This window comes from Bacteroidota bacterium, from assembly GCA_016699695.1.
Lineage (GTDB): Bacteria > Bacteroidota > Bacteroidia > Bacteroidales > UBA10428 > UBA10428.
The window spans coordinates 1,672,471-1,787,813 of sequence record CP065006.1 but is presented as its reverse complement, the minus strand read 5'-3'; the positions used below and the strand labels follow the sequence as shown (position 1 = coordinate 1,787,813).

Genomic DNA, 115,343 nt, shown 5'->3' with positions numbered 1-115,343 from the left:
CGGGCTTTTCTTTTTCCATCACCTTTTCAACAAAATAAGGTGTAACTGGCAGAAAATATATTTTATCGGCAATGCCCTCGGAGGTTTGTACTGTGGCAATATTCGGATTGATCAACACCGTGTAAATACCTTCTTCTTTTAGTGCCTTCAGGGCTTGAGACCCGGAATAGTCAAACTCGCCTGCTTCGCCAATCTTTAAGGCACCCGAACCGAGAACAATAACTTTTTTGATCGATTTGTCCATATTCAATGTAAATAGCGCGGTTAAATTTATAATCGCGGCAAAAGTACAAATATTTTAATATGAAAAGATTGTTTCGCAGGAAATAATGAATATATTTGCACCATAATTGGATAAATATTCAAATGGGAAACAGAACAGAACGCCTTTTAGCCATTAAAGAAATTATCACTAAACTCAAAGTATCGAGTCAGGAAGAACTCTTGAGCATTCTTGAGAAAAAAGGTCTTAGTTATACACAGGCTACTTTGTCGCGCGATTTAAAGTTTTTAAAGGTAAATAAAATATCCGATGCAGAAAAAGGATACATCTACGAATTACCTGAGCAACATGTAATGCATGGCAATGACCTGGCCGAAAGCTATGCTGCACAAGGGTTTATCAGCATACAATTTGCCAATCACCTGGGTGTAATAAAAACGCATCCGGGATATGCGGCCAGCATAGCCTCATTAATTGACAGGTATGCACCCTTCGAAATCGTTGGTACCATTGCCGGCGACGATACCATTCTTGTCATTCCGCGAGACAATGTTTCGGCCCAGGATGTGATCAATGCCCTGATCCTGATTGTTCCCGAACTTAAATCGAAGATTAACTAATAATTGATTAACAAGGAATTCAATCATCGAAAGACATCCTTTACCTCTTTCGAATGACAACTAATATTTTGTAATAATATGAGCATGGAAAATAAAAAAGTAGTATTAGCGTATAGTGGAGGATTAGATACCTCTGTAATATTAAAATGGCTAATTGATAAAGGCTTCGATGTGATTGCTTTTGTGGCAGACGTAGGCCAGGATGAAGATTTTATCGAAGTTAAGCGCAAGGCACTTGCTATTGGCGCAAGCAAAGTATATATCGAAGACCTGAAAGAAGAGCTGGTAACAGATTATATTTTCCAGGCGATAAAGGCCAATGCCATGTACGAAGGGCGCTACCTGCTCGGAACTTCTATTGCAAGACCGATAATAGCCAAAAGGCATATCGAAATTGCCCACCTCGAGAAGGCAGCCTATGTGTCACATGGAGCTACCGGAAAAGGAAACGACCAGGTACGTTTCGAGCTGGGTTATTACGCCCTCGATCCCTCCATTAAGGTGCTGGCTCCCTGGAAAATGCAGGAGTTTCTCGATCAGTTTAAAGGCCGCACCGACATGCTCAATTATGCCGAAGAGAAAAAGATTCCGGTAAAAGCTTCGTTGAAAAAACCTTACAGCGAAGACGATAACCTTATGCACATCAGCCATGAGGCCGGCATTCTCGAAGACCCAAAATACAAGTTCGAAAAAGAAATTCTTACCAAAATGGTTATGCCCCAGGATGCTCCCGACAAGGAAACGCATCTTGCCATTCACTGGCGCGATGGTATTCCGGTGAAAGTGGCAAATACCGACGATGGCACCGTGAAAGAAAAACCTCTTGAACTCTTTAACTACCTTAATAAAATAGGAGGCGAAAATGGTATAGGCCTACTCGACATGGTCGAAAACCGTTTTGTAGGCATCAAATCACGCGGTGTTTACGAAACACCTGGTGGCGAGATTCTTATGAAAGCACACATGGACATCGAAGGCATTGCCATGGACCGCGAAGTCATGCGTCTGCGCAACATGCTCTCCCCATTGTTTGCCGAGATTATTTACAATGGATTTTGGTTCAGTCCCGAGCGCGAATTTTTGTCCGCTGCAATCGACAAAAGCCAGGAACTCATCGATGGTGTGGTATACCTGACCCTTTATAAAGGAAACGTAATTATCGATGGACGTGAGTCACCCAGTTCATTGTACAACATGGAGCTTTCGAGCATGGACATAGCAGGTGGTTTCGACCAGAAAGACAGCCAGGGCTTTATAAAAATTAATGCCATCCGGCTAATGGCCCACCATACCATTGTCAAACAAAAGGAGAAAAAATAAATACACCGAAGTAAAATTGCCGATGGTTGGCTTTTGTCTTTATCGCTGAGGTCAACCTTCAATTTTTAAATACCTCAAATGAAACTCTGGGAAAAAGGAATCAATACAGATAAACTCATCGAAGATTTTACGGTGGGTCGCGACCGGCAGCTCGATCTGTTGTTGGCCCCCTATGATGTGCTTGGTTCTATTGCCCATGCCCTCATGCTCGAGTCGGTAAATTTGCTTACGCCCAACGAAACCACACAGCTGCATCAAGCACTGGTAGATATATACCACAGCATTGAAAACGGTGGTTTCGAAATCGAATCAGGTGTGGAAGATGTACATTCGCAGGTAGAACTTTTGCTTACCCGCAAACTGGGCGATACAGGAAAAAAAATTCACAGCGCCCGCTCGCGCAACGATCAGGTTTTGCTCGACCTGAAACTGTTTTCAAGGGCCAAAATCCACCAGCTATCCGGCGAGGTAAGTCACTTGTTTCAACAATTGCAGGTTCTTAGCCAACAGCATAAGAATATTCTTTTGCCAGGATATACCCACCTTCAGGTGGCCATGCCTTCGTCTTTTGGTTTATGGTTTGGAGCTTATGCCGAAAGTCTTACAGACGACATGCAAATGCTTTTAGCAAGTTATAAATTAGTCAACCAAAACCCACTAGGTTCGGCAGCAGGTTATGGGTCCTCGTTTCCGATTAACCGGCAAATGACTACCCGGCTATTAGGTTTCGAACAACTGAATTACAACGTAGTATATGCCCAAATGGGGCGGGGTAAGGTTGAAAGAAATGTAGCCTGGGCTCTCGGAAACCTGGCTTCTACCATTTCCCGAATGGCTTATGACCTGTGCCTTTTTATGAGTCAGAATTTCGGTTTCGTTACCTTGCCCGATGAATTTACCACCGGCTCCAGCATCATGCCCCACAAAAAGAACCCCGATGTGTTTGAGCTGTTAAGAGCCAAATGCAACAAAGTGCAGGCTCTGGCTTACGAATTGAGCCTGGTATCGAACAACCTGCCCAGCGGTTATTTTCGCGATATGCAAATTATCAAGGAATCGTACCTCGAGGCATTCGAATATTTAATCGAATGTGTGCAGGTAGCCAGCTTTATTCTGCCAAAACTGAAGGTGAATGAAAACATTCTCGATAAAGAAATTTATCGCTATTTGTTTTCGGTAGAAGAAGTCAACCGAGAAGTACTCAGAGGCACACCTTTTCGCGATGCCTATAAAAAAATCGGAGAGTCAATTAACAATGGAACATTTAAGTCCGATGCACAGGTGCAACATACCCACGAGGGGAGCATTGGAAATCTCTGCAACACAGAAATAAGAGCTAAATTTGAACACATTTTTGCACAGTTCGATTTTGATATCGCCATTCGGGCAGAACAAAAATTACTACAGCTTTAAGAGTATGAAGAAGGGAAGGATAGTGGTGCGGGTAGAGATATCGACCTTGACGGATGGCAATGAAAAACTGAACCATTCGAAGATGGATAGGTTGGTAATGACCATCTCGAACCTGCAAAACAGCGGAAAACAATTGTTACTTGTAAGCTCCGGGGCCATTGTGCTGGGTTCAGCTAAGCTCCAAAGCAAGCTTGATCTGTCCGATGTTACAGGCATGATGGCTACGGCTGCAGTGGGTCAGGCTGAACTTATTAAGCTTTACCAGAATTATTTCGATCAGTACAACCAGAAAGTGGCACAGGTTCTTCTTACCAGCGATATTATTTCCAGCGAGAAAAGGAAGAAAAACGCTCAGAATACCTTCGAAACCCTGCTGGAAATGAACATCATTCCGATTATTAACGAAAACGATGCTGTATCGACATCCGACATCGAAATAGGCGACAATTATCCACTCGCTTTGCACGTAGCCACCATTTCAAACGCCGATATTATTCTTATTAAGTCAGCTACCAATGGTACATACATTATTCAACCCTGTTGCGGTCTGCAGGCAATGCTTGCAAACAACGAAGAAGAACTCCTGCATCACCTCGATACGGTATGTGTAAAACTGGCTTCGATGGAAAATAAAAATTCTATTTTCCCGGCCTCAATAGAAGAAATTGTCTATCAATGAACCGCAACGAATTTTCCAACATAAAAAGCCTGGTAGTGAAGGTTGGCACTTCAACACTTTCTTATAAAAACGGAAGGCTTAATTTTTTGCGCATGGAGAAATTGGCCCAGGTTTTAAGTGCAATCAGCAGCCGTGGTATCAAAGTTACCCTGGTTACTTCCGGAGCTATTGGTGTAGGCGCAGGCCGTTTGTTTTTAACCGAAAAACCCAAAGAGCTGGCAAAGAAACAAGCTTTGGCCGCCATAGGTCAGGCTCAACTGATAAAAATTTATCAGAAGTTCTTCGATCATTACAATCAGCTTGTAGCCCAGGTATTGCTAACTAAAGATGTAATGACAATTGTCAACCGGCATCACAATGCCCAGAATACCTTGTTAAAGCTTCTCGATATGGGAATCATACCCATTATTAATGAAAACGATACCATTGCCACCGACGAAATAGAGTTTGGCGACAACGATACGCTTTCGGCTATGGTGGCCACTTTAATTCAAGCCGACCTGCTAATTTTGTTGAGCGACATCGATGGTCTTTATTCGGCAGACCCGAAAAAAGATAGTACTGCGCGCATTATTCGCTCAGTACCCGAAATAACTTCTTCCATTGAAATTTTAGCCGAAGGGTCCGGCAGCTCGTTTGGTACCGGAGGCATGGTTACAAAAATTGCAGCTGCGAAAATAACCTCGAAGGCCGGTATCGATATGGTGCTGGCCCAGGGCGATGAACCTTCTTTGATGTTCGATATACTCGAAGGCAAAGAAGTTGGAACTCATTTTATGGCCAATAAATCAGTGGGCGCATCGCAAGTAAGGATTTAACTGTTTATCATCTAATTCAGAACAACATGGACGCTTCACTCCTGATAAAAGCACAGAATGCAAAAAATGCTTCGAAGCAATTGGTAAAATTTACTTCGGAACAAAAAAACCATACCCTGCTTTGCATTGCTGAAATTCTCGATTCTTCTCGCGTGCTGATAAAAGAACAGAACCGGCTCGACCTCGAAAATGCACATAAAAAAGGAATGACCGATGCCCTCATCGACCGCTTAACACTGAACGACAAGCGAATCGATGGTATGATCCAGGTTCTTCATGATGTCATCAGCCTCAAAGACCCTGTTGGCCAGGTAATCGGTATGAATACCATGCCCAACGGGCTTAAAATTGGTCAGATGCGGATGCCGCTTGGAGTGGCAGGTATCATATTCGAGTCGCGCCCAAATGTGTGCATCGAAGTGGCCGCACTTACCATAAAATCAGCCAATGGGGTTATTCTAAAAGGAGGCTCCGATGCTATCCACAGCAACCATTGTATCACAGGGCTAATTAAACAGGGGTTGAAAAAGGCCGGTCTGCCAGAAGGCGCAGTGGAAATAATAGAAAGTACCGACCGAGAAAGTGTAAAGGAGTTGCTCAAACTGAAGCAATACATCGATGTAATAATTCCCCGTGGTGGACTTAACCTGATTCGGTTTGTAGAAGAAAATTCCGTCATTCCGGTTATTCGGCACGACGAAGGTATTTGCCATACTTATATCGATGAGTTTGCACAAAGCGAAATGGCTGTTTCCATTGCTTACAATGCCAAGGTGCAACGTCCGGGCGTATGCAATGCCATGGAGACTCTGCTTGTGCACGAAAAAATTGCACCAATTGTGCTGCCACTCCTGAAAACACAATACGACAAGGCTGGTGTTAAATTGAAGGGCTGCGACAAAACCCGTACACTTTTGCCTGATATTGAAAAAGCTACCGAGCAGGACTGGACAACCGAATACCTCGACCTGATTCTTTCCATACGCATAGTGAAGAACCTCGATGAAGCAATCAACCACATCAATACTTACGGTTCGCACCATTCCGATGCCATTGTAACCGAAAACTACAGCCATGGAATGCAATTTCTTCACGAAGTCGATTCAGCCGCCTGTTACATCAATGCCTCAACGCGGTTTACCGATGGCAATGAGTTTGGTCTGGGTGCAGAAATGGGCATCAGCAACCAGAAGCTTCATGTACGCGGACCTATGGGCCTTACCGAATTGACATCGCCTAAATACATTGTTTTTGGAAACGGACAGATTCGACAATAAGAGAATTAAATTGAAAAAAGCTTGATAGAAATGAAAACAGACTATTATCGGGAGGCTATTTATATCAATTCTAAAAAGCATTAAGATGTTTGAAAAACAGTATTTTGGATTATTTTTGGGGCTCGATTATGACAATTGTCATATTTGCTACAAGCTTCTATTCTTCATCGCAAAAACCTTTTAATTATGGACTTCTTAAAAACAATTGATCAGTACTCAACCGAGTCTTCGCAAATCGATAAGGAATTATTTACCCGATTCGATGTGAAACGTGGACTAAGGAATTCTGATGGATCGGGAGTTCTCGTTGGCTTAACCAATATTGGAGATGTGGTGGGCTATGAAAAAAAGGATAACGTTGTAACACCAGTCCATGGCCAGCTATTTTACCGCGGTATCAATGTGGTTGATCTGGTAAAAGGTTTTCAGAGCGATAAACGCCATGGTTTCGACGAAACGGTTTTTCTTTTGTTGGCAGGCAAGTTGCCTAACAAGGAAGAACTGGCTGCCACGACGGCCTATCTTGCCTCGCAGCGCGATTTGCCTTCTTATTTCACCAAAAACATGATACTTTCTCTGCGTGGTCGGAACATCATGAACATGCTGGCACGTTCGGCCCTGGTGCTTTATACCCTCGACGACAATGCCGAAAACAACGACCACCCCAATGTAGTGAGACAATCGCTCGAGCTGATTGCCAAATTTCCGGTAATCACAGTATACTCCTATTTTGGAATGCGCCATTCTTATCAAAGGAAATCACTTGTTATCAGACACCCCGAGCCCCAACTGAGTACAGCAGAAAATTTCCTATATATGCTTAAAGGAGAAAAATACAGTCGTCTCGAAGCCGATATTCTCGACCTCAATCTTGTATTGCATGCTGAGCACGGTGGAGGAAACAATTCCACTTTTGCTGCCCGTGTGGTAAGCTCTTCAGGCACCGATACCTACTCAGCCATGGCGGCAGCCATTGGTTCGCTGAAGGGCCCGCTTCATGGGGGAGCCAACCTCGAAGTGATGGAAATGATGAAAGACATCATGAACAATGTGAAAGATTGGAACAACAAATCGGAAATAGCTGATTACCTGCTTAAAATGTTAAAAGGTGAAGCTGGCGATGGTTCAGGAAAAATTTACGGCATAGGTCACGCCATTTATACCTTGTCCGATCCGAGAGCAATTCTGTTAAAAGAAAAGGCGCGCGAATTGGCAGAGGAGAAAGGTAAGATGGACGAATTTAGGCTTTATGAGAACATCGAAGAGCTGGCACCCGAGGTTTTTGCCAAATTCCGGGGAGGGGGAGATGTAAAAGTCATAAGTCCGAATGTCGATTTTTATTCGGGTTTTGTATACAAATGCATCGACATACCCAAAGAAATATATACCCCCATCTTTGCCGTATCACGTATGGCAGGCTGGTGTGCACATCGTCTGGAAGAGATTACTTTCAATTCGAAACGGATAATCAGGCCTGCATATAAAAATGTATATGGGAAAGTCAATTACGACAGTTTAGACGTAAGAGAATAGTCAATTTTACTTAAAAAATGATACTTTGAATGTCAAAAAAATAATAGATTTATGTTAAAATAGGCATAAATACTTTTAACCCTTAATAAAATTGCTATCTTTGTACACCAAATCTTATACAATGCATAGGAATACACTAAATAATAAGTCGGTTAATAAAGTCAAAACAAGCTGAACGAGAATGGTTCCGGCCAGATAATATACAAGCCATTCTCCTTCAAAGAATGGCTTTTTTTATGAATAACAACGCAAAGAAATAAGTAAAACTTGGAGATATGGTAAAAGGATTTCCTCAACCTCAAGGGATGTATGACCCGGCCAATGAACACGACAACTGTGGAATCGGGTTTGTAACGCAGATTAAAGGGGTAAAGTCGCACGACATTGTAAGAAAAGGACTGGAAGTACTGGTGAATATGACACACCGTGGTGCCGAAAGTGCCGATAACGTATCAGGCGATGGCGCTGGTATACTCATTCAATTGCCTCACCAATTCTTTTTAAAGAAAGGAATAGCACTTCCGGAAGAAGGTAAATACGGCGCTGGTATTGTGTTTCTCCCTCAGGACGAAAAGTCAAGAAAAGCCTGCGAGGGCATTCTAACCGATGCTTTAAAGGCAGAAGGCCTATCGGTAATTGATATGGTAGATGTAAAAGTCGACAGCCGTGTGTTGGGCGATATTGCACGTTCTACCGAACCTTTTGTACGACAAATCTTTGTTCAGGGCAAGTTTGTAGAGCAGGATGTGTTGGAGCGCAAATTGTTTATTGCCCGGAAACAGGCCGAAAAACTGATGCGTGAATCCAGCATACCCGATAAAGAGGCTTTTTACCTCCCCAGCCTATCATCTAAAATAATGATTTACAAAGGGATGCTCACACCCGATCAGGTAGGGCGTTATTTTGTCGACCTTCGCGATCCGAATATGGAAAGTGCCATTGCCTTGGTGCATTCTCGTTTTTCTACCAATACCTTCCCCACCTGGGATTTGGCTCAACCATTTCGTTTTCTCGCGCACAATGGCGAGATAAATACTGTAAAGGGTAACCGCATGTGGATGACAGCGCGTGAGTCTATCATCAAATCGGATCTTTTTGGCGCAGACCTTGCAAAAATATTCCCAATTATTGAGCCTGATAAATCCGATTCGGCTTCGCTCGACAATGCTCTTGAGTTTTTGGTGATGACAGGCAAGTCGCTGCCACAGGCATTAAGCATGCTAATACCAGAATCTTTCAACGATAAAAATCCCATTCCGCCTAGTTTAAAGGCTTATTACGAATACCAGTCGACCCTTATGGAACCCTGGGATGGCCCTGCTTCGGTAGTCTTCAGCGATGGTCGGTACATTGGAGGTACCCTCGACCGTAATGGCCTTCGCCCTTCGCGTTTTGTGATTACCAAAGACGATGTAATTGTAATGGGATCTGAAGTAGGCGTGCAGGTTTTTCCTCCGGAAATGATACGGGAGAAAGGACGCTTGCGTCCAGGAAAAATCTTGCTGGTAGATACCAAAATGGGCATTATTGTTCCCGACGAAGAGGTAAAACATCAACTCTCGAGCCAGAATCCTTATCAACAATGGTTAAAAGATAACCGAATCGACTTGGATGACATCAAAATAAAATCACGTGTACGTTCGCAACTCGACGAATTGTATGATACCTACATTACAACCTTTGGCTATTCCAAAGAAGATGTACAGATGATTCTCAAACCCATGGCGGTAGAGGGACAGGAGTTGACTCATTCCATGGGTAACGACGCCCCTTTGGCTGTTTTTTCCGACCAGCCACAGCGCTTGTTCAATTATTTCAAACAGCTTTTTGCCCAGGTTACCAACCCACCTATTGACCCAATTCGCGAAGGGCTGGTGATGTCGACAACCAACTACATTGGATCGGTTTCGAAAAACCTGCTTTTTGAGTCAGCCGAACAATGCCGCTTAATAAAATTCAGTTCTCCTATTGTATCGAACACGAACCTGAACAAATTGCGGAGTCTGCGCGAAGAGAACTTCAGCCACATCGACCTTCCCATGCTGTTTGATGCCAAGGCAAAGAACCCAGGAAAAGCCATGGAAGAAGCACTGGAGGTACTTTGTCAGCAAGCCGAAAAGGCGGTGGACGAAGGCATTAACTTCATTATTATCTCAGACCGCTCCATTTCAGCTGACAAGGCTCCCATACCTTCTCTGCTGGCTACCTCGGCTGTGCATCATCACCTTATTCGCACCAAAAAGCGTATGCAGGTTGGACTGATAATCGAAACTGCCGAAGCCCGCGAAGTGAACCACATTGCCTTGCTTATCGGGTATGGTGCAAGCGTAGTAAATCCTTACGGGGCTTTTGCTGTAATTGAAAGAATGTGTAGCACAGGCCAAATTAAAATCGATTATGTCGAAGCCCGCGAGAATTATTATAAGTCCATTAACAAAGGGCTATTGAAGATTATGTCGAAAATGGGTATTTCAACCCTTCGGAGTTACCATGGGGCGCAGATATTCGAAGCCCTAGGACTTGATTCTGGCTTTGTGAAACGGTATTTCACAGGCACCGACTCGCGCATTGGAGGCATTAACATTGACCAGGTGGCAGAAGAAGCCCTTATTACCCACCGTAATGCTTTCGAAGAAAATCCTCTCACAAACAATTCGCTCAAATCGGCCGGAACCTATCACTATCGGAAGGATGGTGAAAAACACGGTTGGAATCCCGAAACCATTGGCCTATTGCAATGGGCAACCCGAACCGGCGATTATAACAAATACAAAGAATTTAGTGCACAGGTCGACAAAGACAACCGGGCACCTCACTTTTTGCGTGGTTGTGTGAATTTCAAAAAAGGGAAATCCATTTCCATTGATAAAGTAGAACCGGCAGAAGAAATTATGAAACGCTTTGTGACAGGAGCGATGTCTTTTGGCTCGATAAGCAAAGAGGCCCACGAAGCTTTGGCAGTTGCCATGAATACCATTGGTGGAAGAAGCAATACCGGGGAGGGTGGAGAAGATCCTGTTCGGTTTAAGCCCCGCGAAGACGGCACCTCAGCAAGAAGTGCCATCAAGCAAGTTGCTTCCGGACGTTTTGGTGTGACTACCAATTACCTTATTAATGCCGATGAAATTCAGATAAAAATGGCCCAGGGTGCCAAGCCCGGTGAAGGAGGACAGCTGCCTGGCCATAAGGTGGACAAAATCATTGGCCGTATTCGTAATTCCACACCCGGCATCACCCTTATTTCGCCTCCGCCACACCACGATATTTATTCCATTGAAGATTTGGCACAGCTTATATTCGATTTAAAATGCACCAATCCACGGGCAAGAATCAACGTGAAGCTGGTAGCAGAAAAAGGAGTAGGTACAGTAGCAGCAGGAGTGGCTAAGGCTTATGCCGATAGCATCACCATTTCCGGTGCCGAAGGAGGTACAGGAGCCTCGCCTGCCAGTTCTATCAAGCATGCTGGTTTACCAATGGAAATGGGTATTTCCGAAGTACAGCAAACACTTGTGATGAACAACCTACGCGATCGCGTGAGGCTGCAAACCGATGGCCAGATTAAAACTGGTCGCGATGTGATCTATGCCGGTATGCTGGGCGCTGAAGAGTTTGGTTTTGCCACCATCGGACTTGTGGTACTCGGATGCGTGATGATGCGCAAATGCCACTTAAATACCTGTCCGGTAGGTGTGGCTACTCAGAACCCAGAATTGCGTAAGCGTTTCATTGGTAAATCGGAATATGTGGTAAACTATTTCCGCTTTGTGGCCGAAGAAATCCGCGAGCTTATGGCAGAGCTGGGAATCAGTAAATTCGAAGACCTTGTTGGTCGCACCGATATGTTGGAGATGCGTAAAGACATTGATCACTGGAAAGCTAAAACAGTCGATATGTCTAAAATACTCTTCCGGCCGAAAGAAGTAGAAATACATGCAACCCATTGCTGTGTTGCACAAAAGCATAAAATTGAGGAAGTAATGGACCATGAGCTGATTAAACGCAGCAACAGGGCTATTAAGAATAAACAGAAAGTCTGGATTTCGCGCGAAATACAGAATACCGACCGTACCGTTGGAGCTATGCTTTCGGGTGAGATAACCCGTTTCCATGGCGAAGAGGGATTGCCCGATTCTACCATCAATGCACGCTTTATTGGTTCTGCCGGTCAGAGTTTTGGAGCCTTTTTGGTTAAAGGGGTAAGCTTTGTACTCGAAGGAGACAGTAACGACTACCTGGGTAAAGGTTTATCCGGCGGACGAATAATAGTAGTGCCTCCCAAAACAGCAACCTTTGTACCCGAAAAGAACATTATCGTGGGGAACACACTTTTGTATGGTGCCACCAGTGGTGAGGCGTACATTCAAGGTGTAGCCGGTGAGCGATTCTGCGTCCGCAATTCAGGAGCTCGTGCAGTAATTGAGGGAGTTGGAGACCATTGCTGTGAGTACATGACCGGAGGCCGAACCGTAGTATTGGGTAAAACCGGACGTAACTTTGCTGCAGGAATGAGCGGAGGTATTGCTTATGTGCTCGATATGAACGGTGAGTTCGATTACTATTGCAACAAAGGTCTGGTTGAATTGGGACCTGTCCTCGACCGCGAAGACGAAATGGAACTGCAGGCGTTGATATCGAATCATTACACTTATACGGGCAGTGCACTCGCTGAACAAATCCTGGTTAAATGGGAGGAGTTTCTGCCACGCTTTGTGAAAGTTATACCCCTGGAGTATAAAAAAATTCTCGAAGAGCAAAAATTGGAGCAAATCCAGAGTAAGATTAAGCAAACCGAAGACGAACCGCATTTTCAATATTAATAGTAACAATTATAGGCATAGGAGCAAAGGATTAAAAAGCTCCATTTTTTCAACGATAAATTTGTGATATCATGGGAAACCCAAAAGGATTCTTGGAAATAGATAGAAAACCAGCCGGCTACCGGCCAATTTCAGAACGAGTAAAAGATTACAGTGAAGTCGAACAGGTATTGGACGAGAAAGATCGGCGCGATCAGGCTTCGCGCTGTATGGATTGCGGCATTCCATTCTGTTCATGGGGCTGTCCGATTGGCAACAATATGCCTGAATTTCAGGATGCAATTTATAGAGGTGACTGGAAAGAAGCCATTGAAGTATTATCGCAAACCAACGCCTTTCCTGAAATTACAGGTCGGGTATGTCCGGCACCCTGCGAACATGCCTGTACACTTAATATTCATGAAGAACCTGTTACCATTCGCGAAAACGAGTGCGCTACGGTAGAAAAGGCTTTTGCAATGGGCTACATTATCCCTCAACCGCCTAAAGTGCGTACCGGGAAAAAAGTAGCTGTGATTGGTTCTGGACCTGCAGGTTTATCTTGTGCCGATTTGTTGAATAAATGGGGGCACGAAGTAACCGTATTTGAAAAAGATGAGGCCCCCGGCGGCCTTATGCGGTTTGGAATTCCGGATTTTAAGCTCGATAAGGAAATTGTGGAGCGGCGCATTGATGTATTTAAAGCCGAGGGACTTAATATTAAAACCAATTGCCTGGTAGGCGTCGACGTAAAAGGTGCCGATCTGCTCAAGGAATTCGATGTGGTAGTTTTAGCCATTGGTGCCATGAAACCCCGAGATCTGGAAGTAGAAGGAAGAGATTTGAAAGGTGTTCATTTTGCCATGGATTTTCTTACCCAGCAAAACAGAGTGGTAGCCGGAACGAAAATAAATGATGCCGAACGAATACTGGCAAAAGGTAAAAGAGTACTTGTAATAGGTGGGGGTGATACCGGATCAGACTGTGTGGGCACTTCAGTGCGTCAGGGCGCCAAATCGGTGCAACAAATCGAAATTTTACCCAAACCCCCTGAAAAACGAGTGGAAGAAAACCCATGGCCATATTGGGGCAATACGCTTCGCACATCATCCTCTCACATGGAGGGATGCGAGCGACAATGGCTGGTAAACACCAAGCGCTTCATCGGAAACGAGAAAGGACAGCTTACCGGTGCTGAGGTAGTGGATGTGGAATGGAAGAAGGAAAACGGAAAATTCCAGATGGTAGAAGTGCCAGGATCAACACGCATTATTGAGACAGAACTTGCACTCCTATCCATGGGTTTTGTGCATTGCATACACGAAGGACTTGCCAAAGAGCTGGACCTTAAATTCGATTTGCGTGGAAACATTGTGATTGACGAAAAGCAAGCTACCAGCAAGGCTAAAGTTTTTGCCTGTGGCGATGCAGCTTCCGGTGCCAGCCTTGTAGTGCGTGCTATCGCATCGGGCCGTAAAACTGCCCTCAGCATTCATCACGAACTAATTAAGAAGTAATAAGTTTAGAATAGTTAGTATTCTTGGTTCAATAAGGCTTACCTGAAAGGGTGGGCCTTTTTTTAGGTGTATGGGCAAACGTTTTAATTCACTAAAAGCTTTTAAGAATCGGCAGATTTAGTACTATATAATAGAGCAAAAAAGAAAAACCCTCCGGAATTTTCCGAAGGGTTTTTTTGCTGACCCACCAGGATTCGAACCTAGACTGACAGAACCAAAATCTGAAGTGCTACCATTACACCATGGGTCAATGCTACATTTGGGAGTGCAAATGTATAAAAATTTTTAATTATGCAAAAAGGCACCCTAAAAAATATTGTAGCTTACTTGTCATTTGCAGTGGTAATAGACCCTCCAGCTTGAATTTGGTATGGTTGGTTACTTCGAATTGTATCTGATAGCATGGCAGCCACAGCAGGCTCAAAAACCACGGTATGCCCTTCGGGCACCAATAATTCCAGGCTGAGGGACGGAAAGCGCCATGCATCTTCTTCGGTGCAACCGAAATACTTTTCCAGAGAGAGCTCATTCTTCTCCTTTTTCCAGCCATAATCGATCATTTCGAAACTGCTGTCGGGTATTTTACCTATCCGGAAATCGGCATACGATCGGGTAACCTGAAGGTGTATGAGTGAGTCGGCCGACGATTTTATTTCCAGCCGGGGTTTCATCCATATCCTGTCATGCGTGTCGTCGATGCTAAAGCGGTAACTAAACACTTGATAATGATCTAATTTTGTGCTGTCTGAGGCATTGCCTAAATGTTTCAGGTAAAGGATCTTTTCTATGCCTGGTTCAAAGGTATAAGCCGATTGGCTTTTTTGTCTGAAACTTCCTCTTTCACTTTCTGCTACCAGAAGAAAGACCAAACCGATAAATGCCAATGTCCAAATGGCTGCTGTAATGCCAGCTAAAATGCGATTAACGGGTTGAAGCCCTAGTAGCCAACGGAACACTCCACTTGCAAGTGCTATGATGGGCAGAAGAATGACAAGCAGCAAAAGAATGGCAATCAGTACGGGATCAGATGCTTCGGGAAATTGTAACCATGGAAGTTCAGGAATCAGGTAAAGGGGAAATACGCTAATTCCACCTAATGCAAGTGCCAAAATTCCCAATACAAGGCTGAGCAATACCAATATGACAATGGTGGCCACAATTATTTTGAGTGCAGTCAAAACAATGGTACCGAGTACTTGAAAAATCTCGCTGAATGTAGATTTTACCGAGCGATAGGAAGAGGAGTGAGGAATATTTTTTACACTGCTTTTTACCTTATCATATTCCTGTTTCACCGATTCCTCGATATCGCTTAGGGTAACTCGTTTTCCTTGCATTTCCAGACGCTGGGCCATGTTCAGTGCTGGGGGCATTACAACCCATAGAATGATGTAGATAATCATGCCTGCAAGGTTGGCAAAAAACAGAAAAACAAAGAGTAAACGGATCCAGATTACATCGACATTGAAATAGGCAGCTAGCCCGGCACATACGCCACCAAAAACCCTGTTTTGAGGATCGCGGTAGAAACGTTTATTTTTTACCGTAGTCCTGTTATTTTCTGTATTGGTTTCGCCGGAATTTTCTTCACTTTGGTCAATGTCTTCGGCTGTGCCCATTACCTGAATGATTTCTTCTATATCCTGAAGGCTGATTACTTGTTTGCTGGGAGTAATCTTTTCGCGGAGTATTTCGGATATGCGGGCTTCGATATCTTCCAATATTTCTTTGGCTTCATCGGCCGAAGCCGAAAACCTTGTTTCGATGGCAGAAAGGTAAGCTTTCAACCTGTTGTAGGCATCGTTGTCAAGATCAAAAAGCTGTCCGTTCAGATTTATTTTTATTGTTTCCTTCATGGCTTAAAAATTAGGTTTTATCATTTCCACAGCTTGTACGAGTTCACTCCATGATAAGCTAAGGTCATTCAGTACCTCTTTCCCGCTTTCAGTAATCATGTAGTATTTCCTTGGTGGCCCCTGGGTCGATTCTTCCCAACGGTAATTCAGAAAACCAGCGTTCTTCTGGCGGGTTAACAAGGGATACAGAGTACCTTCTACTACAATGAGCCTCGATTTTTTCAATTCATTAATAATGTCTGAAGCATAGGCATCGCCTTTCGAAAGTATGGACAGAATGCAATATTCCAATACTCCCTTTCGCATCTGTGCTTTTATATTTTCTGTTTTCATCCGGTGTGTTTATTGCAAGGTTAACCAAGAGCTTTTGTGCTTGTTATTTGGATGGTGTTGGGTAATTCCCTATCCACTCTGATCATGCTCTATTTTTGTTTAAAACTCCTTTTTACGTTTTCAAATTCGTCGGCGAAGAAATTTTTGATGTTTTCAATGGTAACCGGCTCGCCCCGCATTTCGAGTTTTTGGGCGGTAGTAAGGGCTTCGGGGAGTACGACGAGAAGTACAATGTACAAGATGAGGCCGGTTCCACCCAGGGCGGTTAATAATACAAAAGCAACTCTAACCAGTGTTGGATCGAGGTGCCAGTAAGCAGCAAGTCCGGCACAAACTCCTCCAAGCATCCTGTTCTCAGGATCGCGGTACATTCGGCGGTATTTGCGTTCGCTATAACTTTTTTTATTGTTTTGATTTGTCTGGTCTTCCCCGAAAATCGAATCGGGATGTCCGATGGTCTGAATCAGGTATTCCACATCGCTACCCGAAATTACCTGTTTGGCCTGGTTCATGCGACCACTGAGCAACTCAGCCATTCGTGCTTCTATGTCGCGAATGATTTCTGAGCTGTTAGCTTCGCCTTTTAACCTGAAGTTAAGAGCTTCGAGAAAAGACTGAAGTTGTTCAAAGGCATCTTCATCAATATGAAATACCATACCTGCCAGATTGATGGTGAGTGTCTTTTTCATTCTTATTCTGCTTTAAGTTTAATTAATGGATTGAATTTTATAATTGTTATTGCAAATGGTGGCTTGCACAAAATGATTTGTTGTTTGACCAGTCTGTCTAACGGGCTTGTCTGCATTTTTTGGTCTGCAAATGGTTATTTTTTCTTGATTTTCTATTACACGAACTGGTTTTTTATCCCAGATAGCAAGGCAAAGTAGCATTCCAATAAGTGTGGCAGTGACAACCAATTTTAGTGTCATGGTTTGTTGTTGTGTTTTGATTTTACAAAGATATATAAATCCATTACTACTATGCAATACATAGTATTAAAAATATTTTTCGCATAATTCCAAGATATTATCTAAAAGACACGATATCAATGGAATAGATAAAATGAAAAGATTCGTATTTTCGGTAATGAGGCTAATTATTTCAGTAAATGAATTGGCTGCTGGCTGCCTTTTTCGAAATAAATAAAAAATTTCAGCCCTATGATCAGGGTATCTTTTTATTGGTGTGTGTAAGAAATGTAGTGCACAAAAAATAAAAGCATGGAACGAGAAATAACTACCGCCGAGATCATTGAAAAGCTGAAATGGTTCCATGGAGGCGATTTTTGGAAGTACCCGCTTTCGGAAAACCTTCAGGAAAGTTCTGATCAGGGAATGCTAAGCCTTGCTCATGCAAAATAAAAATCCCCCGGAAAATAAGTCTCCGGGGGGATTTTAATAATAATGTAGCAGGATTCTTAAAATCGCACCTGGTTGTTTTCGATGAAGCTGTTAGCGCGATCGGCCAATTCTGGTTGTTTAAAGGCCCTGGCCAATTGTCCGATCTGGTTGATAATCTGAAAATGCATCGATATTTCCTGTTGAATCAGATTCTTGTTCTTTCGGTTCATCGACAGGTAATAGTCGAGATGTGACTCGCCAATATCGAGCATTTTCGAAAGAATGGCATTTCCTTTTTCGGCCTGGTTAATCCGATAGTAAGCCTCGGCAATGCCCAGCACAAAATAGTCGTAAGGAATATTCTCATGAGGGGTCAGTTCCACAATGCGGTCGAGCACTTTTCCGGCGCGGTCAAAATCGCCTTCTTCAATGAGACTGTTGGCCAGGCGGGTAAAGCGAATACGCATGCGTATTACGTTAAGTGTACGAAGGTGGAAATGATCCATGTACACATCTGGTTCGTTCATGCGTCCCCATTTGAACTTATTCATGAAATTATCATACAGTATATCAGTATCGATACGGCCTTCGTCGTAGCGCTGAGTAGTTTTAATTGGTACCAGGCGGTAGGCAAAACCTTCGAGCTGCAGGTAATCGTCGAGACCAAGGGTGCCGCTGTGGCCTGTAGCGACAAAATAAATCGGACGTTCCCAATTGTTGTGGGCAATCATATCGAGGGCAATCATGTCGCTTTTGGTAAGCCGCGAAGGCAATGTGCCAAGAAGTTCCTTTTCTATCAGGTGTGCATCTTTAGGCTTCACTACACCATTCTTAATCACTTTGGCCGAATCTACAGCAAGTGTAAAGGTTTTAGTAGGCACAAAATCGTACATTTTTCCAGTCTGGGTAGCCACTTTGGTAGCCGGGTTGTCACTGGCAATAAACTTAACAATTTCGGTGGCCGGAAATGGCTGCTTGTATTTTTCCTGAACGAAAACAATGTCACGGGTACCATCGGCATACGATTCAGGTTCGAAGGTAATGGGCAGGGGATCCGATTCGTAAGCCTTACGGGTCATTTGGTCGGCATACCAGTCCATATTGAGCAGCATGAGGTTTACTACGCGCACGTCGGTCCGGATGCCTTCTACATCCTGGGCATACCAGAGAGGAAAGGTATCGTTGTCGCCATTGGTAAAAATAATGGCATTGGGTGCACACGACATAAGGTAATTATAAGCAATGTCTCGGGCAGTGTATCTGCCGGAACGATTATGGTCGTCCCAGTTTTCGCTGGCCATGATACCTGGCACCAACAAGAGGCACACCAGGGTTATTGCCAGGCTCGAGGGAGCATTTTTAAGCGCTTTTCCGCCCAGTTCGATGATACCCATTACGCCAAGGCCAATCCAGATAGCAAAGGCATAAAACGAAGCGGCATAGGCATAATCGCGTTCGCGGGGCTGCAGAGGATATTGGTTCAGGTAAATAATGATAGCAAAGCCTGTTAACAGAAAAAGCATCATTACTACCCAGAAATCTTTTTTATGGGCCAGGTAATGATAGAATAATCCGAAAAGGCCCAGCAGGAAGGGCAACATATAATAACGGTTGTAGGCCTTATGGTCTTTTATTTCGTCGGGCATATTTTCGCCATCGCCAATGATGTGCTTGTCTATGGCAGGAATGCCCGAAATCCAGTTGCCGTTAAGAATTTCTCCATTCCCCTGAATATCGTTCTGACGTCCGGCAAAATTCCACATGAAATAGCGCATGTACATATGCCCTATCTGGTAGCGTATCATAAAACGGATATTTTGCGCAAAGCTGGGTTTACTTTTGGGGCTGTTACGATCGTACACAGGGTTACCATTTCGGTCAGTCACAATATTCCCTTCGCTGTCGCGGCGGGCATTGAACACATCTTTTTCTTTGATATTGGCCCAGCTGAGGTATTCGCTGATATGCGAATCGTCGGCACTGTACATACGTGGGAAAATGGTAGAAAAGCCCTTGTCATATTTGTAGATGGTTTTTTCGTTGGTTACCTCGTATCGGCCGTTGCGTTTGGAGTAATACTTTTTGCCAATTTTAAAATCGACAACCTGGGCATTGAAATACTGCCCCGAAACGAGTGGACGATCGCCATATTGTTCGCGGTTGAGATACGACTGGAGTTTAAAAATGGTATCGGGATTGTTTTCGTCCATAGGGGGATTTGCCATGGAGCGAATCACAATCATGGAGTAAGACGAATAACCGATAACAATAACCATAAACATGAGCATGGCGGTATTGAGAATTACCTGTTTTCGCTTGTGGGTTATGTAAATACCATAACCGAGTGCACCTACCAGCAAAAAGGCATAAACGATTACTCCCGATTTATAGGGCATGCCAAAACCATTCACAAAAATGAGCTCGAATTTTGAAGCCATCCAAACCAAACCAGGTATCAATACATACATAACACCCCCTAAAATAGCGGCTCCGATAAAAAGTGCACCGATAACCCCATTGCGGGTAGGCGTGTATTTACGGAAGTAATACACCATGACAATGGCCGGTATGGCAAGCAGGTTCAGAAGGTGAACACCAATGGATAAGCCCATGAGGTAGGCAATAAATATGAGCCAACGGTTTGAATAGGGTTCGTCGGCATCGTTTTCCCATTTCAGAATAGCCCAGAACACAATGGCGGTAAAGAGCGACGAGAGGGCATAAACCTCTCCTTCTACAGCCGAAAACCAGAAAGTATCGGAAAAAGTATAGGCCAATGCACCCACTAAACCACTTCCGAGCACAGCTACAAGCTTGTATGGGCTCAGATTTTCGCGACCAGTAATTTTAAGGGCCAGGTGATTGATAGTCCAAAACAGGAACATGATAGTAAAGGCACTTGCCAGGGCCGACATCACATTGACCATAAAGGCCACATTCTCGAGGTTATCGCCGGCAAAAAGAGTAAACACCCGCGCCAGGATCATAAAAAAGGGTGCTCCCGGAGGGTGACCAACCTGCAGTTTAAAAGCACTGGCAATAAATTCGCCGCAATCCCAAAGGCTCACGGTAGGTTCAGCCGTAAGGATATAGGTTATGGCGGCAATAAGAAATACCAGCCATCCGAGTATCCGGTTATACAATTTGAAGGTGTTCATTATAAGGCTTATTTATATTTTTCGGCGCTAATATAATCATTCTTGATACAAAGGGAATAAACTTGTTGTTAAGGAATCTAAAATCAATAAAATGAATTACTGAAATACGAATAATAGTAGTGCTTTTTCAAACCAAGAAGATAAAAATATTGGCATAAAGACTAAAGAGTAAGCCTCGATTGGAAAATATTAGGAGATTGGTTTACTTTTTTTTTACCGAATGCAAGCGTGTTCGTATATTTGAACCCTTAACACAAAAATTATTAAGCAAAGAATACTATGGGTAGAGCATTTGAATACCGGCGTGCCGCCAAGGAAAAGCGATGGGACAAGATGTCGAAGATTTTTCCGAAGTTGGCCAAATCAATTACCGTTGCAGCAAAAGAAGGGGGAGCTGACCCTGATATGAATGCCAAATTGCGAACAGCCATTCAGAATGCCAAGGTACAAAACATGCCAAAAGACAATATCGATGCGGCCATCAAGCGTGCTCTGGGAAAAGATGCCGAGAGTTTTATCGAACTGGTTTACGAAGGAAAAGGGCCTCATGGTGTGCTGATTGTGGTAGAATGTGCCACCGACAACAGCACACGCACTGTAGCCAATATCAAATCTTATTTCAACAAGGCGGGTGGAGCGCTTGTGCCAACCGGTTCACTTGAATTTATGTTTTCGCGTAAAGCGGTGTTCGAATTAGAAAAAACCGGAAGCATCAACATTGAGGAGCTGGAACTGGAATTGATTGATGCAGGCCTGGAATCGATCGAATCGGACGACAGCACTGTATACATCTATGGCGACTATACCAATTTTGGCTCACTTTCAAAAGCACTCGAAACAGTGGGTGTAGAAGTGAAAAAGGCAAACCTTCAGCGTATACCCACCAGTGCCATTGAATTCTCAGAAGAAGAGCTTACCGACATCGAAAAGCTTCTGGATAAAATAGAAGACGACGACGATGTGCAAGCTGTTTTTACGAACGTGGCATAATGGATTATATCAATACAGCTTTTTTGTTGGGTAGCAGTGACTGATTTAATGTCTGTTCTCTGAAAAGTTGACTATAAGTTCTGAATCAATATCTTTGCTGGGAGCTGAAACAATCCTGAATCTATGCCAATAATCACTTCGCTTGTCAAATGGTTTAACATTAAGCGCATGGCGCAGATCGATCTGATGCGTGCCTATCCGATTAATGTACAGCAAGATGTATTCAAGCAATTAATTTCGAAGGCCAGCGATACGGAATGGGGAAGAAATTACAAGTATGCCTCCTTCGAAACTATTTCCGATTTTCAACAGTCGGTACCCCTTCAAACTTACGAAGAAGTTAAGCCTTTTATAGACCGCCTGCGTAGCGGCGAGCAAGATTTGCTATGGCCAGGCGAGATTAAATGGTTTGCCAAATCGTCGGGCACCACCAACGACAAGAGTAAATTTATTCCTGTTAGCAAAGAGTCGCTTGAGAAGTGCCATTTCAGAGGAGGAAAAGATGTGCTGGCAATATATACACATCAATACCCTGATTCGAAAATCTTTAAGGGCAAAGGACTTACTCTTGGTGGAAGTCATAAAATCGATAACTTCAGTAACCAGTCGTATTATGGCGATTTATCGGCCATTCTCATAGAAAACCTACCCTTTTGGACCGAATTTATTCGCACTCCCAGTCAGGATGTGGCTTTGCTCGATAAGTGGGAAGAAAAACTGGAAAAACTGACCCATCAGACCATACAGGAGAATGTCACCAGCATAGCCGGGGTACCCTCGTGGAACCTTGTGATGATCAAACATATACTGGAGTTCACAGGTAAAAAGAACCTGCTCGAAGTCTGGCCTAACCTCGAGCTTTTTATACATGGTGGTGTAAGCTTTACACCTTACCGCGAGCAGTTTCGAAAGGCAATTCCATCGGACGAAATGCATTACCTCGAAACCTACAATGCTTCCGAAGGCTTTTTTGCCATACAGGACGATCCCGAGAACGAGGGCATGTTGCTCATGCTCGACTATGAGATTTTTTATGAATTCATTCCTATGGATGAATTTGAAAAACCGAATCCACAGGTTCTCACCATCGACCAGGTGAAAAAGGACGTGAACTATGCCATTGTTATTTCTACCAATTCAGGTCTATGGCGCTATGTGATTGGTGATACCGTGAAATTCACCTCCCTGTTCCCGCACCGGATTATCATAACCGGACGCACCCGGCATTTTATCAATGCCTTTGGCGAAGAACTCATTATCGACAACGCAGAAAAGGCGCTGGAAATGGCCTGCCGGCGCACCCATGCAATTATTTCAGATTACACGGCTGCACCAGTCTACATGGCCGACAACCAGAAAGGCTGTCACCAATGGCTAGTAGAGTTTGAGAAAGCCCCTGCCAACCTCGACGAATTTGTCTATCACCTCGACATTGCCTTGCAAAATGCCAATTCCGATTACGAAGCCAAGCGTTATAAAAATATCACCCTCGATAAACCTGCCTTAAGCATATTGCCCAAAGGTACCTTTTATCGTTGGCTCGAAACAAAAGGTAAACTCGGAGGACAAAACAAAGTACCACGTTTATCAAATAATAGAACTTATGTGGAAGAATTGCTGAAAATTGCCGAACTTAAAGCCTAAAAGAAACACATTATGCATATAGCTGTTGCCGGTAATATCGGATCGGGAAAAACAACCCTGACCGGGCTCATGTCTCATCATTTCGGGTGGAAACCCCATTACGAAGATGTAGATGAAAATCCTTATCTCGACGATTTTTACAACGACATGCAACGCTGGTCTTTTAACCTGCAGGTGTATTTTTTAAATACCCGGTTTAACCATATTCTCGAAATTAAACGCAGCAAAGATACAGTGATACAGGATCGAACCATTTATGAAGATGCCTTCATCTTTGCTCCCAACCTGCATTCGATGGGCCTCATGTCGACCCGCGATTTTGAGAACTATTTTACCATCTTCAACCTGATTTCTTCTCTAATTCAGCCCCCTGACCTGATTATTTACCTTCGGGCCTCGGTACCTACCCTGGTGCGCCAGATCGACAAACGCGGGCGCAAATACGAAAACAACATACGGATCGATTACCTTAAAAAGCTGAACGAACGTTACGACTCTTGGGCCGAAAGCTATAACATGGGTAAAATCCTTTACATCGATGTCGATAACCTCAACTTTATCGATAAGCCTGAAGATTTGAGTACCGTCATTGATAAGATCAATGCAGAACTGAACGGCTTGTTCAAATAGTTTATATACCAGCGCATCTAATATGCCTTCTTTGGCAGATGTGGTGTGCACTATTGTTTTATACGGTCAATTTCACCAATGATAGATTTCCAGTCGCTTTCGGGAATGCGGGCACCGTATTTTTCAATTACCTTTCCGGCCAGCAAAGCCCCTATTTGCCCGCATTTTTCAGGCGAAAGGCCCTGAATTATTCCATAAATATAACCAGCAGCATATGCGTCGCCGGCGCCGGTAGTATCGACCGGTTGGCAGGCAATAATACCTGCTTTCCAGGTTTTATTCTCAGCATGTATCAGCGATCCATCTTTTCCTACTTTCACAATGGCAGTTTCGCAATCTTTCGCAAACACCTTCAAGGCTTCGGCAGGTTCCAGGCCAGTGTATGCACGGGCTTCTTCTTCGTTGGCAAACACCATGTCAACATAGGATGGTAAAGCTTTTTTCAGAAAGCTTAAATTATCTTCCACTACATTGTAGCTGGCCATGTCAATCGAAACGGTAAGTCCGGCTTCTTTGGCCACTCTGATACAATGGCTGATAAGCGGAGTGTTGTATACCTGGTAACCTTCGATATGGAAGATATCATAAGCTTTAAAAGTATCGGGTGTAATGTCGCACAATTCAATTTCCGAAGAGGCTCCCAGGTAAGTGGCAAAAGTGCGCTCACTATCCGGACTCACAAATGTATACGCACGGCCGGTTTTTGATTTACCATTAAAAAGAATGGCAGATATACCTGCTTCACGAAGGTCATTTTTATAAAAATCGCCCAAACTATCGGCATGCACTGTGCCAATGTAACCACATTCTACGCCAAGTCGTGCAAGGCCATGAATGGTGTTGGCAGCCGATCCGCCTGAGACCTTTTCTACACGTTTGTTTTGAAGGAGCTTTTCGATGGCATCGGCCTGTTGTTCGTCGATGAGCTGCATGCTGCCTTTCGGAAGGTTCAGTTCGGCCAGCATGCTATCGTCTGGCATTTTGTAGAGCAAGTCGACCAGGGCATGGCCGAGACCTATCACACGTTTCATAGGTTTCTTAATTAATTGAAGCTGCGAAGTAACGAAAAAAGAATAAAAAAGTAAGCACAGCACTTGCATAATTCAATCAGAACACATAGTTTTGCGGTCGCATTTTTACTCAGGGATTATTCACCTGACAAAATGCCCCACTGTTCCTGTAGTCAGGAACATTTAACATATAGGAGTTCCATTTGTAAGGGCCAAGGCCTTTACAAGAAAAATTCCTCAGTAGCTCAGTTGGTTAGAGCGGCGGACTGTTAATCCGTAGGTCGTAGGTTCAAGTCCTACCTGAGGAGCCAGAGAAAGGGTCGGACAAAAGTTCCGGCCCTTTTTTTTTTACCCTTCAGTGATGTATTACCTTTATATTTTATATCCCCACTGGCGCGCGTTTAGCTTGCGTAACGCGTGCTGTTAATATTGTTGGTATATTTTTATATAAAAAGCAATAAATTTGAGAAAAAGCGGTACATGTCTGAAAAATATAAAATTTGTCTAAACACGCGTTACGCAAGCTAAACGCGCGCTATTGGGGGGAATTGCGCAAAATCCTAAATATTATTTGTACAGTAGTGCTAGAAATTATGCACATCTAGAGTCAGTTTTGGAGATTGAATTATTGTAAGGAATGGTTTGGGTTGCAGACCCAAACTAGCGGAGAGCCATTACACATACAAAAACTGTTGTATCTCCACTAATCATAAAAGCCAGATAACAAACATGAACACATTATTTATAGTTGGACTTAGTTTTGTAGGAATTGGGGTCATCTTTAAAAATTTCTATAAGAAAGGATTTTTTGATAATTCCATATCAATGCCCATTGTTGTTTTTGGTATATTTCTAACCGTTATTTCAATTGCCTATGAGATACAGATAAAGAAGGCTATTAACTTTAAAGAAGTGGATTTTAAGGCAATTGAAAAATAAGAGTATCATATTCCTATTACACAAATGAATTTGATAACCTTGAAATTAATGGCAAAAACAACATAGAAGTCTTTAAAAGTTATATTGACCAGTCTTTACTTTTAAGTGATCAGAGTCGATCACGATATAGCTGGTATATTGAGTCAGAAGTAAGTCTGGATAATGAGGAAATGCTTATTATAATGATTTCTGGAAATTGTGATGCAATGTATTGGAACCAAATTCATAAGCTTTGGTTCGTACCCATATCAGGTCCAGAGTACAAATTGCCAACAGATTTTCGAGAATACCTTTTCGAACAAATAGGTAAAGAAGCGGAGTTACCTTGCTATTAAACAAAGGAGACCCTTCCGTTAGTTTGGTTTTGCAACCCAAACTAGCGGGTTAGTTGTTTTTATAAGTCGTCAATTTCTGAGAAATCATATGTATTACCTATCAAACGAGCACAATTGTGAATTGTCAAAATATCAATTCGAAAATCATCGACCAATTGGTATACAATCCGATAGCTTCCTCGAATCAATTCTCGAATATTTTCATCTTCGAACTCTGGAACCATTTTTCCAGATCTAGGATATTTCTCAAGTATTTCAACAGAATAAAATAATTTCTCAACTGTCAACCCCCACTGGCGCGCGTTTAGCTTGCGTAACGCGTGCTGTTAATATTGTTGGTATATTTTTATATAAAAAGCAATAAATTTGAGAAAAAGCGGTACATGTCTGAAAAATATAAAATTTGTCTAAACACGCGTTACGCAAGCTAAACGCGCGCTATTGGGGAGATTATTTGTACAGTAGTGCTAGAAATTATGCAGACCTAGAGTCGGTTATGGAGATTGAATTATTGTAAGAATTGGTTTGGGTTTTAAAGCCAAACTAGCGGAGAGGAGCCAAAAAAGAATTAAAACCCATTTCTTGATTTTTGCTTTCGTAAGAGAGGGTTACAAAAAGAATTTGAAAATTAAAAAATAGACTGCAAAACCTGACAGGGCAATCATACCTATCCAACTGAGGAGATGTAAGAAAATACCCGGTTTGTTTTTTTCGGGCATGTTTTTACCTGTTACAGCTTTTAGGTTCAGGTATCCGAGCACAGGCGCTGTAATAAACGAAAGGGTGGTAGCCAAATCGATCAACGCGCGCATCTTATTACTAAACACAAAAATCAGTAACAAGCTAAGTGCAATCAGTAAAAAGAACCAGATTAGTTTTACATAATTCATTTGTCTGGGTCCGCTTAATTTTGGTATTAGCAGGCTAGTGGCAGGACACATTACCCGGGGGTAAGCATCGAGCACCGTAAGGGTGGTACTAAACATGGTAGCCAGGGCTGCGATGGCAATGATGTAATAGGCCCAGTTGCCAATATTCAAAGTATAGAGCTGGATTAACTGGCCTGAGAATTCAACTCCATTGGCCGATAGAACTTCGCCGCTGCCATACATGACCAATGCACCAAGCGATAGAAAGAAAATAGCCATTACAGCCGTTCCAATGTACCCAAGGTTAAAATCGAATAAAGCCTCCTTCAGGCTTGGGTGGTAGCCTGTTTGCTTAATTTTGGCCACGGTCCACACCGAATGCCAGACCGAGACATCAACCGCGCTGGGCATCCAGCCTGCCAGAGCGAGCAAAAAAGCTACCTGCGTAAAATTCCAGTCGAAAGAGACAAGATGTTCCGGGTTTGGATGATATCCCTTGCCAAGTGCTGCAGCAAATGCTACAAGTGTGGTAAGTGTGAGCACCAACACAATGATTTTCATTAAATTGTCGAGGGTCTTGTACTTCCCGATGAGTATAACGATAAGGCAAATGGAAAGCAAAAGAAGGGTCCAGACTACCTGGCTGAAAAGGCCGGGGAATAAATTTCCCATAAGACCTGCGGTTACAGAAGTAACCCCTGCCTGAATGCTGAACATGGTTGCCAGGGTAAGCCCAAAATACAACCAAAGGGTAGCTTTTCCCTGACGGTAATATGCTTGTACTAAGGTTTCACCAGTAGAAGAAGCATACCGGGGACCAAATTCAAAAAAAGGATATTTCAGTAGATTAGCAAGCACCACTACCCAAACCAGTTGAAAACCAAAATCAGCTCCTGCCCTTGTACTTTGCACAAGGTGCGAAACACCTATTGAGGCTCCCGCCCAGATTAATCCCGGGCCAAGGGCTTTTATGGAAGGTAATTTCATAGAGCTGTACCTTATTGTTTTTACTGTCTTTATAGCTTCGACTGAAGGGTACGAATAATCTTTTCAGAGGCATTGCCTTCGCCATACAATGGAATACTTTTCGGGAAGGGAGCGGTTAGCGCGTGATTGAAAGCATCAAGAATTTGCTGTTTCTCCGACCCGGCCAGTGAGTTGAACCCATGTGTTACCAGTTCTACCCATTCGGTTTCGTCGCGAAGGGTGATGCAATATTTGCCAAAAAAGTATGACTCCTTTTGCATACCGCCGCTGTCGGTTAGCACGAGCGATGCATTTTTAAGCAATTGGACAATATCGAAATAGCCAACAGGATCGATGGGTTCGAAATCGAGTTTAAGCCCATTTTGAGCGAGTATTTTGCGTGTACGCGGATGCAGAGGAAGGATTACCCTTTTTTGCTTGTGGATTTCGTTTAAAGCCCCGAAAATCGATTTCAGCCGTTCGGGGTTATCGGTATTTTCCTGCCGGTGCACGGTGCATAACACATACTCCCCCGTTTTTAATCCGAGCGTAGGATAAACTTCAGCAAGGTTTTCGGCCTTTTGGCTGTAATACAGTGCTGCATCGTACATCACATCGCCTACGTTTTCGATGTGGCAGGGAATATTCTGGTAACCCTCGCGATGCAGGTTTTCGATGGCCGTATCGGTAGGGCAGAATAAGAAATCTGAAATGCGGTCGGTGAGGATGCGGTTCACCTCTTCGGGCATGGCCATGTTAAAGGAGCGCAAGCCTGCTTCGATGTGTACAACCCTTACCTGTAATTTCTTGGCTGCAAGGGCTCCGGCAATAGTGGAATTAGTATCGCCATATACCATCAGGGCATCGGGTTTTTCCTTCACGAGCACTTTTTCAATTTCTTCCAGCATGCGCCCGGTCATGGCACCATGCCCCAGGCTGTTGATGTTGAGCATAAAATCGGGGCGCGGAATTTCCATCTGGTCGAAGAAAATATCGGACATATTTTTATCGAAATGCTGGCCTGTGTGCAAAATTACTTCCCTGAAGCCCGAATGGGCAAATGCACGGCTCACGGCAGCGGCTTTTATAAACTGCGGACGGGCACCCAGAATGGTCAGTATTTTCTTCATACCAGCACTACAAAAGTCTGAACAAATTTTTCATGCTCACCAGTTTGTCGATTATGTCAGCCAGTTGTTCGATTGGAACTCGTTCCTGTTGCATGCTGTCGCGGTGGCGAATAGTTACGGTATTGTCTTGGAGTGTCTGGTGGTCGATGGTCACACAGAAAGGTGTTCCGATAGCATCCTGGCGGCGGTAACGCTTGCCGATGGAATCCTTTTCTTCGTATTGGCAGTTGAAATCGAATTTCAGCTCGTCCATAATGGCGCGAGCTTTTTCAGGAAGGCCATCCTTTTTGGTAAGGGGTAACACAGCCAGTTTTACAGGGGCTAGCGCGGGTGGTATTTTAAGCACTACACGCTCTTCGCCGGTGCCTTCCACAATCTCTTCAGTGTAGGCATTGGAAATGACGGAGAGAAACATCCGGTCGACACCAATGGATGTTTCCACTACATAGGGCACATAGCTCTCTTGTGTTTCCGGATCGTAGTATTGAATTTTTTTACCTGAGAATTTTTCGTGGTTGCCCAGGTCGAAATCAGAGCGGGAGTGAATACCTTCTATTTCGCGGAAACCCATAGGTAGGTTGAACTCAATGTCGGCTGCAGCTTTGGCATAATGGGCAAGCTTTTCGTGATCGTGGTAACGGTATTTGGCATCGCCCATTCCGAGGGCTTTGTGCCATTTCATGCGTACTTCTTTCCAGTGCTGATACCACTGGTCTTCGCTTCCAGGCCGCACAAAAAATTGCATTTCCATTTGCTCGAATTCGCGCATACGGAAAATAAACTGGCGGGCCACAATTTCGTTCCGGAAAGCCTTGCCTATTTGTGCTATTCCGAAAGGAATTTTCATACGCCCCGTTTTTTGTACGTTCAGGAAGTTAACAAAAATACCCTGGGCAGTTTCGGGCCTTAGGTAAATGGTATTGGCCTCTTCGCTCACTGAGCCGAGCTGAGTGCTGAACATCAGGTTGAACTGGCGTACATCGGTCCAGTTTTTTGTACCGGAAATAGGGCATACAATTTCTGCATCGAGAATAACCTGTTTCACAGCATCGAGGTTGTTGGCCTCGAGTGCAGCGTAAAACATGCTCTTTATCTCGTCAATTTTCTGCTGGTATTCCACTACGCGGCCATTGGTTTCGCGAAACTGCTTTTCGTTGAAGGCATCGCCAAAACGAGAGGCTGCTTTTTCAACTTCTTTTTGAATTTTAGCTTCGATTTTTTCGACGTGTTCTTCGATGAGCACATCGGCCCGGTAACGTTTTTTAGAGTCTTTGTTGTCGATGAGGGGGTCGTTAAAGGCACCCACATGGCCCGAAGCCTCCCAGGTACGTGGGTGCATGAAGATGGCCGAATCAATGCCCACGATGTTTTCGTTCAGGCGGGTCATGGCATCCCACCAGTATTTTTTAATGTTGTTTTTCAGTTCAGAACCATTTTGGCCATAGTCGTAAACAGCACTCAGGCCATCGTAAATTTCGCTCGACTGAAAAATGAAACCATATTCTTTGCAGTGTGCTATTATTTTCTTGAAAACATCATCGTTCGCCATGTGGGATATCTGTATAAAATTTGGGTTCGCGCGAGCAAAAGTAAACGAAAATGGGTTTAAAAACAAAGCACCGGTGCAAAAGTGTTCACGGGTAGGGGAAATTAATCTGTGCAGCTATCGGATTGATTTGCACTTAGAGAATATTTTAACTGTGCGGCAATTTCTGCAGGTTTGCCGGGTTTCAAAGATAGGAGTCAATTAGTTGAGGTAAAATAGAATCAATTTTTAAGGAAGAAAAGTCGAAGCATTACAAAGTATTTCTATTTATCGTTTAAAGGTAAAGTAATGTTTACAGTAGTTCCCTTATGTAGTTCTGAATTGAATTCCATCTTGCCCTTATGCTCCTTAATAATTCCATAGCAAATGGAGAGTCCAAGGCCGATGCCTTTATTGGGGTCTTTGGTAGTAAAAAAAGGATCGGTTATGCGGGTTAAATTTTCCTGGCTAATGCCACAGCCTGTATCCTGAATACTTATAATAGCTTCTCCTCCCTTTTTAAGGGTTTTTATATTTATCTCGCCAGTGTTTTCAATAGACTGAACGGCATTGGATAGGATATTCAGAAAAACCTGATGAAGTTTACCATTGTTTCCTAAAATATCTAGTTGCCCGGGCCAATAGTTCTTTTGTATACCTATTCTGTTTTTTAGTTGATTATTGAGCATCGTAAGGCAGTTTTCAACGATGGCATGTAAATCGCAAACTTCATCGTTTGTTTGATTATTGCGACTAAATTGGTTTAAACTTTTTACAATGTTGCTTACTCTGTCGACTCCAATTTTTATAATATCGAGCATTTTTATCAGACGTTCGTTTTTATCCAGTCCGATGGTTTCAAAATGATCCGTAATTCCATGGTATCCTCCTAAAATATAATTCAACGGATTGTTTATCTCATGCGCCACTCCTGCTGTAAGCACTCCCAGGGAAGCCATTTTTTCTGCCTGCACCAGATGAGCCTGTGCCAGCTTCAGGTTTTCCATGGTAGCTTTTAGCTCTTCGTTTTGCTTCACAATTGTATTTTGTTTTTCTAATAACATTTCATTAGAGGCCTCCAATTGCAGATTTTTAGCCTGAAGTTTGCTGTTAACTCTTTCGAGTTCAGATTGGTAATAAAGCCTTTCGCGGCGAGCGGTTAGAATTTGTATTACCCGCTCGAGCAAGGGTAAACGCGGCTTTAAATCAAGGCTGGTTGTATCGTTTGCAAACACGTAAAACCGATTACTATCGATTACGGAATCACCTTTGATTATGGCATAACAACAAGCCGAAAGTCCTTTGCCGGATGGATTAAATTGAAGGCTTAGTTCATTGGAAAGGAAATATTTTTCTTTGTTCGACAGAAACTTTTCGATGTTATCTGTGCAAACCTGCAGGTCAACTACAACATTGTCTTCGTTTAAGAAGAGGGTATAATATCCTTTGCAAATAAAGCGATTGTCAACATAATCGAAAATACCGCTAAACTGAATGTCGAGCAAAATAGAGATGCTTTCAAGCGCATCTGTCAACATCGATTCAGGATTATTATTACTGTTAATTTCGGTAAAAGCCCTGTTTAACAAGAGGTTTTCTTCAGCCTTTTCAGAAAGCACTTCGTTTTCTCTTTCAAGAATCAGTATTTTTGATTCCAGTTCGATTAGCATATTATGCAGGGTATCCATCAGTGCTTTTCTTGAATGAATGCAGAAATGGCCTCACTTACTTTCTGCGGTTCATCTATTTGAATAAAATGACCACCGGTTTTGATTTTTACAAGTTTGCTGTTGGGAATTTCGTTATGAAGTTTCTCAGCGATGCTTGCTCCCAGATAAACATCAGCCTCGCCACGAATGATGAGGACGGGCAAACGGAGTTGTCTTAATCTATCTTCTATTTCGGTTAAATTTTTATTGTCGAGGCATTTGGCAAAATGCAGAAATGCTTTGCGCCCCAGGGGGTCTTGCATGGGTTTAATAAACATATCCATGAATTCTTTCGAAAGGTGGGCTTTGTAGTAAAGTCCCCGTTTTATAACAAGTTCGAACATGCCAAAATCGAGCACAGCCATTGCTATCTGCCTGATAATGGGTGTGCGTATGGTTACAATGGGTTGTACGGGCCAGAAATTATAGGCTACGGAGTTTATTAATACCAAATCGTAAAGTAATTCTGGATAATTAACAGCCATTATTTGTCCGATTCCACCCCCTACATCATGGCAGACCAGGTGCATCTTTTTTATTCCGATGGTATCGCAAAATTCCTTGAGCAAATGCGCCTGCTTTTTAAGCGAAAAATCCTGATCCAGGGGTTTATCCGAATCGCCGCATCCGAGTAAATCGACCAAAACCACATCGTAAGTTTCTGTAAAAAACGGAACGATGTTTTTCCAAATAAAAGAATAAGTGGTAATGCCATGCACAAACAAAACGGTTTCACCTTTGCCTTCGCGGTAATAACGAAGCGAATTTCCCTGAACTAGAGCTGTGTGTGCATGATCGTATAGAGCCATTAGTCATTTATTCGTACATATAAGATAAAAAGAAAATCCGTAATTGCAACTTTTAGGGTGTATAATATCTTTGGGCAAGGTATTGAGAATGGATCAGCAGAATACCTGCGAATACATATCTGCAACAGAGATAAAGTATTATCTTGATCGAAAACCCTGCACTATGCTTGAAATAAGGAGGCTGTAATAGCACTTCTGCCTAAAGCTCATAACCCTGAAACAGGTTTTACCCCTTCAGCGCTTCGGCGCCACCCACAATTTCGAGTATTTCGTTGGTAATACTTGCCTGGCGTGCTTTGTTGTATTCGAGTTGCAAATCGCGTATCAGGTCAGAGGCGTTGTCGGTGGCTTTGTGCATGGCAGTCATCCTGGCACCTTGTTCCGAGGCAAAGGACTCAATCAAGGCTTTATAGAATGTTACTTTAAGTGATTTTGGAATCAGGCTTGCAATGATTTCCTCCTTGCCAGGCTCAAGAATGTAATCGTGATGTTCTTTTTCCCAATGGGGCTGGTCGATTTGCGGTAAAGGGAGATATTGCTCTGCCGTAACATCCTGAGTAGCGGCATTGCGAAACTGGTTGTAAAAGAGTTTTACCAGGTTGTATTCGCCTTTCAGGTATTTTGAAACAATCTCTTCAGAAACTATCCTTGTCTGTTCAAAAGTAAGGTTGTCAAAAATATGGTGCTTGTTTTCTTTGGGTTTATAGCCTTTCGCAGTAAGCATTTCGGCACCTTTTTTTCCAATGGCCAGTATATCGACGGCTCCTTCGTTCCACAACTCACTGTATAGTGTGTTGATTTCGTTGATGGCTTGTTTGGCAATATTGGCATTAAAACTACCACAAAGGCCTTTGTTCGATGTAATTACTATAAAGAGTATTTTTTTAAGAGGCTGTTGAATTTGATAAGCACTTACTGTTTCGCTTTCGACATTCTCGGCTAAGTCAGACAGAATTTGTTGCAATTTGTGAGCATAAGGCCGCATTTGGATAATGGCATCCTGACTTTTACGCAGCTTGGCGGCCGACACCATTTTCATGGCACTGGTAATCTGCCGGGTGGTTTTTACCGAGTTAATGCGGGTACGTATTTCTTTTAAATTTGCCATTTACAAGCACTTGAATTACTGTTTTATCCGATTAGGAATCTATTATTTTAGCTGTTCACATACTTCGCTGGCCACAGCAATCAGTATACTTTCTATTTCTTTGTCTATGGCTCCATGGCGAATAGAATCGAGCACTTTTTTATGGCGCAATTCCAGGTATTCGAGAAACTGTTTTTCAAACTCCCTTACTTTGTCCACAGCAATTTCGTTCAGTAAACCGCGTGTACCGCAGAAAATGATAGCCACTTGTTGTTCTACACTAAAAGGTGAATATTGACCTTGTTTTAATATTTCAACGTTTTTCGAACCTTTATCAAGAATCGACATGGTGGCCGCATCGAGGTCGGAACCAAATTTTGAAAAGGCTTCGAGCTCACGAAACTGGGCCTGGTCGAGCTTAAGGGTACCGGCAATACGTTTCATGGATTTAATCTGAGCATTTCCTCCTACCCTCGATACAGAAATACCCACATTGATGGCAGGTCTGATACCGGCATTGAACAAATCAGACTCGAGAAAGATTTGCCCATCGGTAATGGAAATTACGTTAGTAGGAATGTAGGCCGATACGTCTCCAGCTTGTGTTTCAATAATGGGCAGGGCAGTAAGTGAGCCACCTCCTTTTACAATAGGCCTGAGCACATCGGGTAAATCGTTCATGTTGGCCGCAATCTCGTCGTTGTTAATAATTTTAGCAGCACGTTCTAACAAGCGTGAGTGCAGGTAAAATACGTCACCCGGGTAAGCTTCCCTTCCGGGGGGCCTGCGCAGCAGCAAGGACACTTCGCGATAAGAGACTGCCTGTTTCGACAAGTCGTCATACACAATTAAGGCGGGTCGGCCTGTATCGCGGAAAAATTCGCCGATAGTGGCACCTGCGAAGGGAGCATAAAATTGCAAGGCAGCCGGGTCGGAAGCAGTGGCCGATACAATTACCGTATAACTCATGGCTCCTTTACTTTCGAGTGTGCGGGCTATGTTGGCTACGGTCGATCCTTTTTGTCCGATGGCCACATAGATGCAATAGACTGTTTCGCCTTTGTCGTAAAATTCTTTCTGGTTGATAATAGTATCGATGGCGATGGCTGTTTTTCCGGTTTGCCTGTCGCCAATTATTAATTCACGCTGGCCCCGTCCAATCGGAATCATAGAATCGATGGCTTTTATTCCGGTTTGCAATGGTTCGTTTACAGGCTGGCGGAAGATTACTCCAGGAGCCTTCCTCTCGAAGGGTAATTCATAGGTCTTGCCTGCCACAGGACCTTTCCCGTCAATGGGTTCGCCAAGGGTATTGACAATTCTTCCCAGCAGACCTTCGCCCACCTGAATAGAAGCGATTTTTTCAAGTCGTTTTACCGAGTCGCCTTCTTTTACTTTTACACTGGAGCCCAGTAAAACAGCACCCACGTTATCTTCTTCGAGGTTGAGTACAATACCTTGCACTCCCGATTCAAACTCAATCATTTCGTTCGAACGCACATTGGCCATTCCATAGATACGTGCGATACCATCGCCAACCTGCAACACAGTGCCTACTTCTTCAAGTTCGGCTTCAGTATGGATACCTTTCAGTTGCTGCTTTAATATTTTCGAAACTTCAGAGGGTTTTATTGTCGACATACCACGGGCTATTTTTATCGTTTAATTAATTCTTTTTTGATTTTTTTGAGCTTGGAGGCAATACTGGCATCCAAAAGCTGGTCTTCGATGCGTAATTTAAAGCCACCAATTATTTCGGGGTTTACCTGTTCTTTGAGATCGAGCTGAAGGTTAAATTTTTTAGCAAGTAATTGCTGAATCTCTTGGAGGTGTTCTGGGGCGAGAGGATGCGAAGTGGTGAGTATGGCTTCCTGTACAAGACTCTTCTGCTTATACATTTGTTTAAAATTCAAGCAGATGACTGGAAGCTCTGCTTCGCGTTTATTTTTGGTGAGTAAAGCAAAAAAATTGAGCGTGAAAGGATCCAGTTGATCAGAGAAAATGAGCTTAAACGCCCGCAATTTTTCACTGGGCTTGATAACCGGACTATTAAGCATGAGTGTAAATTCAGGCGATTGGTCCGAAATCAGTTTTAAAAGCTCGATGTCTTTCAGAAGTACCTCAAGCTTTCCTGATTCTTCGCCGGCCTGGTAAAGGGCTTTGGCATAACGCACGGTAATGCTGCTTTGGTTCATGTTCGAAAGAAAATCTTAATTGAGTTTGATATCGTTCAGATATTTGTTGATTAATTCTTTTTGCTCCTCAACATGGGCAAGTTTTTCACGCAATATCATTTCAGCCACCACAACCGACAGGTTGGCAATTTCTTCTTTCACTTCCTTAATGGCGGCAGCCTTTTCCTGTTTAATGGCTTCGCGTGCTTTGTCAATTTCTTTGTCAGCTTCGAGGCTTGCTTTGTTCCGGGCATCTTCGATGATACTCTCTTTCATGCTGCGGGCCTCTTTTAAAAGGTTGTCGCGCTCGAGCCTGGCCTGAGCCATAATTTTTTCGTTGTCGGCCTTTAGCTGCAACATTTCCGATTTTGCCTTTCCGGCTGCCTGAAGGGCATCTTCAATTGACTCTTCGCGGGCTTTAATAGCATTCAGTATGGGCTTCCAGGCGAATTTTTTCAAAATAAAAAAAACTATGCTGAAGGCAATCAACATCCAGATTAACGTTCCGGTATGGGGTATTAACAAATCCATGGCATCATTTTTTCGTGAATTGTAAACAAAGAGCAAGGCAACCAACCGTTGCCTTGCTCAAAAAAGCTTTTTACAGGGCTGCAAGCAAGGAGATAATCACGGCAAACAAAGCAACTCCCTCAACAAGAGCGGCAGCCACAATCATGTTCGAGCGGATATCGCCTGCTGCTTCTGGCTGGCGGGCAATGGCTTCCATGGCACTACCGCCAATTTTACCAATACCCAAACCTGCTCCGATGGCCGCAAGTCCCGCTCCAAGGGCAGCAATACCGCCACCTATGGCCGAATAATCTGCAACCGCTGCTGTTGCCTCCTGAATGAATGTTTGTAACATAGTTTAAGTTTTAATTATTAATGATGCTCTTCTACCGCCATACCGAAGTAAATGGCAGATAGAAAAGTAAAAACATAAGCCTGAATAAAAGCAACCAGTAATTCCAAAAAGCTCATAAAAACAATAAAGCCAATGGAGACAACCGATACTCCATAAGCCAAAGGTTCGCTCATTTCTTTAAAAATAAAGATCAGTGACAGAAAACCCATGGCAATAATATGTCCGGCAGTAATGTTGGCGAATAGCCGCACCATCAGAATAAATGGTTTGGTAAATACACCTATAGTTTCGACAAGGGGCATAATGGGCATTGGTGGTAGTTTAAGCCACAATGGCACCCCGGGGGTATTAAAAATATGTTGCCAATAGCTTTTACTTCCCCGCAGGGTAGTAATCACAAAAGTAAAGAGGGCCAGCACCATGGTAACGGCTATATTGCCGGTTACGTTAGCACCACCTGGTGGAATAGGTATTAATCCAAGTAGGTTGTTGATCAGTATAAAGAAAAAAACTGTAAGCAGGTAAGGCATAAAACGTTCATAATGCTTGGCACCAATAGAAGGCTTGGCAATGTCATCGCGCACAAAAAGTATCACTGGTTCGAGCCACGATTGCAGGCCTTTTGGGGCATGATTCGGTTTGCGTTGGTAAGCTTTTGCTACCGAAAGGAACATCCATAGCAACAAAGCAATGCTAAATAGCAGGGCGGCAATATTTTTAGTGATTGATACATCAAACGGAACCTCTTCGCTGCCATCGGCAAGGGTTTCTATTATCTTGCCCTTATGATCTCCCTCGTTTGCAATTTGAAATCCTTTGAAGGTGGCGTGGCCATGTTCGAATTTGCTGGAAAGAAATGCATGAAAACCGCTTTCCTTGCTGAAAAGGATAACTGGCAAGGGAATGCTGATGGATTTTTTCCCGATATCGAGCAGGTGCCAGTCGTAGGCATCGCTGATATGGCCAAACATAAAACTGCTAGGGTCGAATTTTTCGTGCTCTTTGAGCGTTGAATTTTCATTACCGGAAACAGGTTCTGAGGCAACAAGAAATTGGCTGGACAGGAATAAAGCAATAATAAAACCAGTAAAAAACGTCTTCATACCCGGCTTTGTCGAGTTAATAATTACATTATCACCAGAACCTCATTTAAAACGATCAGAATAACAAATGCTTTAATAAGAACACTTTAAACATGAAATACATCTGTTGGCAACCACATTTAAAGTTAATAAACTATTTATAAATTCCATGAATTGGGCTACGAACTTTTCTGCTGCTTCAATAAATTGGATAAAATTACCAGGGTAAAGGCAATATACAAAAGGAAAAGGAAGCCGGTAAAAAGTATTCTTTGGCTTTTTTCCTTTTCAATTATGAAGTACACCACACTTATGAGCAGGTAAGAAAAGAATTTAATTCCAAAAAGCACAGTAAGTAAACTTTGGATGGAGGCAGTGGAGGTTTTTCGGGCATGGAAAGCAATGCCTGTATAATTGATAAAAAAGCCAAAAACAGGCAGCAGTAGAAAAAACCAACGCGAGGAGGCAGGTGAAAGGCCCACTTGAAGGTAGAAAGCTAGTAAAAGTCCAAAAAAGAGCACCAAGGCTGACTGGAATGTAGCTTTATTTTTTAGGGGTATCATTCGGGCGAAGCAGGTCTTTTATTACAAAATAGATGGCAGCAAAAACTGCAAATACCGAGAGCAAAAGGGTAAAAAGCACAGAAGTTTCAAACCTTTTATCAAGCCAGATGCCACCAAAAACTCCTGCAAGAATTATTGCAGCCATTTCAAAGGCAAGACCCGAATAGCGTCCTGCCTGTGCGAGTTTATTAAGCGGTTTTTTATCAGGCTTTTTTAACTTCGGGTTGAACAACATCATTGGTCATTTGACAATTACCTGTAAACCTTGCTCCAGGCTCAATGGCAAGACGTTTGGAAGAGATATCGCCCAGTATGCTCGAAGTACTTTTAAGAGTTAAAAGCTCGGAAACGGTAATTTTTCCTTCTACTTTTCCTTCCACATCGCAGTTTTTACAATGTATTTCGCCCTTTACTTCTCCTGAGGTACCCACAATTAGTTTGCCTTTTGTTTTAAGATTGCCAACGAGGGTACCTTCAAAACGAAAATCGCTGTTGGTGTCAATATCTCCTTTAATGGTGGTTCCTGCAACTATTCTGTTTACTGCAACTTCGCCAGGTTCAAAAGTTTTGGCCATTTCAATATTTTTTGTGGTTAAAAAACAAATATAAGAAAAATCAGCTTTGCTGAGCATAACGAAAAATAATCCGGATTATTTCCTGGAATATTTTTTATTCGTGAAATCGTGTGCGCGGGTAAATACCCCGCCTCTTGAGGCGAATAAAATAAAATCCTTTGCAGAAACCCCTTCAGCTTGCTGCGGGGAGCTTCATTGAGGATTATAGGCCCATTTAAGGTATATACTGCCAAAGGTAAAACCAGCGCCAAAGGCAGTGAGAATAATGTTGTCGCCTTTGCTGAGTTTTTTTTCAAAGTCCCAAAAACAAAGTGGTATAGTGGCTGCTGTGGTATTTCCGTAGCGCTGAATATTTACCAAAACCTGTTCGTTGCTTATACCCATACGCCGACCTACGGCTTCGATGATGCGTAAATTGGCCTGGTGCGGAATGAGGTAAGCAAGTTGCTCTGGCAAAATGTGGTTTCGGTTCATGAGTTCAACCGATATGTCAGACATTTTCGAAACGGCTGCCTTGTATACTACCTGACCTTCCTGGTAAACAAAATGCTCCATATTGTCGATAGTCTCGTGTGAAGGTGGACGCAAAGAGCCTCCTGCTTTCATGTGCAGGTTGTTAATTCCACTTCCATCAAAACCAATAATACGGTCAATAACACCCACATCTTCTGTGGTTGGTTCAACAAGCACAGCCGCCGCCCCGTCACCAAAAAGCGGACAGGTTGTCCGGTCGGTATAGTTGGTAATGGCCGACATCATATCGGCCCCCACAAGAATGGCCTTTTTGTAAGCTCCCGATTCGATCAGTCGGCTTGCAATTTCGAGTCCATATATAAAACCCGAACAGGCTGCACTGAGGTCGAAGTTGAAGGCGTTTTTTAAGCCGAGTTTATACCCTATGATATTGGCAGTAGACGGAAACTGCATGTCGGACGTAATAGTAGGGCAAACTAACAGATCAATTTCTTCCGGATCGGTTTGGGTTTTATCAAGAAGTTCCTGAATGGCTCTTACCGCGAGGTCGGAAGTGGCTTTGCCGGGTTCTTTAAGAATACGTCTTTCCTTGATACCAATTCGCTGCATGATCCATTCGTCGGAAGTGTCTACCATCCGGCTGAGCTCTTCGTTATCAAGAATATACTTGGGTACGTATCCACCTACCCCGGTAATTGCGGCACGAATACGAGTCATCTATTCAAATGCTTGTTTTATTCTTTCGGTAAGTTTCGATTCCACCACATTGGCAGTATGCATAATCATACTTTTTATGGCCTTGGCATCGGAGTTGCCATGTGCAATGATGGCGGGCGCATTGATACCCAGTACGGGGGTTCCGCCATAGAGTCGCGAATCGAATTTATTGAAGAAAGGGTCGGCAATCTTTCGTGAGCTGATGAGGTGAAAAAATGCCTCAGCGCTTTTTAAAATGGTATTGCCAACAAAACCATCGCATACAATCACATCCACCTCTTTGCTGAAAAGGTCGGTACCTTCCACATTGCCTATAAAGTTGAAGTCCTTTGTGCCCTTCATGGCCTGATAGGTGGCTTTTGTAAGGAGGTTGCCTTTTTCTTCCTCTGCACCAATATTGAAAAGTGCTACCCGTGGTTTTTCGATGTTATAGACCAGTTCGGCATACAGCGAACCCAGAATGGCATACTGATAGAGCACATCTGGTTTGCTGTCGGGGTTGATTCCCACATCGAGAAGAAGCGTAGGCTTGTCGGCATCTTTAGGCATGGGAGCCATAATAGCAGGCCTTATCACACCCGGAATGGATTTAACAATGTGCATGCTGCCTACCAGCATGGCACCGGTATTACCTGCACTGGCAAAGCCGTCGATTTTATTTTCTTTTAAATAGTGAAAACCCAATACTATGCTGGCATTGGGTTTAACTTTGAAGGCTTTGGCAGGATATTCTTCCATGCCAATATTTTCGTTTGTATGCACTATTTCGAACAAAGAGGCATCGAACCCCTCTTTTTTACAAATGGATTCAATGGCATCGCGATCGCCAAACAACACCAGGGTTGCTTTGTCTTTCAGTTCGTGATAAGCCAGTATGGAACCGAGTACGGTTTCAACAGGTGCATAATCGCCTCCAAGGATATCGACACCTATTCTCATAGTTTAGGTTTGTGGGTTAAGCTGCAGCCTCTTTTTCAATGGCAAGTTTACCTTTATAGTGTCCGCATTCCGGACATACACGGTGATATTGCACAGTGGCGCCACAGTTTTGGCATGATGCTACTGTAGGAGCAGTTGCTTTGTAATGAGTTCTTCTCTTATCTCTTCTGGTAGATGAGTGTCTTCTCTTAGGATGTGCCATTTTCTTTAATTTTTATTGTCGTCGCTTAATAAGTTTTTTAATTTCTCCCACCGGGGATCGATAATTTCTTCGCCCAGGTGTAGTTCGTGGATGGAATGTTCATTTAGTCTGGCTATCATTTCCGGATCGCATCCCGTATTTCCATTTTCATCTTCGGGATGAAAATTTTGTATGGGCAGGCTAAGTCCGATGCTGTCGATAAAATACTGTGTCATGTCGAGAAAGTCTTGGTCCGGATGCAGAAATATAACCTGATCGTCGGCTTCTTCAGGTTCTTCTTTGAACTTTACAAAGAGAGGGCCGGAAAAATGCAAAGGAAAATCGAAGTATTCCAGACAACGGTCGCATTGAATGCTAAGCGTGCCATCGAGGCTTACTTCCAGTTCGAGAAAACTGCTTCTTCGTTTAAGCATTGCTATCGCATGCACCATGCCGGTTCGAATGCCAGTCAATGAATATTCTTCAAAGAACGCTTCACCGATTTCGAAATCAAACTCGTGATCCCCTTCCTTCAGCCCTTTGAACGGGATAATATACTGATTTCCAAGTTTCAACTTCCTTTCGGTTTAAGTCGGGCAAAAGTAGAAATAATTCTGAGAATAAAAAAGAAAAAAAAGTCTTTCGGGAGTTTTTCAAAATCAGCGCCAAGAATAACATTCTGAAGTTATTTCTCAGAAAAGTGATTTTCAATTGTTTCGATCAGAGTATCGATGAAATAGTCGTCTTTTACAACATATTTTTGGGCTCCATTTTGGATAAATTCTGCGATGGTAGCCTCATTTTTCTCACGGCTCAGCGCAACGATGGTTGCTTTTGTGCCTTGCTCGCGGATTTTTTTCAGGGTATCGAGTCCCGAAAGTTTTCCATCATCACCGGAGCCCATGTAATAATCAAGCACAATAAGCTGGGGATTGAGGTATAAGTTGTTCAAGCACTCCTCGCCCGAGAAAAAAGATTTCACGACAAAACCTTCGCGACACTTGAAGGTATACTCCATGAGGTTCAGCATCATTTTATCGTCGTCGACAAAGAAGATCAGTTTGTCCATTGGTGGTGCCTGGGTTTGAATGGGCAATTATTTCTGGTTTGAATTATCACCTGGCTGTTAAAATCTGTAATTATCAATTTTAAACCAGAATTAAAGCGGGCACAAAATTTATAAATAGTTGCGAATATTAAAAATATTTCGACGATTTTCTAATTTTTGGTTTGAGTAAGGGGTAATATTTTTCCTGGTTTAGAACAATATGTGGAGATGTAGGCACATTATTTTTTTATTCAACATTATTCAATAACTTTATGTGAGTGCCAAAAAAGCAGCAGTTATTTGTTTTTGGCTTTTTTTTAGGACATTCCGAAACCCATAACACGATAAAATAATACATTTGTACAAACATAATCCAATTTGTAATGGCCGAGGTTAATGGAATTATAACACAGGTAATTGGTCCTGTAATCGACATTAGTTTTGAACAAAGCGGTGGGGTGCTTCCGAAAATTCACGATGCACTGTTCATTGATAAAGGAGAAGGCAATACCCTGGTGGTAGAATGCCAGCAGCACATAGGCGAGAATACCATTCGTACCATTTCTATGGAATCGACCGATGGTTTGCAACGTGGTATGAAAGCATTTCCAACTGGCAGCCCGATTCGGGTTCCGATTGGCGACCAGATCAAAGGGCGCCTGTTAAATGTTACCGGCGATGCTATTGACGGGCTGGGAACTTTAAACAAAGAGGGAGGTTACAGCATCCACTCCGAGCCACCCAGTTTCGAAAAGCTTTCTACTGAAACCGAAGTACTGTTTACCGGAATTAAGGTTATCGATTTACTCGAACCTTATCCAAAAGGAGGTAAAATCGGACTTTTTGGTGGTGCCGGTGTAGGTAAAACGGTCATCATCATGGAGCTTATTAACAACATTGCCAAACGATATTCTGGTTTGTCGGTTTTTGCCGGTGTAGGCGAGCGTACCCGCGAGGGTAACGATCTCCTTCGCGAAATGATTGAGTCGGGCGTTATCCGCTATGGCGAAGAATTCATAAAAAGCATGCAGGCTGGAAGCTGGGACTTGTCGAAAGTCGATCCCGAAGAACTTCAAAAATCGCAGGCTACCCTTGTATTCGGACAGATGAACGAACCTCCTGGTGCACGTGCCAACGTTGCACTTGCTGGCTTATCTGTGGCCGAATCTTTTCGCGATGGCGATGAGAAATCAGGAGGTGGACGTGATATTCTTTTCTTTGTCGACAACATTTTCCGTTTTACCCAGGCTGGATCTGAAGTATCGGCCCTTCTTGGGCGCATGCCCTCTGCTGTAGGCTATCAACCTACACTGGCCACCGAAATGGGCATTATGCAGGAACGAATTACCTCCACCACCGGTGGTTCCATTACTTCGGTGCAGGCCATTTATGTTCCGGCCGATGACCTTACCGATCCGGCTCCTGCTACAACCTTTTCGCACCTCGATGCTACTACGGTACTTAACCGCAAAATTGCTGCATTGGGTATTTATCCTGCGGTGGATCCCCTCGATTCAACTTCGCGCATTTTAACAGCCGATATAGTTGGAAAAGAACATTATAACACCGCCCAGCGTGTGAAAGAGATTCTTCAGCGCAACAACGAATTGCAGGATATTATTGCCATTTTAGGAATGGACGAACTTTCTGAACAGGATAAACTGGTTGTTCACCGTGCGCGACGTGTACAGCGCTTTCTTTCTCAACCATTCCACGTAGCCGAGCAATTTACCGGCATGGCAGGCAAGTTGGTTTCGATCGAAGACACCATAAAAGGATTTAACATGATACTCAATGGGGAAGTAGATAAATACCCCGAAGCAGCCTTTAGTTTTGTTGGAACCATCGAAGAGGCCATCGAAAAAGGAGAGAAAATGCTGGCTGATGTTTAATAAATTACTTACACCAAGTGAAGCTAGAAATTTTAACACCCGATAAAAGCCTTTTTTCCGGCAAAGTGCGATCCATTCGTGTACCCGGGGAAAAAGGCGCTTTCATGGTTTTGCTGAACCATGCCCCTATCATTTCTAATCTTGCTAAAGGAGATATCGTGTTTACTACCCAGGATTACAAGGAGGAAACCATTGCCATTGGTGGTGGAGTGATTGAAGTAAAAAAGAACAGTATTGTGGTACTTGCCGATGTTTAATAATGGAAGGTGAATGATTTATGAGGGGATTGATTTGGTTAAGTATATGCCTGATCTCAAGTCAGCTTGGAGCACAGCAAAAAGTTACCTTTTATGCTGACGACAGCCTGAAAATAACGGCCGATTTATATTTAATAGGCTTCGAAAAACCATTTGTACTCATGTTTCATCAGGCTGGATCGAGTAGAGGGGAGTTCAGTGAAATTGCACCCAAACTCATGAAACTCGGATACAATTGTTTGGCGGTTGATTTACGGTCTGGAGAAAAAAGTAATTTCATTAAAAACGAAACCGCTCTTGCTGCACGGGCTCAAAAAATTCCCAATCGCTTTATCGATGCTTCGAAAGACATAGATGCTGCTGTGAATTATGTGTTAAGATATAATCATCAACCTGTCATTCTTTTTGGCAGTTCCTATTCAGCTTCTCTCGCACTCATGAAGGCCAAACATAGTAACCGGGTAAGATCGGTAATAGCATTCAGCCCTGGTGAGTATTTCAGACCCGAGCTTGTAGTACGCGAAGAAATTGCCGGGCTCGATGTGCCTGTGTTTATAGCTGTTTCTGAAATAGAATACAGCTATGTGAATGAGCTTTCTTCGCAGGTAGCAACTGGCAAGCGGGTAATTTTTAAACCAAGCCTTACCCGCGGAGTACATGGTGCCAAAGCCCTATGGGAAAGCAACGAAGGCAGCAGCGAATATTGGTTAAACCTCACCCATTTCTTCCGGAAATTGCAGGAAGTATAATGTTAAGCCGTCCTTTTCATGACCGAAGCAACTAAACCCGTTAAATTTCTTCTCATTCGTTTTAGTTCCATCGGCGATATTGTACTCACCACTCCTGTAATCCGCAACCTGAAAGAACAAACAGTAGGCGCAGAAATACATTTTTTAACCAAGAAGAAATTTGCAAATGTGCTCGAAGGAAATCCTTACTTGAAAAAGGTACATCTTCTTGAAAACAACATCGGGTTAACTCTGCGTGAACTAAAAGAAGAAAACTTCGACTACATCATCGACCTGCACAGAAACCTGCGCAGTCAGCGTGTGAAACTAGCCTTAAAAAGGATTAGCTTTTCTTTCAACAAGTTAAATTTTCAGAAATGGTTATTGGTGAACTTCAAAATTAACCGCTTGCCTGAAAAACATATCGTGGACCGCTATCTCGATACCATTTCTTTATTTATTGATGCACCGGATAAAAAGGGACTGGATTATTTTATTCCCTCCGCACAAAACTTTCCGGAGTTACCCAAAACCCCTTACGTGGTAATCGTAATTGGGGCCAATCATTTTACCAAACAAATGCCACTCGAAAAACTTCAGTCGTTATGCAACTCAATTCACAAGCCTCAGATTCTTATTGGAGGCCCTGACGATAAAGAAAGGGCATACAGTTTAGCAAAGATGCTAAAGGTAGAACCTTTGAATTATACTGGTCGGCTGACCCTGAACCAGTCGGCAATGATAATAAGCCAGGCCGATTGGGTAATTACCCCCGATACAGGCATGATGCATATCGCCGCCGCATTCAGACGAAAAATAATCTCGTATTGGGGCAATACGGTACCTGCTTTTGGCATGGGCCCTTATCGCTCTCACGAAGCATCGGCCTTGTTCGAGGTAGAGGGATTAAAGTGCAGGCCTTGCTCAAAAATCGGTTATTCGAAATGTCCCCGAAATCATTTTAAGTGCATGAATTTGCAGGATATCGAAAAAATGGCGACACTTGCTAACAGTTAGAGCGACGGAATGCAGAAACCCTTTCAGCATAATTGCGTAAAACTTCTTGTTTGCATTGAAAAAGCAAATGCCAATTTTTTGTATCTTTAGCCGAAACTCATTGTAAAGAGCTGACAGTAAACATAGAAGTACCTTCCGATTGCCAATTAAAAGTTTGGTATTTTACAGAGGAGGTGCGTTTCAGGGGTTCACAATAAATGTATATTTGTATACCATACAATCTTAAGCAGAATATTCAGTTATATAATTGCGGTAATTAATATTTATACCAAATGGCCGGACTTAGAGCTTTATTGGGATTATATCCGAAAACAACCACCTACGAAGAGCAATGCATTGAACTCCGGAAAGAATTCAGTGCCTTGCAATTGTTTGCCACTTCAGAAGAGCTGAGGCATTTTCAGGAATTAGAAGAAACGGTCACTTCCGAAAAATTTAAGCTTCGCCGTGAAGAACTCTTGAGAATAAAATACAAAGGAACCGAAGCCTTCGACAAGGAACAGACTTACCAAAGACTTCATAAGGATTCAGAAATCAAGCTGTACTATAAAACCTTGCTTTCTGACACCCTAAAACTTTATTTCGAGATACATGAATCGGAACAACTCAAGCAACTGCATCGCTTGCAGGAGTTTGTTAATTCAGATGCTTTTCTGAAAGAGAAAGCACATTACCAACAATCGGCAAAAAAAAGGTTCGAGCTTTCTGAGCTAGGCCAGGAACTCTACAAATACAACGATCAAAGTCGGTCGACGGAGATAAAAAGCTATTTTAAGTTTATTTCAGATAAGCGCTATCCCGATTACAGCCAGCTTAGCGGATCGGAGAAACTTGCCAGGTACGAAGAGCTTAAAACTATTGTAGAATCGCACGAATTCGTAAGCGCAAAAAAATCTATGTCGAAGGCCGAATTCCAAGCTTCTGAAATGGGAAAACAATGGGTTGAATACCTCAGCTTATCGAAATCGAAAGACATCAGGAATTATATTCAACTCGAAGCATCGGCATTAAAAAAATATTACGATACCCTGCACAACAGTGCTGAACTCAGCGCTTATGAAGAACATGAAAAATTTGTGCTTTCTCATGATTTTGCGCTGAAAAGAAAGGCCATTCTCAGCGAATCCTTCAGCGATACAGAAGCCTATAAAAAGCTTCATGAATTGGAGTTGTTGCAAAAATCTCCGAACATGAAGTCCTACTTTTCTTTTAGTAAATCGAAAGAATTTGAGAACTACAACCGGATCCACCAGAGTGAAAAATTGTTACGTTACAAAGAGCTTTCGGAATATGTGAAGAGCGAGGAATTTTTAACCGAAAAAGCCTACCTTAATCTTTCGCCCCAAGTGCGTTGGAAACAATCGGAAGAATACAAACAGCTCGATGAATACAACCAGCTAAAAGGCTCAGAGAAAATAAAGTGGTTTTATTCGCAATACAATGCCAAGCGTTTTGAATGGTTGCGCACCTGGTCGATTAGTTTTTCCGATGAATTTGATTCTGGTAAACTCGATAAAAGCAAATGGTTGACCCGCTATTTTTGGGGTGATAAGATGCTACAGAAAAGTTATTCGCTTGCCCACGAAAAACATTTCATTACCGATGGCAATAACCTCGATTTAAGCGCGGCACATTTAAAAATTATAACCCGCAAAGAAAAAGCCGATGGCTTGAAATGGAATCCTGAATTGGGTTTTGTGCCTTCGAGTTTCGAATATACTTCGGGTCTGGTGAACACTGGCAACAGTTTCCGTCAGCAATATGGTTATTTCGAAGCGAAAATAAAACTTAGTGCCAATAGCAAGATTCTTAATGCCTTTTGGATGGTTGGCGATGAGCAAACCCCGCACATCGACGTGGTAAAAGCCAACGGAAAATGCAGCATGGGTATTCATACCAATCAGGTATCATTCAAAAAAACCCTGGGGCGTTCGAAATTTGCTGCGGACTATTTTATTTATGGCATGGAATGGTCGGCCAACCGCATTGCATGGTTTATCAATGGTCTGGAAGTGGCTTCTACCAACACCAACATACCCCAGCAGCCCATGTACATTGCGCTGAGTGCCGGATTGTACGAAGATTTGCTGGATAATAACATGCCGGCGATGGAAGTGGATTGGGTACGGTGCTATAAAAAGGTAAAAGAGTAAACTAGTAAGCCTGCTTTCTTAATACATAAATTACAGAACTTGCCGTTTTAGGACAAATTAAGCTCTTTAGGTTGGAAACAAAACCAATCAGAAAGCCGAGTGGTAAAGCCAGTCGGCTTTTTTTATACCGCAGGCTCAGGAGCGAGTTGTAATAGGCATCGAAAGGCAAACGTTTGATTTGTTGCACCGAAAAACCGCTTTTAAGTGCAAAGGCAGTAAATGTTTTAGGAGTAAAGTGCCAGATATGCCTTGGCACATCGTAAGCTGCCCAATAGGCTTTAAAAAATTGCGCGTCGAGCGAACTGCAATTTGGCAGAGCAATTACCAGAACACCTTCGTTTTTAAGTGCACAGTGTATCCAGGCCAGGTAACGTGCCGGATCGTGAAGGTGCTCCAGCACATGCCATAGCGTGATTACGTTGTACTGATCCGTATGGTCTTCGGCAAGCACCTTTTCAGGTTCTTCCACCGGCAAGTGAAATTGTTCGCGGGCAAATTTGCGGGCATTGGCATCTGGTTCCAATCCCTTGCTGTGATAACCCATTTTGTGCATATAATTTGCAAAATGGCCGGTACCGCACCCTATATCCAATAATTCTTTTCCATCGGTATATTTCTTAATAAGCCTGTATTTTCGGTGCAGCATAATGTTGCGCACCGTATGGTAAAGTTTATTGGTGATGCCTTGCCGGGAATTGGAATGCGAAATGTAGGTCTCGCTTTGATAATAAGGACCTATTTCGCTTGCAGTTGGAATGTGTTGAGTAAAAATAAATCCACAATCCTTGCAATGATAGAGTTCGAAGGTTTCGCCGCTAACAAAGTAATCTTTGCAATTTATAAATGGGGTGATGGAATTACTCTTGCAAACAAGGCAATTTTGATGTGTTTGTTTCATTATCAGATAGTACTAGAAAGGTATTAATAATAAGAAAGGTTGCTCCACTAAAAGCTGGGCAAATGTAACAAAAAACCGAAACAAGCCCGGGTATGTATGGACTTTTAGTTTTTTTTGAGACGGTTTGCGAGTTGCATTAAAAAGTAGCTGAGTTCACTCTGTACAGTTGCAAAATCGGCGAGTATATCACTTGAATACACAAAGCCAAGATGAAGTAATAAGTCGCCTTCGGGTAAACCCTGTATGAATGTTTGTTTTTTAAGCCTGTAGGCCTCACGAATGCGTCGTTTGAGGAGGTTACGCTTTACGGCCCTGCGGAAGTTCTCCTGACTTGACCACTTTAGTGCGGAAGATTTAGAGATATATGAAAATCTTATGGGCTAGTTTGGCGATAAAAATAAACTATGCCGTTTTAGAGACAAGACACTTCGTAATTTGGTGTTTTTACATAGTATACTGCTTTTTGCACTTATTTTATTTAGAACGAAACTAAATAGGATCGATTAGTGACATTTATCATGCTATTTTGGTGACATTTTATACCTTAATGGTACTTATTTGCACAGTGATTAGTGTTTGAAACGAAGTTATGTTTTACACTTTTTGTTTAAAAAGTATACAGGAATTTACCGGTTATTGAAATTTATTGGAAATACGGTTTAAATTATAGGAAACTGCTGGTAATAAGTTTACAACAATTGAAATAACGTTAACATTTATTTTATAACCTAAATCCAAATTATCATGAAAAAGTCAAAAAAATTTCTAATTCTTTCATTCTTTCATTCTTTCATTCTTTCATTCTTTCATTCTTTCATTCTTATTTGTAGTTAGCATTAACGCACAGGTTAAAGTAGGAAGTGCCGGTAATATGACCATTACCACAAATAGTAGTTCGCCTTTGTCATTTAATAATACCACTAATTCCTGGCAGTACTTGCAATTTCAGCAAAATGCTACCCGAAAGGCATGGATGGGTTTAAACTCAACGAACGATTTTTGTATCTATAAGGAAAATGGCGGAGGAATAAAGTTAAGCGGAACCACAAATCTATACTATAGTGTAGGCGACGCTTGGGCAAACGCATTTAGAAGCAATGTAACAGGAAGTTATGTAAAAAGTATGATTGTTTCCTTAAATGGTGACGAACGTTTTTATGTTACCGGTAATGGCGAGGTTTGGGCAAAAGGATATTTACAAAGTTCCGACAAAAACCTTAAAAAAGATATTACTAAGATAGATAATGCACTCGAAAAAGTATTACAACTAGAAGGAGTAAGTTATTTGTATAAAGATGCTGTTGAAGCCGACTCCTCAAATATGGAAGGATTTTTTGAAGCTGATTCAAACCTGGCGGGAGAAGATTTTTCTTCAGAAGGCTCCAATACGAATAAAAGTACACCTGACACCGCTTTAAATGCAAGAATAGAAAAGGAAAAAGCCCGTAAACATCTTGGTTTAATTGCTCAGGACGTTGAACCCATTGTACCCGAAGTGGTGCGCACTTCAGCCGATGGCACCCTGGCGATTGATTATACAAGCCTTGTAGGCCTGCTTATAGAGGCCATAAAAGAGCAGAATATTGAAATTGAAAAACTAAAAGCAGCAAATAAACAGGAACCGAAGTTAAAAGCTGCCAGCAACGATTTTCAGGAAAGCTTTGAAAATACCGCTACTCTTTCGCAAAACAAACCCAATCCGTTTAACCAGGAAACTACCATTGATTTCTATCTTACTTCTACAATAAGTAATGCAACTATCTATATTTACGATTTGCAGGGCAAACAACTAAAAAACATAAGCATTGCTCAACGCGAATATGGCAGTGTAACTATTTATGCCAACGAACTGCAACCCGGCATGTACAAATACGCATTGATAGCCGATGGAGTAATTGTGGGTGCAAAGACAATGATATTAACGAATTAATAAAGGAATTATGAAACAGATTCTTTTTTTTATACTAACTATTTGTGGCATTATAGAAATATGTGCCCAACAAGAATTTGCTCCAATTGGTGCGGTCTGGTATTTCGACAAAGTTGAAGATTTGAACCCACCAGATGAAGGCTATGTAAAATTCACTTCTATTAGAGATACAACAATAAACAGTTTATCTGCCAGAATAATACATATGATTTACTACACATCCAATGGTGATTCAGTAGATTGGGGAAATGAATTTATACACCAATCGGGCGATACTATATTTTATTGGGCCGATAACCTTTTTAAGGTTCTCTATAATTTTTCTGATGAAAAAGGAGATAAAATGAATTTTTACAGTGATGGAATTAATCCATGTTCTGATGAAAAGTCAGGAAGTGTGTTAATTGATTCAATTTATACACAAACAATAAATAATGTTGAATTAAAGGGGTTGATTTGTTCGCCTACCGATTATTCTGTATGGCAATATTACCGTATCGTTGAAAAACTGGGGAGCTACTCTGGTTTTTATCCGGAATATGTGAATACTTGCGAAATTATGGATGACCTTCCAGCTATTGGTAGTTTAAGGTGTTATTCTGATAATGAGCTTGGGTTATACAAAATAGGCACGAAACCTTGCGATACGCTTATAGCTTATAATACAAATTTCGAAACAGTCAATACTTCAAATTCATACTCCATATACCCAACAAAAACAAATGAAAAGATTACAATCGAGATAAATTCATTGACTTCATCTGATGCTCAAATAGAAGTATACAATATTTATGGCCAACTTCTATCGATAAATAAAATTTCTTCCACCTTGACAACTATTGATATTTCTGGTATTAGTGAGGGTATATATACAATCAGAATAATTCAAGATGGTAAGCTAACAACAACAAGAAAATTTATAAAATTATGAAACGAGCTTGTTTATATCTAAATACCTCTGAATACGGATCATTCGGAACGAGCTTAATCCGACCTTTAAAAAATAATTTTGTTCGGATAAAAAGGCAAAGTATACTACTTATTCTATTAATAGTAATTACAACTTGCGTTTTCTCGCAAGAGTGGGAAGAGAATGATATAATTGACGATCCAACCCAATATAGCCCAGCTTCCCCTTCAATACCCAATTTTAAATCAACCGATGTAATAAAATATCTTCGTGTTAATGTTCATTATATATTAAAGGATGATGGATCCGGAAATTTTGCAAAAGACTGGGATGGAGTAAATCCTTCCAATAGCTATAATGGTTACAAGCATGCAGAAGAGTTAATATATTATTGTAATAATGCTTTAGCCAATAATCAGTTAATGAGGCTTCAACCCACACCGACAGTTCCAGCTTTACCTATAAATTACAGGTATGTACTTAACGGAGTATTTTTTCACGAAGATACCGACCTGTATGAAAATGGGGGTATAGGTTCACTCGGATATTTTACTAAAAATAATGGGGCAGCTATTAATTTATTTTTAACCACCTGGGGTAATGGTGGTGGGGTAGCATATTTAAATGGTTCAATTGCTGAATCTCATGGTTATTATAATAATTATTTGAGATATCTGAGTGATGGTGTTTGGTGGAATATTACTAATGGTTTTGACAAAATTGTTAACCATGAGATAGGACATAACTTATCATTATATCATCCAACTCGTAAAAATCAGGGTGCTTGTTGTGATGGGGTTACTGCTAGTTATTGCGATGACAATTGCGAAGATACCCCCACTTGGGAGGAATTGCATAATCGTGGAATAGTAGATCCATGTTGTTGGGGTGGGCAATTTTGTTCAAATAATTTAATGGATTATAATGCAGACATGTCAGCGATTACACCATGTCAGATTAGCACAATACATTCGCATATCGAAAACTTTAAGACAACTTTCTATCCTTGTTTTTATGCATCAGCGTTATATAGTATCCAGAGTAATATTTATCAAAACGAATCCATTATTGCGCGTAACGTTACTATTCCAGCAGCCTATAGAATTAAAGTAACAACCGGTAACGCGTTGTATATAAATACAGAATTATTTGAAATCAATGGAGAGTTTGAGGTTGAGAAGGGCAGCATTTTAGTTGTGAATATTACTCCTGCTTGCAACTAGTTTCAACAAAACATAATAAAAGATTGAGTAAAGCCTTAATAGCAGTGTATTCGCTTAGTTATGTACAAATACGCACTGGTAGCCGATGGAGTAATTGTGGGTGCAAAGACAATGATATTAACAAAGTAAAAGAATGAAATTTCCAATAATCAGTATACTCCTTTTTGCGAGTAGCATAGTATCATCGCAAAGCACAGAGTTCTGAGTAAGTTGCGGCAGTGATACTTCCTTCTGTGTTGGTTCGTATGCAGATACTATATTTATTGGTTCGCAGGTTGAATTATTCAACGGTGTTGCACCCTATACCTATGTTTGGAGTTGTGATCCAAAAACTGTATCATCTACTTTAACATTTACTGCAAGTGATTATTTAAACGATACAAGTATCGCAAATTCATTTTTAATTGGATATGGTAAAGAAAATAGTCCTTGGGGCTTTTATTTATCGGTTCAGGATAGTGAGGGAAATATAGCTGTCGATACCATTATTATAAAATGTTCGAGTTTTATTTATCTTACAGCAGAATATGTGTTTTATCTTTCTAAAGGGGATAGCATTCAATTTTTTGATAATATTTTTGTTGGTGGAGGTATTCCACCGATAGAATACTATTGGACGCCATCCAAATGGCTGGATGATTCTGCAAGAATAAATGCATGGTGCAAACCATTGGAATCGACAGAATATAGTCAATATATAATTGATTCGGCCGGCTGTAATAGCGGGTCAAATACAGGATATTTTGTTTTCGTCAATCCTACTTCAGCACAAAATATTCATGATGAATCTGAAAATCAACTAAATCTGCAGCAGCATGGCAATAGCTTGGTTTTTAATAATCCGCATAACAAAAGGGCAACATTTTCTATTTATACTATCGATGGAAAAAAAATAGTTACAAGCCATACTACGAATTCCCACATCGATATTTCTTCCTTAATAGATAATGGCAGTATGATTATCTGCGTCTTATCCATGGAGGGAGTTACAACAGTGATTAAGGCATTTAACATTTTTGAAATGAGGCTTGTAAAATGCAAGCTAGATGAGCTTGAATTATACCCAGGTGTGGCTTTTGTCTCACCTGGGTAATATCTTTAAACATTAAAGTCTGGCTATATTTGTTAAGTGGTTGACAAATTAATAAACCAAAGCAAGCATAAGCAAAAATTGGTTTTTAGTTCTTTTTGAGACGGTTTGCGAGTTGCATTAAAAGGTAGCTGAGTTCACTCTGTACAGTTGCAAAATCGGCGAGTTCATCACTTGAATACACAAAGCCTAGATGAAGCAATAAATCGCCTTCGGGTAAACCCTGTATAAAAGATTGTTTTCGGAGCCTGTAAGCTTCTCTTAGTCGCCTTTTTAGGAGGTTACGCTTTACGGCCCTGCGGAAGTTTTTTTTGGATACTGAAAACATCACCTGTACCGGCACCTCGTGTTTAACCGGATGGATAAGGTACACCAAACGAAGGTGCTCGCTGCGCAACCAACGTCCATTGCTAAACAGATTTTCGATCTGTTTTTCGAGGCAAAGATGTTCTTTTTTATGAAAGGTAAAAATCCCTGGCATACAGGACCAAGGTAAGCACTTTCGGCGAAATTTGTTGGCAGTTGAAAACGGAATTCAAAACTGAGGCTATAAGCGCAGTCAAAAAAAATGACCGCCCATGGATTTTCAAGAGCGGTCTGTGGTATGTTCTTCGATAGCTTTATCGCATGAGCGGGTCAGCACCAATGCTTCCTTCAATGTCTTCGATAAACTTGTCTGACTGAATGTAGAGCAACCTCAATTTAGCAGCATCAAATCGCTCCACGAGGTTCATTTTGCGAACAATTTCAGCATTGTTGGGGTTAGCAATGAAGTTCTCCGTGTAATCAAGTTGATCCTTGATAGTGCGTTGCGAAATTTCTTGTTTGCGTTTAAGCCTGTCTTTATACCAGCTGCTTTTTACCACATACTCGCGTTCGAACATCTTACGAAGTTCCGGATGGCTTATATCTTTACCTTCGTACTGTCCATAAGCCATCACATGCAATAATATTTTCAACGGCGGAATGGCGGCTTCCACACTGCCATCTTCGAAATAGCTGAGGGCTACTTTGCGCTGTGCTTCAACAATGTTGTCAATTCCGTCGACATATTCATCCATGTTTTGCAATTCAGGCTTCAGCATTTTTTCGTTAAACACTGCCAAAGGCTCATCGAACAGCCGGTTCATACAGCGGAAGGCGAAATTTTCAGTAATCCTGTATCCAAGCCGACTGGCCAGCACTTTCTTTCCCTTGTATTCGAAATCATTCAATTTCTCGAGACTTCCATTTCGGATCAGCAGTTTAGGATCGCGGTCTTCCGGTACGAGACGGGCCCATATTTCTGGAACCAGGATGCTGATATCGTGATCGAAGCGGTATTCGGAACCAATATAGCCTGCCGCTGAACTAAAGCCCTGGTATTCGGTAAGTATAAAAGATAAAAGGGCATTGTTCAGGTCGGTAGTCGGAATGAGCATATTAAACGGTCCTTTTGTGAGGGCTCCTTCCGAGCCTGCACCTGTGGTAGAGGGCGATTTACCGGTTAAGCTGCAGATAAAATCCATAAACAATTCGGGCAATTCCTGATAGTGTATAGGGTTGTAAACTGCAAGAGGCCGAATGTTGGCTTTAAGATCGGCAGGATTATTTCTGCGCCCGGGCAGCACGGCATTTACCGGGAAGTATACCGGTTCGTTCGATTTAATTTTTCGGTGAAGCCGCATACCAATTTCTGCAGTGTAAGATTCCAGGTTCTCCTCGGCAAAACGGTTCCGTTCGAGGTAGCGTGGATTGTTTGTGGGTTCACCATCAACAATACGTGTATGAGAAGGGGTTACGAAGTAACAATCTTCTTCGCTTTCAGCTACACTGCTAATAAATGTTTTTACCGGCTGGGTATATTTATCGAAGTTGATGGTATCTTCCAGTAGCTCTATTGCATCCTTGCGTGTAAGGGGTTCATAGTTGGTAAGAAAGGTTCCGTCCGAGACAATGTCGGATTCAGCACCTTTGTCATAACCCCTGATAACGGCATCGTCAGGACGCTGAAAGAGGTAACTTTCGCAGTTGGTCACGATTTTTACGCTCTTATTGGTGTATTCCGGGTTCAGGCCTTTTAAAAGCTTGCTCGATACTGTAATGGAAGCAGTGATATCGTCTTCCATCTGAATTTTCTGGCTGGGAATAAAGTCAGAACGCAACTTATGCAAAAACCAGTTGCCTTCATTGTTAAAACCAATACGCACGAAACTGGCTATAACAGGCTGGTTTTTGTGCAAGAGGGCATTACCCTGGCGACCGTTCACAATTTCAACACTAAATTGGTCTTTCCAGTTGGTAGTGGATTCATCGGCACGGTAAAGGCGTTTTACAAATAGTGCCAATGCTCTCACCTGTTCAGGAATTTCCGAGAGAAATTTGTTGTACTCGTCGTTATATTGTTCCGAAGGGGTGAGCAGTTTCACTGCCGACCCAAGGGCACGCATCGGACTAAGAAAGGGCCTTGAAGGCTGGGCATCGGGGCGCATGGTCTTCCAGCGGTATGTATAATCGTAATGGATCAGCCTATCTACTTGCTTAAAATCCTTTTCGAAGTCTTGTATGTAAAAAGTTCCGTCTTTAATGGCATTTTGCATCGACTTCGAAATCTCTGATTTTCCGCCACCCGACACAGTGCTGGGTTTATGGCAAAACGTTCCTTCTGCATCGGTGTGTATAATGCGCCATAAATTCTGTGAGTGGTTTTTGGTTAGCTGAAATTTATGGCCTGTGGGATGAATGTATACCTTTTCGGGTGAAAGTTTCAGGCTAAACAGGCTTCCATTGAGCATCCAGCTTACACTGTTGGTATTGACATCGAAATTGGCATTTTCAGGGATAAAGGTCAATTCCGGATATTTTTTATCGATGGCATATTGGTGAGGAAAAACTTCGATACGGTCGCCGAGCAGTTCGGTAACTTCCTTAAATGTATAGGTACCCTTGATTTTGCTTGCGAAAACTTCGCCATATACTTTGTCGCTCATATTGGCACGCGGAAAGGCGATGGCACCACCTGCATGTTCCTCTTCCACCAGACCGTAAAGGTTGGCGGCATAACCTATCTGTGTTTTTATCTCTTTTTTCGAATAACCGTAATAATTGTCGGCGATAAGAGTAATCACTACTCCCTGGTCGTCGCGACAGGTAAGTTTAAAAGCACCACCATCGTTGTACAACTCATCGGGGTTTTTATAGCACATGCCGTCTTTTCGCTGACGCTCGGTGGCCTTGTCGTAATGCGGCAGGCCAATGTCTTTTTTCTTCAGGCTGGTAAGATGGGGCGCGAGTATGATGCAGCCTGTATGGCCCGACCAATGGTCGATATCGAGTGCAGCATCGTTAATGGCTAGGTTAGGATCGCCGGCATTTCCAAATATCGATTCCACAAAATCGAGGTTGCTTACCAGGCTGCCAGGCGCAAAAAACCTGATTTCCATGCTCTTTTGCTTAATCACTCCTTTCACTTCGGGGCAAACAACGGGTCTAAGCAGCAAAGAGACCATAACATGGGCTTTCAGATCTTGTTTGGATGTAAAAGGCAATATTTTAAGTTGTTCCGAAGGGTGAAGTGCTTCGTAAAGCATGTGGGCAAAAGTAAGTTTTGGGACTTCCTTTTTATCAAGAGGTACAGGGAGGCCGCCTTCTACGATATGAAAGGTTCCTTTTGTAGTGCGCTTGTCCTTGGCGGGATTATTTAAAATACCCTGTTTTAGGCGGTACGAGCTTACAAGCTCATTTTTAAAGGTATGGCCATTGGGCGGAAGGCTCACTTCGCGGCCCATCCCCTTTTGGTTCAGCACAAATGTGTCATTTGGCAATCGAAGGTCCTTGCTAAAGTGAATATCCAGCAGGTATTTGTCGATGAATTTCTGGATACGCGAATCGGCCGGGCAAAGATGTCCGGAAAGTAAGCGCGATTTTTCGCGGAAACTACTGATAAGCCCCTCGGTGAGGCTGATAAACTTTTCGTTCGAAAATTTGGTTTTCGAATTGTATTCATCACGGTACAGGGGCTGGCCAAGCGCTGCAAGTTGCAGATTGATATATTGAATGAGGTCTTTACGGTCTTTTTTGATTGTTTTCCTTAGTTTGTTCGTAGAATTTTCCATAATGAACCCTTGTTTATTTGAACTGCAAAAATAGTCATTTCGAATTTATCTGCCATGCCTTCTTGTTTCCTTCTGGGTTCTATTCCCGTTAAGTTTTAGTTAAAAATCTAGAAATAATGGCTGCATTGTTCGATCAAAAAAAAGTAAACGTAATTTTCCGAACAGGATGATTTTAAAGGTTTCAATAGAAAAATTCCTTAAAAACTCCGACTTTTTAATTTCGCTTTAAAGTGTAAATATTTGAAAAACAATTATATAAAATAGTTCGGTGGTGATAACAAGAGGTTTTCATCCTTACTTTTTGAAAAGACAATAGGAACGAACAAGGATAGGTTATGGTTTTACAAGGTTCGTTTCGTATCGTCTATTATTTTCTGCTTTTCATAAATTCTGAACCCATGGATTTTAAGTAAACCAAAAGTGTGCAACAAATAATATTATCTTTGCAGGCCCGGATACCCCGGACTGATTTGAAGAATACAATGAAAAAGTACGATCCCCTGAAACCATATGGTAACCGCCAGAACGAGTTTGACAAGAGATACCTCGAAATGGCGCATATCTGGTCGAAAAATTCCTATTGCAAGCGGCGGCAGGTAGGTGCCCTGATTGTAAAAGACCGCATGATTATTTCCGATGGATACAATGGTACGCCTGAAGGGTTCGAAAATGTTTGCGAAGACGAGAACAACATAACCAAACCATACGTGTTGCATGCCGAAGCTAATGCCATAACCAAAGTTGCCAAGAGCAATAACAGCAGCGATGGGGCTACCTTGTATATCACCACCTCACCTTGCGTGGAGTGTTCGAAATTAATTATTCAGTCAGGTATCCGTCGGGTGGTATTTTGCGACACCTATCATTCCGACGAAGGAGTTAAACTTTTGCACCGGGCCGGAATAGAAGTAGTTTATTTAGAGATTTTATAACATGGAAAGAAAAAACCTTCTTCGAATATTTTTACCTGCCATTATAGCCTTGAGCCTTGTGGCGGGAATGTTTATTGGCCGATATTATTATCAGGGCCGTCAGGATCAGGCCTACATTGTGTATCCGCGTGCCGATAAACTCTCGGGTGTAGTCAATTATATTTCGAAAGAGTATGTGGACCCTATACAAAAGGATGAATTTGTCGAAAAAATCATTCCTCTTATACTCGACGAACTTGACCCGCATTCGCAATACATTCCTGCCAGTGAATTTCAGGCAGTAAACGAACCACTCGAAGGAAACTTCAGCGGCATTGGCGTACAGTTTAACATGCTCAACGATACACTTGTAGTATTAAAGGCCATTGCCAATGGCCCTTCGGAAAAGGTGGGCATTATAGCGGGCGACCGGATTGTAATGGTCGATAGCAACACTGTGGCAGGGGTTAAAATGCCCAGTGATTCGATTGTTAAAATGCTGAAAGGGCCCAAAGGAACAGTGGTAAGAGTGGGAGTTGACCGCCATGCGGTGAAGGATCTGGTGTTTTTTAACATTACCCGCGATAACATTCCTCTCTATAGCATAGACGTTTCTTACATGATGACCGAAGAAACAGCTTATATACGCATTAACAATTTTTCGCGTACAACTTATGAAGAGTTTGCCTCGGCTATAACCCGGTTAAAGTCGGCTGGGATGAAAAAACTGGTATTGGATTTAAGGGGCAATGGAGGTGGCCTGCTTACTACCGCAGCCATGGTGGCCGACCAGTTTCTGAACGAAGGTCAACTGATTGTGTATACCGAAGGTAACGCCCGCAAGAGGGAAGATTTCAAAGCTACCAGCGGCGGACTTTGCCATGGCATAGAAACAGCCGTGCTCATCGACGAATCGTCGGCTTCGGCCAGCGAAATTCTTGCCGGTGCCTTGCAGGACAACGACCGCGCAGTGGTAATTGGCAGGCGTTCCTTTGGCAAAGGTTTGGTGCAGGAGCAGAACATGCTTAACGATGGTTCGGCTATCCGGCTTACCATAGCCAGGTATTATACCCCTACCGGAAGGTCGATTCAGAAATCTTACGAAAACGGTTCCGAAGATTATTACAACGAGTTGGCAGTTCGCTATGCGCATGGCGAGTTTATGGAAAAAGACAGCAGCATGTTCCACGATTCGCTCAAGTTTGTAACCCCCGGTGGAAAAGTAGTGTTTGGTGGGGGGGGAATAATGCCTGATATTTTTGTACCGCTCGATACCATAGGCGTAACCGATTACCTTATCGATATTCGCGACCGCGGCCTCATTTACCGTTATGCCCTCGAATTCACCGATGCCAACCGTTCAGAATTGCTGAAGAGCCAAAACCTTACGGGTTTGCTTGCTTACCTGAAAAAGAACAATGCATTAGGTAGCTTTATCAGCTTTGCATCGAAAAATGGAGTACCCGAAAACAAAAAAGAATTAGGTATTTCGAAGGAGATCATCGAAACTCAACTTTATGCCTACATTGCCCGTAATGTTTTCGATAACGAAGGTTTTTACCCTGTAATCGAGAAAATTGACAAAACCTTACAGGTAGCTGTGGAAGAACTGGAGAAAGAATAATTGATACACTTTAAGGCATAAAAAAGGCTGCTTCGAAAGAGGCAGCCTTTTTAATTTTTAATGTTTTTAGAACCTGAACCCAATACGCAAACCCGAAGCAGAAGACAAACCAAAACTGGTTTCTTTACCACCTGTTTGGGTTACAGTACCATCCAATTTTGTGTCTTTGTGATTAAGCGTTTGAATACCTGGGTTAAATTCAACACCAATGTATAAGTTGTTGAGCAGGTAAAAATCGGCACCAATAGCAGCATAAAGGCCAAAACCAAAATAGCCTACAGTGGGGTTAATTGTTTCAACAGAGGTTCCGGCTGTGGTTTCGGTGAGTTTGGAAGAGGCGCTCAGTATAGCCAGGTCAGCACCCAGGTAAGGCTGAAAACGGCTGGTGCTGAAGTGTTTTTCGATACCACCGCTGATCATCATATTCGACTCACGATACTTGTCATAAGTATCCGTGCTGGAGCCAGCGTATTCTTTTTCACCATAGAAATTGTAGTCTAAACCAGCACGTAAAGCCACATCGCTTTGCAAGAAATAACGCATTTTCAGCATGGGCATATCGAACATATCACCTGCTGCGGCATCGAAAATAGCGGCCGGGTCGAAGGTGAGGTCGATGGTGTACTTGCCGGTGGGCTCTACCTGTGCTTGCAAGGGTAGGCTAAGAAGAAGGGCAAAAAGAACTGGGAAAAGAATTTTCTTCATAATAGTTAGTATTAGGTTTTTCCTACTCGTATGGTTTTTCGGATATCACCCCCTACTCTTTTACAGGATTTTCGGGAAAACTCCTGTTAAGTTTTGACGGTATTTTATCGGATTCAATCACCAAATATTTTAAAGCCCAGCGTAAATTGCCAAAGGCTGTGTTTTATTTCCTGTCCATTGTCTGTGGTTGGTGCCAGGTTGCTCAGGCTCCAGTTGTAACTTACGCCCAACGACAGTTTGCTCAATTCAATACCGGCACCCACCGTATAATCCACACCACTGGACTTTATGTCGTCGTCAGCCGAGGAGCCCCATTTTATTTTTTCTTCTACCTGCACCGGATCCTGTCCTGAAAGAGTAGTTTCTGTTGTATTGGTTCCGGATAATCCAAAAGCCAGAACAGGTCCTGTGGCAGCATACACCCGCATACTGCCCAAACCTGCGCTTAGCTTAAGTAGCACAGGTACATCGAGGTAAAGCAGCGAAGTATTACCGGCTACTTTGTTGCCATTGATATCAGTATTGTCGAAATTGTAGCCTTTCGACGATAGCAATAGTCCACCTTCGAAACCAATAAAGCCAAAGCGCATTCCACCCGTAAGCCCGGCATTAAAACCTATGCGGTTGAGGTAATCGGTGCTGTAAGTGCTTTGATTGTCTTTTACAGTCATGTTGCTGCTGTTCACTCCGCCTTTAAGCCAAAGGTACTGGGCAGATACCACAGAGGGAAGAAGCAATACCAGCAAGGGAAAAACGAAACGAATTTTTGTTTTCATGCTATTCTATTTTGAGTTTTGAGTTTGAGAAAAATTAGAAATTAGCTTCGTCGTAGGGATAAAACATGCTGAAAAAATAGCTGACCGAAGCTGAAAAAACACTGTTTCGCACGACTCTTCCGTATTGGATATCGGCAGCTATATTGGGGATACTGTAAAGGTAACTTACATCGAGCACAAAATTCTCGTATTTACCGCCTACTTTAATGCCTGCACCGTAATCGAATGGCACCAGGTCGTCGGTGTCGGGGTTGGTTCCCCAGTACACATCCTCTTTTCCTGTTTCTTCTTCGCCGCCTCCCTCGCGCTTCCAGGAGTATTTACCCCAGTAACCATAAGAAACAAATGGGCCTAGTCCGGCAATCATATCCAGGCCAACAAAATCAAATTCGTACAAGGCATATACTGGCAATTCGATGTAATAAAGTGTCAAACGTTCGCGCGAATCGATAGTGACTCCCTGAAACTCTTCCGAATAGCGTTTGCGGTATCCTTTTGTTGTAAGCACCAGGCTTGCATTGATTGTGAGTTCGGGCATGAGACGGTAATCCATGGTTCCGCCTAAATTAAACCCTGGAGCAAGGTTAAGGCCTTCGAGCTGGTCGCCATCGTCATTTTTTATGCTCATGTGCGAAAGGTTAAAGCCAGCTTTTACACCAAAATAAGGGTTTTGAGCTTTTAAAACCATGAAGAACCCCAACATAAAAGGAATAAGTAAGAGGAATTTATTTTTCATGAATGCAATTTAGAAAAATAATGTTTTAACTAATCTTTCTTGCATTTGTTTTTAAGAACAATTGCTACCTGCTAATGCAGAAAGTGCCTCATTGTAATTTTGATCTGTAAAGTGCACAATTTTTTTTTACCACGCGAAGGCCGCAAAATAGCGTTCGCTAAACAAAATGTAAGGCCTGCACGGATAATGAAATAACATGATTCATTGGCGGGTTAGCGGTCTTTCACCTTGGCAATCTTTGCCTTGAACTATATTGCGCATTTTGCGAGGAACATTTTTCTCCAATACTCCAAATTAATAATTAGCCTTAAATGCATTAAGAATTTTCCCTGGTATCATCGGCTAATGTGTGTTATTGTCTTGTTAAAACCTTCTGGCAATCTGTTATTTGATCTATCTTTGCCGCTGTATGTCCGACAGCAAATTTCAACTTAATGAATGGTTGCCCACATCAGCCAAAGAAGTGCAGCTTCGCGGCTGGGATTCCCTGGATGTTATTCTCTTCACGGGCGATGCCTATGTGGATCATCCGGCTTTTGGTGCCGCAGTCATTGGCCGTATTATCGAAGCGCATGGCTTACGGGTGGCTATTGTTCCCCAACCCAACTGGCAGGATGACTTACGCGATTTTAGAAAGCTGGGTACCCCCCGCTTGTTTTTTGGCGTTACCAGCGGATGCATGGATTCCATGGTAAACCACTACACGGCCAACAAGCGTCTTCGTTCGAACGATGCCTATACGGCAGGCGGCGAGGCAGGACGACGTCCTGATTATGCTCTAACAGTCTATTCACAGATTCTTAAAAAGCTTTATCCCGAAGTTCCCCTTGTTATTGGTGGCATCGAAGCCTCGCTTAGGCGCGTGACACATTACGATTACTGGTCGGATAAGTTAAAACCCAGTATCCTGGCCGATACAGGTGCCGATCTGCTTGTTTATGGCATGGGCGAACAGGCCCTCAAAGAATTATTGGCCAAGCTGAATGAAGGTCAGCCTTTTTCTACCCTTAAAACTATACCCCAAACAGCCTTTTTACAAAACCTTGATGAGGAAATACCCTTGGTTCAGAGCTGGTCTGATATCGAAATTGCTTCGCATGAGCAATGTTTAAAGGACAAGAAAAGCTATGCTTCGAACTTTAAAGTCATCGAAGAAGAGTCGAATAAATGGGATGCCCGGCGAATAGTTCAACACTGGCAACAGAAGCGCGTGGTAATAAATCCTGCCTATCCGCCTATGAGCACAGGCGAGCTCGATGCCTCTTTCGATCTGCCCTATACCCGATTGCCGCATCCCCGCTACCACAAAAAGCCTCCGATTCCAGCCTTTGAAATGATCAAATTCTCGGTGAACCTTCACCGGGGTTGTTTTGGTGGTTGCAGTTTTTGCACGATCTCCGCGCATCAAGGAAAATTTATTGCTTCGCGTTCGAAGGAATCGATACTGAAAGAAATAGAGCAAGTGGTAAAAATGCCCGATTTCAAAGGCTATATTTCCGACCTGGGTGGGCCCAGTGCCAACATGTACAAAATGGAAGGCAGAAACCTGAATATTTGCAAACGATGCCGCCGACCCTCCTGCATTTTCCCTACCGTCTGCGAGAATCTGAATACAGACCATACTGCGCTGCTCGATATCTATAAAAGTGTCGACCGAATGCCGGGCATCAAGAAATCATTTGTGGGCAGCGGAATCCGCTACGACATGCTGTTCAACGATCATGCCCCTGAGGCTGAGGTTGCCAGTCATCATCAGTACACTTCGGAGTTAATAAAAAACCATGTATCGGGTCGCCTGAAAGTAGCTCCCGAGCATACCACTCAGCGTGTGCTGAACCTGATGCGCAAGCCAAGCTTTGAATATTTCCACCGGTTTAAAAAGCAGTTCGACGAAATCAATAAAAAAGCGGGATTGAAACAGCAGCTAATTCCTTATTTTATTTCGAGCCATCCGGGTAGTAGCGAAGAAGATATGGCTTCGCTTGCGGTAGAAACACGTCAACTCGATTTTAAATTAGAGCAGGTGCAGGATTTTACACCTACCCCCATGACTGTGGCCACCGTAATTTATTATTCGGGCTATCACCCCTACACCCTTGAAAAAGTGTATACTGCTCGCAGCAAGGAAGAAAAGCAGAACCAGCAGATGTTTTTTTTCTGGTACAAGGGCGAATTCAGAAGAAAAATTGAAGAAAGACTAAAAAAACTCGATCGCTTCGATATCCTGGCCAAGCTGTTTCCGGAAAAACAAGTGCAGAAAAAATCGACCGTTCCGCATCATGCCCGGTGGAATAAAAAGAAATAAAAGGAAATATAAAAGAGGCTTTTCTTTTCAGTCCAGCCTCTTTATTCCCCTCTATGCTGCTACGTGAACCAGTGTATCACCCTCACTATGTAGAAACAAACTTCTCACATTCACCAGCTCGAGCAACTCCATCGCCTCTTTGGTAAGGTTTTTCAATACCAGTTTTCTTCCCGAATTCTGATACAATTTTTTCAATTCAATGAGCAAGCGTATTCCTGCACTGTCGATCACCTTTATTCCCGACAGGTTTAAATGCATTTCTTTATGCATAATGCTTTGGCACCATTGTAATTCTTTATTAACCTCAGTTTGGTTCAGTACATATAGTTTGTTAGTACCTTCGAGTTGAACAAACAGGGTATCGGCTTTTTTTACTATTGCAAGTTCCATAAATTTCAGATTTAGTATCAATGGTTTTAAGTTCTGATACAAAGGTACGCCGAACAAACTACCGAAAGACACTGTAGAATTGCCCAAACTGATACCAGAATGCACGCAATCTGGTTGAGTATAAACCGCCAGAATGTGACAAAGTATTGCTGAAGATATTTTTCTATCTTTAAGGCAAGTAAAGGATTCAACATTATGAAAGCGAACGAGAATGCCGAGAAACTGCGCCTTATGATTGAAAAGGCGATTGAAGATCATGTAATTACGCGATCAGAAATGGATAAGATCGTGAATCTTGCAACGGCCGATTCGGTAATTGATGCTCAAGAACAGATTCTACTCGACCAGCTTCACGATATGATCGAAAACAAAGTAGTGAAGCTTGTACCTTAGTACATTATTTTACGACGTCATTTTTTGCTTAATTGCTGCCCCAGTTTTCGCGGTCGAGGCTGCGGTATTGAATGGCTTCAGCCAGGTGTTCTGCCCCAATGTCTTGGTGGCCGGCCAGGTCAGCAATGGTTCGCGAAACCCTGAGAATACGGTCATAAGCTCTTGCTGATAAATGGAGCTTCTCCATAGCAGTTTTTAAAAGCTGCGTCGAACCGGCATCGAGTTTGCAGTGAATTCTGAGTAGCCCACTGTCCATTTGTGCATTGCAATGTATTCTGGCACTGGAACCAAAGCGTTGTTCCTGTATTTGACGTGCCTGGTTCACACGGGACCTTATACATTCGCTGGGCTCAGAAGTAAGTTCTTCCGAAAGCTTTTTAAAGGGAACAGGTACCACTTCTACGTGCATGTCGATACGATCAAGCAAGGGGCCCGAAATACGGTTGAGGTATTTTTGCACCAGGCCCGGGTTGCATACACATTCTTTTTCGGGGTGGTTGTAATACCCGCATGGGCAGGGATTCATCGAGGCCACGAGCATGAATCCAGCCGGAAAATCGACTGTGTATTTCGAGCGTGAGATGGTAATTTGCCTGTCTTCCAATGGCTGTCTCAGGACTTCCAGCACCGTGCGTTTAAACTCAGGAAGCTCATCGAGAAAAAGCACTCCATTATGGGCCAGGGATATTTCGCCAGGCTGTGGAAAAGTACCACCGCCTACCAGGGCGATGTCGGAAATGGTATGATGCGGGCTGCGGTAGGGCCTCTGAGTAACCAGGGCTGTATTTTTATCGAGCGTACCAGCCACCGAGTGTATTTTGGTTGTTTCCAGGGCCTCATGCAGCGACAGTGGAGGAAGGATGGTGGAGAGGCGTTTGGCCAGCATGGTTTTACCGGCTCCCGGCGGGCCGATCATCAGCAGGTTATGTCCACCGGCAGCGGCAATTTCAAGGGCCCGCTTGACACCTTCCTGGCCTTTTACATCGGCAAAATCAACTGAGTATCCATTCAGGTTCGTAAAAAAGTCGTTGCGCGTATCCACAATGGTTTGTTCCAGCGTGGGTTCGCCGTTCAGAAAGGCACATACTTCGGCAAGGGATCCAGCTCCGAAGATTTCAAGTCTATCCACCACTGCCGCCTCGCGTGCATTGGCATGGGGTAGTATAAATCCTTTGTAGCCTTGTTTGCGGGCTTCGATGGCAATGGGCAGTGCCCCGTTGATGGGTTGAATGGTACCATCGAGAGAGAGTTCTCCCATAATTAGGTAGTCGCCCAGAAGATTGTGGTTGATTTGCTTGCTCGCTGCCAGTATGCCAATGGCCAGGGGCAAATCGTAGGCCGAGCCTTCTTTGCGCACATCGGCTGGGGCCATGTTCACAATTAATTTCAATCCGGGCCAGCGGAAACCGGTTGTTTTGAGTGCTGATTCGATACGGTGCTGGCTCTCTTTGACGGCATTGTCGGGCAGACCCACCAAAAAGAATTTCGAACCCTGTAGGGCATTTACTTCGATGGTAATGAGTTGGGCATCGATGCCATACACGGCACTTCCAAAGGTTTTTACAAGCATACAGAACAGACTTAAGGGGTTGACAAAAATTAGGGAGACAAGTAAATATAAAAGTTTTAGGGTGAAAGGCAAAAAAGTTGATTAAAATTTCTGCTTGTACCTTACGCACATGCTTTTAGAGTTATCTTTTTGACTTTTTCTCTTTCTGTTTATCGTAATTTTTCTGTATGCTTTTTTCGAGCCAGTAACAATTGCCCTGAAGTGCCCCCTTACCGGTTGTATTTTGTTCTATACGTTCACTGCAACCAAGGTTAATGTTGAGGCCGAACCTTAAATTGATGTTTCGCGCAGACAGGGGCCAGATGAAACCGGCTGCATTGTCGGAAACAATGTAAAATTGAACCGGACTTCGGCCAAAAGCAAATCCAAGACCAAAATTTCGAAGCGTATGGTATTGTATGGTGTACGAAGCCATCAGGTAACTGTAGCCAAAAAAGTTGTAATTGGCACTAAGGGTGAGCGAAGGAATTGTTTTAGTGCGGTAAACCAGCAACTCGGCCTGGGCTCCGGCACTGAGTTTAGGCGTTGCGGCGTAACTGGCTCCGGCAATGATACGCGGAGGTAGCACGGAGGTATACTTTTCGGACGAATGGGTCAGGTTCATCGAGTCGCTGAACGATTCGAATAAATTGTCGAAGTAGGTATCCCCTGCCAGAATGCTATCAAGAGGAGGGCCTGTATATTCAAAATTTCCATTTCCGCGAAAAGTATTCAGGTTCGAACGCCACCGGATGAAACCCACATCCAGCACCGAGGCAGAAAGCACTATTTTATCGGAGTATGGGTAAATAATACCAGCATCCAGGGCAAAGCCAGGGTTTTTTCGGTTGAATATCAGTGCCTGGATATCGGCATTTTCGTCCGCAGCGATGCCTGTGACATTGCCATCGTTGGTTTCAACCACGAGAGGCAGGGAAGAATGAACCTTAAGATCGCCTTCAAAATTGAGGTTAAAAGTATTGCGGTCGGTAAATACACCTACATCTGTGGAGCGGGTAGCGACATTGAGTTTGCCAAAAAGTAATTTGGCGCGCAAGCCATAATACAGTCCCTTGCCGGCATGTTTCGAAACTGAGAGGGCATATTCGCGATAGTGCGTAAAAAACAGGCCGGTACCACGTAAATTTGCCTCTTCTCCCTCAAATCCGCTGTTGCCATCCCAGGCCAGCTGAATTACTTCCTTTGGATAGATAAAGGGCAGGTTCGTTTTTTCGGTAAGCGTGAACATAAAGCTATAATCGCCTTCGCGGTAGCCGATTCCAGCCAGCTGAATATGCGTTTCGGCACCCAGCAGGTTGCGGTATCCTAACCTTTTTACAGCCCCATCTACATCGGCCTGGTAAGTTCCTTCGCCGGTAGGCTTGAACACGTTGTTGTAGGAGAAGCCGCTGTTGGCATAGTTTACATGCAGCGATGAAATAACAGGCAGGCCAATGTACCATTTACAGCTGATGGGCACAGCGGGGTTTAAGAGATTGCTTTGCGGCAGGTAGTGCATCAGAAACAGCGAATGGCTCTGCTGTGCTTTTGCATTCCAGGCATAACAGGTCAGCAACAAGGCAACTAATATGGCAATGGACTTATTCACCCAGATTTTTTTCCAGTCCAATCCTTATCCCCATTTGCACATTCATGTACTCTTCGGGAAGGTAAACCACACCAGTAGTTTGATTTTGCAGCAATACCCGCACATAAGTTTGCACAAAACGGGCCGAAGGCAGGCTTTGAATTTCTTCGAGGGTAAGAGCTTCGGTATCGTAAGGGGAAAGTATATAAGGGCCATCGGGAGTGGACGGAAGCAGAGTGAGCCCCGGGGGAGTAAGAATATTGAAAAGAATATTCCCGTCGATATCTAAAAAAGATGTTTGAACTAACATTTCTGAAGGAATTTCATTCTCAATATTGAGACGAAACATCAGGTAGGTAGCATCATCGACCCATTGTTGTACGGTGCTGAAATCGAAGTAATAAAGCAGAAGGGTATCGAAATATCCAGTGGGTGGAATCTGGTAGGGCGAGTTGTGATAGATAAATACAGAATCGGGTGGGGCGAGGGTGTCGGAAAGTAAAGTATCGAGATTTTCTTTTTCCATTAACTCCTCAAAAGTAAAGCCCTTGGTTCCGACTGGTATCGAATAAGTCGGAGTAATTATCAGATTCTCTTCGATCTGTGCAATATCATCCTTGATGCATGCCGAAACAAAGAAAAGCAGCAAAAGAAGCAGCACAAATGTATATTTCGAATCAGTTTTCATTCATTTTTTGTTCGATGTAATGGATGAGGGAATGGATAATTTTAATATGTATTTCCTGTATCCTGTCGGAATATCCCTCGTGCGGAACCCTGAGTTCGATGTCGCAAAGGCTAGCCATTTTACCCCCCGATTTGCCAGTTAGGCCAATTACTTTCATGCCTTTTTTTCGGGCTGCTTCGGCAGCTAGAATGCAGTTGGGACTATTGCCACTGGTGCTTATTGCCAGAAGCACATCACCGGCAACTCCAAGCCCTTCGACATAGCGCGAGAACACATAATCGAATCCAAAATCATTGGCCACACAGGTGAGGTGAGTCGGATCGGATATGGCAATGGCCGGCATCGAGGGTCTGTTTTCGCGAAAGCGACCGGTAAGTTCTTCGGCAAAGTGCATGGCATCGCTCATAGACCCTCCGTTGCCGCAACTGATTATTTTGTAGCCTTGTTTCAATGCCATTACCATGGCATCACCAGCAGACTGAATCTTTTCGAAATTTTTTTGATTCGAGATAAATTCTTCAAGTACCAGGGCTGCCTGTTTGAAATTTTGAATGATAGAATCCATTTTGTTGCGAGAGGGTTAGAGTATAAACGTAATTCAACCTTAAAATTATATTCAATTTTTCAGGATGAGGCTAATTATTTCGAATATTTTGAAGATACTTATGCAAAGACAGCTGAAAGATCTTTGAATTGCACGATAAAAACTATTTGTAATGTTTTTTTCTCAGCAATGTGCCATAGAATATCCTGTACTTTGGCTAAAAGATTAACTTTGTAAAAAATAGTGTCATGCGCGTTTCATTCTTTAAAACCTTTAAGCCGAAACAATTCAGTTATACCCCGCGTTTTTATAATCAGGCCAAAGAAGAAGCCTTGGAGCGGCAAAGGCGTATCGAAAGTGAAATGGGTCTTGAATCTGGCGAAACGGGATATCTGCCAAGAATTTCACCAGGCTATATGTCTCAAAAACTAATGGCTCGTCGTAAAGGCAATCGGAGCTCCAGGATCCGGTTACTGGTCATTGTGACAATTCTTATTCTACTTGCCTTATATTTCCTGGGTGGTTTTTCCTTTCCAGTTACTAAATAGCACCAATATTCCATGGCTGATATCATCCGCTTGCTTTCCGATGCTGTCGCGAACCAGATTGCTGCCGGTGAGGTGATACAGCGTCCGGCTTCGGTGGTAAAAGAACTGGTTGAGAATGCAGTCGATGCCGGGGCCAGCGAAATTAACGTGTTGGTTAAAGAAGCGGGTAGAAGCCTAATTCAGGTAATCGACAACGGAATGGGAATGTCTGCCACCGATGCCCGCATGGCTTTCGAAAGGCATGCCACATCGAAAATACGTTCGGCCGACGACCTGTTTGCTATCCGTACCAAAGGATTCAGGGGCGAAGCCCTGGCCTCGATAGCTTCGGTGGCGCATGTCACACTTAAAACGCGACTTTCGGACAGCGAACTGGGCACCGAAATAGGTCTTGCTGCTTCGGTAGTCGAAAAACAAGAAACCATCAGTTGTGGACAGGGCAGCAATTTTATTGTGAAGAACCTTTTTTACAATGTACCTGCACGACGTAAGTTTTTAAAGGCCAATCCAACCGAGTTCAAGCACATTCTTACCGAGTTTCAGCGCATCGCACTAAGCCATCCCGATATCGAGTTCAGCCTGAGCCATAACGACGAGCTGATCATTCATCTGCCAGTCACCAATCTGCGACAACGTATCATTCATTTGTTTGGTAAGCACATGAACACCAGCCTTACCCATATCGAGAACAAAACAGGTCTTGCCCATATCAGTGGTTATATAGGTAAACCCGAACAGGCGCGCAAAACGGCTGGCGAACAGTATTTTTTCATCAACCAGCGCTACATGCGCCATCCATACTTTCATAAAGCGGTGAGCCGGGCTTTTGAGAACATACTTCCGTCAGATTATTACCCTTGTTACTTTATCTTTTTCGAAGCCGATCCGCAAACCATCGATGTGAATATTCACCCAACCAAAACCGAAATAAAATTTGAAAATGAGCAGGCACTCTATCAGATTTTAAATGCCGCGGTAAAAGAAGCTCTTGGTAAAAGCAGTTTTGTGCCTTCCATCGATTTCGATACGTATGGCGTAGTCGATATCCCTTTGGTGCGTCCGGAAACTGAAATCCGAATGCCGGAAATTCCTGTGGATTATTCCTTTAATCCTTTTAACGATCAACGAAAAACTTTTGCAAACCAAGCACAAGGCCAACCTGTAAAGGGCACAAATCCTGTTCCTGAGCGTTGGCAGGATCTTTACCAGCCTTCTGCGGAAAATTTTCAGACTGCCCCAATGGCTAATCTTTTTAGCAAGCACGAGTCTTCTTTACCCGAATTGAAAGAGACACACCAATACCTTCAAGTGAAAAACAGGTTTATTCTAACACCTGTGAAGTCTGGCCTTATGCTTATCGACCAGAAACGAGCCCATGAGCGTATACTTTTCGAAAAATTTTTGAGAAACATGGCGCATAATAAAGCGGTATGCCAACGTCTGCTTTATCCAGAAAAAATAAACCTGAACCACGAAGACTATCTTCTCATGCTCGATATTTTGGAAGAATTGCATGCTATAGGTTTTGAATTAGGCGATTTGGGAAGCAATACCCTTGCGGTGAGTGGTATTCCGGAAACAGCCGGATCACATTCTGCTACTGAATTGCTCGAACAATTGCTCGAAGAGTATAAGCAAAGTCAGAATAAATTATCGGGCAACCAGAAAGAACGCATAGCCGTTTCGCTGGCCCAGGCCTCGGCCATTTCAACCGATCGTCCGTTAAAGCTACTCGAAATGCAGACGTTGGTCGATGAACTTTTTGCTTGCGAAAACCCCAACTATTCCCCGGGTGGGAAAAAGACCATGAGCATCGTGAGCCTGGGTGAGCTTGAAAAATATTTACAATAAAAACACCTGCGAAGACAGGTAATTTTAATTCATATAATACTTAAAAGATGTATCGTAGCCAGGGAAATTTTTTATCGACAATACCACCGGTAACCCGTATTTTACTAATTATTAATGTAGTGTTGTTTTTTGTTAGTCCATTAATTGGCAGGTTTTTGCATTGGGACTTAGGGTCAAACTTGTCGCTGCGCAACCTGGAATCCGATTTTTTTCAGCCCTATCAGCTTATTAGCCACATGTTTATGCACGGAGGTCTGGGGCATCTCTTTTTTAATATGTTTGGACTTTACCTTTTCGGACGTGTACTGGAAAGTGTATTGGGCAGCAAGAAATTCTTTATTCTTTATTTTGTTTCAGGCCTGGCTGCTGCATTTCTTCAACTTGGGGCCAATTCTCTGCAGATACATAAGCTCGTGTCGGCCATTGCCGAGTTGAATGTACTTCCCACTGCGGAAGCTTTCTGGCAATTGGCTCAAAAATACCATTTCGATACGGCTCCCGAAGTAAAAAGCCTGGCTCAGAATTGGATGAACGATCCTGACGCTGCAGGTTATTTTCAGCAAGCTATGGTTATGTGCCAGCGTATGGTATTTACTATGGAAAATGCCCAGATGGTTGGCGCTTCTGGTGCGGTTTTAGGTATTTTGGCAGCCTTTGCTGTATTGTTTCCGAATGTGGAACTCATGATTATCTTTTTTCCGGTTCCTATAAAAGCGAAATACCTGGTTCCCTTTTATGCACTGGCCGAATTATTTTTCGGAGTAGCCAACTTCCGCTTCGATAACATTGCTCATTTTGCTCACCTGGGTGGAGCCATAGCCGGATTTTTGCTCGTGTGGTACTGGAAAAAGAACCATATTCGACCGGTATATTAATTCCGGGTTATTCGGGCATTTGTATGTCGATATCTTAGGAAACCAAAAACATAGATGCCTGAGGCTTTTTGTTTAATTTTGTGCAAAGCGAATTAATTCGAATCGATGGAAACGAATATCATGAACGAGCTGCGCGAATCTTTTAAGAAGGGTAGCGTACTCACAAAACTTATTTATATTAACCTGGGAGTTTTTATTTTAGTAAAGCTTGCCTATGTTTTCTATTTTCTGGCTACCCCAGCCTCAGAACATGGCATGAAAGCCTTAATATTCCAGTCGAAGTACCTGGCTTACCTTATGGTATCTTCCGAGCCCTGGATGCTTATGCTTCGACCCTGGACCCTTTTTTCTTACATGTTTCTGCACTTTGGGTTTTTGCACATACTTTTTAATATACTGGTACTTTATTGGTTTGGACGTATCTACTTGCAGTATCTCACGCCCAAGCAATTGCTCACTACTTATTTGCTGGGTGGTATTTCCGGTGCTGCCGTGTTTATGCTCGCTTACAATCTTTTTCCCGGGCTTAGCGAGGGGCAGGCACTGGGAGCCTCTGCTGCCATCATGGCGGTGGTGATGGCCATTTCGTTTTACAACCCTTCTTACACGTTGTATATACCCTTTATCGGGCCGGTGAAACTTATTTATATTGCCCTTGTATACGTAGTGCTCGATGTGTTGCAAATTGCTTCTGAAAATGCAGGGGGGCATCTGGCCCATTTGGGCGGGGCTATGTATGGCTATTTATTTGCACTGCAGATGAAACGCGGAAAAGATATTGGAAAAAGCTTTTCGAAGTTCTTCGACTGGATTGCTTCGCTCTTTAAGCGAAAATCAAAATTGCGGGTGAGTTATAAGAATCAGGCCCGCCACATGAACGACTTTGAATACAACAAGCGTAAAGTAGATAATCAGAAAGAAATAGACCGCATACTGGATAAAATTGCTCAATCTGGTTACGAGAGCCTTAGTAAAAAAGAAAAGGACATTTTGTTTAAAATGGGCGGCCAGAGTTAGTATTAATTGCACAGAACTTTTGAAAGAATTTATAAAAAGGTTTTTTTTCCAGGTGAACATCTTGTTTGCCCTTGCTCTTATTGGGGCATACGCTGCAAACCACATTTCACCTGCTCGTTTTTGGCCAATAGCTTTTTTCGGCCTGGCCTATCCTTACCTGTTGCTCATCAATCTGTTTTTTCTGGCTTTCTGGACCTGGCGTCGCAAGAAGCAGGCCTGGCTTAGCGTGATAGTGATTCTGGCAGGTTTTGGAAACATGGGCCGGTATATTCAGGTTAACTTGTCTGAATCACCGGTGGCTGTCGATTCAGTAAATCTGAAATTGATTAGCTACAATGTACGTATTTTTAATACCTATAAGTGGAGTGGCGAGGCTATTAACCGCGACAGCATTATCACCTGGATTAACTCTGAGAAACCTGATATTGTATGCTTTCAGGAGTTTACGACTTACACTAAAGTAGTTGGTGAAACCGAAAAGTATACCAACCGCTTGTTGGAACATACCCCTTATAGTCATATCCGCTATACCACCGCTTCGGACCGGAACAAACGAAAATTCGGAGTAGCCACTTATAGCCGTTACCCTATTGTCAGAAGGGGGAGTATACAGTTCGATCATTCGTACAATAGTTGTATCTACAGCGATGTACTCTTTCAGGACGATACGGTTCGTATTTACAACCTTCACCTACAGAGTATTCACCTGAATAAAAATTACACCTTGTTGGATAGCCTGGCTTACCCTAATGCAAAACGTTTCGATGAAGTAAAAGATATTTCTGGTAGAGTTCGCGATGCCTTTATCCGCAGGGCACATCAGGTAGATGTAGTGCGAAGGCACATCGAAGCTTCACCCTATCCTGTAATTCTTTGTGGCGATTTTAACGACACGCCGGTATCCTATTCCTATCACCAGTTATTGGGCGAAAAGGAAGATGCCTTTCGCGAGAGTGGTAGTGGCATAGGCCTCACTTATCGGGGAAAGTTGCCTTCTTTTCGAATCGACTATGTGTTTCACGATCCTACTTTTATTGCCACGCATTATGCTACTCCCGGGGTATCTTTTTCCGATCACCTGCCTCTGGTGTGTGTGTTGAAGCCTGTTTTGCCCTGAGCAACATTCCAAGGCTTGATATGCCGGATTTTGTTTTTTAAAAAGGCAGCTTTTCAAAATCTACATTGCCACCCGAAACAATGATTCCGGTTTTTTTATTTCTGAACACATCGGGGTATTCAAGCACCGCTGCCAGTGTTACAGCTGACGAAGGCTCGACAATAATTTTCATGTATTGCCAGATCATCTTCATGGCCTCCACAATACCTTTTTCCGATACAGTAAAAATACCGTTTAAGTTTTTCGACAAAATAGCAAAGGTGAGGTCACCCAGCGAGGTAAGCAGGCCATCGGCAATGGTGTTTGGGTTTTGCTGAGGCATAATTTTACCAGCTTGTAAGGACTGCCATGCATCGTCGGCACCTTTGGGCTCAGCGCCATAGACTTGTATATTCTTGTTTAAGCTTTTGGCTGCCAGTGCAGTTCCGCTCATAAGTCCGCCACCACCCACCGGGGCAATCACAATGTCGAGGCTGGGTTGGTTGGTCAGTAGTTCAAGTGCGGCTGTTCCCTGACCTGCAATAATGAAATAATTATTGTAAGGGTGGATGAGACTTGCCCCCGTCTCTTGTATGACCAGGCGGGTGGTGCTTTCGCGGGCTTCGAGGGTTGGGGCGCAAAAACGAATAGTAGCGCCATAATGTTGCACCGCGGCAATTTTTACGCGAGGGGCATTTTCTGGCATCACCACAATGCACTCAATGCCCAGAATGCCTGCTGCTTTAGCCAGTGCACCGGCGTGGTTACCCGAAGAATGCGTGGTAACAGGCTTTTTACCAGAGCTTTCGAGATTATGAAGCAAGGCATGGACAGCCCCCCGAAATTTAAAGGCCCCGGCTTTCTGAAAATTCTCGCATTTAAAATACAATTGGCTATGAGTTAATTGGTTAATTATTTGCGAATGCAAAACCGGTGTACGGTGAATGTAAGGTGCTATTAAACGGGCAGCCATTTGTATAGCCGAAAAATCCGGAAGAGAAATGTCGAGGGGTGTCATAAATTGGATACTGTATTTATTGCAAGGGTTAATCAGCTTTTCAGGCTAAAGTTATAAAACCAGCTGGCTTTTCCCTGCAACCATTATTGGATTTTAGACGAAGGCAACTTGTTTTGACAATTACGAAAACATTCCCTAATTTCATACATTCAAAATACTAATTCAAACCAAATGAAAAAATATTTTTTTACCCTGGCAGTGCTTCTATCTTCAGTTTTTACTTTGTCAGCGCAGGATTGCAAAGTATTTATACCATACACCGAAGGCGCAAAAATTGTAAGAGCCAATTACAATAAAAAAGACAAGCTTACCGGAAAAGTGAGCCAGGAGGTAACAAAGGTTCAGAAAACCGATAATGGAACCACTTATCAGCTGAAACAAATTGTGACCGATGATAAAGGGAAAGATCAGGCGATAAGCGAATTAACATTTCGCTGCGAAAACGACAATTTTTATATCGATATGAATTCCATGATGCCTCCCGAGCAGTCTTCTACCTATAACGAAGCATCGATGAAAGTAAGCATGGAAGACCTTGAAATTCCATCCAACCTGAAACCCGGCGATCAGCTAAAAGAGGGATTCATCAATTTTACTACAGCCGATCCTACACCCATGGCACTCTCCTTCAAAATAAAAGTATTTAACCGTTTGGTAGAAGCTACCGAAACCATTACCACGCCTGCTGGTAGTTTCGAATGCATCAAAATTAAGGAAGATGTGCAGACTGAAAGCATCATCCGATTTACTGTCAATACAGTTTCGTGGTATGCCGAAGGAATAGGCGTTGTAAGGTCTGAGACTTATCAAAAAGGCGATCTGATAGCCTATTCGATTCTCGAAAGTTGGTCGAAATAAGTATTTGTATTTGTTTTTAAACACTTTGAACAGAAATTTCAGAAAGCTGTTGTATATTTGGGGCGCCTTACCCCACACCTACAAACCCATTTTTTTACTGATTCAACGAAGCAAAAGGTGAAGTTATTTGCACGATGCTATGTGTTGATGCATTTTCGATATTAATCGGTAATGTGTTGTGTAAGAGCTAAACGAAGTTTAAATATTCATTTATAAGTGTTTAAGACCAGCATGATTGTGGAATCGAAAAAGTTTATCAGTTACAAGGATATCAAGAAAGGCATTGTGGTAAATGGCTTTCTCGATGCCAAAAGTTTTTGCGGTAATTTCGAAATTCGTTTGACCAATGGACAAAAAGTTGTGAAAAGTGGAGTTTTTAAGCCAGTTCACATCTTTCAGCGCGAAAATTTTATCATGGATTTTACGAAATACGCCTGATATTTCGTTCAAAGCATTTACAGTTCCAATTCCCCTACTTACCCGTCATTTCTGTTATAAACAGCACATAATTAAGTTGATACCGATTTATCATTACAGAATTGTGTGAATAGGAATTTATTCCTTCTTTTAATCTTAATCTACTTTTAATACCTACTTAATACCAGTTGCTTAGATTTGCCATGTACCTAATCACATACGTTATGGCAGATTTTAGCATACTATTGCGCGAAGATGAACTGGTTAACGATTACGAATTCTCTGAAAGATTGTATTCCAGCGGTTTAACTCAAGAACTATCGGTTTATTATACCGAGAAAAACCTGATCTATGCTGATATTGTATAACCAGAGTTTAGCGTTAATAAGAGTTGATGGCATAAGTTCTTGTATTAATGACAATTATGCCAGTTCAGAATATGCAACGTTTCTTCATTAGCTTTCTATAGCAAATAAAAATACATTCCAAACCCACTTTTCCTTCTTTTCATATTAAAAAAAGCCCGGTCATTTCTGAACCGGGCTTTTTCACGATATATAAATTGATTTAGGTTTATCCAAAGAAGCTGAATGCCACTGTGAGTCCGGACATTACCACCGCCACCATGGTCATTAGCTTGATAAGTATGTTAAGTGATGGGCCTGAAGTATCTTTAAAAGGATCTCCTACCGTATCGCCTACCACACCGGCTTTGTGAGCTTCGCTGCCCTTGCCGCCAAAGTTTCCTTTTTCGATGTATTTTTTGGCGTTATCCCAGGCTCCTCCCGAGTTATTGAGCATACTAGCTAGCGTAAACCCAGTGGTTAAACCACCTGCCAGAAGGCCTACCACACCCGAAACACCCAGAACAAGGCCAACGGTAACAGGCACAGCGATGGCCAAAAGTGAGGGAACAAGCATTTCGCGTTGAGCTCCCTTGGTAGAAATAGCCACACATTTAGCATATTCAGGCTTGCCTGTACCTTCCATAATACCAGGTATTTCGCGGAATTGGCGTCTTACTTCCTCCACCATTGCACCAGCTGCGCGTCCCACAGCTTTCATGGTCATAGCGCAAAATACAAACGACATCATGGAGCCAATAAACAATCCGCCCAGTAGCATGGGGTTAAAAATAGTCAGGTCATAGGCCTGCACAAAATCGTTGATGGTAGCAGTGGAGAGCTGAACGAATTCCAGATCAGCTACTCTTTCTGCTGCAAGATTCATTTTTTGTTGTACAGCTTCTGCAGCTGGTTGTATCTCGCGGAAGAAAACTACATCTCCTTTGATAACCCAGCCACCTGTACTGGAGGCCATTTTACCCAGCCACAGGCGAATTTCTTCCATATAAGCAGCCAAGAGGGCCATTGCAGTAAGCGCAGCCGAACCAATTGCAAAGCCTTTTCCGGTTGCAGCAGTGGTGTTACCAAGCATATCGAGGGCATCAGTACGCTCACGCACTTCTTTGGGTAATTCGCTCATTTCGGCATTTCCACCTGCGTTGTCGGCAATGGGTCCAAAGGCATCCGTAGCAAGGGTAATTCCCAAAGTGGAGAGCATACCCACAGCAGCAAAGCCAATACCATACACTCCTTCGGAGAAATTTTCAAAACCGCCAGCGAATCCATAAGCTGCAAGAATACCAGCCACAATAGTCACTACAGGTATCCAGGTTGAATACATACCCACCGCGATACCATCGATGATGGTGGTGGCAGGACCTTGGTTAGCCTGGTTTGCAATACCTTGCGTGGGTTTATACTCATCGGAAGTAAAATACTCGGTGCCCTGGCCAATAATTACACCGGCAAGCAAACCGGAAACCACAGAACCAAATACACCCCAGGTAATCCAACCTGCAGCGGCCAGACCAGCTACAGCAAGTAATATGAGTACTGAACTACCAAAAGTGCCAATGAACAAAGCTCTAAGAAGGTTTTTCTGTGAAGCAGATTCTTTGGTGCGTACCATAAAAATGCCCACAATGGATAGTATAACTCCAATGGCTGATACCAGCATAGGGGCAGTGACAGCCTGTATCTGACTGATTTCTTTGGAGCCAATCAGCGCAGCACCAAGGGCGGAGGTAGCAAGAATGGAACCAGCATATGACTCGTACAGGTCGGCACCCATACCAGCTACATCGCCCACATTATCGCCCACGTTATCGGCAATGGTGGCAGGGTTGCGCGGATCATCTTCCGGAATTCCTGCTTCCACTTTACCAACCAGGTCGGCACCCACATCGGCAGCTTTAGTGTATATACCGCCGCCTACGCGTGCAAATAGGGCTTGAGTGGAGGCACCCATACCAAATGTAAGCATGGTAGCTGTTATCTCAATGTATTTTTGAGTATCGGTAGTACCGGCATGTACAAAATGAAGACCCAGAAATTCAAGGCCATTGGCCATGTTTTCCGGTGTAAAAATAACTCTGTCGAGCATCAGGAACCAGAGGGCAATATCAAGTAAGGCAAATCCAACAACCACAAGCCCCATCACGGCACCTGAGCGGAAGGCAATCTGTAGGCCTTTATTGAGCGACTGCGAAGCACCATGCGCCGTACGGGCCGAAGCATTGGTGGCAGTTTTCATACCCAAAAAACCGCAAAGTCCGGAGAAAAAACCACCTGTTAAAAAGGCTACTGGTACAAAAGGGTTTTGCACGCCCATGTAGGCAAGCACAGTAAGTAACAGAACGAGTACAATAAACACCATGCCTACTACCTTGTATTGCCGGCTAAGATATGCCATGGCACCTTCGCGCACGTGTTGCGCAATTTCAATCATCCGGGGAGTACCCTCGGAGTTTTTCATCATATTTTTGAAGAAAAACATTGCAAATATCAGTGCCAGAATCGCCCCGGCGGCTGATAGCAATGGAATGACCACAGAGATATTTTCCATAATTAGTAAGGGGTTTTTGTTAATATTGATTTTTCAATTCCTTTCAGGTGGATTTTTTGTCGAAAACAAATTTAAAAAAATTGCCGACATGGCCTTATCAACACCGTCTCTTTGTTGATAGTCCTTTGTTGAGGCACTTTAATTTCTGGAAACTCCTCAGCGATGAGTATTTTGTAAAAAACACATTATCAATTTTATACAGTGAAAGATTTTACTTATTTAGCATCATTTTAAATAGCACCAAGGTTTATATTTTCTGATTCGAAGAGGGTTTATGGACTGAACTGCAAGCAATTTCTTAGGAAAGGCTGATGTTTTGGGCATAAAAAAACCCGGGCATTATTCATGCACCGGGTTATTATGGTTGATAGAAATTTCTTAAAAATGGAAAAGGAGATAGATTCTGCCACCGGTATTGGCCGCATTATAAACTCTGGTGTTCAGTGATGAAGAAGATTCTTTTGGATCTACTGCTTGATCGTATTCCTGCACAACACCTTGCTGAACCACTTCGTAGGTATAACTTTCTTGTCCGTTCCAGGTGTAGTTGTAATAAATACCAAATTCACCACCCAGGCAAATTTTTGGAAGTATAAAGTATTCAATACCACTTATTAAGCCAAGGCCTAAAGTTGTGTTTCCATAAGTTGCTTCAGTTAGGTTGCGTTCAGCAGGATTACTACCGGCACCATACCAATTGGTAGAAGTGGGGTTTGTATTCGAGGCAGACATCTGGTTGCCCCAGGTGTATTCGGTAGTGTACTTATTGAGGTAATAAGAAGCCAATACACCATAAGTACCTCTTAATTTGCCATAGCCACGGTATTTTTGATACCCGGCACCAAAACCAATGCTATTGTATTTTGTGAGGCGCAAGTCTTCGACCTGTGCAGTAGGGTCGGAGTTAAAAAGTGCATCGTTCTGCACATAATTTACATCGTTATAGGTGTTTTTGTTTATAAAGAGTTCAGCACGTAAGGCAGCATCCGGATTCAGGTAGTATTTACCATAAATGGTGGATTGACCTACGTTAAGAGTATTGCGTTGATCGTGTCCGCTGAACATGTTGCCCAGAAATTCGAGGTAGGGCATTGCATCTACTCCTATGGCAAAGTCTCCTTCAGCAGGTAAAAAGCTGCTTGCTTCTTTTTTTGGTTGTGGTGCTTCTTCAGCAGGAGTTTCTTCCTGGGCAAGCACAAACAGGCTAATGCCCAGCAGAAAGAATATGGAACTTATTTTTTTCATCATGTATATGTTTTTTTCGACAACCTGAGACAGCTAGTAAAACCTGCCTTGATTTTGTCTTATGGTTATTAAATTATCTGGCTGTAAGCAACTGGGTGCAATTTTTCAATTGTTCCAGTAAAACTTATCTGCTGATTAATTAAGTATGTTAAGTACGTTATAGTTAGGATAAATTACATCTACATTGTTGCTTCCAGTGATAATTCCATAGAAAACGCCATTGTATTCATAGAATCTCTTTTCAGTAACTACCCCACCATCTGTATAATCCGATTCAAAACCAACCATATCCACATATACAGTTACTCCATCTGCATTCGCAGGCACATCGAATTCGATAACACCATTATTCGATTGTACTGAAGTGGTCCAGCGGCCATCGCCATAAAAATATCCGTTTAGTTCGTTTAGGGGAACTGATATATTGAAAACAGTATTGTTTGGAATATTATCCAAACCAATTATGTTATTCATTTCGGCCTTCACATAAAGTTTTATGGTGGCAGTTTGACTTTCGTCTACTACAAGCTTTGAAGTAGTAATTTCTTCTTCACAGCTGCTGAAAAGAGCTACAGCCACGAATAACAGGGCAGCGATTTTTGTTGTCATTTTCATAATGTAATTGTTTTAAGTTAGACTATTGTTAAAATATTTTTGCGAAAATAGCAGAAATGTAGAACCAAGTTCATTGGTTTGGAATAAAGTTATTAAACATTGGTTATTTTAAAGAAACCCTTTTTATCCATGCCAACTGAACTAAAAACTCCATTTAATTCTCAGAAAAACGAAGCGTGTAATGGTTTGCAAGTCTGAAGGGTTGATGGCCTGGCGGGTACGAAAAAATTGAAAATAGAGCGCGAGGTCCAGGTTATTGAGTATTGAAAAGTCAATGGAGGGGCCAACAAAATAGCCGGTAATTGTTGCGTCGGTAAAGAGCATGCAGGAGAGCGAGGTGATTAGTAAAGGTGTAACCGGATAGCTGCCCTGAACCAGCAGGTTATATTTTGCCCAGGCAAGGTTTTTCACCGTCAGCGGGGCATTGTAAAGGTTATTTAAATTGGCAGTTGTGGTATTAACTATCCTGCTGGCATAAAAGAATTCAGCACTGGCAAAAATTTCATTTTTAAAAGTGGCATCCAAGCCGGTACTAAACAGAAAAAGCTTTTCTTTATTGCTTGAACTTTCCAATGGATGAAAATACGACATTTCCGTTCGAATGCTCATGCCCCGATAATCTCCCGTTGCGCCCAGACCGGTAACCCAATCGGCGTCGGTAGCATTGCCAGGGTTAACCAATGCCGGCTGACTGTAATATCCACTCATCAATTGAATATCTTTTCCGCGATAATTGAATCTGAAGAGTGCAGCGGAGGTGACATGGGCCCCACTGTCGAGTTTGGCAGCGATTTCGGCTACCGAAGTTTGCCCGGTATAATAAACCACCCTCAAGGCATCAGCTCCGGGCCGCTCGGCATAATCGAAGTCGAAAAAATTATAGGTATTGAAAATATCGTTTGGGTTCCATACAAAGGTCTGTCCCCAGTTGATTCGCTGCCTTCCAAGAGTAATTTCAGTTTGTTTATGACTGTATTGGAGCCATGCCCGGTCGGCTGTCAGGCTGATAAGGCCTTCGGAACCAAAATTCTGATAAAAGCTTAAAGGAAGATAATAGTTGTCGGTCTGAAAACCATTCTCAACTCCACTGGTAAAATCGCCAATCATTACTTGGTTGCGAAACTGCAAGCTTCCAGTTACTTTTCCTTTTGGTGTCCAGTATATATTGAGCCGGTTGTGTAGCAGGTATTGATGTGCCCTTTCGAAGTCCGATAAGGTATCGAAATGCATCGAAGACCACATCATTTGAGGCATAAGGCTATTGTATCCGTTTAAACTCCACGGACCAACTTCCTGGGCTTTGACCGGGTGGAGAAGGAACCAACAGATAAAAAATAAAAATAGGATTGGCCCGGGTTGGCGATATTTTGGTTTTCTATTGATATTACTTTCTGACAGCTGAAATGGTGACATGGAGCATCGGGATAAATAATAGCTTTTGAAGTAGATAAAATGACAGGTTTATTTTCGTTCATCATAAAGCACCTTGCCATCTTCGATGGTAACTACGCGTCGTGCTTTCTTCACAACCCGCTGATCGTGGGTGGAGAAGATAAAAGTAATTTTTTCATCGTGATTCAGTTTTTCCATGATATCGAGCAGCGTTTCGGTCGATTTCGAATCGAGGTTGGCTGTAGGTTCATCGGCCAGAATAAATTTTGGTTTCGATGCCAGGGCTCTGGCTACCGCCACTCTCTGCTGCTGTCCACCCGATAACTGAGCCGGACGGCTATTCATTCTATCTCCCAAACCAACTTCTTCGAGCAAAGCTTTGGTTCGCGCGAGTCGCTTGTTGGCCTCAAATCCCTGAAGTTGCATAATAAATTCCACATTTTCTCTTGCAGTGAGCACTGGTATGAGGTTGTACGACTGGAACACAAAACCAATATTATACAGTCGAAAGTCGATAAGAGCAGAACCATGTAAGGCATTGATTTGCGTACCGCCGATGTAAATGTCGCCAGAGGTAGGTTTATCCAAACCACCCATGAGGTTGAGCAAGGTTGTTTTGCCCGAACCGGAGGGACCTACGATGGCTGCGAATTCTCCTTCTTCGAATTCAAGGTCGATTCCTCTTACTGCATGCACACTCACTGCCGTGTTGTTGTATGTCTTATCGACTTTTTTCAATTCTATTACTTTCATGCTTCTATTTATAATTTGCTTTATTCTGTGCGAAGAGCCTCAGAAGGGTTTAATTTTAGTGCCTTTCGTGCTGGCCAGACAGAAGATATAATTCCTGTGAAAACCACCAGTATCAATATGATCAAGTAGTTGGTTGCAGTCATTATAGGGTAAACCACAGCCGAAAATCCAATGGCCTCAAAGCCCTCGGCCCACATGCCAAAGCTGATACCTGTTTTGGAGGTGATATGCAAAATAGTGCCACTGAAAACCAAACCAGCCAAAGCACCAGTGAGCGTCAGAAAAACCGATTCGAACATAATCATGTAAAAAACACGCTTTTTATTCATTCCAATGGCCATAAGCATACCCAGTTCCTTCACCCTTTCGAGCACCGACATGAGCATGGTATTTATAATTCCGAAAGCCAGCGCCAGCAAAATGATGAGGACATAGATATAGCCTATCAGGTTGGCAAACTCAGTGTACATAGCAATTTCCGGTGAGATTGTTTTCCAAGACATGACCTGGTTGCTTGTTTGGTAGGACTCGAGTTTTTCGCTTACTTCAATTCCTGATTCCGCATTGCTTGCGATTATGGCAATTTCGTTCACATGATTGGCGTCGACCTGTAGTAAGGCAGAAAGTTGCTCACGGTCTACAAAGGCATTCGTACCATCGAAGTTGGAATTGGAGGTTTTATAAATTCCACGCACTTTAAAAACCGGTGTAATCATTTCTCCATCGAGGGTTTGCATGGTGAGCACAATGTTTACACCCATACGGTAAAAAGAGAAATGGTCGACAAGAATGTTCCCATAAGCTTCAAAATCTTTTTTAGAAAGCATACGCTGTAACTCCAGTCGAAAGTCATATTCATTCCTGTACCTTTTGGTATTGAGGGCTTTTATTTTGGATGTCACCTCTTTTGGTATTTCAAGTGAGTCGAGGGCAAGCATCTTTTCAGCAGTAGCCTGATAATTGAGCAGCTTTAGATTTTGAGCAGTTTTACTTCCAAGTACAATGGAAGGAATCTTATATTCATCTTCGAGAAAGCTTCCTTCCACCATTTTTTCATCAATCTCACTTACTTTTTTTTCTTGCGAGGGTGTAATTCCTTTTAGCATGAAACCTGTCGCAGCCCAATTGCTTTGAGCCATGACAAAGATTTTTACCCGGGGCGACCAACCTTCGACCTGAGGCATAGTATCGAGCAAAGATGCAACCAATGGATAATTATTTATTTTCAACATGATTTCTTCGTTGAACTGGAATTCAGGGTGATGAATTTGAACATGTGATGTTTCGAGGTGGATGACATCGTGAATGCGCTGGGCAATCCAACCCTGCATAATGCCTGTAGCCATGGTACCGCCAAAAATACCAAGCATAACGGCAACAATTACCACCAGGCTGCGGGTTTGGTTGCGCCAAACATTTTTCCATCCTATTTGTGGTACAATGATGTTCATACCTTATTCAAGCTTTAAGTGCTTCAGCTTCTTTAATGTAAAATATTTTACTTAGCGGATATATGCTTGCCAGCACTACCATTAAGGCTACAACCAGCCCTTGCCATAGAAGATACGTGTCGAACCAGGCCAGGGGCATTACAGCCTCGAAGCCCATTTCTTCCATTATCTGGGCCATTTCGCCATAAAAGCGCATGGGGTTTTTATTGCCTATCCAAATAAAAGGGGTACTCAGCAGCAAACCCGACAATACACCCATGGCCCCCATAATGCACATTTCTATCATCAGCACCAGTACCAGCCTTGTCCTGCGCATGCCAATAGCAATTAGTACACCCATTTCACGATGCCTTTCATGGATCATCATCAGCACAGTACCGAAAATGCCAAAAAAAATGATGAGGTAAAGCAATCCCAAAAAAAGCTTTCCGCTTTGGTTATCGCTTTCTATTTGTTGCACCAGCACCGGATTAAGCTCCTTCCAGTTTTTTATTTTGAGTATATCCTGGGAGAGCTGATTACTTAGTTGTTGCTGAAGGGCAAACATGTTTTTATCGCTGTTATCGTGCAGATTGATAGCTATCGAAGTAACTCGGTTAGTCAGGTCTGAGAAGGTACTCGCTGCTTGTAAAGGCATATACACCAACTTGTTATCGAGCTCTGGGTTAGCTATTTTTACAATACCGTATACAGGGTATAAACCAGCAGCTGAACTTCCACGGTAAGCCTGACCAAGTAGTACAAGGGTATCGCCAGGACCGATTCGTAAAAACTTTGAAAGCCGATCGGAAATAAGCACTCCATTTTCCGAGGCTTGCATTTCTTTTCCGCCAAAAGAAAATGCTTGTTCAAGTTTTTGAACCACCTCTTTGTCAGTTTTACTGTCTAATTCGAAATAGTGAGCCATTGCCTCTTGGCTTGCAAAGGAATATTGAAGCGAATGGGAGGCGATTTTAATAAGGTCATCCTCCACAAGTTTTTCTTGTTTAAGTTTTTCAATGCCTGCACTTTGAATTCTAAACCGCACCAGTTTACCAGCCGGATCCGAGAGACTCATTTCACGTTCCGGATCTATTCCCAGCACCAAGGCTCCTTTGGTATGTTCGCCAGAAGAGGCAAGGGCAAAGGTTTCAATACGCGGTACCACGGCTTTGATGCCTTGAAAGGAATCGAGTGTTTTCAAAAATTCCGAAGAGCATTCAAAACTGTTTTCGAGCGAGGGATCGTGCTCAAAAGCAGGATGCTGAATTTGCAGAAAACCGGCATACGACCCAATGGCACTTTTTATCATGTGGTCGTAAAATCCAAGCTGATAGGCGCGCATCAAAATGGCAAAAAACACCGCAAAAAGTATGGACGCGCCGGTAATAGCCGTGCGCCTCTTATTGCGCCATAGATTTCGCCAGGCAATTTTTATCAGGTTCATCGGCATTCCATTTGGTGAAGAACCGTTCATGAAAGCTTACTCGACAATTAGCCCGAGTCGGTATTGCAATGCTAAATCTATTTAACAGCTTTTAGGCGAAGAATTGAGAGTGCTTTTCATTTTATCTTTTTCATATTTTGTTGCGAAAAGAAAGTATCGTCCAAAGGAAGGTTGAACTTCATCTCCTGAAGTACAACCACTGTTTTGTATCCTTCTTCTTCTGCCGGAATCAGTTCAAAAACCGAGGGCAGGTACCTGCCCTCGAAATATTTCAGATTTGTGGCAAGCTCTGTTTTCACCAGATACCCCTCTTCGTCGTAGTATTCAGTTTTTAATATTATGTCGTGCTCTTTTGCAATCCACATCACAATTTCCCCCCAAATCACAGGGGCATCGGGTTTAGGATTGAGTTGTAGGTGATAGCAAGCTTCTCCCGATACGGTTTGCACTCCCAAAAGACTATGCGTGTAGTCTTCCACAATCGATCGCTGATTTAGCAGGTCGTCATTAGTGAAGTCCGAGCCCATCCAACCTTGCGAAAGCATGGAGCCTGGCAGTTTTGTCATACGGGCAATTTGAGGGTTCCAGTTCCACATTTCACGATCGAGCTTTAAAAATGTTTGTCCTTGCTCGCGGGCAGGTGAAATAATATAAACCAGGGAATATTTGTTTCCCTTGCTCCAGCTTTTAAAACTGATGGTGCGTTCCCAATTTGGGCGAATAATTTTCATTTGCATCAGACTGTAACCCGATTCTTCGCCCCGCATTTTATTGTCGGCCCTGATAATTATTTCAGCAGCATTTTGTGCAATCAGGCTTAATCCGAGGCAATTAATCACTAAAACAAAGAGTATTATTTTTTTGATTTGGCTCATTCGTATTTTCTATTTTTCGGCAAAATACGCTACACCTTCTTTCCTGGCATACTAAAAGACATTTCTGTCTTTCGCTTTAAGAGGGATGAGAAGCAGGTAATCAAATTTAGGAGATTATACACTTAAAACCAATTTTTATGGAAGTAATAAGGCTTCAATAAAATTATTTGATGCCCGCATGGTTTTATAAATGATAATTCAAAATCGTACACGTTTATCCTTTGGGAATATAGCCGAAAAATCTATAAAATACAGTTATACAATAACATATGCCTAATGGTCTGATTATTGAAAATATGCTGGTTAAAAAACGGCTTAACCCGTATATTTTTTATTTTTGAGAACCAATACTTTAATACCATGGAAAACTTTTCAAAACAACCAGATAGCGGCACAGGCTTAGGCATTGCTGGATTGGTGCTGGGCATTATTGCATTGCCGCTGGCCATGATGGGTTGTACGTTTATGGCAGCTATGATGCTTGCCATTGTTGGCATTACATTAAGTGCACTGGCGCTGTCGCAGGCACGCAGGGTTTCAGCTCCTACCTCGCTGATTACAGCAGCCCTGGTATTGTGTATTATTGCCCTGGGCTTCTCAGTATTGCGTCTTTCCAACACATTTACAAAAATTAAGCAACTACCCTGGGAGCTGGTCAATAAGCAGCTCGATAAGGTAGAAAACAATGCAGACGAATTTGGCCGCGTGTTTGAAGAAGAGTTTGACAAGGAATTACAGGGCGATCTGGATTCGATGCTGAAGGATATGGAAAAAGAGCTTCAGCAAATGGAAGGTGAGCTTGACAGTTTGCACCTTACCATCGATTTAAACGATAGTACCCTCAGTGAGGCAGAGAAAGAAGCAGCTGCCCGCAAACTGGGCCGGGCTACGGGACGCGCGGTAAGGGTGTTTGTCGAAGAAATGAACGATTCGCTTGAAGTGCATATTCAGAAATAGAAACGGACTTCCTCATCCTGAGGCAAGCATCTACCAGTGCATTAACCTGCTGTTTTTCGGCCTTATTGCACTGGTTTTTATTTATTCAGCCTTTTTTCATTATGCCCGTGGAAACTATCTTTTTACTTCGGCACACGATTTACTTACCGGTGAGCCAAGTTTAAGCACCGGGCTGTCGCGCAGTTTCTCCGCTATCGTACGCTTAGAGTTCGAAATCGCACACTTTTATAATCCATACGGCATAAGAGTGTTTCTTTTTTTTCTGGAGCAGTTTTTTTTAAGAATAATTCTTTGGTTTATCCTCGAAAGAAACCCGGAAAGAATGTCCATTCTTGTTTGGTGCGATGGATTGGTATGCTCAGTTTTATTCCTTATTCATTTCTGGCCATTTCTTCTCGAAAGCCTTTCGATGGGTTAAAAGCCTGACGAGACTTTTGCAAAATTAAATCCAGCAGAGAATCATTCAATTTCCAGTTCTTCCTCTGTGAGCTCTTCAAGTTCTGAAGCGTCTAATTCCTCAAGGGCCTCCTGAAGGTCGGTTCCCTGTTCAACTTCTTGCTGAATTTGTTCGGTTTTGGCATTAAAGTCTGCATCGCTGACCAGCCTGGTGCGGGCAAAGAATATGTTGGCAATGGCCAGTGAAAGTACAAGGAGCGAAAATAGTACCGAAGCCGAAGCAAGCCGTTTCTTTAGTTTATAACGGGCAGTAATATTTACCGCATATACTGCCAATGCTACTGCAATTATTGAAGGGAATAGGGCTGCCGGAAGATGCAAAAACTTTAAAGGCAGAAAGGAGAACAGCAAACCAAACAGACCAAAAAATAAACTGACTAAAGAGGCCAGTACTCGTTTTGAATTTCCTTGTTTTGTCATATAGGTGCAATTAGTTTTTTAAACCACTCATTTCGGAAATGCGCAATTGAATGCTTCCCACAGGAATCTCAGCTTTAATAAATACAGGTACTCTGTTTGCATCTGAAGTGAGCCAAATGTTATTGGTGAGTTTGTTTTTTATTAAATTTTCGTTCTTCACCGAAACAGCAAGCTTATAGCAACTAAAGCTGCCCATGCCGGCTACCTTTATGGTTTCTTTGCCAAGGTACTTAATATGAATAGTTTCGAGTTTATTGTCGATTAATATTGTTGCCGCAACCGTTTTATTTACTGTAAAATTTTCATAATCAAGGCTTCGCGCATAGTAGAGAACCGATACTACATCGAAGGTGTTGGCCAATATGGGCACAGTTTGTTCGGTTTCCCGTCCGTCTTTATGCTTTTGTTTGCATACGGCAGTTTTCGATTTGTGTTTAAACACATACTTTGAATCGTTGGTGTATCCGCCCTCGTACATGTCGCGCTTAAAAATGAGAGGTTGTCCGCTCGAAGGCAATACCCACGACTGGTATACGTCGCGCACTTTAAAATAAGTATCCCACGATTTGTAGGTGTTGGCGGTTCCCTGCAAATGAAGCAGAGGTTTTTCGCTAACTGTTACCTGATTTACCTTGAGGGTGACTTCAGCAATATCCGTCCAGAGCGATTTCATGTAATACGAACCTACGTATTTAAGCACTTCGCCAGAGCCATAGGCTTTTGTTGCCGTGGTTTGTGTGTATGCCGTTGAAGAATTACAGATGAAGGTTACTAAAAAAGCAATATTGAATATCAGCAGAAAACTTTTTCTCATAGAGATTTATTTTGTTGCAAAAATAACAGCTTTTTAAATCAGTGAGACTTTAATTTTGAGCAACAATATTATTTAGTCGAACTGATCCCCAGTGCCGCATTAGCGGGAAGGGATCTCTGGGTTATATTCCCTGATGCTGTGCTTCGAAAGAAAAAATGTTTTCATTCAATACCTCGACAGCTTTGCTGCGCGGTAGTTTATTGCCGAAGGGCAGGAGAGATTTAAAAAATGCTTCTTGAAATGGATATTTTTCTTCCGGAATTTTCTTTAACTTTCTATTTCGCACTTTTTTAGGATTACTAAAGAATAATCATAGATAATCACCCGGGTAACTATTCGCAAACTTCCTTTTAGGAATAATTGTCTGAGTCAAATAAATAAAAGATGAAATATTCTATCTCTTACATCTTGTTTTTTCTCTTTTCAGTATCTCTGTTTACTTCCTGTAAGCAAAATAATGTGCAAGAACCCGCACCCGACACAGAGATTGTTTACGATTCAGCCTTGGCTGCAAGCTATGGTGCTGACGACTATGGCATGAAAAAGTACGTTGTGGCATTTTTAGTGCGTGGAAAAAATCAAAGTATCGATTCGGTTGAGCGGGCAAGGCTGCAGGAGGCACACCTGCAAAATATATTCCGCCTAGCCGACGAAGGCAAACTGGTGCTGGCTGGTCCTTTCTTTGGCAACGATGCTTTGAGGGGGATTTATATTTTCGATGTGCAAAGTATAGCCGAGGCAGAAGCTTTAACAGCCACCGACCCTTCGATACAGGCTGGTTTGTTGGCAATGGATTTAAAAGAATGGTATGGTTCGGCTGCTCTGGTAGGCGTTAATAATGAGCATAAGAAGCTTTCGCGAAAAACAATACTGCAAAGCGATTAGACTTGAAAGATTTTCTTTTCAGTAAGATATTTTTCAAAAAAAATTACCCAAACAAATTAAGCTAACAGATGGTTTTTTCATCCAAGAGGATAATAAACAACTCTTGATATGAAAGCTAATTGTATTACATTTTTTTTCGGTTTATTGTTAACTGGCTTATTTACATCTTTTACTCACGAACCCATTATCTACCACCCCTCGGATACATGGGAGCATTTGGGTACCCGAAAGATTAATTATTCCCTTGACAAAGACCATATCATGGTTACTGCTACCGAAGGAAGCCTTACCAGTTTAAAATTGAAAGTTACAGGTGGCGATCTGAACATGCACCGCATGGTAGTAGTTTACGGCAATGGAATGCGCGATGAGATTGAACTACGCCATCATTTCAACCATCGCAGCAGCTCAAGGATTATCGACCTGAACGGCAACAATAGAATAATAAAGCAGGTAATTTTTTGGTACGATACAAAAAACTATGCCAATTATAGGGCTACAATCCATTTGTATGGCCGGCATTAATCAGTTCTGAATTATTTTGAACAGTAAGAAATAGTTGATAGGATGCTTGCCCGGGAAGGTTATTCTATGCCCTTGTTTGGAGTGTCGTTTTTCAAATAAACCCATACTTCACGGCCTGCCTGGCTAACAAGCTGTTGCCTTTTGTATTCGGGTCCTTCGTATGCATCGAGATGCACCAGGTCCTCATCGGTAACTACGAAAACCAGTCCATCAATGGTATTATTTCCAGGCATCAAGGCAGGGTAGCTTGTTACACCTTCTTGTATTTCCGATAGTTCAAAACCAACAATACGATCAGTTAGAGTGAAAGACTTTTTACCGGTTATTGCAAAGCGGATTTTTTCTTCCCTGAGTGTGCCATAGGCAAATAACAAATCGTTCATGGGCAGGAAACGTAAATTAAATTCGAATTTGCATTTTGAATAGGTTATCGTCTTCTTCCTCCACCACCACCAGATGGTCTCGATCCGGTGGTTGGCCTGCTACCACTATAGTTACCACCCATGTTACCACCCCGGTTCATTTGTTGGTAATTGTTGTTTTGTTGTTGACTTCGCTGGCGGTTTTCATAATCGCGGTCCATGGTAGAAGGTTGCTGACTTTGTTTCCATTCGTTGCCCTGGCGTTGGTCCCATCCTCCTTGGTCGTTTTTCTGGTATACATTTCCATCGCGGTCGGAATATACATCACGGTTCTGGGGCTTAGAGGGTCCGGCAGGTTGCTGACTTACCTGTGGCTGTCTGTTTTGCGGGGCTTGTCTGTCGTTAGTTGATACACCGGGTTGCTGCCTGCTGCCTTGCCCGCGTTGCACATCTCTGGTATTTACGTCGTTGCGGTTGTTATACACGTTGTTCGAGCGGTCGATGTTGATATCTACATCGTTATGCACATATCGGGGACCTTGCGGGCCATACATGCCACCACGGTAAGGAGGGTAGTAGGGTGGCCGATACATAGGAGGTCCCCAGTAACCACCACCTCCATAGGCATGAAAAGAAAACCATCCGCTGCTGTAATGAAATCCCATACTCCAGCCAGTCCAGGGGTTGTAGTGCATACTGAAACCGTAGGTTGCCGGGCGCGGGTAGTAATAGGGGCCATACCAGGGCGAATAGTAATACCCTGTGCCGTAAACCACTGTGGGCCCATACACATAGCAGCCCATGTAACCGGGGGTATAACCTACATACACTACTTCGGGGGTAGATTCGTAGATATACACATATTTGGTATTGTAAGCCTCGGAACTTGGGGGAATCTGGTCGACCTCTTTTGGTCGCTCATCGCTAACCTTCCATGGGCCTTTGGCATTCGAGGCCACAAACCAAACCCCGTTTTCGACACAATAGTAGCTCTTACCCGATTTGATGACTGTACTGCTTGTATTCATGGCCAACTCAAGGCTGGTACCTTCAATTTTTTCGAAATCTGGTTCCCCATCGTAAGAAACGGTGCAGGTGGCAGTGCTTCTGTCCACCACTGCGGTTTGGGGTACCTGTGCATCGCGAATAGCATCCTGACTGGCCGATGTGCCCGCTACACTCGAAAGCACATTGTCTTTTTCCGAACCTTCGGGTATTTTTGCAAAATCGGCAGGCAATTTGTCGCTGGCGAGGTATTCCCAGTTACCTTCGAGTTTAGGCGAAGTATACCAGCGACCTGAAATCAACACATAGTAATTCTGCGTTTCGATGTGTTTAAAAATATCATTTTCGGAGTTTTCGACATAAAGCAGGTTGGTTCCGGAAATGTTTGCAAAGTTGGCCTGTCCTGCAGATTGTATGAGCTCGGTGGGTACCGTACTCACAATGATTGCAGGGGCGGTCTCATTCTGTGAAACTGGTTTATCGCTTTGTTCTTTTTTGATTTGCTGGTCGAGACTGGCAATTTTTTTTGGCAGGTTCGATAGCGTTTTGTAGCCTTCTGTCATCGACGACGATTGATACCAGAACTGCCCTCCATACAGGTAAAACAGTTTGTCGTCGGGGTTCTGAACAATCAGAAACGGACTGTTGATAATGCGTTTCATCTGGATATTCTCATCGTCTTGTAAACGGGGTTCGCCGTCAATTAGCACAAGCATGGACAAGGTACTTGCATAGATTATTTTGGGGGGATCGTTTTTCAGTCCTTCGCTCTTAAAAGATTCTTCCATTTCAATAGTAGAGGCAACCTCGTCGATGGTGGAAGTAATTTCCCAATTTGGTATTTCTGTTTCGAGTAGCTTGCTGAGGTTCTTTATTTTAGTTGTGTCTGTAATACCGGGGAGTTTTATTTCCTCCACCATAATACTTTCAAGCGTAAGGGTTCGCGAATCGCGGTCTGTAATCATAGTAGAAGTATACCAGAAAACACCAAAAATATACTCCGATTCCGGAGTTTCTAATACCGAAAATGCAGCCCTTCCTTTTATTTTATCACCCTTCATCGATTCAGGCTGGGGTTGATAAATGCTTATGCGGGCTCCCGATTTGGCTATTATCTCTTTAGGCCATTGGGCATTTGCGCAGATGGCAAAAACAGAAAAGAAAACTACGAGTAGAAATTTCATGATATTTTTTATTTTATAGCAAGGTACCAAGAGTGACTGATCTTAAAATAACAACACTATATTTTTATTATTTGAAGAGTATTAGTTTTTAATTCCTTTACCAGACCTTCAAAATCAAAAGCTTTTTCAGAAATCGAAGCCGAAATAAGATTTTCCGGCAAACATCTTACAAACTTTGAGAAAAACATCGATTTTGTATTGACTTCCAGTTCACGGATAAATTTTTCAGAATTATCTAATGATCCATTCTTCAAAGTATCAATGAAAGTTAGAACATTATTAAAATTCAATTTCTGATCTGATTGGATAGACTTTAATACAATTGATTTGTAGCTTGATGATGTTTGACACACACCAAATATTTTTAAAAGTTTAGCTAATGTCCGATTAATCTTATCACCTGAGAATGTAATTAATTCACATTCATTAATATCTTCACTTAATATCCAATTATTCTTTGACCAATTAAGTGCCTTAACTTTTAATCGAGCTCCCTGAAAACAAGTCTTTGCTGTATCGTTTAAATATTTGGGTATATCGGAAGAGAATAACAATTCACCAACTTCTTTGGCTGTTTCATAAGGTACATCTGACCCATTAAATGTTTTCCAACGAGGGGCATTTCCAACTTTTGTCTTTCGAGCAAAAACCTGATGTGATTCAACTTTAACACTAAATGCTTCCCATTCAATACCGCCGAGAATAAAAAAGAATGGTACTTCCATAGACTCAACAAAATTACAATCTAAGTTACCTACGTGGTTTTTCTCATTAAAAACTTCATATAAAGGTCCACTACTAAAAACCGCAAACAACTTTTGCCAATTAGCCCCTAAAAAGTATTTCTCCGTTGATTCTCCAACTATTATTTCTCCATCAACATCCCGTAAGAAATCATTTAACAACATAAATGTTATTAATTCATAAAATTGGGATTTCGTTATTTGTGAAAAGCAATATGAATTCGATAAAATTCCCCAAGCATTTTCTGGTTTTATGCCGTTATTCTGTAAGCATAAACATATTAGTTGATGAGCAAGTATATGATATGCTTGCCGAGGTAAAAATAGATTTTCAGATTTACCTTTTAAGCCTAAACTTACAACACCTGTCAATAAGAGTAATTCATCTTCATCTAAAATTAATCCTCTGAAAAATTGTGGTTTCCCATCCCTACGACCAGTACGACCAACCCTTTGAAGAAATGAGCTTGAGCTTGAAATTGAATCCAGTTGAAATACATGATCTAAATGTCCTATATCAATGCCTAATTCTAAAGTTGAAGTACTAATGATACTATCAATTCCACTTTCAAGATCATTTTTTATTTTAATACGTTTTTCAGCTTCTTCCCGATAATATTTACTTACCGATGAATGATGCGTTCTTACTTTGATTGGTATTGATCTCTTTTTAAGTGTATTTAGTTTATTAATTGCAGAAGCCAACGATTCACAACTTGATCTTGATCCACCAAAAATTATAGATTTTTTAAATGGAAGCAAATCAAACATGCTTTCTAAACGCTGATAATTGGCTGGTATTTCCTGACCATCTGGTGTTATTCGATCGTAAAAATATTGAATCTGAAAATCTTTATCTTTTTTGTGAGCTGATTCAATAAATATACGTTTTCCGATCTGACTTGATGAACCAGCAAGCCATATTAGCATTTCATCAGGATTACCAATAGTAGCCGTTATTGCTATCCTTTGAATTGGTTTTCCAAGTTTTGCATTTAAACGTTCAATTAATGTTATGAGATGACAACCTCTATCAACGGATGCAAAATTGTGAGCCTCATCAATTATTATGGTTTGCAAATCTTTAAAAAAATCTTCCCAATTGGGTTTACGCAGCAAAATTGCCTCTAAAGATTCAGGTGTAGTTAAAAGAACATTTGGTGGATTATTAATAGCAGATATTTTGTCTTTTTGACTTACATCGCCATGCCATTTAAAACAATGTAACCCACAAGCCTGAGAGTATTCATTTGCCCTTAATTCAATATCATTTAATAAAGCTCTTAAAGGAGCTAAATATAAAATCTGAACTGTATTTGCCTTATTCTGTGCCGATTTTGTAAGACAAGGAAAAAATACTGCTTCAGTTTTGCCTCCGGCAGTTGGAGCTTCAATAATGCAATTTTCTCCATTTAGAATAAAAGGTATTGCTGCTTTTTGAATTTCAGTCAATCCACCTTTCCAACCCTTTTCGTAAATAAGTTTTTTTAAACCGGGATGTATCAGACTTAAAATATCATCTTGCATCAAAAAGTAAATAAGGAATTATGCTAAAATATTCGTAATCTCAGAAACTATACTATTTTCAGTAGAATCAATTCGGATAAACTCTTCTTGTGAAATGTTAGGATTCTCTTCACACAAATCTAAAATATGTATGAATTCCCTAATAATAGGACGCGGTTTTCTACTTATTGATTCTTCACCAAAAGCAGTCCAGTCTTGAACTAATTTTAGTAATATATCATCTGGAAACTTCTTTTGAACATCCCAATTATAGGCTATACCATGAATATCTCGTACCCTTGTGATTACCGAAAGAAGTTTAGCCTGGTCTAATCCTTGCAGAACAAGTATTGGTTGTCGAATGCTGGTTTTACCATCTATTGAAGGCGGTGCAGATACTCGATCAGCCAATGCCTCGTAACTTTTTATTCCTGCCCTATCATCCTCGAAGAAAGTATCAGTTCCGGTAAAAATTAAAAGGCAACTTGGAAAATTATTCTTTCCGGATTCATCTATCAAAAGTCTTAATATTTCTAATGCCTGTTCTCTTTGTCTTGCCTGAGGAAATTTTCTAATTAATTCTAATTCGTCTATTAAAAGTAAAAGACCATTATATCGTGAACCTTTAATCACTTCCAACAATGCTCGAATTCTAGGAAATACTTGATTTGATTCAATTGTTCCATGTACACCAATTTCATTAAGCATTTTACTCGATAATGAACGGCTACCACTTAACCATGCAATTGTTGTTGATGCTAAAATTGAGTTATTAGTCTTTTTTGCACGATAAAAGGCGCGTAATGCTGGCGAAAAGCCAGAATCCATATCAGATAAATATGCCAGTTCAGATTCGACTCTTTTTTCGACAATAACTGATAGTTTTTCCTGAGTTATTGGGTCTAAAGCTGTTAATCCTTCTATCTGTGCTGTCTTTTGGTGAATTGTGAGTAACCAAGATTCTAAAATATCTGCTAATGCACATGAATCAGTTTTTTCAGGAATTCTTAATCCATTAATTAAACCTGAATAAAAAACTGGAAGATCTGATAATGGCTGATCCGGACCAATATTAACTGTTGAGACAACAAATTCTTCATTTAATGCCATCTCTCGCAACCAAGAACTTAAAAAGGTTTTTCCCGCTCCATAAGGTCCTCTAATAAATTTAAATGGGGTTTTATTATTCTTAGCTTCAATTAACAAATCTTTTAAATGTGTGCGTTCTTTTGAATGTCCAACAATAACATGTTCTAAGTTCTTTTCTGGCACAACTCCCTGCCTAAGAGCATCAATTACACCACGAGCTTCATATTTTTCAATGATTTTATCCGATTGTACCTTTTCACCTTGCCATTCATAAATATTTATACTTCTTACGCTTCGAACATGAATTGGGTATTTATTTTGACTTTTCAATTTAGATACCATTTGGGACATATGGGCTTTGGTTAAGAACCAACCTAATCCATGTAATCTACTTGCCCTTTCAATATCATGTTCAGTTAATGATTTTGACTCTTTAATTAGTGAAATGATTATTTGTTCATCTTCATCTAATTTAGGATAGTCTAATTTAATATTTTGAAATTCAGTTGGTAATACTTGTTTTGAAGTAGAAGCAATGTCTGCAATATCTTTAATCTCATCATCTTTTACAGAAATTGAGGCATCAATATTAGATTGTTGATCTTCTACAACTGCTTTAATTGTAACCTCACTATATTTTATTCTTGATCCTTCAATTAATCTGTCTATTAAATCATTCTTAATTCCCGAAACCTGAATCCCTATTTTTTTACATAAATCTATCAAATCAACTCTTCGTAGACGATTCATAACGGAACGTTCAGACCAATTACTTTCAACCAATCGTTTTATTTTTTCATCCTTTAGCCCACTTGTTTTTAAGAAATTCAGAGTCAATAAATCATATAATTGATCATAAGTTAAATTTTGTAAAAGCTTTGAATATTCTTCATCGGTAAGCACTCTGCATTCCTTTTCAAGTGGAATTAAAGGTTTCGTCTCCTTAATTTCTGGTTTTTTTAAGTCTAACCTTTGATCAAAAAAATCAACAATATTTGAAATCAATTCAGCCTTTTTACCAGAAACCTGAATTCCATTTGTTCTGCAAAAATCTCTTAATTCTTCAATATTCATGAAGTTTAAAAGTTCTGATGGTGGAATTAAGGCATCCAATATTCTAGCAATTCTTATTTCCTTTGTTCCACTTACCAATAAACCAATATTGGTCAGAGGGGTATGTAACTGCTCGCTTTTAATTAAATTTAATAAACGCAAATAATCTTCTTTTTCTAAATCAATTCCCCATGCTCGTCGAATTTGGACGACAACTTCATCGGCAATTGCATAGTTGTTATCATACGTAAGTACAAGACCTGATAATAATAAATGATTACGAGAAGTAATATATGCTCCTGAATTATCCCAAAGCTGACGAATATCTGGATGATGTTCAAGTAAAAGGTGTTCTCTTGTCCATATGCCAAGTTCCTTTCTTAATGATTCCAATAATTGAGCTTCACTTGTATCGATTTCCAGATTACTTTCCCAAGCAAATTTTAAAATGTTTACATAAAGCTGATAATTTTTATCACTTGATAATCCCTGACCTGTCTTAGCTCTTTGAGTCATATCCTCAGTTGTAAGCAAAACTTTTTCCTGAAACCCTTCAACAGGAAGCATATGATTAGGGGCATCGATAAGCAATTTTATAAAAGCATAAGTTGGAGGTTTAGCTGGTGCTAATGCAGTTGCAACATAAGATAACGAGCTAAGTGCAGCAGATATTTCCTGAATAACAATGCTTCTAGGTAATCTAAGGTTAGCCGATTCATTCACTTTATCGGTTGCGATTTGATCGATAGCAGCATCTGAATACTTCTCAATTATCTCAATTATTTTCATTTGAATATTTTTTTTGCAGACTTTTGTGTATTGTTAAGAACGCTCAATTAAATTACTAACAAAAAACTCAAAGTAAAAAATATAACTTATTCCAATTATAATCAATTAGCTGAAAATTACGAGAGGTGAGAAAATCATGTGTTTGGTTGCGAAGCGATAGCTGCTGTAATGAACTATCAAACTCTCACTTTTAGTGTTAGGTATAATTATTTTGTTTTGCTTATTAGTAAAAATCGATAATTGCTATGTTACTTTTATAAAGTTATTCTGAATTCCTTTTTTTTTAAAAACCCCTTACAAAAGCTTAAAAATAGTGTATTTCAAAAGGCAGACAATGCACTATTAAACTGAATATTATCTCACCTTTGTACAATGTTTCAATTCAAGTTGGGCTAATTATGAGAAAGACTTTCTGGACTCTGATTGTTGCTTGTTTGAGCCTTTTACCCTCGAATGGGCAGGAAGGTTTTTATGTCCGCCTGGCCGATTCGGCCTTTACTTTGACGAAGCAGGCAGTTCAGTACGATCCAGCTTATTTTAGGCTCGACTATCCCAACGGCGATGTGCCGGCCGATAAGGGTGTGTGCACCGATGTAATCATCCGGGCGTATCGAAAAATGGGCATAGACTTGCAGAAAGAAGTGCACGAAGACATGAAGGCCCATTTCGACCAATACCCCCATAACTGGGGTCTTACAGTGCCCGATAAGAACATTGACCACAGACGGGTACCCAACCTGATGACCTTTTTTGCACGCCATGGAACGGTAAAAAATACTTCTCAGGATGCAAAGGACTATTTACCGGGCGACATAGTATGCTGGAACCTGGGCGGTGGGGTAACCCACATTGGCATTATGGTCGGTAAAAAATCTGCCGATGGTTTGCGGTACCTGGTGGTGCACAACATTGGAGCCGGACAGGTACTCGAAGATTGTTTATTTCGCTTTCAGGTTATTGGCCATTACTGCTATGGTGAATAATAGTTCCGAAAGTCTTTCATTCTGACTTTTTGAATAAATGCTTTTCTTGCAACCGAAAAGTCTAACAAATAGTGCTTTTGACTGTTTATCTTTACAAAAATTGAAAGTATGCGTGTAACTGTTTGCCGGAAAGAACATTTTAATGCCGCTCACCGGTTGTATTGCCCCGATTGGAGCGAGGGAAAAAACAACGAGGTATTTGGCTTGTGCAACAATCCCAATTTCCATGGCCATAACTACGAGCTGGAGGTAAAAGTTACCGGAACCATCGATCCCGAAACGGGTTATGTGATCGACATGAAAGTGTTGAAAGAATACATCCGCACCGAAGTACTGGAACGCTTCGACCATAAAAACCTCAACCTCGATACACAGGAGTTCAGCCAGCTAAACCCTACGGCCGAGAACATTGTGGTAGTCATCTGGAACCGCTTACGCAAGGTAATAGACCCTGCCATGGATTTATCGGTAATTCTTTCCGAAACACCGCGAAACATTGTAGAATACCATGGGAAATAAAATCCTTCAGTTTTTATCGAAAGCATTGTCGTGGGTACTAATAATTCCGGTGAGGTTTTACCAGTATTCCATCAGTCCCTTGTTGCCGCGCAGTTGCAGGCACGTGCCAAGCTGCTCGCAATATACCATTGAGGCATTAAAAATTCATGGTCCGATAAAGGGTTTGTACCTGGGAATACATCGGATTTTACGATGCCATCCCTGGGGCACCAGTGGATACGATCCGGTTCCTCCGAAAAAAGGTTCCAAGACAGCAAAAAACTAAAAGATATTATCGAAGTGCTTCATTTCTCGGTGTATTTCACCTTTGCCTTGAAAAGCTCGAGGTGTGTTTCGCGGAGCATCTCAAGGAGCGGAATATTTTTCGGGCAGCGGCTGAGGTCTACTTTAGCCAGATTTTCTTCCGTCGGGAATACACCCGGGAACCAATCGTCGTTGTCTTTGAACATGTTATAGCGGTATTGTCCAAAACCTTTCATGTCGTAACATTTTAGCAGGGTGCGAAAGCGCAGCACCTCGGGTATATTAATGCCCGAAGGGTCGTTGGCCAGGCCATAGGCTTCGAAACCGGCATAGGGGTCGAGCAGGAGTTGGCTGTCGAGGCGGTGTTTAATTTGTGCATCTTCTGGCGAAAGGGGTATGCTGGTGGGGAATATTCCCGGCAGGTCGGAAAAATGAGAAGTGGCCGGCAAACCAAAGGTGAGGGTGTGAATGGCCAGGTGGCCAAGGCAAAACCGGGCATTGAACTGCACCGGATTTAGCGGGGCAGTGAGGTCTTTGAGCTTCTGTGGCGGGGTGCTGAGCTGGCCGCCTTTGTCGTTGGGCGAGATAATGAATACACCCATGTCTTTTGTTTGAGCCAGGTCGATGGCGGCTTTGTTCCGCTGAAAGAAATAATAGTAATGCAGGTTGACAAATTCGAACAAATCGGTCTCGATGGCTTTGATAATCACTTCAAGCGGTGCATGGGTGCTGAAACCAACGTGCTTAATAATCCCTTCCTCCTTCATCCGAAGCAATTCCTCGACCGGACCACCGGGGGCACAGGCTGTTTGATAGTGCCCGAGGGTATTCATTCCATGCCAGGCATAAAAATCAAAATAGTCAGTTTTCAAGGCCTTTAACTGCTTTTCAAGCAACTCGCGTGTTTCCAGAGCTGTTTGCGGGGCTCCTTTTGTCATCAGGTAATAGCTGTCGCGTTTTACCTTCAGCCTGTCGTTTAGCACAATTCCGTAGGCCGTTTCGCTTTTTTTGTAGCCCCAGGCCGTTTCGATGTGGTTGATCCCGGCCGCAAAGGCTTGCTGAACGGTATCCTGGCATTGTTCGAGCGTGTCTTGTGGAATCACTTCCCTTGGATCGTCCCAGCCATGTTTAAACCGCATGCCACCCAAAGTGATGACACTGATTTTTTTGTTGGTTTTACCAAAACGACGGTATTCCATGGGAACCTTGTCGAGCGTGAGTGTTGAAAAATCCATTCTTTACATTTAGTTGAAAGCTGAAACAAGCAATAAGCCTTAAAAGTTTAGCGAATAAGTGAAAACCTGCCAGCAGCATCGAGCTTGATAATAGAAGAAACAGGCCTTTGGGTCTGATCATCCTGCCGCCAATTGACCACATAGTCGACCCCTGAAATCACATCCGGCGAAACCTCTTTGAAACAAAAAGGTACTTTGGTTCCGCTTATATTGGCAGCGGCCGATACAAGGGGTTTGCGCAATCGGCCAATGAGCTTCTCGCAAAAATTGTCGTGTGTAATTTGTATGCCTATACTGCCATCTTCAGCGATGAGATTGCTTGCGAGGTTTTTAGCCTTGGGGTAGATAATCGTAAGTGGTTTGTCCGATACTTCAATAAGCTCATAGGCAATCTCAGGAACTTCTTGCAGATATTGGCTTAGTCGATTGGCGCTTTCGAGCAGAATCAGCATGTCTTTGGATTGACTTCGTGGCTTTAGTGCATAAATTTTGTTTACAGCTTTAGAATTGCTTGCGTCGCAGCCAATGGCCCATTTGGTGTCGGTGGGGTAAAGAATTAAACCTCCATTTTGCAGTACTTCGCACGCCCGCTTTAATTCTTCAATCATTGCGGCAGGTATTTTATCGTATCTATTTTGTAACCGCAGTCGAAATGATTTTGCGGGCATGTTTTTCTTCCATGCACCCCACATGGCCTGCAGGGAATTTTTTCTGTGGCTTCGGCCACTACCGAAAGGTTTGAAAGGGGGCCAAACCCAAATTCGGGCAGGGTGCTGCAAAAAAATGCGGTTACCGGGGCATTCATAGCCGAGGCAAAATGCAAGGGTGCCGAGTCGTTTACATAATTCATCCGGGCCTTACTCATTAGGGCAGCCGATTGAAGAAAGCTAAGTTTACCGCAAAGGTTGGTGGCTTCTGTGTGTCCGGAGGAGGAAATAATCTGCTCGCACAGAGCAGCATCAGAAGGAGCGCCTAAAAAATAAAGATGAATGTTTTCGGGAATTCTCTGGCAAAGCGCTACCCATTGGTCCCTGGGTAGTTGTTTCGTAAACCACACCGACGAGGGAGCCAGACACACATAAGTTTTCGCGAAAGCCGGGCTCACTTTATCAAAATCATCAGCCGATGGATAAAGTCTTGGTTGCCTTATGGGTTTTTCTACAAGGGTTTTTATCAGGTTAAGGTTGCGGTCTACCTCGTGCATACCGGGTTCGAACAGATGCCTTACTTTTTGGTGAAACAAAAATGAAAAGGGATTCTTCTTAAAGCCAATTACTATTTTGCCTCTCGAGAAGGCAGTAAGAAAGCCTGTACTGGCAAAACGCTGCAGGTTAATCACATAATCGTAGCGTTCATTTCTGATTTGCTTGAGTAACTTTAGCAGAGCCTTGTATTTGCTTTCTTTTTTATTCCACACAAACAATTTTCTGAGTTTAGGATGACCTTCGAGCAGATTTTCGTTGCCCTTACGCAATACAAAATCAATTTCCGATTCGGGATAAGCTGCGGAAAGGCTTTCGATCAGCGGGGTGGCCAGTACCACATCGCCAATAAATGCTGTTTGTATGAGCAGGAATCGGGGCATACACAATGTAGGGTTAAACTAGAACGCGATATCGTATTCGCGCAGGGCATTGTTAAGCGAAGTTTTCAGGTCGGTCGATTCCTTACGCTGTCCGATAATCAGTGCACAGGGAGTTCCATATTCGCCGGCGGGGAATCTTTTGGGCACTGTGCCCGGAATTACCACAGAACGAGCAGGTACAAAACCACGGTATTCTTTGGGTTCGCTTCCCGATACATCAATTACCTTGGTCGATTTGGTGATAACCACATTGGCCCCCAAAACAGCCTCGCGGCCTATGCGGGCACCTTCTACTATGATGCAGCGCGACCCGATAAAACAATTGTCTTCGATAATCACCGGCGCAGCCTGCACAGGTTCGAGTACCCCGCCGATGCCCACACCACCGCTCAGGTGCACGTTTTTACCTACCTGGGCGCAGGAGCCCACGGTTGCCCATGTATCAACCATGGTTCCACTGTCGACATAGGCACCAATGTTCACATAGGAAGGCATAAGGATTACCCCGGGCGCCAGGTATGAACCATAACGGGCAATGGCATGAGGCACCACACGCACTTCGAGTGCTTTGTAACCATGCTTCAGAGCTATTTTATCATGAAACTCGAAGGGCTTTGCTTCGATCACTTCCATCTTTTGTATGGGGAAATACATGAGCACTGCTTTTTTTACCCATTGGTTTACCTGCCAGTCACCTTCTTTGGGTTCTGCCACACGCAGCTTACCCTTGTCCAGCAGTTCAATAATGTCTCGTATGGTTTTTTGGGTAGAGGCTTCTTTTAAAAGCTCGCGGTTTTCCCAAGCGGCTTCAATATCCGCAATCTGATTTGAATACATTTACATCGATTTTTTATTTCGATGCAAAAATAGTCTTTTTGCCAGATTGCCGAAGAACAAAAAGGGAAAAGAACCCACATGGCAGGCAGAATATTACCCGACTTGGTTAAAACACAACCAAAGTGAGAATAAAAACCTTCTACAGGAGGGTTCTCTCGAGCCCATGAATCAATTCACTATGTTCTCCGTATAGAGCAGTTTTGCAGCGAGGCTACTTAGGATTTTTCGTTCAGGTGTTTATGATGCCAGTCGCATCCGTAGTTGCCCACCTTGTATTCTTCCATTAAGCCATCTTTTCCTTTTTCAGCAGCTTTCAGGTTAAGCTCATCAATTTCTGACTGAGTAAGCGGCTGAAAGTTTTTCGCTATGTGAATATCCTGCCATAGATCTTTGGTGCTGCCAATGCCGCAAACAAGGGTCGATACCGGTAACGAAAGAGCATACCGTCGGCATAATTCCGCACTAATCCCCAATTCGCGTGGTATGATACCATCCTGAGCAGCCAGTCCCTTCATTCCAATAATACCTATGTTTCTTTCATAAGCAAGGGGCAGCACTTCTTTCTGAAAACTGGTATAATGAAAGTCGAGCATATTGGTTGGGAACTGTATGGTATTCCACTCAAAGTCTTTTTTTAACATAGCCAGGTGAAATTTAGGATGCTGGTGGCCCGTAAAACCTATAAACCTGATTTTCCCTTCTTTTTTTGCCTCGAGCGCTGCCTTAAGAGCACCATTTTTTTCGTCAAAGATCAAATCAGGGTCGTCGTCCCATTTTATGGCATGAAATTGCCAAAGATCAATATGGTCAGTTTTGAGTCTTCGAAGGCTGTCTTCGAGATGCTTTTTTGCACCCTGGTAATCGCGTGCGCATACTTTTGTCATTAAAAAAACCTTGTTCCGGTAGCCATTTACCGATAAAGCTTTCCCCATAAATTCTTCACTCACCCCATCGTTATAATCCCAGCAGTTATCAAAAAAATTGATGCCATTGTTAATGGCTTCGTGCTGAATGTTTGCCGATTGGGCTGCGGTGAGATTGTATCCAATGTGCCAACCCCCGATGCCAATGATTGAAACATACTCTCCGGTATTGCCAAGCATGCGTGTGGGCATTTCATAGGCATTGAGCCTTTGCCCCTGGATAAACAGAGCACCATAGGCTAAGCTTGCCAATGAGCTTTGTATAAATTTTCTTCTCGAATAAGTGTTATGCATAGCTGTGTTTTTAAAATTGCGAATGATTTTTAGCTAAAAAACCAGTTTACTTTCAGGTCAATTTTGGTATGGATTAATATACGTCTAAATTAACCCCAAGTCAATAGTTTAAGCACTTTGCTATTTTCACAATACCCTATTTTTAAAGCTTTAAGCGCTATATTAAATAATACTCAGGATAACGGTTGCAGAATGGTTTGCAGCCTTTCCCATTTTTTTCATTCACAGTAGCAAAAGGGTAATTTATATTACATTTGCCCAAAATTATTGTTATGCCTAAGTACTTTATTGTTCTGGCCATCTTTTTTTTACCCATGCTACAGGCTCAGCAAATGCCCCTTGGTTACACCCGGTATTTTGATGTAAAGACCTCTGGCAGCAAGCTAAACGACCAACTGATTTCCGGAACGAATACTTCAATCACCTACACCGGAAGTTTGTTAAAGATTCAGGAGCTACCCGATTCTTCCACAGGAGTTTTCCCTTTTTCCTTAGCGTGGCTCGACAATCATATTTTTGGGGATTTTATTGCACTACTTAGGCTTCAGGCCAAGACAGTAGAAACTGACAGCATGAGCGACATATATCTGGTTGCTGGCTTGCGCGATAGCAGCAATTATTATTTTATAAGGCTCAACCAGAATGGGGCAGGCTTTTTTAAGATGTACAAAGGACAGGTTAGTAGCATAGCTCTCGATACTACCTTTAAACCCCTCTGGCAAAATTGGCAGGACATGCGACTTACCCGCGATATTCTTACCCGAAGCCTAACCATTGAATGCAAAGGGTTTCGTACCCAATTCAGCGATCCAAACCTGGTAATGGGTTATATAGGCATTGGCGTAGATGGATGTATTCTTCAAACTCAGCAATTCGAAGTATGGGCACCTACCTCCATACAAGCACCATTTAAACAATAAAAATTGTGAATAACTGTTTTTTAAATGTTTGGTTATTCTGCAAAGTCTTTTCAATTTGCAGATGCCACAAATAAGTGCGAATGAAAAAGTTTCTTTTGTTTTCTATCCTTTTGATACTTTCACTGCTGTTTATCAGGGGAGTTGTGCGTTCTGACGAGCCTGCTTCTGTAACAAATCACTATTTTAATAACCAAGTTCTGGCATGGTGCAGTGAGTTTGCCGATACAAGTCTTTTATCGAAAGAAGCTCTTTTAACCGCTTACGATAATTTTTTATTGGCCTATGCTGATAGCTTGGTACAAAACGATAGCCTCTTGAGCGTGATCGATTTCACCAAACCTTCTACTGAGCCAAGGCTGTTTATTTTCGATGTAAAAAACAAGCGCCTGCTTTACAAATCACTTGTGGCGCATGGTCAAAATTCGGGAGAGCTGTTTGCCCAAAATTTTTCGAACAAACCCCAATCGCACATGAGTAGCCTGGGCATGTTCCGTACCTTAAATACATACGAGGGAAGGCATGGTTATTCGCTTCGCCTCGATGGACTGCAAAAGGGTATCAACGATAAAGCTAAAGAGAGAGCCATTGTGATTCACGGTGCGGCTTATGTAAGCCCAAACTACATCGAACAATATGGGCGCATCGGACGCAGCTTTGGTTGTCCTGCTCTTCCGGCCGATTTAAATGCATCGATTATCGACCTGATAAAAAATGGAAGTTTTCTGTTTATTTATCACCCCTCGCTTATAAGCTAACATCATCTTTGTCAAACAACTGCGACAGTTCTTCCTGGTCCCGCGCATATACATCGGGCAGCAAATTGAGTCTGCCTGCCGAATCGACCATGCAAGTGAGGTATTGCACATGCACATCGACCTTGCGGTTGAAATGGAATACTTTCTGTTCCTCACTTTTAATAATTGATTCAATATTTATCGGCTTATTCTCTTTGGCAAAGACGTATTCGCTCAGCGATTGTGCCAACTCATCCGGATTTTGAACCCTGATGCACCCATGCGAAAAAGTGCGTCTGGTTTTATTGAAAAGAGCTTTAGAAGGGGTGTCATGCATAAATACGCTGTGCTCATTCGGAAACAGAAATTTTATCTTCCCAAGGGCATTGTTGCCGCTATTCTGCTGGCGGATATAATATTTGTTGCTTAAGGGGTTGTCAAGCGTCCAGTCGATGAGCTGATGATTCACCGTTTGCCCATTATTGTTCACTACTATGTAACCGTGGCTTTCGAGGTAGGTGCTATCTTTTCTTATGTTTTCAAGCATTTCGTCGTTGGCAATACTGGTTGGCACAGTCCAGTGCGGATTGGTAATAAAACATGCCAGAGTGCTTGAGAATATCGGAGTTGGTGTTTCCATTTTACCAACAATTACCTTAAAGTTTTTTTCAACGAAGTTCTCTTTTACAAGCGATAGCTGATAAGCTGGAATATTCACAAAAACATAAGAATTCGAATCGAGGTTCAGTTTTCGCAAGCGGTCGAGGTTCAGGGCTATCAATTCGTAGGTTTTATCGAGGTCGTGCAGAAGATGTTTTATCACCACATTGTTTAGCTTGCCCGTAATTTCAATTCTTTTTTCTTGCTGATAGTCCGACACAACTTTTTGAAGCGTGTGGGTACTGTCGAAAACCGGTGAGGAAAGGAACCCTAAATAAAAAAATGCGCTGGCAAGGTCGGATTGGGCAATTTCTAACTTGGCTTTTCTGACTTTTTCGAGGGTTTTTTGGTAGCCATTTAGCAGGCTAATAAGTTCGTTGTAAAATTGAATATCGGGTTGAAGGGCAAGAATATCGGCTTCGAGCTGGTCTTTTTCCATCGATTGCATTAAAAGTTGAGGCAAGCCGGCTATGAAATTCATAAAGCGTGAACTAGTATCACTGTCCACAATTCCCTGATTCAAATAAATCATAAGCAGAAAGGCCGATTTGGTAGCTTCTATTTCGAGATCAATGCGCTGGATCATTTTTTCTTTTGAATAGACAGAGCTTTCGAGTTCTGTGGAAAGACTTTTTAGTTTCGATGAATTGATTACCGATTCAGGCAATCCAAAATATACCGCACTGTCGACAAGGCGAATCAGCTCGTTTAATTTGTCAGTTCCTGCATGGTTTATGGTCCAAACAGGGTTAAAATCTATTGTTTTGTAAAAGTCAGATATCAGCTCATTTAACTGATATTGCAAACTATTTGCAACAACCGGATTAAGCTGATAGGCGAGAGCCTGAATTTGAAGGAGCCTTTTACTTTCTGCCACTGAAAAATCGATATGGCTGTTGTTTTTCCTGGGGTTGATGTTCTCGTGGCTGGCCAGCAGCAGAAAAAGACCAATTAACAAAAAGTAATGCAAGAATCCGGTCAGGATTCTTCGTGAACTATGGAGGGTTGGATTGGTAGGTTTGCTGATGAGATTGCCCGTTTCCATAGTAAGCAGTTATTTCTGATTACCTTTACGGAAATAGACAAGCACTAACGAAGTTTTTTAGACCAACGCATTAAAATAATTGACAGATGAAAGATTTTTCGAAACGCCTAAAAAATCAACTTCTTTCCAATAACTCACTAACCTAGACCAACAAAAAAATTGGTGTCAACGAAAACCAAAGCAGAGTATTAAAATGCTTTATTTAAGTCGCTCAATCTTTTCCAGATTTCAGCCAACTCGTTTGGATTTACCTCTTCGATAATAATCCTGTTTCGTTTTTCGGTCTTTAGACTTTGTTTTTGCTTGAACTTCACGGTCTTGTATTTTGGTGCAAATTTATAATGCTTTATTTTCTAAATCAAATAATTTTCGGCAAATGTGGGTAAAAATCAGGTAAAAGCTGTTTTTTACCACCCTGGTTTATTAACTATTTCGAAATTTTACTTTAAAATAATTAAAATCTTTCAATAAGAACCGACCTAAAGACTATTTATTGTTGCGAAGGTTGCGTACAAAAGATTTTTTTCAGGCTGAAGCGGAAGCGATATACGTAAAAAACTACAATCTGGTTTCAAAAATCTGCATGATACGAATCAGTATAACTGACATATTCAATATTTTGTATAGCTGAAATAGTTATAAACAGCAAGTTGGAGCATATTTATGGATGCAAATACTCCTAAAAACTGAATTTCTGGCTGGTCTTTTTAGAAATATTGAGTGCCGGGCTGACAGCATAGATTCTTAAATTCATTATATTTAGCCCCAATCCTTACAAATCCAATAAGGCATTAACTTGAAACCCCGCAGTTTAAATACCATTCAGCAAATATTACTCTGGACAGCCATGTTGCTGTTAATTTTTGCAGCTTTCTATTTATTTAAACCAGGAACTTTTTGGATTGCATCTATAATTTTAGGGGCAATTCTCCTTTTATTTGTTACCACCTATTGGGTCTTAGCGCAAAGAGGCAAACTTGTCGATAAATACTATGGACAGCTTACTTCACTCATTGGTTCGCTCAGTTTGGAACTTGACCAAAAACCTTTTACGCAACAAAAAAAATACCGCGCCATCACTGATCTGGAAGACCTGATTGTAGCACTCAATCAATCGATAAGCCGCAAAACAAGCGAATTGCGTAACCGTAATAACGAATTAAAGAAAAAGCAAACCGAAGCTTTGAAGCAAAACAAAGAGCTGAGCGAAGCCTATAAAGCCCTTACACAAAGTCGTGAGCGTTACAATAAACTGGTTTCGAGTCTGGAGGAAGAATACTTTCTTTATGGTATGAACTTGAACGATGAGGTGGAGTATGTGAGTCAAAGTGTAGAAAAAATCCTGGGATATTCCATCGAGGAGTTTAAGCTCAAACGCAAGGAAATTCTTACCCAAAACCCAATAAACCGGGCAGCCATGGAGATGATGCTGGAAGTAAAGAAAGGCCGTCCGCAGAGCCGGTTTTTGCTGGAAGTATTTCATAAAGATTGTTCGGCACGCATGCTTGAAATTTCCGAAGTACCTGTGTTTGATGCTCAGAATGAGCTAACCGTAATAGAAGGTATAGCCCACGATATTACCGAAAAACATAATGCCGAAGAGCTTATTCGCGAACAGGAAGAAAAGTACCGTCAGGTATTTAACAGCGCCTCGGATTTTATTTTCCTGTTCAATCTCCAGAAAGACAATAGCCCGGGCAAGTTTATCGAAGTCAACAATTATACCCAGCGAGTAATGGGTTATACCCAGCAGGAATTACTGCAAATGACTCCCGACGACCTCATTGCTGCCGAGATATGGGATGGTGCACACGATCGTGATCGTATCGACAAATACGAGCGGATCTGGGAATCGAAAGACGGCAATATCCTTAATGTCGAAATCAGCGAGCACATGTTTAAAATAAAAGGCAAAAGGGCCTGTATTGCCATTGCCCGCGATATTACTGAACGCAAGAGGGCAATAGAAGAGATAAAGTACATGAACGAGGAGCTTGTTAACCAGAAAGAGAACCTCGAGGCCTTGCTCGATAACCTGACACAAACTCAAGAGCAGCTTGTGCAGTCGGAAAAGATGGCCGCTCTGGGGCAGCTTATTGCCGGTGTGGCGCACGAGATCAACACCCCTTTGGGAGCCATCAAGGCATCGGTTGGTAACCTGAGCGATTCGCTCGATTCGGCCCTGCGCGATTTACCGGAGTTATTTCAGAACCAAAGCGAAAATAACCTTAAACTATTTTTGATGGTATTTAAGCTGAGCCGCACCCAAAAAACAGAACTCACTTCGCGCGAAAAACGCGAGCATAAGCGTCGTATCCGCGATGAATTGGCCAACAATCAGATACCTTCTTCCGACCTGCTTGCCGATGTGCTTGTATACCTCGATATTTACGAGGGCTATGAAGAACACATGCATTTACTCAAGCAACCCGATGCGTTGACAGTTTTGCGTAATGCCCGCGATTTTATTTCGCTGCTGAAGAATACAAAAACCATCTCCATTGCAGCCGATAAGGCCTCGAAAGTGGTTTTTGCCCTCAAAAAATATGCACACCGCGATTCGCTGGGCGAGAAAGTGCCTACCGATATTATCGATGGCATAGAAACAGTATTGACACTTTACGACAACCAGTTAAAGCAGGGAATCATTGTCGAAAAACATTATAAAGATCTGCCAATGGCCATGTGTTATCAGGACGAGATTAATCAGGTTTGGACCAACCTGATACAGAATTCCATTCAGGCCATGGGAACCCAGGGTAGGCTTATCATTAGTGCAAATTCCGACGAAAAGAATATCTTTGTGGGTGTAAAAGATACCGGCGAAGGCATCTCCCCGGACATTATCGATAAAATCTTCGAACCTTTTTTCACTACCAAAAAACAAGGCGAAGGCAGTGGATTAGGCCTCGATATAGTCCGGAAAATAATCGACAAGCATCGTGGCAGCATCGATGTAACAAGCGAACCTGGGAAAGGAACCCATTTTATTGTAAGCCTGCCAATAGCCTAAACTATGGAGAGAAAAGCAATTATCTGCATAGACGACGAACCCATCATCCTGAATAGCCTGGTGGAACAGCTCGAAAAAAGCTTTGGCGACGCGTATCTTTACGAGGCAGCAGAGAGCGCCGAAGAAGCCCTTGAACTGATTGAAGACCTCGAAGACGACGACATTGACATGCAGGTAATCGTGTGCGATTGGTTAATGCCCGGTATGAAAGGCGATGAATTTCTTTTACGTATAGACCTGAAATACCCCAAAGTGGTAAAGATACTGCTCACCGGGCAAGCCAACGAAGAGTTGGTTTTTAACTTAAAACAGGAAACGGATCGCTTTGCTGTTTTGCAAAAACCCTGGGAGAAGGATGAACTGGTGAATACCATCAAAAAAAGAATGCCTAAATGAATAAACAGGTAATTATTTGTGTCGATGATGAGCTGATTGTATTGGACGCACTCAGAGAGCAACTACAGAAAGAGTTTAAAGATGAACTACTGATTGAAGTGGCTGAATCGGGAGACGAGGCGCTTGAAATTTTCGACGAATACTTGTCCGATGGCTATGAAATACCGCTGGTACTGGCCGATTTTATCATGCCCCGCATGAAGGGCGACGATTTATTGGCTGCCATTCATATCAAAGATCCCGAAACAAAAAAAGTGATGCTTACCGGGCAGG

Annotated in this window: 107 protein-coding genes and 2 tRNA genes (2 of these 109 only partly in view); 48 read left to right on the top strand and 61 right to left on the bottom strand. The window is 42.4% G+C overall.

Annotated features, from left to right (window positions below; genetic code table 11):
* A protein-coding gene (carB, locus tag IPM71_07575) for a carbamoyl-phosphate synthase (glutamine-hydrolyzing) large subunit (protein ID QQS52583.1) crosses the window boundary here: on the bottom strand, nucleotides 1-244 show its start. 2,996 nt of this gene lie to the left of the window's left edge; only the first 244 of its 3,240 coding nucleotides appear in the window; the start codon lies at nucleotides 242-244; its stop codon lies beyond the left edge, outside the window.
* 122 nt (nucleotides 245-366) lie between these two features.
* Here carB and argR point away from each other — a divergent pair, with 122 nt between their 5' ends.
* The 9 genes from argR to IPM71_07530 all read left to right on the top strand — a co-directional run bounded on the left by argR (nucleotide 367) and on the right by IPM71_07530 (nucleotide 14,199).
* A complete protein-coding gene (gene argR, locus IPM71_07570; protein QQS52582.1) occupies nucleotides 367-843 on the top strand; it encodes an arginine repressor in 477 nt (158 codons plus the stop codon).
* A gap of 84 nt (nucleotides 844-927) precedes the next feature.
* On the top strand, nucleotides 928-2,163 hold the full coding sequence (locus IPM71_07565; protein QQS52581.1) for an argininosuccinate synthase: 1,236 nt from the start codon (nucleotides 928-930) through the stop codon (nucleotides 2,161-2,163).
* Between the two features lie 78 nt (nucleotides 2,164-2,241).
* Entirely contained in the window at nucleotides 2,242-3,576 is a 1,335-nt protein-coding gene (gene argH, locus IPM71_07560; GenBank protein QQS52580.1) for an argininosuccinate lyase, read from the top strand.
* Between the two features lie 4 nt (nucleotides 3,577-3,580).
* Nucleotides 3,581-4,255, top strand: coding sequence for a glutamate 5-kinase (locus tag IPM71_07555; GenBank protein QQS52579.1), 675 nt, complete (start codon nucleotides 3,581-3,583; stop codon nucleotides 4,253-4,255).
* Nucleotides 4,252-5,073: a glutamate 5-kinase gene (proB, locus tag IPM71_07550; GenBank protein QQS52578.1), complete on the top strand. Its 822-nt coding sequence runs from the start codon at nucleotides 4,252-4,254 to the stop codon at nucleotides 5,071-5,073. The genes IPM71_07555 and proB overlap by 4 nt, the downstream gene beginning before the upstream one ends.
* Nucleotides 5,074-5,099: 26 nt before the next feature.
* Nucleotides 5,100-6,350 carry a glutamate-5-semialdehyde dehydrogenase gene (locus IPM71_07545; GenBank protein QQS52577.1) on the top strand — a complete coding sequence of 417 codons (1,251 nt, stop codon included), beginning with the start codon at nucleotides 5,100-5,102 and terminating at the stop codon, nucleotides 6,348-6,350.
* Between the two features lie 186 nt (nucleotides 6,351-6,536).
* Nucleotides 6,537-7,883: a citrate synthase gene (locus tag IPM71_07540; protein QQS52576.1), complete on the top strand. Its 1,347-nt coding sequence runs from the start codon at nucleotides 6,537-6,539 to the stop codon at nucleotides 7,881-7,883.
* A 275-nt stretch (nucleotides 7,884-8,158) separates the two neighbouring features.
* The gene (gene gltB / locus IPM71_07535; GenBank protein QQS52575.1) at nucleotides 8,159-12,703 is read left to right on the top strand and encodes a glutamate synthase large subunit; all 4,545 of its coding nucleotides are present in this window, start codon (nucleotides 8,159-8,161) and stop codon (nucleotides 12,701-12,703) included.
* Nucleotides 12,704-12,774: 71 nt separating this feature from the next.
* The gene (locus IPM71_07530; protein ID QQS52574.1) at nucleotides 12,775-14,199 is read left to right on the top strand and encodes a glutamate synthase subunit beta; all 1,425 of its coding nucleotides are present in this window, start codon (nucleotides 12,775-12,777) and stop codon (nucleotides 14,197-14,199) included.
* 179 nt (nucleotides 14,200-14,378) lie between these two features.
* On the opposite strand, the gene IPM71_07525 is transcribed toward IPM71_07530, so the two are convergent.
* The 5 genes from IPM71_07525 to IPM71_07505 form a co-directional block, all read right to left on the bottom strand.
* Nucleotides 14,379-14,449, bottom strand: a tRNA-Gln gene (locus tag IPM71_07525).
* Between the two features lie 73 nt (nucleotides 14,450-14,522).
* A complete protein-coding gene (locus IPM71_07520; GenBank protein ID QQS52573.1) occupies nucleotides 14,523-16,055 on the bottom strand; it encodes a PspC domain-containing protein in 1,533 nt (510 codons plus the stop codon).
* A 3-nt stretch (nucleotides 16,056-16,058) separates the two neighbouring features.
* Complete coding sequence (locus tag IPM71_07515; protein QQS52572.1) at nucleotides 16,059-16,388, bottom strand: PadR family transcriptional regulator; 330 nt, start codon at nucleotides 16,386-16,388, stop codon at nucleotides 16,059-16,061.
* A gap of 89 nt (nucleotides 16,389-16,477) precedes the next feature.
* Nucleotides 16,478-17,077 (bottom strand): PspC domain-containing protein, encoded by a 600-nt coding sequence (locus tag IPM71_07510; protein QQS52571.1) that lies wholly within the window; start codon nucleotides 17,075-17,077, stop codon nucleotides 16,478-16,480.
* 18 nt (nucleotides 17,078-17,095) lie between these two features.
* Nucleotides 17,096-17,317: a hypothetical protein gene (locus tag IPM71_07505; GenBank protein ID QQS52570.1), complete on the bottom strand. Its 222-nt coding sequence runs from the start codon at nucleotides 17,315-17,317 to the stop codon at nucleotides 17,096-17,098.
* Nucleotides 17,318-17,608: 291 nt separating this feature from the next.
* Here IPM71_07505 and IPM71_07500 point away from each other — a divergent pair, with 291 nt between their 5' ends.
* Nucleotides 17,609-17,749, top strand: a complete 141-nt coding sequence (locus IPM71_07500) for a hypothetical protein (GenBank protein QQS52569.1) — start codon at nucleotides 17,609-17,611, stop codon at nucleotides 17,747-17,749.
* 56 nt (nucleotides 17,750-17,805) lie between these two features.
* On the opposite strand, the gene IPM71_07495 is transcribed toward IPM71_07500, so the two are convergent.
* Nucleotides 17,806-20,886 carry a DUF2723 domain-containing protein gene (locus IPM71_07495; protein QQS52568.1) on the bottom strand — a complete coding sequence of 1,027 codons (3,081 nt, stop codon included), beginning with the start codon at nucleotides 20,884-20,886 and terminating at the stop codon, nucleotides 17,806-17,808.
* A 279-nt stretch (nucleotides 20,887-21,165) separates the two neighbouring features.
* Between IPM71_07495 and IPM71_07490 the strand changes: the two genes are divergently transcribed.
* The 3 genes from IPM71_07490 (at nucleotide 21,166) to IPM71_07480 (ending at nucleotide 24,150) form a co-directional block, all read left to right on the top strand.
* A complete protein-coding gene (locus tag IPM71_07490; GenBank protein QQS52567.1) occupies nucleotides 21,166-21,876 on the top strand; it encodes a YebC/PmpR family DNA-binding transcriptional regulator in 711 nt (236 codons plus the stop codon).
* Nucleotides 21,877-21,999: 123 nt separating this feature from the next.
* On the top strand, nucleotides 22,000-23,520 hold the full coding sequence (locus IPM71_07485) for a GH3 auxin-responsive promoter family protein (protein ID QQS52566.1): 1,521 nt from the start codon (nucleotides 22,000-22,002) through the stop codon (nucleotides 23,518-23,520).
* Between the two features lie 12 nt (nucleotides 23,521-23,532).
* Entirely contained in the window at nucleotides 23,533-24,150 is a 618-nt protein-coding gene (locus tag IPM71_07480) for a deoxynucleoside kinase (protein ID QQS52565.1), read from the top strand.
* A gap of 50 nt (nucleotides 24,151-24,200) precedes the next feature.
* On the opposite strand, the gene IPM71_07475 is transcribed toward IPM71_07480, so the two are convergent.
* Entirely contained in the window at nucleotides 24,201-25,181 is a 981-nt protein-coding gene (locus IPM71_07475; protein QQS52564.1) for an adenosine kinase, read from the bottom strand.
* 213 nt (nucleotides 25,182-25,394) lie between these two features.
* Here IPM71_07475 and IPM71_07470 point away from each other — a divergent pair.
* A tRNA-Asn gene (locus tag IPM71_07470) sits at nucleotides 25,395-25,471 on the top strand.
* Nucleotides 25,472-25,889: 418 nt separating this feature from the next.
* The gene (locus IPM71_07465) at nucleotides 25,890-26,099 is read left to right on the top strand and encodes a hypothetical protein (protein QQS52563.1); all 210 of its coding nucleotides are present in this window, start codon (nucleotides 25,890-25,892) and stop codon (nucleotides 26,097-26,099) included.
* A 394-nt stretch (nucleotides 26,100-26,493) separates the two neighbouring features.
* Here the strand turns inward: IPM71_07465 and IPM71_07460 are convergent, their stop codons facing one another.
* From IPM71_07460 to IPM71_07365, 20 genes are all read right to left on the bottom strand, one after another.
* Nucleotides 26,494-26,721, bottom strand: a complete 228-nt coding sequence (locus IPM71_07460) for a type II toxin-antitoxin system RelE/ParE family toxin (GenBank protein ID QQS52562.1) — start codon at nucleotides 26,719-26,721, stop codon at nucleotides 26,494-26,496.
* 321 nt (nucleotides 26,722-27,042) lie between these two features.
* Nucleotides 27,043-28,290 carry a divalent metal cation transporter gene (locus tag IPM71_07455; protein ID QQS52561.1) on the bottom strand — a complete coding sequence of 416 codons (1,248 nt, stop codon included), beginning with the start codon at nucleotides 28,288-28,290 and terminating at the stop codon, nucleotides 27,043-27,045.
* 29 nt (nucleotides 28,291-28,319) lie between these two features.
* A complete protein-coding gene (gene wecB, locus IPM71_07450) occupies nucleotides 28,320-29,399 on the bottom strand; it encodes a UDP-N-acetylglucosamine 2-epimerase (non-hydrolyzing) (GenBank protein ID QQS52560.1) in 1,080 nt (359 codons plus the stop codon).
* 7 nt (nucleotides 29,400-29,406) lie between these two features.
* On the bottom strand, nucleotides 29,407-30,948 hold the full coding sequence (locus IPM71_07445) for a glycine--tRNA ligase (protein QQS52559.1): 1,542 nt from the start codon (nucleotides 30,946-30,948) through the stop codon (nucleotides 29,407-29,409).
* Nucleotides 30,949-31,208: 260 nt separating this feature from the next.
* A complete protein-coding gene (locus IPM71_07440; protein QQS52558.1) occupies nucleotides 31,209-32,612 on the bottom strand; it encodes a HAMP domain-containing histidine kinase in 1,404 nt (467 codons plus the stop codon).
* Complete coding sequence (locus IPM71_07435) at nucleotides 32,612-33,442, bottom strand: alpha/beta hydrolase (GenBank protein QQS52557.1); 831 nt, start codon at nucleotides 33,440-33,442, stop codon at nucleotides 32,612-32,614. Before IPM71_07435 ends, IPM71_07440 begins: the two co-directional genes overlap by 1 nt.
* Nucleotides 33,443-33,668: 226 nt before the next feature.
* On the bottom strand, nucleotides 33,669-34,550 hold the full coding sequence (gene atpG, locus IPM71_07430; GenBank protein ID QQS52556.1) for an ATP synthase F1 subunit gamma: 882 nt from the start codon (nucleotides 34,548-34,550) through the stop codon (nucleotides 33,669-33,671).
* Between the two features lie 42 nt (nucleotides 34,551-34,592).
* Nucleotides 34,593-36,170: a F0F1 ATP synthase subunit alpha gene (locus tag IPM71_07425; GenBank protein ID QQS52555.1), complete on the bottom strand. Its 1,578-nt coding sequence runs from the start codon at nucleotides 36,168-36,170 to the stop codon at nucleotides 34,593-34,595.
* 14 nt (nucleotides 36,171-36,184) lie between these two features.
* Complete coding sequence (gene atpH, locus IPM71_07420) at nucleotides 36,185-36,724, bottom strand: ATP synthase F1 subunit delta (protein QQS52554.1); 540 nt, start codon at nucleotides 36,722-36,724, stop codon at nucleotides 36,185-36,187.
* Nucleotides 36,725-36,739: 15 nt separating this feature from the next.
* Nucleotides 36,740-37,234 carry a F0F1 ATP synthase subunit B gene (atpF, locus tag IPM71_07415; protein ID QQS52553.1) on the bottom strand — a complete coding sequence of 165 codons (495 nt, stop codon included), beginning with the start codon at nucleotides 37,232-37,234 and terminating at the stop codon, nucleotides 36,740-36,742.
* 70 nt (nucleotides 37,235-37,304) lie between these two features.
* Nucleotides 37,305-37,568, bottom strand: a complete 264-nt coding sequence (atpE, locus tag IPM71_07410; GenBank protein QQS52552.1) for an ATP synthase F0 subunit C — start codon at nucleotides 37,566-37,568, stop codon at nucleotides 37,305-37,307.
* 17 nt (nucleotides 37,569-37,585) lie between these two features.
* The gene (gene atpB, locus IPM71_07405) at nucleotides 37,586-38,671 is read right to left on the bottom strand and encodes a F0F1 ATP synthase subunit A (protein ID QQS52551.1); all 1,086 of its coding nucleotides are present in this window, start codon (nucleotides 38,669-38,671) and stop codon (nucleotides 37,586-37,588) included.
* A 158-nt stretch (nucleotides 38,672-38,829) separates the two neighbouring features.
* The gene (locus tag IPM71_07400; protein ID QQS52550.1) at nucleotides 38,830-39,213 is read right to left on the bottom strand and encodes a hypothetical protein; all 384 of its coding nucleotides are present in this window, start codon (nucleotides 39,211-39,213) and stop codon (nucleotides 38,830-38,832) included.
* Nucleotides 39,194-39,448 carry an AtpZ/AtpI family protein gene (locus tag IPM71_07395; protein QQS52795.1) on the bottom strand — a complete coding sequence of 85 codons (255 nt, stop codon included), beginning with the start codon at nucleotides 39,446-39,448 and terminating at the stop codon, nucleotides 39,194-39,196. Before IPM71_07395 ends, IPM71_07400 begins: the two co-directional genes overlap by 20 nt.
* Nucleotides 39,417-39,788: a polymer-forming cytoskeletal protein gene (locus IPM71_07390; protein QQS52549.1), complete on the bottom strand. Its 372-nt coding sequence runs from the start codon at nucleotides 39,786-39,788 to the stop codon at nucleotides 39,417-39,419. The genes IPM71_07395 and IPM71_07390 overlap by 32 nt, the downstream gene beginning before the upstream one ends.
* A gap of 192 nt (nucleotides 39,789-39,980) precedes the next feature.
* The gene (locus IPM71_07385) at nucleotides 39,981-40,979 is read right to left on the bottom strand and encodes a ketoacyl-ACP synthase III (GenBank protein ID QQS52548.1); all 999 of its coding nucleotides are present in this window, start codon (nucleotides 40,977-40,979) and stop codon (nucleotides 39,981-39,983) included.
* Nucleotides 40,980-41,918, bottom strand: coding sequence for a phosphate acyltransferase PlsX (plsX, locus tag IPM71_07380; GenBank protein QQS52547.1), 939 nt, complete (start codon nucleotides 41,916-41,918; stop codon nucleotides 40,980-40,982).
* A gap of 16 nt (nucleotides 41,919-41,934) precedes the next feature.
* Nucleotides 41,935-42,120, bottom strand: a complete 186-nt coding sequence (gene rpmF, locus IPM71_07375; protein QQS52546.1) for a 50S ribosomal protein L32 — start codon at nucleotides 42,118-42,120, stop codon at nucleotides 41,935-41,937.
* Between the two features lie 5 nt (nucleotides 42,121-42,125).
* Complete coding sequence (locus tag IPM71_07370) at nucleotides 42,126-42,674, bottom strand: DUF177 domain-containing protein (GenBank protein ID QQS52545.1); 549 nt, start codon at nucleotides 42,672-42,674, stop codon at nucleotides 42,126-42,128.
* Between the two features lie 110 nt (nucleotides 42,675-42,784).
* Nucleotides 42,785-43,168 carry a response regulator gene (locus tag IPM71_07365; GenBank protein ID QQS52544.1) on the bottom strand — a complete coding sequence of 128 codons (384 nt, stop codon included), beginning with the start codon at nucleotides 43,166-43,168 and terminating at the stop codon, nucleotides 42,785-42,787.
* 362 nt (nucleotides 43,169-43,530) lie between these two features.
* On the opposite strand from IPM71_07365, the gene IPM71_07360 reads away from it, so the two are divergent.
* The 5 genes from IPM71_07360 to IPM71_07340 all read left to right on the top strand — a co-directional run bounded on the left by IPM71_07360 (nucleotide 43,531) and on the right by IPM71_07340 (nucleotide 49,194).
* Entirely contained in the window at nucleotides 43,531-45,039 is a 1,509-nt protein-coding gene (locus tag IPM71_07360; protein ID QQS52543.1) for a F0F1 ATP synthase subunit beta, read from the top strand.
* Nucleotides 45,040-45,056: 17 nt separating this feature from the next.
* Nucleotides 45,057-45,296, top strand: a complete 240-nt coding sequence (gene atpC / locus IPM71_07355) for an ATP synthase F1 subunit epsilon (protein QQS52542.1) — start codon at nucleotides 45,057-45,059, stop codon at nucleotides 45,294-45,296.
* 20 nt (nucleotides 45,297-45,316) lie between these two features.
* Nucleotides 45,317-46,045 (top strand): dienelactone hydrolase family protein, encoded by a 729-nt coding sequence (locus tag IPM71_07350; protein QQS52541.1) that lies wholly within the window; start codon nucleotides 45,317-45,319, stop codon nucleotides 46,043-46,045.
* An 18-nt stretch (nucleotides 46,046-46,063) separates the two neighbouring features.
* Nucleotides 46,064-47,041: a glycosyltransferase family 9 protein gene (locus tag IPM71_07345; GenBank protein ID QQS52540.1), complete on the top strand. Its 978-nt coding sequence runs from the start codon at nucleotides 46,064-46,066 to the stop codon at nucleotides 47,039-47,041.
* 272 nt (nucleotides 47,042-47,313) lie between these two features.
* Nucleotides 47,314-49,194, top strand: a complete 1,881-nt coding sequence (locus IPM71_07340; protein ID QQS52539.1) for a glycoside hydrolase family 16 protein — start codon at nucleotides 47,314-47,316, stop codon at nucleotides 49,192-49,194.
* Nucleotide 49,195: 1 nt separating this feature from the next.
* Here the strand turns inward: IPM71_07340 and IPM71_07335 are convergent, their stop codons facing one another.
* Complete coding sequence (locus tag IPM71_07335) at nucleotides 49,196-50,092, bottom strand: class I SAM-dependent methyltransferase (GenBank protein ID QQS52538.1); 897 nt, start codon at nucleotides 50,090-50,092, stop codon at nucleotides 49,196-49,198.
* A gap of 104 nt (nucleotides 50,093-50,196) precedes the next feature.
* Nucleotides 50,197-50,469: a ribonuclease P protein component gene (locus tag IPM71_07330; GenBank protein ID QQS52794.1), complete on the bottom strand. Its 273-nt coding sequence runs from the start codon at nucleotides 50,467-50,469 to the stop codon at nucleotides 50,197-50,199.
* 494 nt (nucleotides 50,470-50,963) lie between these two features.
* Between IPM71_07330 and IPM71_07325 the strand changes: the two genes are divergently transcribed.
* The 4 genes from IPM71_07325 (at nucleotide 50,964) to IPM71_07310 (ending at nucleotide 55,248) form a co-directional block, all read left to right on the top strand.
* Complete coding sequence (locus IPM71_07325) at nucleotides 50,964-52,022, top strand: tail fiber domain-containing protein (GenBank protein ID QQS52537.1); 1,059 nt, start codon at nucleotides 50,964-50,966, stop codon at nucleotides 52,020-52,022.
* Between the two features lie 10 nt (nucleotides 52,023-52,032).
* Entirely contained in the window at nucleotides 52,033-52,953 is a 921-nt protein-coding gene (locus IPM71_07320; protein QQS52536.1) for a T9SS type A sorting domain-containing protein, read from the top strand.
* Nucleotides 52,950-54,155 carry a hypothetical protein gene (locus IPM71_07315; GenBank protein ID QQS52535.1) on the top strand — a complete coding sequence of 402 codons (1,206 nt, stop codon included), beginning with the start codon at nucleotides 52,950-52,952 and terminating at the stop codon, nucleotides 54,153-54,155. The genes IPM71_07320 and IPM71_07315 overlap by 4 nt, the downstream gene beginning before the upstream one ends.
* A 529-nt stretch (nucleotides 54,156-54,684) precedes the next feature.
* Entirely contained in the window at nucleotides 54,685-55,248 is a 564-nt protein-coding gene (locus tag IPM71_07310; protein QQS52534.1) for a hypothetical protein, read from the top strand.
* A gap of 85 nt (nucleotides 55,249-55,333) precedes the next feature.
* On the opposite strand, the gene rnpA is transcribed toward IPM71_07310, so the two are convergent.
* Nucleotides 55,334-55,726 (bottom strand): ribonuclease P protein component, encoded by a 393-nt coding sequence (gene rnpA, locus IPM71_07305; GenBank protein QQS52533.1) that lies wholly within the window; start codon nucleotides 55,724-55,726, stop codon nucleotides 55,334-55,336.
* Nucleotides 55,727-55,865: 139 nt separating this feature from the next.
* Nucleotides 55,866-59,339 (bottom strand): hypothetical protein, encoded by a 3,474-nt coding sequence (locus IPM71_07300; protein QQS52532.1) that lies wholly within the window; start codon nucleotides 59,337-59,339, stop codon nucleotides 55,866-55,868.
* Nucleotides 59,340-59,821: 482 nt separating this feature from the next.
* Between IPM71_07300 and IPM71_07295 the strand changes: the two genes are divergently transcribed.
* Together IPM71_07295 and IPM71_07290 are read left to right on the top strand one after the other, a co-directional pair.
* Nucleotides 59,822-60,271 carry a dCMP deaminase family protein gene (locus IPM71_07295; GenBank protein QQS52531.1) on the top strand — a complete coding sequence of 150 codons (450 nt, stop codon included), beginning with the start codon at nucleotides 59,822-59,824 and terminating at the stop codon, nucleotides 60,269-60,271.
* Between the two features lies 1 nt (nucleotide 60,272).
* Nucleotides 60,273-61,874, top strand: coding sequence for a PDZ domain-containing protein (locus tag IPM71_07290; GenBank protein QQS52530.1), 1,602 nt, complete (start codon nucleotides 60,273-60,275; stop codon nucleotides 61,872-61,874).
* A 66-nt stretch (nucleotides 61,875-61,940) separates the two neighbouring features.
* Here IPM71_07290 and IPM71_07285 read toward each other — a convergent pair whose 3' ends face one another.
* The 3 genes from IPM71_07285 to IPM71_07275 all read right to left on the bottom strand — a co-directional run bounded on the left by IPM71_07285 (nucleotide 61,941) and on the right by IPM71_07275 (nucleotide 64,091).
* Nucleotides 61,941-62,579: a hypothetical protein gene (locus IPM71_07285; GenBank protein ID QQS52529.1), complete on the bottom strand. Its 639-nt coding sequence runs from the start codon at nucleotides 62,577-62,579 to the stop codon at nucleotides 61,941-61,943.
* Nucleotides 62,580-62,692: 113 nt separating this feature from the next.
* Nucleotides 62,693-63,355, bottom strand: coding sequence for a PorT family protein (locus IPM71_07280; protein ID QQS52528.1), 663 nt, complete (start codon nucleotides 63,353-63,355; stop codon nucleotides 62,693-62,695).
* Between the two features lie 34 nt (nucleotides 63,356-63,389).
* Nucleotides 63,390-64,091: a PorT family protein gene (locus IPM71_07275; protein ID QQS52527.1), complete on the bottom strand. Its 702-nt coding sequence runs from the start codon at nucleotides 64,089-64,091 to the stop codon at nucleotides 63,390-63,392.
* 409 nt (nucleotides 64,092-64,500) lie between these two features.
* On the opposite strand from IPM71_07275, the gene IPM71_07270 reads away from it, so the two are divergent.
* The gene (locus IPM71_07270; protein QQS52526.1) at nucleotides 64,501-66,396 is read left to right on the top strand and encodes a YgiQ family radical SAM protein; all 1,896 of its coding nucleotides are present in this window, start codon (nucleotides 64,501-64,503) and stop codon (nucleotides 66,394-66,396) included.
* A 51-nt stretch (nucleotides 66,397-66,447) separates the two neighbouring features.
* Here the strand turns inward: IPM71_07270 and IPM71_07265 are convergent, their stop codons facing one another.
* Nucleotides 66,448-66,786 carry an STAS domain-containing protein gene (locus tag IPM71_07265; protein QQS52525.1) on the bottom strand — a complete coding sequence of 113 codons (339 nt, stop codon included), beginning with the start codon at nucleotides 66,784-66,786 and terminating at the stop codon, nucleotides 66,448-66,450.
* 195 nt (nucleotides 66,787-66,981) lie between these two features.
* Between IPM71_07265 and IPM71_07260 the strand changes: the two genes are divergently transcribed.
* The gene (locus tag IPM71_07260; GenBank protein QQS52524.1) at nucleotides 66,982-67,179 is read left to right on the top strand and encodes a hypothetical protein; all 198 of its coding nucleotides are present in this window, start codon (nucleotides 66,982-66,984) and stop codon (nucleotides 67,177-67,179) included.
* 28 nt (nucleotides 67,180-67,207) lie between these two features.
* Here IPM71_07260 and IPM71_07255 read toward each other — a convergent pair whose 3' ends face one another.
* The 4 genes from IPM71_07255 to lpcA all read right to left on the bottom strand — a co-directional run bounded on the left by IPM71_07255 (nucleotide 67,208) and on the right by lpcA (nucleotide 71,569).
* Nucleotides 67,208-68,749: a YifB family Mg chelatase-like AAA ATPase gene (locus IPM71_07255; GenBank protein QQS52523.1), complete on the bottom strand. Its 1,542-nt coding sequence runs from the start codon at nucleotides 68,747-68,749 to the stop codon at nucleotides 67,208-67,210.
* Nucleotides 68,750-68,870: 121 nt separating this feature from the next.
* Nucleotides 68,871-70,358: a hypothetical protein gene (locus tag IPM71_07250; GenBank protein QQS52522.1), complete on the bottom strand. Its 1,488-nt coding sequence runs from the start codon at nucleotides 70,356-70,358 to the stop codon at nucleotides 68,871-68,873.
* Nucleotides 70,330-71,004: a hypothetical protein gene (locus IPM71_07245; protein ID QQS52521.1), complete on the bottom strand. Its 675-nt coding sequence runs from the start codon at nucleotides 71,002-71,004 to the stop codon at nucleotides 70,330-70,332. The genes IPM71_07250 and IPM71_07245 overlap by 29 nt, the downstream gene beginning before the upstream one ends.
* Nucleotides 70,994-71,569, bottom strand: coding sequence for a D-sedoheptulose 7-phosphate isomerase (gene lpcA / locus IPM71_07240; GenBank protein QQS52520.1), 576 nt, complete (start codon nucleotides 71,567-71,569; stop codon nucleotides 70,994-70,996). The genes IPM71_07245 and lpcA overlap by 11 nt, the downstream gene beginning before the upstream one ends.
* 227 nt (nucleotides 71,570-71,796) lie before the next feature.
* Here lpcA and IPM71_07235 point away from each other — a divergent pair, with 227 nt between their 5' ends.
* From IPM71_07235 to IPM71_07215, 5 genes are all read left to right on the top strand, one after another.
* On the top strand, nucleotides 71,797-72,096 hold the full coding sequence (locus IPM71_07235) for a hypothetical protein (GenBank protein QQS52519.1): 300 nt from the start codon (nucleotides 71,797-71,799) through the stop codon (nucleotides 72,094-72,096).
* Nucleotides 72,097-72,108: 12 nt separating this feature from the next.
* On the top strand, nucleotides 72,109-73,947 hold the full coding sequence (mutL, locus tag IPM71_07230; protein ID QQS52518.1) for a DNA mismatch repair endonuclease MutL: 1,839 nt from the start codon (nucleotides 72,109-72,111) through the stop codon (nucleotides 73,945-73,947).
* A gap of 47 nt (nucleotides 73,948-73,994) precedes the next feature.
* Complete coding sequence (locus IPM71_07225; protein ID QQS52517.1) at nucleotides 73,995-74,822, top strand: rhomboid family intramembrane serine protease; 828 nt, start codon at nucleotides 73,995-73,997, stop codon at nucleotides 74,820-74,822.
* 105 nt (nucleotides 74,823-74,927) lie between these two features.
* Nucleotides 74,928-75,839: a rhomboid family intramembrane serine protease gene (locus tag IPM71_07220; GenBank protein QQS52516.1), complete on the top strand. Its 912-nt coding sequence runs from the start codon at nucleotides 74,928-74,930 to the stop codon at nucleotides 75,837-75,839.
* A gap of 52 nt (nucleotides 75,840-75,891) precedes the next feature.
* Complete coding sequence (locus IPM71_07215; protein QQS52515.1) at nucleotides 75,892-76,956, top strand: endonuclease/exonuclease/phosphatase family protein; 1,065 nt, start codon at nucleotides 75,892-75,894, stop codon at nucleotides 76,954-76,956.
* Between the two features lie 37 nt (nucleotides 76,957-76,993).
* On the opposite strand, the gene IPM71_07210 is transcribed toward IPM71_07215, so the two are convergent.
* Nucleotides 76,994-77,953, bottom strand: coding sequence for a pyridoxal-phosphate dependent enzyme (locus tag IPM71_07210; GenBank protein ID QQS52514.1), 960 nt, complete (start codon nucleotides 77,951-77,953; stop codon nucleotides 76,994-76,996).
* 171 nt (nucleotides 77,954-78,124) lie between these two features.
* Here IPM71_07210 and IPM71_07205 point away from each other — a divergent pair, with 171 nt between their 5' ends.
* The 3 genes from IPM71_07205 (at nucleotide 78,125) to IPM71_07195 (ending at nucleotide 79,596) form a co-directional block, all read left to right on the top strand.
* Nucleotides 78,125-78,811, top strand: a complete 687-nt coding sequence (locus tag IPM71_07205; protein ID QQS52513.1) for a hypothetical protein — start codon at nucleotides 78,125-78,127, stop codon at nucleotides 78,809-78,811.
* A 216-nt stretch (nucleotides 78,812-79,027) separates the two neighbouring features.
* Nucleotides 79,028-79,249, top strand: coding sequence for a hypothetical protein (locus tag IPM71_07200; protein ID QQS52512.1), 222 nt, complete (start codon nucleotides 79,028-79,030; stop codon nucleotides 79,247-79,249).
* A gap of 203 nt (nucleotides 79,250-79,452) precedes the next feature.
* Nucleotides 79,453-79,596 carry a hypothetical protein gene (locus tag IPM71_07195; GenBank protein QQS52511.1) on the top strand — a complete coding sequence of 48 codons (144 nt, stop codon included), beginning with the start codon at nucleotides 79,453-79,455 and terminating at the stop codon, nucleotides 79,594-79,596.
* Between the two features lie 205 nt (nucleotides 79,597-79,801).
* On the opposite strand, the gene IPM71_07190 is transcribed toward IPM71_07195, so the two are convergent.
* The 8 genes from IPM71_07190 to IPM71_07155 form a co-directional block, all read right to left on the bottom strand.
* Complete coding sequence (locus IPM71_07190; GenBank protein ID QQS52510.1) at nucleotides 79,802-82,138, bottom strand: sodium-translocating pyrophosphatase; 2,337 nt, start codon at nucleotides 82,136-82,138, stop codon at nucleotides 79,802-79,804.
* 378 nt (nucleotides 82,139-82,516) lie between these two features.
* On the bottom strand, nucleotides 82,517-83,386 hold the full coding sequence (locus IPM71_07185; GenBank protein QQS52509.1) for a hypothetical protein: 870 nt from the start codon (nucleotides 83,384-83,386) through the stop codon (nucleotides 82,517-82,519).
* A 132-nt stretch (nucleotides 83,387-83,518) separates the two neighbouring features.
* Nucleotides 83,519-83,998, bottom strand: coding sequence for a hypothetical protein (locus IPM71_07180; GenBank protein QQS52508.1), 480 nt, complete (start codon nucleotides 83,996-83,998; stop codon nucleotides 83,519-83,521).
* Nucleotides 83,999-84,139: 141 nt separating this feature from the next.
* Nucleotides 84,140-85,411 (bottom strand): hypothetical protein, encoded by a 1,272-nt coding sequence (locus tag IPM71_07175; GenBank protein QQS52507.1) that lies wholly within the window; start codon nucleotides 85,409-85,411, stop codon nucleotides 84,140-84,142.
* Between the two features lie 48 nt (nucleotides 85,412-85,459).
* Entirely contained in the window at nucleotides 85,460-86,143 is a 684-nt protein-coding gene (locus IPM71_07170; GenBank protein QQS52506.1) for an ABC transporter ATP-binding protein, read from the bottom strand.
* Between the two features lie 20 nt (nucleotides 86,144-86,163).
* Nucleotides 86,164-87,594, bottom strand: coding sequence for an ABC transporter permease (locus IPM71_07165; GenBank protein QQS52505.1), 1,431 nt, complete (start codon nucleotides 87,592-87,594; stop codon nucleotides 86,164-86,166).
* Nucleotides 87,595-87,601: 7 nt separating this feature from the next.
* Complete coding sequence (locus tag IPM71_07160; protein QQS52504.1) at nucleotides 87,602-89,020, bottom strand: ABC transporter permease; 1,419 nt, start codon at nucleotides 89,018-89,020, stop codon at nucleotides 87,602-87,604.
* 116 nt (nucleotides 89,021-89,136) lie between these two features.
* Nucleotides 89,137-89,895: an outer membrane lipoprotein-sorting protein gene (locus IPM71_07155; protein ID QQS52503.1), complete on the bottom strand. Its 759-nt coding sequence runs from the start codon at nucleotides 89,893-89,895 to the stop codon at nucleotides 89,137-89,139.
* Nucleotides 89,896-90,255: 360 nt separating this feature from the next.
* Between IPM71_07155 and IPM71_07150 the strand changes: the two genes are divergently transcribed.
* Entirely contained in the window at nucleotides 90,256-90,852 is a 597-nt protein-coding gene (locus IPM71_07150) for a hypothetical protein (protein QQS52502.1), read from the top strand.
* On the top strand, nucleotides 90,830-91,270 hold the full coding sequence (locus IPM71_07145; GenBank protein ID QQS52501.1) for a hypothetical protein: 441 nt from the start codon (nucleotides 90,830-90,832) through the stop codon (nucleotides 91,268-91,270). Before IPM71_07150 ends, IPM71_07145 begins: the two co-directional genes overlap by 23 nt.
* Nucleotides 91,271-91,311: 41 nt before the next feature.
* On the opposite strand, the gene IPM71_07140 is transcribed toward IPM71_07145, so the two are convergent.
* Together IPM71_07140 and IPM71_07135 are read right to left on the bottom strand one after the other, a co-directional pair.
* Nucleotides 91,312-91,728, bottom strand: coding sequence for a hypothetical protein (locus IPM71_07140; protein QQS52500.1), 417 nt, complete (start codon nucleotides 91,726-91,728; stop codon nucleotides 91,312-91,314).
* A 10-nt stretch (nucleotides 91,729-91,738) separates the two neighbouring features.
* Complete coding sequence (locus IPM71_07135) at nucleotides 91,739-92,542, bottom strand: DUF3108 domain-containing protein (GenBank protein ID QQS52499.1); 804 nt, start codon at nucleotides 92,540-92,542, stop codon at nucleotides 91,739-91,741.
* 384 nt (nucleotides 92,543-92,926) lie between these two features.
* Here IPM71_07135 and IPM71_07130 point away from each other — a divergent pair, with 384 nt between their 5' ends.
* Both IPM71_07130 and IPM71_07125 read left to right on the top strand, forming a co-directional pair.
* Nucleotides 92,927-93,427, top strand: coding sequence for a hypothetical protein (locus tag IPM71_07130; GenBank protein QQS52498.1), 501 nt, complete (start codon nucleotides 92,927-92,929; stop codon nucleotides 93,425-93,427).
* A gap of 108 nt (nucleotides 93,428-93,535) precedes the next feature.
* Complete coding sequence (locus IPM71_07125) at nucleotides 93,536-93,952, top strand: hypothetical protein (GenBank protein QQS52497.1); 417 nt, start codon at nucleotides 93,536-93,538, stop codon at nucleotides 93,950-93,952.
* Between the two features lie 59 nt (nucleotides 93,953-94,011).
* Here IPM71_07125 and IPM71_07120 read toward each other — a convergent pair whose 3' ends face one another.
* The 4 genes from IPM71_07120 to IPM71_07105 are packed head-to-tail and all read right to left on the bottom strand — an operon-like array spanning nucleotide 94,012 to nucleotide 101,683.
* Nucleotides 94,012-94,335 (bottom strand): gamma-glutamylcyclotransferase, encoded by a 324-nt coding sequence (locus IPM71_07120; GenBank protein ID QQS52496.1) that lies wholly within the window; start codon nucleotides 94,333-94,335, stop codon nucleotides 94,012-94,014.
* 44 nt (nucleotides 94,336-94,379) lie between these two features.
* Nucleotides 94,380-96,503 (bottom strand): hypothetical protein, encoded by a 2,124-nt coding sequence (locus IPM71_07115; protein ID QQS52495.1) that lies wholly within the window; start codon nucleotides 96,501-96,503, stop codon nucleotides 94,380-94,382.
* A gap of 56 nt (nucleotides 96,504-96,559) precedes the next feature.
* Nucleotides 96,560-98,773, bottom strand: coding sequence for a DEAD/DEAH box helicase (locus IPM71_07110; GenBank protein ID QQS52494.1), 2,214 nt, complete (start codon nucleotides 98,771-98,773; stop codon nucleotides 96,560-96,562).
* Nucleotides 98,774-98,791: 18 nt separating this feature from the next.
* Entirely contained in the window at nucleotides 98,792-101,683 is a 2,892-nt protein-coding gene (locus IPM71_07105; GenBank protein QQS52493.1) for a DUF2791 family P-loop domain-containing protein, read from the bottom strand.
* A gap of 398 nt (nucleotides 101,684-102,081) precedes the next feature.
* Between IPM71_07105 and IPM71_07100 the strand changes: the two genes are divergently transcribed.
* The 3 genes from IPM71_07100 (at nucleotide 102,082) to yidD (ending at nucleotide 103,450) form a co-directional block, all read left to right on the top strand.
* Nucleotides 102,082-102,666 carry a DUF1287 domain-containing protein gene (locus IPM71_07100; GenBank protein QQS52492.1) on the top strand — a complete coding sequence of 195 codons (585 nt, stop codon included), beginning with the start codon at nucleotides 102,082-102,084 and terminating at the stop codon, nucleotides 102,664-102,666.
* A 108-nt stretch (nucleotides 102,667-102,774) separates the two neighbouring features.
* On the top strand, nucleotides 102,775-103,185 hold the full coding sequence (locus tag IPM71_07095) for a 6-carboxytetrahydropterin synthase (GenBank protein ID QQS52491.1): 411 nt from the start codon (nucleotides 102,775-102,777) through the stop codon (nucleotides 103,183-103,185).
* Complete coding sequence (gene yidD, locus IPM71_07090) at nucleotides 103,175-103,450, top strand: membrane protein insertion efficiency factor YidD (protein QQS52490.1); 276 nt, start codon at nucleotides 103,175-103,177, stop codon at nucleotides 103,448-103,450. The genes IPM71_07095 and yidD overlap by 11 nt, the downstream gene beginning before the upstream one ends.
* Before the next feature lie 19 nt (nucleotides 103,451-103,469).
* On the opposite strand, the gene IPM71_07085 is transcribed toward yidD, so the two are convergent.
* From IPM71_07085 to IPM71_07065, 5 genes are all read right to left on the bottom strand, one after another.
* The gene (locus tag IPM71_07085; GenBank protein ID QQS52489.1) at nucleotides 103,470-104,663 is read right to left on the bottom strand and encodes an aldo/keto reductase; all 1,194 of its coding nucleotides are present in this window, start codon (nucleotides 104,661-104,663) and stop codon (nucleotides 103,470-103,472) included.
* Between the two features lie 47 nt (nucleotides 104,664-104,710).
* Complete coding sequence (locus tag IPM71_07080; protein QQS52488.1) at nucleotides 104,711-105,271, bottom strand: threonylcarbamoyl-AMP synthase; 561 nt, start codon at nucleotides 105,269-105,271, stop codon at nucleotides 104,711-104,713.
* Nucleotides 105,268-106,248, bottom strand: a complete 981-nt coding sequence (locus IPM71_07075; protein QQS52487.1) for a glycosyltransferase family 9 protein — start codon at nucleotides 106,246-106,248, stop codon at nucleotides 105,268-105,270. Before IPM71_07075 ends, IPM71_07080 begins: the two co-directional genes overlap by 4 nt.
* 18 nt (nucleotides 106,249-106,266) lie before the next feature.
* Nucleotides 106,267-107,085, bottom strand: coding sequence for a 2,3,4,5-tetrahydropyridine-2,6-dicarboxylate N-succinyltransferase (locus IPM71_07070; GenBank protein ID QQS52486.1), 819 nt, complete (start codon nucleotides 107,083-107,085; stop codon nucleotides 106,267-106,269).
* Between the two features lie 215 nt (nucleotides 107,086-107,300).
* Nucleotides 107,301-108,302, bottom strand: a complete 1,002-nt coding sequence (locus IPM71_07065; protein QQS52485.1) for an aldo/keto reductase — start codon at nucleotides 108,300-108,302, stop codon at nucleotides 107,301-107,303.
* A 272-nt stretch (nucleotides 108,303-108,574) separates the two neighbouring features.
* On the opposite strand from IPM71_07065, the gene IPM71_07060 reads away from it, so the two are divergent.
* Together IPM71_07060 and IPM71_07055 are read left to right on the top strand one after the other, a co-directional pair.
* The gene (locus IPM71_07060) at nucleotides 108,575-109,222 is read left to right on the top strand and encodes a hypothetical protein (protein QQS52484.1); all 648 of its coding nucleotides are present in this window, start codon (nucleotides 108,575-108,577) and stop codon (nucleotides 109,220-109,222) included.
* An 80-nt stretch (nucleotides 109,223-109,302) separates the two neighbouring features.
* Complete coding sequence (locus IPM71_07055) at nucleotides 109,303-109,977, top strand: murein L,D-transpeptidase catalytic domain family protein (GenBank protein QQS52483.1); 675 nt, start codon at nucleotides 109,303-109,305, stop codon at nucleotides 109,975-109,977.
* On the opposite strand, the gene IPM71_07050 is transcribed toward IPM71_07055, so the two are convergent.
* Nucleotides 109,967-111,661, bottom strand: coding sequence for a L,D-transpeptidase family protein (locus tag IPM71_07050; GenBank protein QQS52482.1), 1,695 nt, complete (start codon nucleotides 111,659-111,661; stop codon nucleotides 109,967-109,969). The genes IPM71_07055 and IPM71_07050 overlap by 11 nt on opposite strands.
* 796 nt (nucleotides 111,662-112,457) lie before the next feature.
* On the opposite strand from IPM71_07050, the gene IPM71_07045 reads away from it, so the two are divergent.
* The 3 genes in view from IPM71_07045 to IPM71_07035 are tightly spaced (at most 3 nt apart) and all read left to right on the top strand, a layout consistent with a single transcriptional unit that may run on beyond the window.
* Complete coding sequence (locus IPM71_07045) at nucleotides 112,458-114,674, top strand: PAS domain S-box protein (GenBank protein ID QQS52481.1); 2,217 nt, start codon at nucleotides 112,458-112,460, stop codon at nucleotides 114,672-114,674.
* A 3-nt stretch (nucleotides 114,675-114,677) separates the two neighbouring features.
* Nucleotides 114,678-115,070 (top strand): response regulator, encoded by a 393-nt coding sequence (locus tag IPM71_07040; GenBank protein QQS52480.1) that lies wholly within the window; start codon nucleotides 114,678-114,680, stop codon nucleotides 115,068-115,070.
* Nucleotides 115,067-115,343 carry the 5' portion of a hybrid sensor histidine kinase/response regulator gene (locus IPM71_07035; protein ID QQS52479.1) on the top strand. Its footprint extends 923 nt past the window's final position, so only the first 277 of its 1,200 coding nucleotides appear in the window; its start codon is at nucleotides 115,067-115,069; the stop codon falls past the right edge of the window. The genes IPM71_07040 and IPM71_07035 overlap by 4 nt, the downstream gene beginning before the upstream one ends.

What these genes read in the sequence shown, in the direction of transcription:
- argR (QQS52582.1), top strand. Translation starts at nt 367, where the DNA reads ATGGGAAACAGAACAGAACGCCTTTTAGCCATTAAAGAAATTATCACT.
- IPM71_07565 (QQS52581.1), top strand. Translation starts at nt 928, where the DNA reads ATGGAAAATAAAAAAGTAGTATTAGCGTATAGTGGAGGATTAGATACC.
- argH (QQS52580.1), top strand. Translation starts at nt 2,242, where the DNA reads ATGAAACTCTGGGAAAAAGGAATCAATACAGATAAACTCATCGAAGAT.
- IPM71_07555 (QQS52579.1), top strand. Translation starts at nt 3,581, where the DNA reads ATGAAGAAGGGAAGGATAGTGGTGCGGGTAGAGATATCGACCTTGACG.
- proB (QQS52578.1), top strand. Translation starts at nt 4,252, where the DNA reads ATGAACCGCAACGAATTTTCCAACATAAAAAGCCTGGTAGTGAAGGTT.
- IPM71_07545 (QQS52577.1), top strand. Translation starts at nt 5,100, where the DNA reads ATGGACGCTTCACTCCTGATAAAAGCACAGAATGCAAAAAATGCTTCG.
- IPM71_07540 (QQS52576.1), top strand. Translation starts at nt 6,537, where the DNA reads ATGGACTTCTTAAAAACAATTGATCAGTACTCAACCGAGTCTTCGCAA.
- gltB (QQS52575.1), top strand. Translation starts at nt 8,159, where the DNA reads ATGGTAAAAGGATTTCCTCAACCTCAAGGGATGTATGACCCGGCCAAT.
- IPM71_07530 (QQS52574.1), top strand. Translation starts at nt 12,775, where the DNA reads ATGGGAAACCCAAAAGGATTCTTGGAAATAGATAGAAAACCAGCCGGC.
- IPM71_07520 (QQS52573.1), bottom strand. Translation starts at nt 16,055, where the DNA reads ATGAAGGAAACAATAAAAATAAATCTGAACGGACAGCTTTTTGATCTT.
- IPM71_07515 (QQS52572.1), bottom strand. Translation starts at nt 16,388, where the DNA reads ATGAAAACAGAAAATATAAAAGCACAGATGCGAAAGGGAGTATTGGAA.
- IPM71_07510 (QQS52571.1), bottom strand. Translation starts at nt 17,077, where the DNA reads ATGAAAAAGACACTCACCATCAATCTGGCAGGTATGGTATTTCATATT.
- IPM71_07505 (QQS52570.1), bottom strand. Translation starts at nt 17,317, where the DNA reads ATGACACTAAAATTGGTTGTCACTGCCACACTTATTGGAATGCTACTT.
- IPM71_07500 (QQS52569.1), top strand. Translation starts at nt 17,609, where the DNA reads ATGGAACGAGAAATAACTACCGCCGAGATCATTGAAAAGCTGAAATGG.
- IPM71_07495 (QQS52568.1), bottom strand. Translation starts at nt 20,886, where the DNA reads ATGAACACCTTCAAATTGTATAACCGGATACTCGGATGGCTGGTATTT.
- IPM71_07490 (QQS52567.1), top strand. Translation starts at nt 21,166, where the DNA reads ATGGGTAGAGCATTTGAATACCGGCGTGCCGCCAAGGAAAAGCGATGG.
- IPM71_07485 (QQS52566.1), top strand. Translation starts at nt 22,000, where the DNA reads ATGCCAATAATCACTTCGCTTGTCAAATGGTTTAACATTAAGCGCATG.
- IPM71_07480 (QQS52565.1), top strand. Translation starts at nt 23,533, where the DNA reads ATGCATATAGCTGTTGCCGGTAATATCGGATCGGGAAAAACAACCCTG.
- IPM71_07475 (QQS52564.1), bottom strand. Translation starts at nt 25,181, where the DNA reads ATGAAACGTGTGATAGGTCTCGGCCATGCCCTGGTCGACTTGCTCTAC.
- IPM71_07465 (QQS52563.1), top strand. Translation starts at nt 25,890, where the DNA reads ATGAACACATTATTTATAGTTGGACTTAGTTTTGTAGGAATTGGGGTC.
- IPM71_07455 (QQS52561.1), bottom strand. Translation starts at nt 28,290, where the DNA reads ATGAAATTACCTTCCATAAAAGCCCTTGGCCCGGGATTAATCTGGGCG.
- wecB (QQS52560.1), bottom strand. Translation starts at nt 29,399, where the DNA reads ATGAAGAAAATACTGACCATTCTGGGTGCCCGTCCGCAGTTTATAAAA.
- IPM71_07445 (QQS52559.1), bottom strand. Translation starts at nt 30,948, where the DNA reads ATGGCGAACGATGATGTTTTCAAGAAAATAATAGCACACTGCAAAGAA.
- IPM71_07440 (QQS52558.1), bottom strand. Translation starts at nt 32,612, where the DNA reads ATGGATACCCTGCATAATATGCTAATCGAACTGGAATCAAAAATACTG.
- IPM71_07435 (QQS52557.1), bottom strand. Translation starts at nt 33,442, where the DNA reads ATGGCTCTATACGATCATGCACACACAGCTCTAGTTCAGGGAAATTCG.
- atpG (QQS52556.1), bottom strand. Translation starts at nt 34,550, where the DNA reads ATGGCAAATTTAAAAGAAATACGTACCCGCATTAACTCGGTAAAAACC.
- IPM71_07425 (QQS52555.1), bottom strand. Translation starts at nt 36,170, where the DNA reads ATGTCGACAATAAAACCCTCTGAAGTTTCGAAAATATTAAAGCAGCAA.
- atpH (QQS52554.1), bottom strand. Translation starts at nt 36,724, where the DNA reads ATGAACCAAAGCAGCATTACCGTGCGTTATGCCAAAGCCCTTTACCAG.
- atpF (QQS52553.1), bottom strand. Translation starts at nt 37,234, where the DNA reads ATGGATTTGTTAATACCCCATACCGGAACGTTAATCTGGATGTTGATT.
- atpE (QQS52552.1), bottom strand. Translation starts at nt 37,568, where the DNA reads ATGTTACAAACATTCATTCAGGAGGCAACAGCAGCGGTTGCAGATTAT.
- atpB (QQS52551.1), bottom strand. Translation starts at nt 38,671, where the DNA reads ATGAAGACGTTTTTTACTGGTTTTATTATTGCTTTATTCCTGTCCAGC.
- IPM71_07400 (QQS52550.1), bottom strand. Translation starts at nt 39,213, where the DNA reads ATGATACCCCTAAAAAATAAAGCTACATTCCAGTCAGCCTTGGTGCTC.
- IPM71_07395 (QQS52795.1), bottom strand. Translation starts at nt 39,448, where the DNA reads ATGTTGTTCAACCCGAAGTTAAAAAAGCCTGATAAAAAACCGCTTAAT.
- IPM71_07390 (QQS52549.1), bottom strand. Translation starts at nt 39,788, where the DNA reads ATGGCCAAAACTTTTGAACCTGGCGAAGTTGCAGTAAACAGAATAGTT.
- IPM71_07385 (QQS52548.1), bottom strand. Translation starts at nt 40,979, where the DNA reads ATGACTCGTATTCGTGCCGCAATTACCGGGGTAGGTGGATACGTACCC.
- plsX (QQS52547.1), bottom strand. Translation starts at nt 41,918, where the DNA reads ATGAGAATAGGTGTCGATATCCTTGGAGGCGATTATGCACCTGTTGAA.
- rpmF (QQS52546.1), bottom strand. Translation starts at nt 42,120, where the DNA reads ATGGCACATCCTAAGAGAAGACACTCATCTACCAGAAGAGATAAGAGA.
- IPM71_07365 (QQS52544.1), bottom strand. Translation starts at nt 43,168, where the DNA reads ATGGACAAACTGATCTTCTTTGTCGACGACGATAAAATGATGCTGAAC.
- IPM71_07360 (QQS52543.1), top strand. Translation starts at nt 43,531, where the DNA reads ATGGCCGAGGTTAATGGAATTATAACACAGGTAATTGGTCCTGTAATC.
- IPM71_07350 (QQS52541.1), top strand. Translation starts at nt 45,317, where the DNA reads ATGAGGGGATTGATTTGGTTAAGTATATGCCTGATCTCAAGTCAGCTT.
- IPM71_07345 (QQS52540.1), top strand. Translation starts at nt 46,064, where the DNA reads ATGACCGAAGCAACTAAACCCGTTAAATTTCTTCTCATTCGTTTTAGT.
- IPM71_07340 (QQS52539.1), top strand. Translation starts at nt 47,314, where the DNA reads ATGGCCGGACTTAGAGCTTTATTGGGATTATATCCGAAAACAACCACC.
- IPM71_07335 (QQS52538.1), bottom strand. Translation starts at nt 50,092, where the DNA reads ATGAAACAAACACATCAAAATTGCCTTGTTTGCAAGAGTAATTCCATC.
- IPM71_07325 (QQS52537.1), top strand. Translation starts at nt 50,964, where the DNA reads ATGACCATTACCACAAATAGTAGTTCGCCTTTGTCATTTAATAATACC.
- IPM71_07320 (QQS52536.1), top strand. Translation starts at nt 52,033, where the DNA reads ATGAAACAGATTCTTTTTTTTATACTAACTATTTGTGGCATTATAGAA.
- IPM71_07315 (QQS52535.1), top strand. Translation starts at nt 52,950, where the DNA reads ATGAAACGAGCTTGTTTATATCTAAATACCTCTGAATACGGATCATTC.
- rnpA (QQS52533.1), bottom strand. Translation starts at nt 55,726, where the DNA reads ATGCCAGGGATTTTTACCTTTCATAAAAAAGAACATCTTTGCCTCGAA.
- IPM71_07300 (QQS52532.1), bottom strand. Translation starts at nt 59,339, where the DNA reads ATGGAAAATTCTACGAACAAACTAAGGAAAACAATCAAAAAAGACCGT.
- IPM71_07295 (QQS52531.1), top strand. Translation starts at nt 59,822, where the DNA reads ATGAAAAAGTACGATCCCCTGAAACCATATGGTAACCGCCAGAACGAG.
- IPM71_07290 (QQS52530.1), top strand. Translation starts at nt 60,273, where the DNA reads ATGGAAAGAAAAAACCTTCTTCGAATATTTTTACCTGCCATTATAGCC.
- IPM71_07285 (QQS52529.1), bottom strand. Translation starts at nt 62,579, where the DNA reads ATGAAGAAAATTCTTTTCCCAGTTCTTTTTGCCCTTCTTCTTAGCCTA.
- IPM71_07280 (QQS52528.1), bottom strand. Translation starts at nt 63,355, where the DNA reads ATGAAAACAAAAATTCGTTTCGTTTTTCCCTTGCTGGTATTGCTTCTT.
- IPM71_07275 (QQS52527.1), bottom strand. Translation starts at nt 64,091, where the DNA reads ATGAAAAATAAATTCCTCTTACTTATTCCTTTTATGTTGGGGTTCTTC.
- IPM71_07270 (QQS52526.1), top strand. Translation starts at nt 64,501, where the DNA reads ATGTCCGACAGCAAATTTCAACTTAATGAATGGTTGCCCACATCAGCC.
- IPM71_07265 (QQS52525.1), bottom strand. Translation starts at nt 66,786, where the DNA reads ATGGAACTTGCAATAGTAAAAAAAGCCGATACCCTGTTTGTTCAACTC.
- IPM71_07260 (QQS52524.1), top strand. Translation starts at nt 66,982, where the DNA reads ATGAAAGCGAACGAGAATGCCGAGAAACTGCGCCTTATGATTGAAAAG.
- IPM71_07255 (QQS52523.1), bottom strand. Translation starts at nt 68,749, where the DNA reads ATGCTTGTAAAAACCTTTGGAAGTGCCGTGTATGGCATCGATGCCCAA.
- IPM71_07245 (QQS52521.1), bottom strand. Translation starts at nt 71,004, where the DNA reads ATGAAAACTGATTCGAAATATACATTTGTGCTGCTTCTTTTGCTGCTT.
- lpcA (QQS52520.1), bottom strand. Translation starts at nt 71,569, where the DNA reads ATGGATTCTATCATTCAAAATTTCAAACAGGCAGCCCTGGTACTTGAA.
- IPM71_07235 (QQS52519.1), top strand. Translation starts at nt 71,797, where the DNA reads ATGCGCGTTTCATTCTTTAAAACCTTTAAGCCGAAACAATTCAGTTAT.
- mutL (QQS52518.1), top strand. Translation starts at nt 72,109, where the DNA reads ATGGCTGATATCATCCGCTTGCTTTCCGATGCTGTCGCGAACCAGATT.
- IPM71_07225 (QQS52517.1), top strand. Translation starts at nt 73,995, where the DNA reads ATGTATCGTAGCCAGGGAAATTTTTTATCGACAATACCACCGGTAACC.
- IPM71_07220 (QQS52516.1), top strand. Translation starts at nt 74,928, where the DNA reads ATGGAAACGAATATCATGAACGAGCTGCGCGAATCTTTTAAGAAGGGT.
- IPM71_07210 (QQS52514.1), bottom strand. Translation starts at nt 77,953, where the DNA reads ATGACACCCCTCGACATTTCTCTTCCGGATTTTTCGGCTATACAAATG.
- IPM71_07205 (QQS52513.1), top strand. Translation starts at nt 78,125, where the DNA reads ATGAAAAAATATTTTTTTACCCTGGCAGTGCTTCTATCTTCAGTTTTT.
- IPM71_07195 (QQS52511.1), top strand. Translation starts at nt 79,453, where the DNA reads ATGGCAGATTTTAGCATACTATTGCGCGAAGATGAACTGGTTAACGAT.
- IPM71_07190 (QQS52510.1), bottom strand. Translation starts at nt 82,138, where the DNA reads ATGGAAAATATCTCTGTGGTCATTCCATTGCTATCAGCCGCCGGGGCG.
- IPM71_07185 (QQS52509.1), bottom strand. Translation starts at nt 83,386, where the DNA reads ATGATGAAAAAAATAAGTTCCATATTCTTTCTGCTGGGCATTAGCCTG.
- IPM71_07180 (QQS52508.1), bottom strand. Translation starts at nt 83,998, where the DNA reads ATGAAAATGACAACAAAAATCGCTGCCCTGTTATTCGTGGCTGTAGCT.
- IPM71_07175 (QQS52507.1), bottom strand. Translation starts at nt 85,411, where the DNA reads ATGTCACCATTTCAGCTGTCAGAAAGTAATATCAATAGAAAACCAAAA.
- IPM71_07170 (QQS52506.1), bottom strand. Translation starts at nt 86,143, where the DNA reads ATGAAAGTAATAGAATTGAAAAAAGTCGATAAGACATACAACAACACG.
- IPM71_07165 (QQS52505.1), bottom strand. Translation starts at nt 87,594, where the DNA reads ATGAACATCATTGTACCACAAATAGGATGGAAAAATGTTTGGCGCAAC.
- IPM71_07160 (QQS52504.1), bottom strand. Translation starts at nt 89,020, where the DNA reads ATGAACCTGATAAAAATTGCCTGGCGAAATCTATGGCGCAATAAGAGG.
- IPM71_07155 (QQS52503.1), bottom strand. Translation starts at nt 89,895, where the DNA reads ATGAGCCAAATCAAAAAAATAATACTCTTTGTTTTAGTGATTAATTGC.
- IPM71_07150 (QQS52502.1), top strand. Translation starts at nt 90,256, where the DNA reads ATGGAAAACTTTTCAAAACAACCAGATAGCGGCACAGGCTTAGGCATT.
- IPM71_07140 (QQS52500.1), bottom strand. Translation starts at nt 91,728, where the DNA reads ATGACAAAACAAGGAAATTCAAAACGAGTACTGGCCTCTTTAGTCAGT.
- IPM71_07135 (QQS52499.1), bottom strand. Translation starts at nt 92,542, where the DNA reads ATGAGAAAAAGTTTTCTGCTGATATTCAATATTGCTTTTTTAGTAACC.
- IPM71_07130 (QQS52498.1), top strand. Translation starts at nt 92,927, where the DNA reads ATGAAATATTCTATCTCTTACATCTTGTTTTTTCTCTTTTCAGTATCT.
- IPM71_07125 (QQS52497.1), top strand. Translation starts at nt 93,536, where the DNA reads ATGAAAGCTAATTGTATTACATTTTTTTTCGGTTTATTGTTAACTGGC.
- IPM71_07120 (QQS52496.1), bottom strand. Translation starts at nt 94,335, where the DNA reads ATGAACGATTTGTTATTTGCCTATGGCACACTCAGGGAAGAAAAAATC.
- IPM71_07115 (QQS52495.1), bottom strand. Translation starts at nt 96,503, where the DNA reads ATGAAATTTCTACTCGTAGTTTTCTTTTCTGTTTTTGCCATCTGCGCA.
- IPM71_07110 (QQS52494.1), bottom strand. Translation starts at nt 98,773, where the DNA reads ATGCAAGATGATATTTTAAGTCTGATACATCCCGGTTTAAAAAAACTT.
- IPM71_07105 (QQS52493.1), bottom strand. Translation starts at nt 101,683, where the DNA reads ATGAAAATAATTGAGATAATTGAGAAGTATTCAGATGCTGCTATCGAT.
- IPM71_07100 (QQS52492.1), top strand. Translation starts at nt 102,082, where the DNA reads ATGAGAAAGACTTTCTGGACTCTGATTGTTGCTTGTTTGAGCCTTTTA.
- IPM71_07095 (QQS52491.1), top strand. Translation starts at nt 102,775, where the DNA reads ATGCGTGTAACTGTTTGCCGGAAAGAACATTTTAATGCCGCTCACCGG.
- yidD (QQS52490.1), top strand. Translation starts at nt 103,175, where the DNA reads ATGGGAAATAAAATCCTTCAGTTTTTATCGAAAGCATTGTCGTGGGTA.
- IPM71_07085 (QQS52489.1), bottom strand. Translation starts at nt 104,663, where the DNA reads ATGGATTTTTCAACACTCACGCTCGACAAGGTTCCCATGGAATACCGT.
- IPM71_07080 (QQS52488.1), bottom strand. Translation starts at nt 105,271, where the DNA reads ATGATTGAAGAATTAAAGCGGGCGTGCGAAGTACTGCAAAATGGAGGT.
- IPM71_07075 (QQS52487.1), bottom strand. Translation starts at nt 106,248, where the DNA reads ATGCCCCGATTCCTGCTCATACAAACAGCATTTATTGGCGATGTGGTA.
- IPM71_07070 (QQS52486.1), bottom strand. Translation starts at nt 107,085, where the DNA reads ATGTATTCAAATCAGATTGCGGATATTGAAGCCGCTTGGGAAAACCGC.
- IPM71_07065 (QQS52485.1), bottom strand. Translation starts at nt 108,302, where the DNA reads ATGCATAACACTTATTCGAGAAGAAAATTTATACAAAGCTCATTGGCA.
- IPM71_07060 (QQS52484.1), top strand. Translation starts at nt 108,575, where the DNA reads ATGCCTAAGTACTTTATTGTTCTGGCCATCTTTTTTTTACCCATGCTA.
- IPM71_07055 (QQS52483.1), top strand. Translation starts at nt 109,303, where the DNA reads ATGAAAAAGTTTCTTTTGTTTTCTATCCTTTTGATACTTTCACTGCTG.
- IPM71_07050 (QQS52482.1), bottom strand. Translation starts at nt 111,661, where the DNA reads ATGGAAACGGGCAATCTCATCAGCAAACCTACCAATCCAACCCTCCAT.
- IPM71_07040 (QQS52480.1), top strand. Translation starts at nt 114,678, where the DNA reads ATGGAGAGAAAAGCAATTATCTGCATAGACGACGAACCCATCATCCTG.